This is a genomic window from Natrialba sp. INN-245 (assembly GCF_009807105.1).
GTDB classification, from domain to species: Archaea; Halobacteriota; Halobacteria; order Halobacteriales; family Natrialbaceae; genus Natrarchaeobius; species Natrarchaeobius swarupiae.
Genome location: NZ_WUBV01000036.1, coordinates 164,706 through 279,073, shown reverse-complemented (window position 1 = coordinate 279,073; position 114,368 = coordinate 164,706). Strand labels below are relative to the sequence as shown.

Here is a 114,368-nt window from a genome sequence, read left to right as displayed (position 1 = left end):
TTCCGGACGTCGTCCGTTCCCGGTTTGAACGCCAATCCGAGGACCGCGACGCGGGCACCCTCGAGGTCGACGTGATCGGCGAGCAACTCGACGAGCCGACGGGGCTGGGCGTCGTTGACGGCGACGACCGCATCGAGCAGTTCCGGTTCGTACCCCTGTTCGCGCGCGCCAGCCCGGAGCGCGTCGACGTCCTTCGGGAAACACGAGCCACCCCACCCAAGCCCCGAACGCATGAAGCGTTCGGAGATTCGATCGTCGAGGCCGACCGCCTCGAGCACCTCGTAGGCGTCAGCGCCGTACTCCTTGGCGACGTTGCCCAGTTCGTTGACCAGCGACACCTTCGCCGCGAGGAAGGCGTTGTTCGCGTACTTGATGAGTTCGGCCTCGCGAACGTCGGTCTCGACGAGGGTCGTCTCCTCCCGTCCGAGGATCGGCGCGTAGAGCTCTTGGAGCGTCGCCGCCGCCCGCTCGCTCGTCGCGCCGACGACGACCTTGTCCGGCTCGAGGAAGTCCTCGACCGCCGTCCCCATCCGGAGGAACTCCGGGTTCATCGCGAGGCCGATCTCCTCACCGATTCGGGTTCCGGTTTCGGCCTCGAGAATCGGCCCGACGACGTTCTCGGTCGTTCCCGGAAGAACCGTACTCTTGACGACGACGAGATGGTTCCCGTCTTCGGTTTCGAGCTTCTCGGCGAGCGCCTCGCCGAGCATCTCCGTCCCGGCGCGCATCGGGGCTAACTCGAGGCTGCCGTCGTCGGCCTGTGGCGTCGGCAGACAGAGGAGGGTGAGATCGGTCTCCCGGACGGCCGTGTACTCCGTCGTGGCCCTGAGTCGGCTCCCCGCGTGCTCGGCGATCCGCTCTGCGAGTCCCGGCTCGTGAATCGGCGCTTCCCCCGCGTTGATCGTCTCGACGACGCCCTCGTCGATTTCGACGTTGACGACGTGGTGTCCGAGATCCGCGAGACAGGCCGCGACCGTCGACCCGACGTAGCCGCTGCCGACGATAGAGACGTTCATACTGGAGAGACGACGGGCGAGTGTTAGTCGTTTTTGGGTTCACTCCGCAGGTGACGCTTCCGTCAGAGTCTGCTCGAGGCGCTCCTCGGCCCGCTCTCTGTCCTCCGGATAGCCGACGTCGATACGCCAGCCGTCCATACGGATCGCGTCGATCGTCCTCCCGGATTGGATAAGGAGATCGATCGCGTCGGGGAGTTCGTACTCGCCGCGGTCGCTCGGTTGGACGAGGTGACAGGCGTGGAAGATCGCCGGCGTGAAGGTATAGAAGCCGGTCATGACCAGGTTCGAGGGTGGATCGTCGGGTTTCTCCATCACCTCGACGATCTCGCCGTACTCGTTGGTGTCGAGCACGCCGTACCGAGAGGCTTCCTCGTAGGGAACTTCCTCGACGAGGAAGGCCGCATCGGCGCGATCCTCCTGCTGGCGGTTGATCACGTCGCCGAGGTTCGCCCGGAAGACGTTGTCCCCGAGCATCAACACGAAGTCGTCGTCGACGTGTGGCTCGGCCTGGAGGATGGCGTGGGCCAGCCCCAACTGCTCGCGCTGGTGGGTGTAGGTGATCGGAACGCCCTCGTAGGCGTCGCCGTAGCGTTCGATGATCTGTTCTTTCCGGTAGCCGACGACGACGATGAACTCGGTCGCGCCGATCTCGAGGAGATTGTCGAAGACGTCCTCGAGGAGGGGCTTGCCGTCGACCTCGACGAGAACTTTCGGCTTGTCTTCGGTCAGCGGCCGGAGGCGAGTGCCCTTGCCCGCGGCCAGGACGACTGCTTGCATGTTCCGATGGTTTCGGGCGGAGGGCATATACCTTGTGAGGGGATCCGACCGGTCAAATGCGCTGTGGGATATCGAACGGGAGATTGTTAGCGACGGTGGTTCGGAACGTACTCGAGATGCCGAGCAACACGAGGAAGTAGATCGCTGCACCGAGACCAACCAGAATAACAACGAACACGGAATTATATTCTGTGATCCAGTATGACTCACTGTAACGACGAACACCATGGACGACCAGTCCCATGGCGAGGGCAGCCCCTATTTGTTGACTTATTTCCTTGATAGGAATGTTAAAATTGATGTTAGAACTAGTGTAATAGTATGCAAAGATGAGACCGATCATGGCGGAGATAGCGGTAGCAATTGCGGCACCTAACCAACTGAACTGCCAAACCAATACGACATTGAGCACGACGTTCGACACAATAAATACCAAGTTGGATCGAAATGCGAGATCAGGCCGGTTGATCGCGTTAAGCGTATTCAACAACTGTTTGTTGTAGGTGTAAATAGTCAGAGCAATGATGAGAATCACGAGAATTTCTGTTCCGGCCACAAATCCATCCCCATATATATACAAAAGCCGATCACCGATTACGACTGCTCCGATGGAACCGGGAATAAGAAGTAAGCCAGCATAGATTATCGAATCCTCAACGAGCGATGACACCGCATCAATATCCTCAGTCGACGCGATTTTGCTCATTTCAGGAAACATCGTTGTACTAATCGCTGTACCAAATATATCCAAAAACTTTGCAATAGAATACGCAACAGAGTAAATTCCAACCAGTCCAGCTGGGACGAACGCGCCTAGGACCAGTATATCAACTGAATCAAACGTTTTTGAGCGAATGCTCCCTAACCATGAGAACTTCGCAAAATCAAAGATATTTCTCATATGTTTGGCTGTCGGTCTAGTGTATCCCGGCCGAAGATACCAGAGTCCGCCAATCGCAACCACCAGACCACCAATCGCATATCCAACAAGCAGACCTACAAGTCCGAATCCAATGATCACCAGAGAAAGCTGTATCACAGTTCGTGAGACTTCTTTCCCAATCGATAGGATTGCGTAGATATGGACGAGATGATGGCCTTTTAAGGCAGCCCTAAAAACAGACATCACAAGTGCTATTATGAAAATTAAAAGGATATATTCAGTCACCGGTTGACCGATATAGTCTTCAATCGTTGCTCGAAATATCACAACTCCAAGAGCGATAACGCCACCTGATATAAATATCATCAAGGCCCCAGCGATTATGTATGCCTCTCGTTCGTCCCCTTCGCTAATTCGTTTCGTAATTGCGTCAGAGAGTCCAACTTTCCCAACAATTGCAATCCATGAAACGACTGCCAGAACAAGAAAATAGTGTCCGAGGATTGTTTCACCGAGCTCGCGTGCAAAGTAAACGGTTGCGAGAAATCCGATTGCGGATCCGAAGAATTTCGACCCAAAGTATAGAATTGATGTTTGTCCGATTCGCATACGTTATCAAATAGCCGTTTGTGTACTTGACGATGGAAACGTCTTCAAATAGTAATTAGTCTTTCCAAATATATCGAAAGTACCTATTGGGATTCATCATAAGTATCCCATATCCTGAAGACGATCTTCTACGCTCTGGGTGAATTCTACTCGTTTTTGATTCGAGTCGGTTGACCAATCTATGTTGTTCCGATCAATTATGTGTGATAGTCTTTCTGCAACTGTCGTGTGTTCGTCAACAATGTTTTGATCTTCATCTGGGAGTTCATATAGAACACGGTTTGCCGAACTCTCTAGATACTTGTACGAGTCCGTTCTCACACTCGTGTGCGCATCCTCAATAAATTGTGACGTGTCCATCTCTGGGTTATGTGATAAATATGCGTCAATATTAGAATTACCCCGTTGACTGATCGCGTATCGACGATCCGAATTTCGCAAATCACGTCCTTCAAATTGCTTAGTCACAGTATCCGTCACAGACGCTATCGTGTATGTAATATCAATATGCTGTGACATCTTGTCAGGGCCATCTGTAATACCTTCAATTCCAACGACTATCATCGGAACTTTGATGAGTCCATCGTGAAGTACAAGATTATGACCAATTACACCTCGCTCTCCGAATAAGTCGCCGTGATCCGCCGTTATGACGATTATCAGATCACGGTCAGAGGCAGAAGCAGCATATTCAACGATTTTTTTTACCGTCTGATCTGCATATCGTATTTCCGCATCATATAGCGTTTTGATTGAGTTCCACTGGCGGTCAGTAAAGTTAACACCGTTCGCGATAGATGATTTAATGCTGGAGGAGCTGTCATAAGTCGATTTAGATAACGAAAGCGCCTCCTCAACACTCATGTCAATCTCATTAACAAAGTGTTCGAGAAATTCTCGCGGGGGATTGTAAACGTGATGTGGTGAGAAGACGTGCGCATACGCAAAAAATGGGTTTTCACCGTTCCAGTGAGTGGACATCCAACGACGAAAATTCCGCCATATGAGATAATTTTTCTCGTCAGATAATTCATCCCGTAGTGTTCCCAGTCGAAACGTTGGGCGGTGAATGAATCTGTGAAAAGCACACCGCCAGCTATCACGAGCGATTGGATCAATCCCAACAAAGTTTGACTTTTCCATCCGCACATATCGAGAATAATCAAATCCTCGATCAAGACCAGTCAATGAACTGAGCCAAGAAACAGACGAAAATAGGGCAGTGTCATATCCATCCTTGCGAAGCAACTCTGCGAGTGTGTCAATGTTCGTTCCAAGTTTCCGTTGATCGCTTGGGTCACGACCGACGTTGTGAGTAGATAAATGGGTTCCTGTGAGCATAGAAGCACTGGAAGCAGGTGTCCACAAGGAAGCGGCAATCCCATTCTGAAGAACAGTTGAATCAGATCGTTCACTTAACTGTTGTAGAAATGGTGTCGTTTCACGGTGGTAGCCGTAGAGAGAAGTATGATCAGCTCGAACGCTTTCAAGTGTTAACCACAGAACGTTCGGTCTTGTTGTCATTATGTCCAATAGATAAGGTGAAGTGAAAAATTGTACGATTTCTCTTCCCAACTATGTACCACAGAATTATCCGTCTTTAGCTAAGCGGAGAGCCACGTGACAACGGCGGCGTATCCAGACATCTTTTCGAGAGGAATGAAGAGGCAGCGACTGTGTACAACGATACCTCCTCACCTCCGATATGCGTCGGCTCACTACACTGTTTCGCTCCGAGTTCCTCGAAGAGCACGCCGAAACTCGGCGTGGTCGAGCGTAACAGAAAAACACAGATGCCCGCACTAGTGTGGTCGTTCGTGTTCGGCTTCGCCGCAGGCGAGAATCGAACACTCGCTAGCTAGCTTTCGGCGCAGTTACGGGATTGGCACGGGCGCGCCATTCCCTTGGAAGGTGAGCAGATCCACGATGTTGTGGATGACCTGCACCGCGGGTACATCGACGTCGAAGTCGAAGTAGCGTTTGACCGACGATCGGACGCGGGCACGCAATCATGCGATAACTAAGCGGTTCCGCGTCGTTGGCGTCCTCCTTGTGGACGCCGACGACTACCACCTGTACATCACGAATCTTCCGAGAGACGAGTTCCTGCCGTCGGATCTAGCGACGTTGTACCGCTATCCGTGGGAGGTAGAGTTGCTGTTACGTGAGTCGAAGACGCAGTACGAACTGTATGAGTTCGACACGAGCAAGAAGCATGTCGTCAAAATTCTGTTGTACGCGGCGTTGCTGTCACTCTGGTAAGTCGTGATTTGCTCGATACGGTCACCGAACAGGCAGACGATGAGATCGTGTTTCCGCCAAAATGCCGGGCGGCGACCTTCCGGTCGCACGCCCAGCTCATCCTCTACGAACTCGGCGACTACCTCGGCTACTTGCCGCCACCGCTGCTCAAACGACTAATCAAAGGTGCACAGAAGATCCACCAGCAACGACCAGTGTTACAAGAGACGCTCGCTACCGCTACACAACCGAGGTGTGAATCTTAGCTAAAGACGAATAGTTGGGTATGTATATTCCACGCATTCGAGGTCGGAAAGGCTTTGCCCGTCCCTGAGCGATTCGACGCTATGAGTACAGTGGTCGGAAAACTCTTCGAGGCGATCTCTCGCCCAGACAAGGTTCTCCCGTATCTCAGAACCCTTGCTCGTGTGTACTGGTCCATATTCCGATCTCGAGACCTGACACAGCTTTGTGATACGACTGGCGGTCTGATCTTTGGACAACGGTATCTCGAGTGGCGCTACGGTGATTCGGTGATCAAAGAGGTTGAAGGGAGTCTGATGAAACTCGACACCGACGAAGTGATCGGACAGGAGTTGATCATCTACGGGGTTCGAGAACCGATCACGACGAGTGCGTACAAGCGGGAACTCGAACGATTGAAGCGAACGTGTGATGGCGAAATAACGATACTCGAGGTCGGAGCCAATATCGGATACTACGCACTGCTCGCAGCGTCGGTCCTCGGAGAGCGAGCGTCGGTATACGCGGTCGAACCGGACCCGGACAATTACGAACGGTTCCTCGAGAACGTCGAACTGAATGGGTACGAAGAGATGTTCGAGACATCTCAGGTAGCGCTGGGTACCGAAAACGGGACCGGAACACTGCGGTTATCCTCCAACTGTAACAATCATATTCTTGTCGATAATCCTGACAATTCCGAAAATACGAGGCAGGTCGAAACAGTCACACCGAGTTCGTATTTCGATAGCCAGGAGATCGACCTACAATCAGTTAATGTAATTCGAATGGATATTGATGGATTCGAATGTGAATTGATTCCGTTGCTTGAGGAAACTCTTGCTCAATGTAACCCCATTATACTCCATATAGAAATACATCCAAAAGAAGAGGAGGCATTTGAAAGATTACTTCGTACTCTAGAAAAACTCGACTTCAAAATTTGCTCTGCCGGAAGAAACCATAAAAACCTTCAGGTAGAATACAAGAACATCTCCCGAAACGTATATACAGAATTAATTATGGTAAGAGAATGATGAGGAATGCGACGGCTTATCACTTTTTGAAGACAGTAAAGACGAGAGCACGGAATTCCCTCGCGCACTCGACAAATAACGGTGAAATCTCCCACTTGAGACTCTCCCCAATGAAGCGGGCGATCTGGGTCATAGACAACTCAACTCTCCCGCTTCAACTCTTTTAACTTACCGAACCATTCCGTCGCCACCCAGTGATTCAACAGACCAAGATAGTACTATTATAGGGCCCCACAAAAACGATTTCGCATCATTATCAGTGGTTTAATTAGGAATTAGATATTTACAATATCAAGTGAAAATTGCTCTACTCCACCCCGATAGTCCGACTGCTGAAGGTTCTGGAGCAGTTCATAGTGCTACCCTAATCGGAGAATCCCTACAATCCTTGGGGCACGAAGTTGTTTTCTATTGTCCGGGAACGGTGGATGAGAATTATACGAAAGTTAACACTCGGGAGATGGATTTGGGATCTTCATATGTGAAAAATAAATATTCAAAAATAAATGAAAGAGTGATCGAGTTAGAGAGTGAGCTCGCTTCATTCGATGTTTTCCATAGCTACTTAATGAGAACCATTCCCTCAGTGGGTAAAATTTCGATGAATCATTCTGTAAACACTGTTGTTACACTAAATGCCTATGGTGCAATATGTCCAAAGAACGACTTATTATATGAAAACAAAGGACACTGTGGCACGAACGGCAGCCTTCGGTGCACTAGTTGCGTATTTAATTCAATGAGAGAGTTGTCTCCCAAACCAAACCGGGGTGTTATCTATCAGGGTGCTAGGATTCTACACCACACAATTAAAAATATGAAGAATTATCCAATTGCTCTTGAAGCAAGTAAATATAAGGAAGAAATAGATGCCTTCCAGGCACTATCTAATCACGTGAGGAAGAAATACTCAGAGTTTGGGTATACTAACAAAAACATTAACGTAATACCTAACATTTTGGACGAGAGGTTTGAAATTGATCATAAAAGTGATTTTTCGAATCCAATACAACTCCTATATGTTGGAGGTTTGAAAAAGCACAAAGGTGTTGACAGACTTCCTACTATACTTCGAGAACTAAACAACCGGAGTGAAAGAAAATTTGAACTTTCTATTGTTGGAAAAGGGCCGCTTAAGCATTATTTGAAGGGCACTTCTCAAAGCAATAGAACCATATCTAATAATATGACTCTTTATGGTTTTGTCCCTTATGAAAAATTACCAACAATTTATGCAAATCATGATCTTTTCGTGTATCCTGGGCGCTGGCACGAACCCTTTGGACGGGTCTTTTTGGAATCCTTAGCAGCCAGAACTCCAGTAGTTTCAACTGATGTTGGTTCAGTCTCCGAGATTATTGGAGACGGTGGAGAGGTTGGAGATGGAATAAATGAAGTAATTGAATTAATATTGTCTCTCTCAAATAATCAGTTACAAGACTATTCGAGGAAAGCCATATATGAAACGAATAAATTCAAAAAACCAATTGTTATTGATAAGATAAATAATTTATATAAAAACATGTGTTAATCCCAAATATAGTTGGTAAATAGAATATGAATCCTTCTATGAAACGCTCAGCGGTGCAACTGTGACGTCTCAATTGATACTACCGGGGAAATTCTATACTACCTTACGGCATGACCAACGGTTGTTTTGTAAGAGATTGGAATAAAATTCTATATTAATACTGAATAATATTTCGGGATTACTGATTCAATAGCAAAGTCATTCGATCGTTCGACGTATCTATGACTATCCTGTTGTTCTTCAAGTGTTATACCTATTGCACTCGCCATCGAATCGGGATCTCGAACGGGGACTAACTGTCCGTACTCGCCACTCTCGAGAATTTCGTTTGGGCCACTGGGACAATCCGTCGAAACAACTGGGCAGCCAGTAGCCATTGCTTCGATGAGAACGTTTCCGAATCCCTCGTACCACGATGAAAGAACGAACACGTCAGCTTGGTCCATATACGCAAAGGGATTATCGACGAAGCCAGTGAATTCCACACGATTCGAAAGCCCGAGAGACGATACGAGAGACTCGAGAGATTCCGTCTGCTCACCTGAACCAAGGATCATCAGTCGGGCGGCCGGATCGTCTAGCCTGGCGAACGCTCGAATCAACGTGTCAAAGCCTTTCTGCGGAACGTGTCTTCCTGCACTGAGAACGACTCGGAGCGAATCATCGTCGAACCACGGATGTTCGATATGTTCTGTGGCCTGATCGCGAATCCACTCTACGTCTATCGGATTGTGAATAACCGTGACCAGATCCGGGTCGATACCGGTAACATCGAGAAGATCGCGTTTCACGCCAGCTGAGACTGCGACGATTTTATCGGCTCGAGGATAGACCTTCGCAGCGAGCTTGAGCACAAACTCGTCTTTCAGCCCCTCTGAGCTAATAGATGGTGTATTGTGTTCGCTAAGAACTAACCGCGTATCAACTCTCGACAGCTGATGTGCGATCGTAGTGATGACGTTAATTTCCGTCATCATCGCATACAGTGCGTCTGGCCGGGCCTTTTCAAGGTACCTTTTAAGTGGCCATACGCTTGTCGCAACTCGAGTTGACCCGAGATCGACGACAGAAATAGAAGAGGGAAGTTTCTCGAGGAGAGGACCTTTTGCGTCGATCAATACTAGATCAACTTCGTGACCAATATTCGAAAGGCCAGTCGCCACGTTGAAAGCGATTCGCTCGGCACCGCCATACTCCATCGATGTCATAACGATTCCAACGTGACTCATACATCTCCCTTTTCACTGTGGAGAACAAGCATCATATCTACTATCGCCTTCGAAATAGTGATAGCGATTCAGCTGTTAAATTCCCTTCGTAAATCAAATCCGGGTAGACAGACGGTCGTGCTTTTATCAATGGGTTTTTGCCTTCACCTTCCGTGGTCGTGGCTAATAGGAGATGGGAATGCAGACTGTATCCATCGTCGTCCCCGTCTACAACGACCTCGAGGGGATTCAGACGACCCTCGAGTCGCTTCTACAACACACTCCCTCGGAGACCCAGATCGTCGTCGTCGACAACGACTCGAGCGACGACACTCCAGCAATCGTCGCCGAGTACGCCGACGATCACGAACGGGTCACGCTCGTCTTCGAGCGAGACGTCCAGTCCTCGTACGCTGCCCGGAACACCGGGATCGAGCACGCAGACGAGGACGTCGTCTGTTTTCTCGACGCCGACCAGCGAGTCACGGACGGATGGCTCGAGAACGCCCTCGAGCGAGTGCGTGAGACTGAGGCCCACTATCTCGCACCCGATATCGAACTCGAGGCCCCCGACGATCCCTCGCCGACTGCGCGGTACAACCTCGTCTCCGGCTTTCCGATCGCGGCGTTTCTCGAGCAACACCACTACGCGCCGACGTCCTGTCTGTTCGTGACGCACGAACTGCTCGAGGACGTCGGGCGGTTCGACGACCGACTCGTCTCTGGCGGTGACCTCGAGTTCGGGAATCGCGTCTACGAAGCGGGGTACGATCTGGCGTACGCGCCCGAGGCGACGGTGGTCCACCCGACGAGGACCACGTTTCGGTCGCTGTACTCGCGAAACGTCCGGATCGGACGGGGACACTGTCAGCTTCAGCGACACTATCCCGAGCGGTACGGCCGGGTGGGAATTCCACCACGGCCGAGCGGGATTCGCCGCGAGCAGTACGACGCGACGATGAACCGACTGACGTACACCGCGATCGCGGTCGCCATGACGGCCGCTCGAGGTGTCGGCTACTACCGGGAGTGTCTTCGGGTTGCTCGGGACCAACTCGGGAAGACGGTGAATGGGCTGGCCGAGCGTGCCCCCGGATTCTAGGGCTCTCGAGTAATTCGCGTGTGGGTCACTCGAGTAACTCTCGTGATTCGGTGTCGATCGTCCAAGTGCCGTCGCCTTCCTCGCGCCAGAGTCTGATCCGGGCGATCACCAGCGAGAGGTGAGCGTCGAAGACGGCGTACGGCGCTTGGAGCGGGCCGAGACGATCGTACTGACCCAGTAAGACGAACCCGACGAACGCGAGGATGGCCGCCCCACCGAGGGGCGGGGCGGTCGTCAGCAATCCCAAAATCACGAGCGCGCCGCCGGCGATCGAGAGCCACGGGGAGATCGCGAGGAACCACCAGTTGAACGGAACGACGATGCGACCGTACAGGCCGTACCGGCCGAGCAGGTCCCGGTTACGCTCGAGTATCTGTAGCAGTCCCATCGCTCGACGGTCCTTTCGCGCGCGCCGATCACGGATGTTCGACACGCCGACTTCGGTAAAACACATTGCGGGATCCATGACGACGCGTTTTCCCGCTCGTCGAATCGTCACCCCGATCTCGGTGTCGTCCGCGAGCGAGTCCTCGGCGATCGGTTCGAACAGGTCCTTGCGGAACGAAAAACACGGTCCGTGAACGATGAACGTCGAGTCGAGCCACGATTCGAGCGCCTGATTCCCCGCCTGCATGTCTCGGTACGATTCCTCGAGTTCGCTGTCGCCGAGGACGTCGATCTGTCGACCGGTGACCCCTCCGATCGAGGGATCGCTGAGGTTCGCGACGGCGTGGGAGATCGCGTCGTCGTCGAGTCGGGAATCGCAGTCGGTTCGAAAGATCACGTCGTGGCTCGCGGCTTCGATCCCGCGGTTGACGGCTCGAGCGACGCCACCCCGGTCGTCCTCTTCGATCACGATCGACGACGGTGCATCGCGGTCGGCAATGGACTCGCGGACGATTGCGGCGGTATCATCGTCGCTCGAGTCGACGACGACGATCTCCAGTTGCTCCGCCGGGTACTCGAGCGAACAGAGCCGATCGAGGGTCGATTCGACGATCTCCGCCTCGTTGTACGTCGGTAAGACGATACTCACCGGAACGGTCCGAGTGCGCTTTCGTGCTGGCGATTCGAATGGAACGAAGTACTGGCAAGCCAGGTAGAGCACGTACGGGATCCCCGCGACGAAGAGGACGACCATCCCGACGACGAGTAACAGCATCGTCGGTGGTGTCGGAGCCTCGATGTAAAAGTCCTGCCGAAACGGCGGTCTGGTTCGACGGTTTCACGGTCGAAAAGTTGGTGGGACCGTTCGAACGGACGGTTCTGTGCCCGCCCGGAGACGAAAACGGCGCACGTATATGACAAGGCTTATTCTGCGCTTGGGTCTGTTGGAACCTAATGAGTACGGACACTGAACGCGTCCAGGGAGAGTCCGACACCTCACTGTCTCTCCTCGAGACGTGGACGCAGTGGTATCACATCCCGGTCGTCGGGGTCGTGATGCTGTTCATGTTTTTGACGCGGACTCGCGCGTACGACGAGTTCATCACCGAGGATGGAACGCCCGCCCTGTCAGCGATCGACTCGTGGTATCACTGGCGGACAGTACAGTGGACCGCGGAGAACTATCCGCGGACGATGCCGTACGACGTCTGGACGGGGTTCCCGACCGGGCGCTACGTCGGCCAGTTCGGAACGCTGTTCGATCAACTCATCGTCACCGCGGCGATGATCGTCGGACTCGGCGATCCGTCGACGGAGACGCTGTACATGGTGTCGCTGCTGGCCGTCCCCGCGATGGCCGCGCTGGTGGCGATTCCGGTGTTCTTCATCGGTCGTCGCCTCGGCGGGGCTCTGGGAGGTGTCGTTTCCGTCCTCCTGCTCGCGCTCGCACCAGGGACGTTCCTCGCCCGGACGACCGCGGGACAGCTTCAACACCACGTCGCCGAGGTGCTGTTCATGGCGATCGCGATCCTCGCGATGATGGTCGCGCTTCGCGTCGCCGAGCGAGAGCAACCGATCTACGAACTCCTCGCGGACGGCGATTGGGAAGCGCTTCGCACGCCGGCGATCTACAGCGCGCTCGCGGGGGTCGCACTCACGCTGTACATCTGGGTGTGGCCGCCCGGCGTCGTCCTGATCGGTATTCTCGCGGTGTTTTTCACCGTCCAGCTCTGTCTCGATTACGTCCGCAACGTCTCGCCGGATCACGTCGCGTTCGTCGGTGCGGTGAGCCTCGGGGTGACGGCACTGCTCACGGCGGTTCTCATCGAGGATCCGGGAACGAGCGTGACGAGTTTCGGCTATCTCCAGCCCGCGAGCGCCGCGCTCGTCGCGATCGGCTGTGTGTTCATGGCCTGGTTCGCACGGCAGTGGAACGGGTTCGACGTCGATCGCCAATACTATCCGGCGGCGATCGGTGGCTTGATCGTCGCGGCGTTTGCGGTGATGTGGCTGGTGCTTCCAAGTCTGTTCGATACGTTCGTGACGAACGCGACGCGGCGACTGATCCCGTTCGGCGAGACGGCGACGGACCTCACCATCCAGGAGGCCCAGCCACCCGCCGACTTCACCGCTCACGTCGTCGACGAGTTCGGTGCCGCGTTCTATACGATGCTCGCGGGTCTCGTGGTCCTGATCTCACGGCCGTTTTTCGGTCGGGAGTTCCGGACCGAACACACGCTCGTCATCGTCTGGTCGCTGTTTCTGATCAGCATGGCGGCGACCCAGATTCGATTCGCCTACTACCTCGTCATCGCGGTGGCGGTCGTAAACGCGGTGTTCGTCGCCGAAATGCTCCGGATCGTCGACGTCGACGTCGAACTCGTCCGGAGTGTCAGCGCGCTCAAGAACGTCGAAGCCTACCAGGTGATCGTACTCGTTATGGTCGTGCTCCTGTTGTTCGCACCGTTGCTTCCACCGGTTGCGGCGGGCGACGACACCGCCTGGGAGCGAGGCAATGCGTCGGGGCCGAACCCGACCGCCGACACCTGGGAGACGTCGAACCACTGGCTCGCAGAGAACACGCCCGAACCGGGTAACTGGGCAGGTGCAGGCAACGCGGACGAACTCGAGCTCTACGGCAGCTACGACCAGCCCGAAGACGGCGACTTCGAGTATCCGGAAGGATCCTACGGGGTGATGTCGTGGTGGGACTACGGCCACCTGATAACGGTACAGGGTGAGCGGATGCCCCATTCGAACCCGTTCCAGCAGAACGCCCGCTCCTCGTCGGCGTTCCTGACCGCCGAGTCCGAGGAACGGTCCGAGTTGATTCTCGACGCGATCGCGGCGGGTGAGTCACCCCGCGATCACTCGAACGAGGAACTCGAGGCGATGATCGAAAACGGCGAGGACTCCCACGAGGAGATCCGATACGTGATGATCGACGACCAGATGGTCGGCGGGAAGTTCGGTGCGATCACGACGTGGACCGGGCCGGACTACGACTACTACACCACGCCGGAGGATCTGAGTCCCAACGAGCCGGTGGAAAGCGACGAAATTCCGGGACAGTTCGCCGGTGTGCCGTACTACGAGACGACCTCCGCACAGCTGTACTTCGGCAACGCGGCCGGCATGGAACACTACCGGCTGGTTCACGAGAACGACGATCGGATGACGCCGTTCGTCAGCTACGCCATCGTCAACGCGGAGACCGGCGAACTCGAGTACGACGCCGGCGGATCGCCGATGGTCGCGATCAACCAGATCTACGATCAGCAGACGTACCTCGAACTCATGCAGATCGAACAGCATCCGGAGCTCGACTACGTCGTTTTCGACCAGCGGGAGGGTGCCGCCGTCAAGACGTACGAACGCGTCGAGGGCGCGACGCTCGAGGGATCGGTCGACGTCGACAACCCCGACGAGGCGACCGTCGTCGCTGCCGTCGAACTGGATTCGGAAACCGAAAGCGGCACGTTCGAGTACGTCCAGGAGGGCGAACTCGACGAGGACGGCTCGTTCGAACTGACGGTTCCGTACGCCACCAACGACGAACTCGGTGTCGAAGACGGGTACACGGACAGCGCCGTCGAAGCGACCGAGGAGTACACGATAACCGTAACGGCGCCGAGCGACGACGGCTTCCAGGCCTACGACGCCGAGACGGCCGTTCCCGAAACTGCAGTCGTCGAGGGCGAGACAGTCGATGTACCGCTCGAGGAAGTCGAGTTCGAGGATCCGGACGAAGTCGACAACGAGACCGACGTCGACGTGGACGACGGGCCCGTGCTCGAGGACGGTGACGAGGATGTCGTCGAAGAGGGTGAAGAAACGGTCATCGGCGACCAGGAGATGGAAGACGGGACCGAAGCCGCCGGTTCGTTCACGCCAGTTGCAGTCGACGCGGCAGGCTAACGCCACAGTCGAACGCCACGCGGTCGTCGTTTCGTTTTTCGATCGGTGTTTCGTCGGTTCGAGACTGACTACCGCAGTACTATCGAGCAGAGAGTTCCAAATCGGGGACAAGTCGACGAGCCGTGCCTGATACGGACTGCTGTGATTTCCGGTGCAACTGCGCCACGTTCTGCGGTCATACCGGCAAATCGGTACACCAATTCGTCTGAGACGTCGGTATTCCCGATGTTTTTGGGGTTTTCTCGTCGATTTCTGTGCCTTGAGGGGAGAACGTGCTCGATTGTGAGATACACTCGATATGAGGTGTCGGAAAGATAATGTGTCGGGTGCGACGAAGTAACCGAAAGATGATTCGACGGCGAGGATTTTTTATCAGTTTATGCTCATTTATCGGAGCGGTACGTCGGAACCGTTCCGTGTCTCATACGGATTGCTGTACCGTATTACCGCTGAAACCGCAGCTGGGGTCGCGAGTCCGGCGGTACCGACGTACAGTAACCCGTATCAGTTCACACACTCGGATTGCCGACCCATTATAAAACAGACTATATTTTTATAAAAATATATATGTAAGTATTAGATAATTATATTACCATTGGGCACATCCATCGGAATGTGATGTCTGACAAAGACAACATGAAAGATTACCTCGCAGAGCATCCACGAATGATCGGCGTCCTGTTCACCCTGTTCGTCCTGCTCAGCCAGGCGGGCACGGCCGCGGCAGGAATCCACAGCCAGATGGGTCCGTAGGATCGGAGACGGATTCTGTAGCGTCGAAGCGATCGGAAAACTCGTTTTAGCCGCACACCTCGTCTACAGACTCATACCAGTCGTATCGCCCAAGGGAGTCGCATGGATAGTTCATCACGCGTGGAAGTCACGGTGTTTTGGAGGTACGGCAGGGGTTTATAGCCGCGTCAGTGGGACAGCGAGACGGGTTCATGCCTATTGAAAACCTCGCTCGAAGCAACGTCGTAACGGCACAAGAACACGACTCCGTTCAGGAACTCGCAACACGCATGGACGAATCCCACGTCGGGAGCGTTGTGATCACCGAGGGCGACGAACCGATCGGGATCGTCACCGATCGTGATCTCGCGACGCGCGTGCTCGGCAACGGGATGGACCCGGCAGAAGCGACTGCCGGTGACGTCATGTCTGACGATTTAGCCACTGCCGATCAGACAGACGGGTTCTACAAAGCAACCGAACTAATGAGCGAGCACGGTATCCGCCGACTCCCCGTCTGCAACGAGAGTAACGAACTGGTCGGGATCATCACGTCGGACGATCTCAACGAACTCCTTGCCGACGAGCACATGCAGCTTTCGGATGTCATCCAGGCCCAACGACCCGAGTACTGACACGGATTGGTGTGACGATTTACCGGTGCAATCGCAGACGTGTCGCGGTAACATCGGTGCTGACGTACAGCAAACCGTATGAGACACACGCCCGCCCACAGTCTGCCGATTCTGGGGTTTCCGCTCCGGCGTCGATCGTCAGTACGTTCCCCACGGACCACGGCGACGGTATACTCCGGTCCGACGCGACGAGCCACAGCGACAGTATAATCCGATCCGACGCGTTTGCATCGGGTATGAACGACGCACCCGCTCGAGTGCGCCTCGAGCATCCGACCGTGGGATCGCGGACGACCGCCGGAGGGGACTGGAAACGATGAGCACTCCCGACGGCTACCGTCCCTGGCGTGACGTCTACGAACTCCCCGAGTTCTTCGACGGACTCGAGGAGGCTGGCGGCATCTCGGTGCTGGACTTTCTGCGGGAACTCGACGAGCAAAACGACCTGGGGCTCGAGGCAGACGGGATCGTCTACCACGACCGGGGGATCCGCGTCCCCGGCTGGGATGCGACGTTCGTCCACGAGCCGACCGGCTCGCGGGGTCGGCCCGCGTTCAGCGTCCAGGTCGATACCGTCGGGCCGCGAAACGCCTGGGAGATCTTCGACGACACGCTGACCTGGGACGCCTACCTCCTCCGGACCGAGGGCCTTGCTGCGATCGCGTGGCTGAGCGACGAGGAGTATCGCGTCGAGGAGGCCGATCAGTTCTCATCGAAACAGGAGGCAGTCTCCTCGGGACGCTTTTCGTTCGGCGTCTTCGTCCACGCCGGCGACGACTGGGAGACACAACTCGAGCGTATTCAACAGACGAACGCACCTGCGTTCCTTCAGCGCGAGGACGGATCGACGATGCTCCCAGCGACCCAGTCGGAGTTCTACCGGTACGTCGACTCGACGCCCACCGAGTTCCGGACCAGTGGCGGCAACGCACCGTCGTATCTCGGCGTGCTGGAACTCGAGATCTCGATCGATTAACGACGCATCGGTGATCGGGGAAACCGACGGACCGGTTTCGAGTTGCGATCACGTCCGGCCCCGCGAACGTCCTTTCTGATGGCAGCAGCCGAAAGCGGTCGACGCTACTCCAGGCCGCCCGACTCGGAGACCGAATCGAAAAACGCCACCTCGAGGTCGACCGTTCGCCGGAACAGCCGCTCGACTCTCGTCTGGCGACGCGGCGTGAGATCCGGGCCGACGGTGTCGAGTTCCCCCCTGAGCCAGTCGACGAACTCGCGGAAACCGGGCGTGGCGTGGAGATCGATCCACTCGGCGTAATAAAACGGGATGTCAGCGCCTGCGCTCGGCGGTTCTCGATCCGGATCGGTGTACTCGGCGGCGACCGCCGTCGCCCACTCCTCGTAGATCCACTCCGCGGGGACGAGCACGGCCAGCGTCTCGGCGTACCCGCCCTCGGCGGCCGCGCGTCCGAGCAGGTCGACAAAGGCCGCGGTTGGCTCGGCGAGTTTCGGATTGCGACGGCGCGACTCCGGGACCTCGAGGGCGTCGAACGAGCGTTCGAAGTAGTCGTTTTCCTCGTCGGTGATCGTATCGAGGAACTCGACGAGCGGCCTTTTCGAGGCCATGCCGGGCGCCTGCCCGACCGCGTAACCGAACGTCCCGACGAGGTCGCCGACGAAGGCGTAGTCCTGGACGAGGTACTCGGCGTAGGCCTCTTCGGACAGCGTGCCGGCGCCCAGTTCCCGCGTGAACGGGTGACCGACGGCGTCGGTCCAGTCGGGTTTGGAGCGCGCCCGGAGCCAGTCGGTAAAGCGCGGCTCCTCGCCGTCCGTCTCGGCCGCAAATTCCGCGTACGTTTCGGAAACAGTACCGTCGACGTCACCGCCCGCAACGTCGGTCACAGCTCCCACCCCTCGAGCGTGTAAGCCATCTCCCAAAAGCGGTACTCGAGTTTGGCGCTCGTCAGAAACGCCTCGCGCATGGCGTCGTGTTCGCCGGGATAGCGGTCGCCACACTCGTCGACGAACTCCCGACACCACGCGGTCGCCTCGCGGAACTCCTCGCCGGTGTACATCTCGATGAACGGCGTGTACTGGTGTTCTTCCTCCGCGAGATCGGCCATCTGCTCGGCGACGTCGAGATAGCCCTGCATACACGGGTAGAGCGCGGCCGCGATTTCGGCGATCGACCTCTCGTAGGCGGTGCGCACGAGGAAGTTCGTATACGCGACGCAGGTCGGGGCCTTCTCGACGGACTCGAGTTCCGGCTGGGAGATGCCGTAGTCGGCGGCGAACTCCCGGTGGAGGTCCATCTCGTGGTCGAGCACCTCGTGGGCGACGCCCAGCAGGTGCGTCATCGTCTCTTCGTCGCGAGCTTTCGAGCCGGCGACCGAGAACAGCCGCGCGTAGTCGAGCAGGTACCGGTAGTCCTGTTTCACCCAGTGTTCGAACGCCGCCTCGTCGAGCGTTCCGGCCGCGAGTTCGGTGACGAACGGGTGCTCCAGCTGTGCCTCCCAGATGTGCGATCCGTCCTCGAGGAGTCTGTCGCTGAATGCCATCGGTTTTGCAACGGGGGCGCACGCTATTATAACTAGTCGGTAAAACTCGGTTATATTCGCGTCAAGAACCGAACCAGGTTCGACGGCACACCTATCCGCGGGGACGATGAACCACCGCTATGACGTCGCTCGTCGAGGTCGTCGTCATCGCGACGATCGCGGGCTGTGCGACCGGTCTCGGCGCGCTCCCGACGCTGGTGACCGATCGGGTGAGCCACCGGGTCTACGACGGCGCGCTCGGCCTCGCCGGCGGAATCATGGTCGGCGCGGCGGTGTTCGCGCTCGTCCTTCCGGGGCTCGAACTCGGCACTCCACTCGAGGTCGTCGCGGGCGTCCTGCTCGGCGGTGCCTTCCTGCTCGTGACCAACGCCGTCCTGCCCCACCTGCACCTCTGGTTTCGCGATGATCGACTCGAGGGAACGACCGTGCTCGAGCCCATGGGCGGAAACAGCGGGAGCGATCCGTCGCCCACCACCGTACGCCGGGGCGAAACCGACGGCACGGACGGCGGAGCCGACTCCGAGGACGATCTACGCCGCGCCGCGCTCGTCGGAAGCGCCGTGACGATCCACAACGTCCCCGAAGGACTGGCGGTCGGGATTGCCTTCGCCAGCGGCGAGACCGCACTCGGTCTGGCTATCGCGACCGCCATCGCGGTCCAGAACGTCCCGGACGGGTTCGCGATTGCCGTCCCCGCGGCTCGAGCGGGCCTCTCGCGGTCGAAGACGCTGCTCTACACGACGCTCTCGGGGGGCGTCCCGGAGCCGATCGCCGCGGCGGCTGGATTCGCACTCGTCGCCGTCGTCTCCGGCCTCTTCCCGATTGCGGCCGGCTTCGCCGCGGGCGCGATGATCGCCGTCGTCTTCCGCGAACTCGTCCCCTCGAGTCACGGCCACGGCTATGCCGACACGGCGACGGCGGCGTTCGTTCTCGGCTTCGCGATCATGCTGATCGTCGATACGACGCTTGCGGTGTAGAACAGTGTGCTCAGCCGTCGAAATCGGTTCGACAGGCCGTACCAGGCATTAAATCCGCCGTGGGGCCACCTCACGTCCGTCCGTCGGCTTTCCGTCGAACCTCGCTCGCCCGTTCACGGAACGACTCGATCTCGGTCTGCAGCGTCTTCCCGACGAGGTACGTGAACTCGTCGGGCATCAGGCCCCGCTGGACGTCGATCGTGACCATCGCGTCGCAGTCCTCGACGATCTCCGGTGCCCACTTGCCTTCCGCCAGCTTCGACTCGTCGGTGACGATCGCCTCGCCGTCCTCGACGTCGATAAACGCGGTCACGGTGTTCCAAATTCCCGGATTGCTCGTCGTCGCCTCGTCGAACAGCCCCTCGAGCCGGGACTCCCTGACCGGTTCATCGCGCAGTTCGATCACGAGCTCTTCGAGCGCATCGGCGACCGCCTCGTACTCGTCGGCCTGCTCGCGGAGTTCGGCCGGATCTTGGTCCGAGTCGTCGGTCATCGGCGTTCACCCGTTTCGGTGTCGACGATCATACACGGAGTAGCCGCTTGGGACCTGTAAACGTACGCTTCCGCTCCGGCGATCGGATCGTGCTAGCAGCGCGGAGTCCGCGATCGCCGAACCCACCACGATCAGTCCGCCCGCCGGAGGATCTCCGGAACCCAACCGCGGTTCGGATCGGCGGTTTCGTCCATCCACGCGATCAATCGCTCCCGCATCGTCCGGCGAACGTTCGCGTACTCGGGATGGTCGATCAGGTTCCGGAGCTCTGGCGGGTCGACCTCGAGGTCGTACAGTTCGTCGACGTCGGGACCGTTGTAGACGTACTTGTAGCGTTCGGTCCGAACCATCCGCTGGCTGTAGAGGCCGAACTCGTCGCCGTGATACTGCGAGAACGTCGACTCGGGCCAGTCGGCAGGTGCATCGTCGCCCTCGAGCAGCGGGACGAGGCTTCGAGCGTCGAAGCTGTCGGGAACGTCGACGTTACCGATCTCGAGGAACGTCGGTGCGAGATCGTGGAGGTGGACCGGCTCCCGACGAACCGACCCCGGTTCGGTGACGCCGGGCCAGCGCACTTGCAGGGGGATCCGGTAGGTGTCGTCGTACATGAGCGGGCCCTTGTTGAACTGACGGTGTCCCCCGACGAAGTCGCCGTGGTCGGAGGCGTGGACGGCGACCGTCTCCTCAGCCAGTTCGAGGTCCTCGAGTGCCGCGAGGATCCGCCCGAGCTGTTCGTCGATCAGCGTCACGAACCCCCAGTACTTCGCGAGCGCCTCGGCCCACAGCTCCCAGTCGAAGCCCTCGACGCCACGGTAGGCGAGGTAGTTCTCGTGGACCCGAGGCTTGCCGTCGAACGTCTCCGCGTAGCTCTCGGGCGGTTCGATCTCGTCGGGGTCGTACACCGAGGCGTACGGTTCGGGGACGACGTAGGGGTGATGAGGGCCGTAGAAGTCCGTCCGGTGGAAGAACGGACCGCCATCGCCTCGTTTGCCCTCTCCGGTGGACTCGTCCCCGACGTTGGAAGCGGTCGCTCCCTCGACGTGGGCCTCGAGCGCCTCGATCGTCCGCTCGGCGAGGAACCAGGCGCGGGTGTCCTCGACATCGATCGGTGATTTCGCGGCGACGAACGTCCCCTCGGAACTATCCCGCGGGTCGTCGCCCGTGTAGATCTCGTCTTCGAAATCGACCTCCTCGAGCGGCGTTCCGCGCTCACGTCGGTACTCACGGAACGCCTCGTCGATGTCGTCGTGGTGTCTGTCGCTGCCGCCGAGATAGCTGAAGCCATACTCCTCGGGGGTGGCGTCTCGACCGACGTGCCACTTGCCGGTGTAGGTGAGATCGTAGCCGGCATCGGCCAGTGCCTCGGAGAACGTCGGAATTCCTGGCGGGAGGTTGGCGAGGATGGCGTCGTCCTCGTGGCAGTTGTTGATCATCCCGTGGCTGTGGGGAAACTGCCCGGTCAGCAGCGAGGCGCGGGCGCTCGAGCAGATGCTAATCGGCGTAACCGCGTGCTCGAAGCGGGCTCCCTGTCTCGAGAGCCGATCCATCGCCTCCGTTTCGACGGGGGGTTCGGGTTCCTTGTCGACGGATGACTCGGGGACGTGACAGTCGTATCGCTCCTGGTCGGTGAGTACGAACAGGACGTTCGGGCGAGTGTCGGCCATCGGCCGTCGTACACCGACGGCGTAGTTAATGGTGGGCCCGGATCCAGCCGGATACCTTGCGACGTGGTACGCCCGTCGATTCAGGTCTGTCGGGTTCGAAACTCACGCATGCCTCTCGCCTCGTGTGGGGAGTGTAACCGGCAGCATCGACCCGACTCGGAGCCGAAAGATCCACCGGCCTGATACGGACCGTTGTCGTTCGTTACCGGAGCGATCGGAGGACGGCTTGCAGTTGCCCCGGTCCATCGTTCCAGCAGATCGTATCAGTCGGCGTGGTCCGCGGGCCCCTCCCCACCGGCCACCTCCAGGTCGACGTCCGGTAAGAACTGCCCCGTCTCGTAGCGGACACCGACGAGCAGGATGAAGCCGGCGAGGACGGGAAGAAGCGCGCAGGCGACGTAGATCGGTTCGAAGCCGACCATCTCGACCAACGGCAGGGTGATCAGGGGGCCGAGTCCGCCGCCAACGTCGCCGAGGACGTTGTTCGTTCCGACGGCGCGCCCCATCCGTTCGTCGGGCGTCAGATCTGCCAGTAGCGCCATCAACGGACCGCTCGTGCCACCCTGGCCGGCACCAATGAACAGACACGCAACGACGAGGGTGAGAACCGAATCCGCGAACGCGAGCAGGATGAAGCCGGCGAACGTCGTTCCGAGAAAGGTGACGAGAATCGGGATACGAGAGCCGCGGCGGTCGCTCACGTAGCCGCCGAGGAACATGAACGCCCCGGCCGCCAGAACCGTGACGGCCATGAAGATCCCCGAGGAAGCCTGGGCGTCGAACCCGAAGACGCCGAGGTCGTTTCGACCGAGAAAGAGGACGAGCGTCGAGAACAGCGCTCCGAGATACGCAAACAGGACGGCGAAGTTGACGAAACCAACCGTCAGTGCGGGCACGCTGACGTCGATGTCCCACGGTTTGACCGAGCGATGGTCGTCGCCATCGACGTGTGTCTCCGGAATCGTCGCGTACGCGACGACGCTCGCGACGACCGCGAACGCGGTCGCGACCGCGAACGCGGCCACGGTACCCGAGAGCTCACTAATCACTCCGCCGACGAGGACGCCGGTGGGGAAGCCAAAGAGGATCCCTCCCCTGATTAACCCCATATTCGCACCACGTGAGTCGCCGTCGCTGACGTCGGCAGCGATAGTGTACGCCGTCGCGAAGACGAACGCACTGCCGACCCCCCAGACCACGCGTGAGCCGAGAAACCAGGCCGCCGGAAGATCGGGGAGAAACCACAGCTCGGGCCGTGCGGCGATCATCGCGAGGACGTACCCGAAGGTGGCGACGCTCTGGACGACCATACCGACGACGAACGGCGTCCGCGTGCCGATCCGGTCGACGAGTACGCCTGCCGGCGCGTTCGCGAACAGTCGCGAGAAGCGGTTCGCGCTGAGGATGAGTCCGACGAGGAACGGCGATATGCCGAGCACGACGCCGAGATTCGGGAGAATTGGAAAGATAACGCCGCCGCCGAACCCGACGAAGAACGTACTCAGAATGACCGCAGCGACCACGACGTAGGTTCGGGGGTTCGTATCGCTCGCGGACGGAAATCGTCCGACGAGTTCCCCGATTCTCGAGTCCACGTTATTCGACCCCGAACGCGGAGACGTCCGTCCGACCTCCGAAAGAGGCGACTCCAGTCATCGCCTCGAAAGGGTGTTCGTTTCTGGTGATCACGACGGTCCACATCTAACTAACCAGTTAGTCAGGCCCGCCAAAAAGGGTTTTGGGTGAGGTCCCACGGAAGAACCGTTAGAGTCAGTGATAGGAATCGTCGTCGCTAACCGACGGTTTCGTCTCCGTCCGTCGTGGCTGCGTCTCTATCCGCCCCAGGAACCCGATGAACGTCTACACACTCCCTATGACCGACGGAGTAGACAGCGACCGGGAATCTCATGTGATGGGTATCGATAGCCGATTGGAGTCGGATTCGTTATCCACGCCGGCGTTTGATCCCATTCAAAGCGGCCGAACGGGACCTGTATCCGATTCCGAGCGCATCGCAATCCAAACACGTCCAGCGGTACTCGCCTCTGAACCCCCGGATCGAAACGACGGCATCGCAGTCGGGACAGCGCTTGCGCCGCCGCGACTCTCGCACCCGCTCGAGAATATCCATAACGTTTCGGTTCTCGTTCATTCCACCTCCTGCTGTCAATCGACTCCGTATAGGCTTTCTCGTTCGAGGCGACTGCTGATGAAAGTCTGCCAGTTCGGAATCGGTTTTTTGACGCCGTTTACTGATCGCCATCGCGCTCACGCCGATGCTCCTGCTTCCCGAACCTGCTCGAGTGGTCGTCTCACTCGAGGCAACGTTCGGGGCCGTCATCGTCGGAGCCGTCGTTGGCGCGGTCGTAAGCCTCGCGCTCGATCCGGTCGAGATTCAACCGCGAAGCGACGCGGCGGCGGTGGTCGCCACGCTCGTGGCAATCGCCGTCACCACCGTCTTTCTCTGGCTCGTGATCCCTGCCGAGTACATGGGAACGTTCGTCCAGTTCGTGGTTGCGTTCCTCTGGGGGTCGTCAGTCACTTCGCTGACTCGCCACGTCGTCCGACCCGCGCTTTCGGGCTCGGGAACCATCGTCGAGTGATCACACTTCGAATCGCCCGGCGGCGTGAACGCCACTCACTGGTATCCAAACGCGCGAGACGTCTTCGAGGTAGCAACGGTTTCGTTCGCTCGGCTCCGCTGGAACGGTCTCGGTCTCCCTTCGCGAGCGTGACCGAACCGAAATCGAGACGACCGGTGCACACCATCGGAGCGACACGTCTTTTTGACAGCGCCGGGCATGCTGTAGTATGGATCCAAAGCGGGAGCTTACGAGCGTCGACCTCGCTGCCCTCGTCGGGGAACTCGACACCTACGAGGGGGCGAAAGTCGACAAGGCCTACCTCTACGGCGACGACCTCGTCCGGTTGAAGATGCGCGATTTCGACCGCGGACGCGTCGAACTACTGCTCGAGGTCGGCGAGACGAAGCGGGCGCATACGGTCGCTCCCGAGCGGGTACCCGACGCACCCGGCCGGCCGCCGCAGTTCGCGATGATGTTGCGCAACCGGCTCTCCGGTGCCGACTTCGTCGACGTCGAACAGTACGAGTTCGACCGCATTCTCGAGTTCGTCTTCGAGCGCGAGGACGGCGTTACCAGAATCATCGTCGAGCTGTTCGGTCAGGGCAACGTCGCCGTCACCAACGGCGAGTACGAGGTGATCGACTCCCTGGAGACCGTTCGCCTGAAGTCACGAACCGTCGTCCCGGGCTCGCGCTACGAGTTTCCCGAGACGCGGACGAACCCGCTGACCGTCTCCCGCGAGGCGTTCGGCCACGAGATGGAGGAGTCGGATACGGACGTCGTCCGAACGCTCGCGACCCAGCTCAACTTCGGCGGGCTCTACGGCGAGGAGGTCTGCTCTCGCGCTGGCGTCGAGAAGGCGATGGACATCGCCGACGCCGACGAAGCCGTCTACGACCGCCTTTACGAGGCGACCGAGCGGCTCGCGCTCGACGTTCGAAACCGGAACTTCGAGCCCCGACTCTACCTCGCGGACGATGCCGGTGATGGGAACGACGGCGAGGCCAGCGACGGTGGCGAGGGGAACGACGACTCGAGTTCCGGGCGCGTCGTCGACGTGACGCCGTTTCCGCTCGAGGAACACGCGGAACTCGCAGCCGACCCCTACGACAGCTTCCTGTCGGCGCTCGACGACTACTTCTACCGGCTGGAGCTGGCGGAGGAAGAGGAGCCGGACCCGACCGATCAGCGCCCCGACTTCGAAGAGGAGATCGCCAAGTACGAGCGGATCATCGAACAGCAGGAAGGGGCGATCGAGGGGTTCGAGCTGGAGGCCGAGGCGATGCGCGAACAGGCCGAGTTGCTGTACGCCGAGTACGGCCTGGTCGACGACATCCTCACGACGGTCCAGGAGGCCCGCGCTCAGGACCGGCCGTGGGAGGAGATCGAGGAGCGCTTCGAGGCAGGAAAAGAGCGGGGCATCGAGGCCGCCGAGGCAGTCGTCGGCGTCGACGGTAGCGAGGGAATCGTGACGGTCGATCTCGACGGCGACCGGATCGACCTCGTCGCCCACGACGGTCTCGAGCAAAACGCCGACCGGCTCTACACCGAAGCCAAGCGGATCGCGGAGAAAAAAGAGGGCGCGCTCGCGGCTATCGAGGACACCCGCGAGGACTTAGAAGACGCCAAACGTCGCCGCGACCAGTGGGAGGCTGACGACGGTGACGAGAACGAAGAGGAGGCTGACGCAGAGGCCGAGGACACGGACTGGCTCTCATTGGCATCCGTTCCGATCCGGGAGAACGAGCCCTGGTACGACCGGTTCCGCTGGTTTCACACCAGCGACGACTATCTCGTGATCGGCGGGCGAAACGCCGACCAGAACGAGGAACTGGTCAAGAAGTACCTCGAGCCGGGCGACACGGTGCTTCACACACAGGCTCACGGCGGACCGGTCACCGTGTTGAAGGCGACGGACCCGAGCGAGGCGTCTTCGTCGGACATCGAACTGCCGGAGACGAGCATCGAGGAGGCCGCCCAGTTCGCGGTCTCGTACTCGTCGGTCTGGAAGGACGGCCGCTACGCGGGTGACGTCTACGCCGTCGACTCCGACCAGGTGACGAAGACGCCCGAAAGCGGCGAGTACCTGGAGAAAGGCGGGTTCGCCATCCGTGGCGATCGGACCTACTACGACGATACGCCGGTCGGCGTCGCGGTTGGAATCCAGTGTGAGCCGTACACCCGCGTAATCGGCGGCCCGCCCTCGGCCATCGAGGGGGAGGCGGCGACGACGATCGAACTCGAGCCGGGTCGGTACGCCCAGGCCGACGCGGCCAAACGACTCTATCGCGAGTTCCGCGAACGCTTTGCCGACGAATCCTTCGTCCGAAAGATCGCCAGTCCGGATCGAATTCAACACTTCATGCCGCCTGGTGGGAGTCGGATCGCCGAGCAGTAAGGCCGACTACTGTCGCGTTCGCCGGGCTCACAATTCGTTCACTGGTTCCCGCCACTGACCGATCGGATTGCTGTCCCGATCCCCGGGCACAGCCGCTGCCCGAGTCGCGGCTGTGTTTTATCTGAGCGACGAGAAACCGTCTGAGACCCGTTCCTCGAGGGCTCCAGTCGGTAGCGGCGAGCGGTCGAAACTCGTCTCGGCAGTCGGAGTTAGAGCAGGTGTTTTTCGGCGATAGCGGTCACCAGTGGAAGCGAGACCGCCTCTCCCTGGTACGCTTTGGCGACCAGGTACAGCCAGACCAGGAACGCGGCGAGCCAGACCACGAGCGTGATAACCGCATCGATTATCCCGACGAGAATCGACAACAGGAAACCGATAATGGGAACCTCCCCCACCAGCATGCTGATCACGAACGAGATCGTCCAGAGGCCGACGTACGCGGCGATCACGAGCAGTCCGAAGACGATGCTCTGGGCGGCGTGATAGCGTGCGAATCCGTTCTCCTCCTCGAGCGCGTAGACGAGCACACCACAGACCGGCGCGAAGAAGTACGCAAGCATCGCGACGACGTTTCCGTCCGGCCCGAGACTCGTCTCGTTCGACGCAGACGATTCGACTGCGGTAACGCTTTCAGTCGCCATATTTGATGGATTTTATTCGAACCGTTATAATTCATCGGTTGTCGAGACGGATAGCCGACCGTTATCGTCGGAAGCAGGACGTCCCTCGACACGTCACGTCCGATGGGTCCACTCTACGACCTTCTGCCGAGCGACGTCTGAATTATACCGCTGGCGCGATTCTCCTCGCTCGAGAACGACGGAAACCGACTCCGATCTGTGATCGCCACGTCGGCTCGTCAGAACCCATGGTTATCGCCACGAGGAGGATGTCAAAGCACATTTTTGTTGGCCCCTCTCAGTTGGCGTATGCAGATCAAAGACCGGGAGCAGATCGAGGGCGGACGCGAACGGCTCACCGTCGTGCCGGAGAGCGTCGACGACCTCTGGCACCTCCAGTACGTCCTCGAGCCCGGCGACCGCGTCGCGGGCGATACGACCCGGCGGATCCAGCGCAACGACGACCAGATGCGGGATACGGGCGGCGAGCGCGAGCACATGTGGGTCGCCATCGCTGTCGACGACATCGAGTTCCACAAGTTCGCCAACCGGCTTCGCGTCGGCGGCGAGATCGTCGCCTGCTCGCGCGAGGACCAGCTCGGCTTTCACCACACCCTGAACGTCGAGGAGCGCGAGGAGCTCTCGATCGAGAAGCGGTTCAAACCCGACCAGGAGGCTCGACTCGAGGAGGCAGAGGAGGCCACGGAAAATCCGGACGTCGCCATCGCGACGGTCGAAGAAGGGCAGGCCCACGTCCACACGGTCGCCCAGTACGGCACCGAAGAGCGGGCGACGATCACCGGAACGACCGGGAAAGGCGAGTACGCCCGCGGGCGTTCGGAACTGTTCGCCGAACTCGCGACCGTCTTGAAACGACAGGACGCGGACGCGATCATCCTCGCCGGCCCCGGCTTCACGAAACAGGACGCCCACAAATACATCGAGGAGAACGAACCCGCAGTCGCCGAGCAGATCACGATGGTCGACACCGCAAGCGTCGGCGATCGGGGTGTCCACGAAGTTCTCAAACGGGGGGCCGTCGCGGACGTTCAACAGGAGACCCGGATCGAGAGCGAGGCCGAGTACATCGACGAACTCACCCGGCGCATCGCACAGGGTGCGAAAGCCGCGTACGGCCCCGACGAAGTGAAACAGGCCGCCGACTACGGTGCGATCGAGCGCCTGTTGATCCTTGACGACCGGCTCCGAAAGGAACGCGGGCCCGACGGCGAGTGGGCGATCGACGTCGACGAGATCGTCCGTACCACCGAGCAGAAAGGGGGTGAGGTGACGGTCTTCTCGAGTGAGTTCCCGCCCGGTCAACAGCTGTCGAACCTCGGTGGCATCGCCGCGCTGTTGCGCTACCGCCTCGAGTGAGCTGTGACCGCCACGATCTCCTCGAGTGAGGGCGTGATCGTCGTGATTTCGTCGCTCTCGTTCCTCTCGTGGTCGGCGATTCTCTGGACGCTCGCAGTGGTTCTCTACGGCGTCGGCGATCTCGTTACGACGATGATCGGGCTGGGCCGTGACGGCGTCGTGGAGGGGAACGCGGGCGCACGGTTCGTCCTCGGTGATCCGCCGTCGTGGGTACGGTTCGGCGTCTTCAAAGCCGTTCTTCTGTTCGCGTGCTACGGCGGATATTTCCTGCTCGAGGGGTATCTGATCCGGTTCGCCGTTCCGGCGGGAATCGCGGCGATCGGGCTGTACGCGGTCGTAATCAACGTTCGGGTTCTAACTGCCTGAGACGGACGCTGTGTCGGCACGTCGGTCCAGCAGCCGTCTCAGCTCTCCTCTCGAGCCCAGCCGCGCGAGCGTTCGACGGCGTCGATCCAGCGCTCGTGACGTTGGTCGGCGACGTCGGGGTCTATCTCCGGCTCGAACTCTCGGTCGACCCGCCAGTTGTTTCGCAGTTGCTCTAAGTCCGCCCAGTAGTCGACGGCGAGGCCGGCGGCGTAGGCCGCGCCGAGGGCGGTGGTCTCGTCGACGACCGGCCGGACGATCTGCGAGCCGATGACGTCCGACTGGAGCTGACAGAGGAAGTTGTTCTTAACCGCGCCGCCGTCGACTTTCAGGCTCGTCATCTCGATGCCAGAGTCGCCTTCCATCGCCTCGGCGACGTCCCGGGTCTGGTAGGCGATCGACTCGAGGGTCGCACGAACGATGTGCTCCCGGCGAGTGCCTCGAGTCATCCCGACGATCGTGCCGCGTGCACGCTGGTCCCAGTGGGGCGCACCCAGCCCGGTAAAGGCAGGGACGACGTAGACGCCGTCGGTCGAGTCGACGCTTCTGGCGAGCTCTGCGGTCTCGCTTGGGTCGTCGATCAGCGAGACGTCCTCGAGCCACTCGATGGCCGCGCCGGTGACGAAGATCGATCCCTCGAGAGCGTACTGGACGTCCTCGCCGGAGCGCTGATAGCCGATCGTCGTCAGCAGGCCGTGGTCGCTCTCGACGGCGTCGTCCCCGGTGTTCATCAGGAAGAACGAACCAGTCCCGTAGGTGTTTTTCGCGTCGCCGGGGTCGAAACAGGTCTGGCCGAACAGAGCTGCCTGCTGGTCGCCGAGTGCGCCGGCGACCGGAATCTCTGCACCGAGAAAGCCGTCGGGATCGGTCGTTCCGTACGTCGCCTCGTCGCTCGAGGGACGAACCTCGGGGAGTATCGCTTCGGGGATCGAGAACTCGGCGAGGAGGTCATCGTCCCACTCGAGGTCGTGGATGTTGTAGAGCATGGTCCGCGAGGCGTTCGTGACCTCGGTGACGTGTTCGCCGGTGAGGTTGTAGATCAACCAGCTATCGATCGTCCCGAACAGGATCTCGCCTGCCTCCGCGCGGTCACGAACGTCCGACGGTCGGGCACGTTCCATCTTGATCGGGTCCGCCTCCTCGAGTAACCACTCCGCTTTGGTCGCCGAGAAGTAGGCGTCGGGCTCGAGGCCGGTTTTTTCGCGGATGGTCTCGACCGCGCCGTTCTCCTCGAGGCTCTCGATGCGCTCGGTCGTTCGGCGGTCCTGCCAGACGATGGCGTTGTAGATCGGCGTTCCCGTGTCGGCGTCCCACAGGAGCGTCGTTTCACGCTGATTCGTGACGCCGATCGCGGCGAGCTGTTCCGGTCCGACGTCGGCCCACCCGAGCGCCTGGGTGATGACGTCTTTCGTGTTGTCCCAGATCTCCATCGGGTCGTGTTCGACCCAGCCGGGTTCGGGATAGTACTGGTCGTGTTTCTCGTAGGCGTTTGCGACGACCTCGCCGTCGTGGTCGAAGACGATGAACCGAGTACCGGTGGTCCCCTGATCGATCGCACCGACGTACGTGTCCTCAGTCATCGAATCACCACAACTCACGTCGTGTACACTCTTTACTCGCGGCCATGTATCGTCAGTAAATACGTAGGACAATCGCCATAAACGTTGCCGAACCTGTTACGGGTATTCACGGACTGCGCTGTGTCCGTCCCGTCGATCGCAGATCGACGAGCAATCGGCCGGTAATCAGCGTCGCAGACCGTATCAGGCATACCAGACCGTATCAATCCGCCCCGGCCTCCGACGAAACTCGCCACCGGCCCGACGCGCCATCGATCGAGGTCGGGAACGTGTCTCGATTTCCGGAGGCCAAAGGATTAACTCCCGTATTCTGCACGTTTTCTGTAATGGTGACGGGAGTAGACGAGCGACGCTGGTCGGGCACTGCTTGCTGCCGTATTTGGGCAGGACGTTCCACTCGAACGGCCGACTGCAACGGTTCGACGCCACGTTCACAACGGCTCGCCGAGTCTTGTGTTGAACGTATCGTAACTCCCGAAGCGAGCGACCGATCGATCGTCGCTCGCTCGCACTCCTCGACCGACGCTCGGGGCTCCGCTCGAGCGCTGTAACTCGAGTGAGTTCGTCCGTCTCAGACGATTGCCAATGAAATCCGAGTACGATCACGGGGAGACTACGCCCTCGGTCTACCGACGGGTACTCTCGAACCCGCAGTTCGGGCTGATTCTGGCGGTAACGTTCGTCGGGATGCTGGAAGCGGCGCTCGCACCCGCACTTCCGGCGATCGCCGACGCGTTGCAGATCTCCGACGGGCGAGTGGGGCTTCTAATCACGTTCTTTAAAGTTCCCTCGATTCTGGTCGTCCCGGTGGCGGCGATCGTCGCGGACCGATATGGACGTCGCGTCGTCCTCCTCCCCTCGCTCGTGTTGTTCGGGGTGGTGGGTACCGCGATGTTCTTCGTGGAAACGTTCGTCGTCTTGCTCGCGATGGCGGCCGTGATGGGAATCGGTGCGGCGGCGATATTCCCGATCACCGTGACGATGCTCGGTGACGTCTACTCCGGAGCGGCGAACGCGACCGCACAGGGGTTTCGGGTCGCCATCGTCGGCATCGCTGCGATCTCGATCCCGGCGCTTAGCGGGTATCTATCCGGACTCTCCTGGAACTATCCGTTCGCGCTGTTCGCGCTTGCGTTTCCAGTTATCGTCCTGGTGTCACTGTTTCTCCACGAAACGATCGAGCCGTCGGCGTCGTCGGATGGAGTCTCTCGTCTGACGCGTCAGTACAGCGGCGCGATTCGGACCGAACTGCTGAATCCGGACGTACGAATACTCGTCCTCGGTGGCTTCGTTCGGGGTTTCGTCCGGTACGGCGTGTTGACGTTCATTCCGCTGTTTGCGGTCCGAGTTCTCGATGCGTCGTTGTTCGAGGCGGGTGCGCTGTTGGCGGTGCGAGGGTTCGCGTACGTATCCGTCTCGCCGGTGTCGGGATCCATCGTGGGCCGCATCGGGCGAAAGCGGGCACTGATCGTCGCCATGCTTGTCAGTACGACCGCGCTCGTCGCGATTCCGTTCACCTCGAGCTTACTAATCCTCTCTATCGCCGTATTTGCGTATTTCGCGGGCGATGCCCTGTTCGATCCGGTGATGAAAGACGCCGTCACCACCTTCGGCCACGACGACTACCTTGCGGGCGTCGTCAACACCCTGTACGTACTGAAACGTACCGGACAAACCGTCTCACCGGCTATCTTCGGGTTCGTTCTGACGCTGTTCGGATACGAGACGCTGTTCGTCGCCGCAGCCGCCGTCGTTTTCGCCTACTTGGTCGCCTTCCGGACGACGTTTTCGGCGACTCCACGCTCTCGCTGAGTGACGACCACCGTCGCCGCACGGACGTCGCGATCACGCCGAACGGAGTCGCGTTCGGATCCGGTCTATGAGCGGCCGACGCTTCCGGTGGCGCTCGCTTTCCCAGGCGACCGACCCCGACTCGTCGAGCGCGTACAGCGGTCGCTTCTCGTGGGACTCGCTCAGATACACGTATCGAGTGTCCCCATCGGAGCCAATGCGGGCGACCGCAGGCTGTCCCCAGTCGCTGGCGTGGTCGACGATCAGCCCGCCATCGGTTAGATCGTAGAGATAGGTTCGGTTGTCGGGCGGATGCGTCTGAACCACCGCGAGCGAACCGTCCGCAGACAGGTCTCCGTCGGCGACGTTCGCCTCGTAGGACGCCTCCAGTGTGCTGGTTCCACTCGCATCGAACGCACGCACGCCCCCATCGAGGTCGTCCGCCGAGCCGCCGCCGAGTATCACGACGGTTCCTCGCTCCGAGACGAACCCCGCGATCGGATGGTCGGTCCAGCCACTCCAGCGAAGTTCCCCGTTCGAAAACAGAAACGTACGCGACCCACCCCCGGAAATCGGCGACCCGTACGCGACCCGCCACGCACCGTCGCTCGAGTCGCGGGTCCGACAGAAGTAGGTCTCGTCGTCGTACTCGATCGTCTGGCGGTCAGTCAGTTCGTTCTGGGTCTTCCACGGTTTGTGCGTCTCCCACTCCAGCCCAGGGGGATCCGGGTCGCCGTTCCGTCGCAGTCTCATGGACGCGACGTGGGGCTATACTCGAATAAGAATTGTGTGCGAACACCGCAAGCGGAGCGTCTCGAGTGGACTGTCGTACCGATGTGCCGGTCGATCGTGCCAGGATATCAGCCATCGCAGAGCGGACGAGCCCTCACGGTCGCTTTCAGACGGACGATTCGAACACCGTCGTCCCGCAGCCGGGGCAATCCGCGACGATCGCTTCCTCGCCGGGACAACAGCCGGTCGTCTGTCGAACGTCGAGGGCGTGATCGCAGAGCGGACAGTCGAGAAGCATGATTCTGAGGCGGCCGAGAATCTGTCCGCGCTGTTGCTGGTCGAACGTCTGCCACTCGTCGGTCCACGCCGCGAGCGCACGGTCGGCGGCGACGTCAGCGACGAACGCCGCCGTCGATCGCCAGTGGGTAAGTTTCTCGCCGTTTCGGTACACGACGAACCACTCGTTGTTTACCTCCACGGTGAGCGACTCCGGTTCGCTGTCGAACACGTCGGCAAGCACCGCCCGTTCGTCCTGGTCGCGAACCGCTTCGATACGCTCGTTCCAGGTCCGGCGAAAGTCCTCGGTCAGAAAGACGTCGTCCCCGTCTCCCTCGAGTATCCCGGCCTCGAGACAGAACTCGACGAGCGCTTCGCCCGACGCCGCCTGGGTGTCGACGGCGCCTCCATCTGGCTGTTTCCCGATCGCACGGAGGATCCCCGCCGGGACGTACCGCCGTGTCAACTCGGGTGTCCCGGGGACGAGATAGCCACGGAGGGAGATGACCGCGACGCAGATCGCGACGACGCCGATCGCCGCGGGGATCGACACGACGGCGACGAGAGCGCCGACAGCCGCTGTAATCACCAGGTTGAGAACCGTACACGGGAGACACCGGTTCGTTCCCGTGTACTCCGGTTGCCTGAGTCGCTCGAGTGGTGCGGTCATGGGTATCGATCGCCGGTAGCGACGGATCGTTCGTGGGAACCGCTGCCGTCGCCAGGCCGGTCACGTGTAGCTGCCAGTGTTGATACTCGCCCGGTCGTCGGTACCGACACTCGCCTGGTCGCCGATAACAGCCCTTTCGTTTGTCCGTTCAACCCGAGTGCTCGCATTTCTCCAAGATGTGGGGGTCTGACCGGCTTAAATGTACGGTGTCGACGAACGTGACCGTCGCCGTGGCGGTTACGGTGGGGCCAGCGCGAACGCCACCGATCCGGTCTGGATGATGTCACTCGAGGACCGACTCGAGGTCGGCCAGCGAGTCGACGACGTGATCCGGCGCGGTCGACGACTCGGCTATCGCAGGTCGGTCCGTCGCGCCGGAGAGAACGAGGACGGATTCCATTCCCGCCTTGTTCCCCATCTCGATGTCGGTTTCGAGTCGGTCGCCCACGATCAGACAGCGCTCAGGGTCGACGGAGAGCGCCTCGAGTGCGGTCTCGATCATCACCGGCGAGGGCTTCCCGAGTACCGTATCGACCGACCGAGCCGTTACCCCCTCGACAGCGCCGATCATACCGGCTGCGTCGGGAATCGAACCGTCCTCCATCGGACAGGTTCGGTCGGGGTTCGTCGCGAGAAACGGTCCGCCGGTCTCCAGTGTTCGCTGTGCGAGTTCGAGTTTCTCGTAGTCGAACTCGCGGTCCATCGAGACGACGAGGACGTCTCCCGGCGAGTCGACGGTGACGTCGACGCCCGCGCGCTCGAGTTCGGCGAGCAGCGGTTCTTCGCCGATGACGAACACCGTTTGGTCGGGGAACTTGTCGGCGACGTACCGTGCGGTGACCCATCCGGAGTTGACGACGTCTTCGTGCGTCGCGGACACGCCGAGACGCCGGAGCTTCTCGCAGTGGTGGGACCGGTCTTCGAACGCCTTGTTGGTGAGAAACAACACCTCGAGTCCACGTTCTCTGAGCGCTTCGATCGCGTCGTCGGCACCCGGGACGAGCCGGTCGCCGCGGTAAACCGTCCCGTCGAGGTCGACGATGGCGGCTTCGCGGTCGGTACGAGTCATCGGTGACAGCTGTTCGTGTATCCGTGTCGGTCGAACACCGCTTCCGTCGTCCACACTCCTCTCTGAAGCCGTGGCGGCCACTTTGTTACTGAAGGTACCTGCACCGACAGTAAATTAACTGCCGTGAATATAAGAGTTGTGGGCTCGCTCACCCGTTGACCGCCTCCTCGAGGCCTCGTCGGATCGTGGACACGACGCGTTCGGGGAGGGTGGACGGTGATCGCGAGCGCGTTCTGCGAACGTGGACGGCGTCACCGCTGGCTACGGGTTCGTCGTCGATTCGCTGGCGAGCACCTCCTCGATCTCGCCCAGGGACTCGAGGACGTGATCGGCGACGCCGTTCGTCGCGGCCGGATCGGTTCGATCGATCAATCCAGTCAACACGAGTACGGTCGTCATGCCCGCGCGTGTCCCCATTCGGATGTCGGTTTCCGGGTTGTCCCCGATCACCAGACACTCCGAGGCATCGACATCGAAGTGATCGAGACTCACCTCGATGATCGGGTCGTTCGGTTTGCCGGCGACGACATCGGGTCCGCGTTCGGCCGCGTACTCGACCGCCGCGATCAGCGCTCCCGATCCGGGCTCGTTGCCCGTATCAGTCGGGCTCTTTCGATCCCGGTTCGTCCCGACGAACGTCGCGCCGTGCTCGAGTGCGTGAAGACACCGCGTGAGCGTCTCGAAATCGAACGATCGGTCCTTTCCAACCACGAGTACGTCGCAGTCGGCCGGATCGTCGGTGAGCGCGACGCCGGACCGTGACAGCTCGTCGAACAACGCGGGTTCGCCGACGGCCATCGCCGTCGCGTCGGGAAACTCTCTCGCGACGTACGACGCCGTCACGGTGGCGCTCGTCAGTATCTCTGATTCGTCGGCGTCGATTCCGATCGACTCGAGTCGCTCGAGACACTTGCGCCGGGATTTCGTCGCGGAGTTCGTCACGAACGCGACGTCGACACCGGCATCACGGAGCCGGTCGATACCGTCTCGAGCCCCGTCGATCCCCGTTCTGGACCGGTAGACGGTTCCGTCGAGATCGATGATTGCTGCGTTCATGGTCACACCCTCCACGAGACCTCGGGTCGACTGTCCACGGTGTCGGACGACATCGTCCGGGATCGGTGCCGTTCGCACTCACCGGCTGGTGGGTGTGCTGTGCTGTCGATACTGCTGGTCGGTAGCCGTCGGTAAACGGGATTTGTCCGTTCAGACGCTGTATTCTGGCTCATTTCGCTCGTAGTTTCTGACGACAGTTCGTTCGATCCGCTAGCGATTCGTCCATCAGTTCGTCACTGGTCTTGTCGGTCGTGGGTTCGATTCGATGCCGATGTGACTGCCATCGTGTCCGAATCACGAAGTAGATACGACGACGAGAGGGGTTCGAGCAGCGGAGAGTCTCGAGACGTGCTCAGCTCACCTTCTTTCGGAGATAGGCGGAGACGACTTCGCTCACGAGCACGATGCCGAGAATCGCGATCAGGATGGTGAGCACTCGCGGCCACTGGAGGAAGTCGACCGACGTGTTCAGTTCCACCCCGATACCGCCGGCACCGACGAGTCCGATCACCGTCGCCTCCCGGACGTTGATGTCCCACCGGTAGGTCGTCACACCGACGAACGTCGGTTTGATCTGGGGAACGATACCGTAGATGGCGACGTCCATCGGCGAACCCCCCATCGCTTTGATCGCTTCCGTCTGTCCGGTATCGATCTCTTCGATCCCTTCGGCGATCAGCTTCGAGACGAAGCCGATCGATCGGAACGCGACTGCGAGCACTCCTGCGAGGGCTCCGGTCCCGAAGATAACGACGAAGAACAGCGCCCAGATGATGACGTTGACCGACCGCGTCGCGACGATCATGAACTTCCCGAAGGCGTACGCGATCGGGTGTGGGGCCGTGTTCTCCGCGCCCATGTACGCGATTGGCAGTGCGATCAACACCGCCAGCCCCGTACCGAGAATGGCGATGTTTACCGTTTCGATCAGCGGCGGAAGGATATCGATGGAGTACGCCCAATCCGGCGGCGTCATCCGTACGAACAGGTCCGCGAGGTTTCGCGGCGTGAAGATGAGGAACTCGTAGGTGACGTTGAGTTCGCGCCAGGAGAGTACGACGACCGCGATTGACGCGACGATCGCTACCCACCGTGCGATATGATACCGCGGTGAATGCTTTCGCCACTCGGTTTGGTTTTCGACCGACATTACTGGACCCTCCGTCGTGCGATTGCACTCGCGATTTCACCGACCATGACGACCGCGATGATCGCGAGGATGATCGTAAGGGCAAAGTCGTACTCGTAGCGCTCGAACGAGTTGAGCAGCGTGACGCCGATCCCACCCGCACCGACGATACCGACAATCGTACTCGCACGGATGTTGATGTCCCACCGGTAGATGATGAGACCGACCATCCGCGGTATGACCTGTGGGGCGACGCCGTACAACAACACCTGAAGCGAGTTTCCACCCGAGGCGCGTATCGCGTCGACCTGGCCCTCGTCGATATCCTCGAGATCTTCGGCGAGCAGTTTGGCGAAGAATCCCGGCGTCGCGAAGACGAGCGCGATGACCCCTGCGAGCGGGCCGAGACCGACCGCGACGACGCAGATGATCGCTAACACGAGTTCGTGTAGCGCACGCGAGACCGAGACGATCGCACGTCCCACGTAGTAGACGGGTCGTGGAACGAGATTCTCGGCCGCCATCACGGCGACGGGCAAACTCAAGACGACACCGATCGCCGTCGCGACGAACGCCATCGCGATACTCTCAACCATCCCGCCGTACGTTCGCTCGAGTGCAATGGGGGACAGATCCGGCGGGAACATCGTCGAGAGCAGGATCGACGCCGCGTCGATACCGCCCATGACCCGTTCGACGCTCGGTCGAACCGCCCACGCACTCCAGAGAACGAACAGAATAATCGCCAGGTACACGACGTACTTGACGTACTCGTTGTAGAACACGGACGGGCGTTCCCACGTCTCCGGATATCCGGCACTGGGTTCCGATTTAGACACGCGTCTCACCCTGCCGATGTGTTCGTTCTGCGTAACTGTGTGGTACGCTCATACTGTTAGTACGACGTTTCTCTGTCGGCATCCGAAATATCGACCGACGCCGATTGCTGTTTCTGAACCTGTTCGCCCGGAGTCGACTGCTCCTCCCGAGACTCGCCGGCCCGGTAGATGGTGTCGCGTGCGTCCTGGTCGAACTCGTCTGGCGTCCCCTTGAAGACGACCTCGCCGTCGGCAAGGCCGACGATACGGTCCGTGTACTCGAGAGCGAGTTCGACCTCGTGGATGTTGATCAACACAGGAATTCCCTCCTCTCTTGCAATCTCCGTCAACAGTTCCATGACGGCGAAGGAAGTTTCGGGGTCGAGTGCGCTGGTCGGCTCGTCGACGAGCAGAATCTTCGGCCGTTGAAGCACGGCACGGGCGATTCCGATTCGTTGTCGTTGGCCACCCGAGAGTTCGTCGGCGCGCTTGTTTTCCATCCCGCCAACGCCGACCCGGTCGAGAACCTCGTATGCGCGTTGGACGTCTTCCTCCGGGAAGTTCCGACGGAGTGCCTGCATGGTACTGATGTACCCGACCCGCCCGGAGAGAACGTTCTCCATGACCGTGAGGCGTTCGACGAGATTGAACTCCTGGAAGATCATCCCCATATCCCGTCGGGCGTTGCGCAGCTCCGACTTCGACATGGTCGTTACGTCCTCTCCATCGAGTACGATCGATCCGGCCGTCGGCTCGGTCAACCGGTTGATACACCTGATGAGGGTACTCTTCCCGGCACCGCTGGGGCCGATAATCGAGACGACTTCTTCTCCCTCTACGTCCATAGACACGCCTTTCAGCGCTTCGTCACCCGTCGAGTAGACCTTCTCTAGATCCGTTATTTCTAACATTGGTTGTTTCTCAATTATAATTTGAAAACGAAACGACCCCGACTTATCGTCTCATCAGATCTCGGCGGGGTCCGTGAGGTCGACGTCGTTGTCCTCGTGAGTCACCAGGATGTTGTGCCAGTGGGTCGCGTAATCGATCTCGACGAACTCGCCGCGTCCTTCGAACTCCTCTGCGAACTCGGTTCCGTAGTAGTCGTGTTCGAGGAACGCCCGTTCGATCCCTTCCTGCACGTCGACGGGCAAGTTCGCCTTGTACGTGAACGCGGTGGTCGGGATCGGATCGCTCGCCCAGACAGCCTTGATCTCGGTCGGATCGACGTCACCACGTTCGGCGACTCGAGTCACACAGGTACTACAGACCGGTGCGACTTCGCTGTCCTGGTGGTAGATCGACAGAATGACGTTTTCGTGACTGCCGACGTGTTCGAACTCGTAATCCTCGCCGGGGACGACGCCGAACTGCTCCGGGAACAGCGCGTTCGGCATCAGATGACCGGAGTTCGATGCCGGGTCACCGTGGGCACCGGTCCGCCCCGCGAAGTCCTCCACGGAGTTGATGTCCTCGTTGTCCATGTGTGTGATCGCCCACAGTCGGTAGCCGGCGTCTTCCTCGGCAACCTGGATGCCGAACGGAACCGCGTCCGCCAGGTTCACTGCGAACGGCACTGCACCGGTCGAGAAGCCGGCGATGTGGAGCTGATCTCCCCGCATCGCCTCGACCTGTGCCGCGTAGCTGTCGACCATGTTGTTCTCGACGGGGTATCCGGTTTCCTCCTCGATGTTGTCGAGAAGCGGATCGAGCATGTCTGCGTACAGCGCTGGATCCTCCGTCGGCGTCAGCGCGAACTGGAGTGTATCCGGATCGTTCTCCTCGATGTCGTCTGGATCAGTTACGGGGTCCCCGTAGTGGGGCTCGTCTTGCTCTTCGAACGCTTCGATGTCCTCGATCCGACCGGTGACGAACCCGTCGTCCATCAACGTCTGCATCGTCTGGGGGAACACCGGATCGTCGGGATCGAACTCCTCGAAGTCGGCCCCGGCGTCCCCGTTGCCGTTGCCATTCCCATTGCCGTTGCCATTACCGTTCCCGGTGCCGTTCCCTCCCGCTTCCTCTTCTTCGGCACACCCTGCGAGACCGGCCGTCATCGCCGCTCCCGTCCCGAGGAGTACCTTTCGTCGACACATGCTGCACCGTGGTCTGTCATCTCGACCCATGTACACCAATCTATAATGAATAGTTATATAACTTATTGTTGGTCGCACACCATGAGTCAAAAATTTGGAACAAATCCTCGAGCGAATAATGTACCGGGACGGCTCGGGATCGTCACGTGACGGTGGTGGGTGTCGACCGCCGTGGGGTGGCGGAGACCTAGTTCGCATCTCGACGTTGCAGCCAGAGTGAGTTATAATTTCCTTTAGTACGAAATCCGGTTTCTCCTCTGTCACTACCGGGAATATCTTCTGTAGCGGTTGTGTGCTGTGAGTTTAGCGCTACACCGTCTCACGTTGCGCTCGTCCGATCGGAGGCGGGTGTCTCGATCGACACAACGTCGTCGTCGAACGTGGGCCAACCCTGGTCTCGTCTCTCGAGCAACGATCGACTGGTCTTGCCGGACCACGACGTCCCCAGATACTGGAGTCGGCTATCGGTCGTCGCGATCGCACCCGTTAGCTGTGTCTTCTCCTGTGGTTAGGGGAGAACCCTCGCCTAGAGTGGTTCAAACTCCTATCTTCCGGCGGTCTCTGAGTTCGATAATTTAGTACGGGCGCTCCGAGACCGTCGATAAAATAAAGGGGCGGGAGCTTCCAACCTACGAGTAAAGGAATGGGATACGATACTGAGGTCCTCGTCCTCGGCGGTGGCTCGACGGGCTGTGGCATCGCTCGCGATCTCGCGATGCGCGGCCTTGAGGTCACGCTCGTCGAACGAGGCAATCTAACCCACGGGACTACGGGCCGGATGCACGGTCTCTTACACAGCGGTGGGCGGTACGCCGTCTCCGATCGAGCGAGTGCGACCGAGTGCATCGAGGAGAACGAAGTCCTCCGAGATATCGCCGGCCACTGCGTCGAGTTGACCGACGGACTGTTCGTCCAGCGGCCGGAGGACCCGGATTCGTACTTCCGGGAGAAACTCGAGGGCTGTCGGGAGTGTGGGATCCCCACACGTGCCCTCTCGGGTCGGGAGGCTCGCGAGATCGAACCCTACCTCGCCAACGACGTGAAACGCGCCATCGAGGTGCCCGACGGCGCGGTCGATCCGTTCCGCCTCTGCGTGGCGAACGCACTCGATGCCCAGACCCACGGCGCTCGAATCGAGACCCACGCGGAGGTAATCGACCTGCTGCGCGAGGGCGACGACGTCTACGGCGTGCGGGTCCGTCACGACTCGGGACCCGGCCGGCGAACGCACGGCGTTCCGGGGAGCACCGAGGAGATCACCGCCGAGTACGTCGTCAACGCGACCGGCGCGTGGGCCGGGCAGATCGCCGCGATGGCCGACCTCGAGGTCGCGGTTCGGCCCTCGAAGGGCGTGATGACGATCATGAACGTCCGCCAGGTCGACACGGTCATCAACCGCTGTCGGCCGAAAGGCGACGCGGATATCATCGTCCCCCACGAGACGACAGCCATCCTCGGGACGACCGACGAGGAGGTCACCGATCCCGACGACTACCCGGAGGAGGAGTGGGAAGTCGACATGATGATCGACACGCTCTCGGAGCTCGTTCCGATCCTCTCGGAGGCGCGAACGATCCGTTCGTTCTGGGGCGTTCGCCCGCTGTACGAGCCGCCGGGGAGAGAGACCGAGGACCCGACCGATATCACGCGCGATTTCTTCCTGCTCGATCACGACGAACGCGACGGCGTCTCGGGAGTGGCGAGTATCGTCGGCGGCAAGCTAACCACCTACCGCGCGATGGCCGAGGAGATCGCCGATCACGTCTGCGCCGAACTCGGTGTCGACGCCACCTGTGCCACCGCCGAGGAACCACTCCCCGGCAGCGAGAACCTCGAGCGACTCGAGGACGGGATGGACGAGTTCGGTCTCCGGTCGCCGATCGCTCGCCGAAGCACGAAGCGACTCGGCAGTCGGTCGCGGGACGTCCTCGAGACCGACGAGCCGAACCCGGTGATCTGTGGCTGCGAGGGGGTGACCCGCGCGGAGGTACAGGACGCAATCTCCCAGTCGGGAACGGATCTGAACGCGGTCCGTATCCGCACCCGGGCGTCGATGGGCAACTGCCAGGGCGGCTTTTGCTGTGGGCCGATGGCAAACGAGCTCCACCCCGAGTACGACGAGGAGACCGTCCGTGAGGCGTTCGACGACCTCTTCGACGAACGCTGGAAGGGCCAACGCCACGCCCTCTGGGGCGAACAGCTCTCGCAGGCGATGTTGAACTACGCCCTGCACGCGACGACGATGAACCGCGACCGGGACCCCGCGAACGCCGGGCCGTCGGCGCTCGAGACGGGTTCGGAGTCACTCGAGTATGCGGCGTTCGACGCGGGGGAGGGTCAGTGATGTCGGTCGACGGACTCGAGGTGGATGGCTGAGATGGCGATCGAAGATGACGTCCTCGTGATCGGCGGTGGTCTTGCCGGGGCGACGGCCGCTCTGGCCGCCGCGAACGCGGGCACGAAACGGGTTCGTCTCGTCACCTACAAACAGAGTACGCTCCGCCACGCCAGCGGATTGATCGACGTACTCGGGTACACGCCCGCGGGCAAGGGCCCGCTGGCCGATCCGTTCGACGCGCTCGAGGAGCTTCCACACGGACACCCCTACGAGCGCGTCGGAATTGACGCCGTACGCGATGCGCTGTCGTTTTTCGACGGGATCGTCGGGGACGCCTACGCGGGTGGGCATACCGATCGGAACGCGCTCGTCCCGACCCACGGCGGGACGGTCAAGCCGACCGCCCGCTACCCCGCCGCGACGGCTCCCGGACTGGCGAGCGACGACCGCGACGCCCTGCTGGTCGGCGTCGAGACGCTTCCCGACTTCGACGCGCCGCTCGCCGCGGCCCATCTCGAGGCCGCAGGCGTCCCCTTCGACTGCCGCGGCGTGACACTGCGGTTTCCCGGCATCACCAGAGACGACGCAAAAGTGACCAGATACGCCCACCTCCTCGACCGGAACGAATCCGTCTCGACTTCCTCCGGTGAGGTGGGCGCGCGCGAGGCGCTCTCAGCGGCCGTTCGAGACCACCTCGAGGGCGAGCCACGGGTCGGGTTTCCCGCGATCCTCGGCGACGAACGAGCCGACGACGTCCGAGCCGATCTGGCAGACACGCTCGGTGCCGACGTCTTCGAGGTCCCGATGGGGCCGCCGAGTCTCCCCGGAATCCGCCTCGAGGAGTTGCTGTACGACGCACTCGAGGAGGCGGGTGTCAGGGTGACCACAGGTGTTCCCGTCGTCGATTACGAGACGAACGGCGGGCGTGATGACGGCGGTCGAACCGCCCGGATCGACCACGTCGTCGTCGACCGACACGGCGCCGAAATCCCCCACCGGGCGGATCAGTACGTCCTCGCGACCGGCGGGCTGGTCGGCAAAGGGATCGAGTCGGACCGCGAGGGCGTCGCCGAGCCGATATTCGACTGTCATGTTCCCCACGCCGAGGACCGGTACGACTGGTTCGTCGACGACGTCTTCGGCGAACAGCCGTACGCGCGGTTCGGCCTCGAGCCGGACCGCGAGCTCCGGCCGCTCGACGCTGACGGCGAGCCGGAGTTTGCGAACCTTCGTGCGGCGGGAGCGGTACTGGGCGGCTACGACTACGCGGCGGAGAAATCGGGCGGGGGGGTCTCGATCGCGACGGGATACGTCGCCGGAACCCGTAGCGCGGAGGTAAGCGAATGATCGATGCCAGGGCCGACTCGAGCGGGCGTCTGTGCTCGAGTGAGCCAGCCGAGGCCGACACGTCCCCGAGTCCGGGCGAACGCGATCGATCAGCGAGGGAGAGCGTATGAGTAACACAGACCGACCGACGGACGAGGGTGTACCGGACGAGCAAAGCCGGGACGACGGCGAGTTCGAACCGATTCAGGTGTTCCCCGAGGCCGAGGAGATGGATCTCCGGCCGGGTGCGGACGACTGCTATAAGTGCTCCACGTGTGACACCAACTGTCCCGTCGCCGAAGTCGACGACGAGTTCCCCGGCCCGAAGTTCCAGGGTCCCGAACAGTGGCGGCTCAAGCGCCAGGACGATCACGACATCGACGAGTCGGTGATGAAGTGTTCGAACTGTATGCGCTGTGACAGCGCCTGTCCCTCCGAGGTACCCCTCTCACAGATGCACAACACCGCCCGCGGGGAGTACGTCGAGGAGAACATGACCAAACTCTCCCGCGAGTACCTTCGAAACCGGATGCTCGCAAACTATCGGCGACTCGCACCTCTGGGTGCGGCGTTCCCCCGGACCGCGAACTTCGTCATGGGGCTGTCGATCACCAAATGGCTCGGCGAGAAGACGATGGGTATCACGAGCGAGCGGGAACTCCCCGCGTTCGCGACCGAGACCTTCCGAGAGTGGTGGCGAAAGCGGGGTGGCCCAGCGGTCCACGACGAGAACAACCGAATCGCGTACTTCCACGGCTGTTATGCGAACTACAACACGCCCGAAGTCGCGAAGGCTCTCGTGCGCGTCTACGAACAGTTCGGCTACGAAATTCTGGTCCCCGAACAGCACTGTTCTGGCACGCCGATGTTCGCAAACGGGATGCTCGAGGACGCCCGCCGCTCGGCCGAGACGAACGTCCGCGAACTCGCCGCCGCGATCGACGACGGTGCGGACGTCGTCGCCTCCTGTAGCTCCTGCTCGATGTCGATCCGCCAGGAGTACCCCGAACTGTTCGACTTCGAGGGTACCGACGAGGTGGCCACAAACACCTGGGACGCCGTCGAGTATCTGCGAGTCCACGAGGATCTCGAGGCGGCGCTCGCGGACGCATCGGTCGACGACGGCCGGTTCGAAGAGTTCGCCTATCACGCACCGTGTCACGCTCGCAACCAGGGACTCGACGGGCAGACGATCGAACTCCTCGAGTTGATCGACGGCGTCGAGGCCCACGACGTGGGTGACTCCTGTTCCGGTATCTCCGGCACTTACGGGTGGAAGGAGGAGAACTACGAAACTTCCATGAAGATCGGGGAGGAAATGTTCGAACACATGGCGGATGCCGACGCCACGGCGGGACTGACGGAGTGTCCGACCTGTTCGATGCAGATGGAACACGGAACCGGCTACGAAATCACCCACACCCTCGAGATACTCGAGGCGGCGCTCGTCGGGACGAACCCGACGGCGGAGTCGACGTAATGCAACTCCGCGAGCGTATCGACCGTCGTCGATCTGCAGGAGAGGGGAGCGGAATCGTCGTCGATTACGAGTACCTAAGCCCCGTCGTCCACCGGTCGGAGCCGATCGGACGCGGCCCCGTCCTCGAGCAGCTATTGGACGCATTCGAACCGGTGTTCGACGGCGGTCTTCCGTCATCTGTCGCCGTAACCGGCCCCGCGGGGTCCGGCACGTCGGCCATCGTCGCCGCCCTGTTTGCTGCGATGAACGACCGTCTCGGCGAGACTGGTCGGTCGATCGGGACCACGACTCGTGCCGCCAGGGCCGAACCGATCACCTGGTTCGTCTACGTCGATACACGCCGGGTCCGGAGTGAGTTCGCGTTCTACCGAACGGTACTCTCCGCGCTGTCGACCGATTCGATCCCCGAAAGTGGCGTCGGAACCGATGCCCTTCGCGACCGCCTCCAAGATCGACTCGCCCGTCGCGATCGCCGCGCGATCGTTGCAGTCGATCACCACGACGAACCCGAGACGCTCTCGTACCGGCGTGCTCGAGAGCTGCTCGATCCCGTCTGCGATAGTAGTTCGACGGTTGCCGTCGGCCGGGGGGAACCCGATGGGTGGGACGGAACGACGATTCCCGTCTCGCCCTATCGGGGACACGAACTCGTCGACGTCCTCACCGACCGCGTCTCGACGTCGCTCTCGCCGGGAACGGTCGACCACGAATCGATTCGGTCGCTGTCGGAGTGGGCCGATGGAAACGCACACGATGCACTCGCCGCACTCTACGGTGCTGCAGACTGTGCCGCAGACTCAGACGGCGATCGGATCGAGCCCCGCCATCTGGAGTGTGCGATCGACGGCGTTCCCGACGATTGTGTCCACGTCGACCGGGCGTTATCGCTCTCGGAAACACGTCAACAAGTCCTCTCGACGCTCGCTTCGATCGATCCGGCCGATCGGCCCGTTCGCGACGTCGCGGACGATATCGCAGCACGGTCGTCGCTGACCACAGGAACGGTCAAACGGTTTCTGTACGAACTCGCCGATCGAGGGGTGATCGAGCGCGTTCCGTTACCGACCACCGGTAGCGGTCGCCGTCCCAGTTCGATCGAACTCAGGTTTCCAACGCACGTATTCAACTCACTCACGCCAGCAGCGAATCGAGCCTCCGACCTCGGTCCTGACGAGTAGGCTCGTATTCGACACGCAGAGGAGGTGAGCGCTCGAAACGGGACGTTTGTCCGGACACGACTTTCAACCGACGGCACCCTTTTTGTCGATGCACGATAAATGGACGCAGTAGCGCCGCGAGGAGATATGACGATCGAGTTCGAAACAACGGCGAATCCGGTTGGGCTCGAGGTCCACGACTCCCTCGAACAGCGCCATCTCCAGATCGAGACGTCCGCGTCCGTCTCGCCAGGATCGATCGACCCCGACGAGTTTTGCTTTACGGTCGACGAAACCTGCACGATCGAAACCGACGAGATCGTCTTCGATCACCGATATGCCGTAACGATCCACGACCAAACGGGACAGGCGATTTCGAACTTCGAGGCGGGTGAGACGGCAGAACTCGACGACCGGACGCAGTTCGTCGGCGTCAGCGCCCCGATCAAACTCTACGTCCGAGTCGACGTTCCGGGAACGATCGACATCAGTCTCACGGGACTCCGGATCACGCTCGAGCAAGAGGGCGTGGTGGAACTCGGTGCTCGGTCGGCCCACGACCGACCCGCCGGAACGATTACGACGCCGCCGGACCTCGAGTCAGTAGCGGAGGCGATCTCCGCGGTTCCATCGGCACTGAAAACGACCTCGCCCGAGCGGACGTGGCCGACGCTTCGTGGACACCCACCGTTGATCGAACTAGGGGATCGTCTCGACGTTCCGGAGGGGATCGATCGGCCGGATGGTAACGTCGAACTCGTCGTTCCGAACGAATACCTGGCGGTCTACCAGGCCGCACCCCTCGCGTTCTTTCTCGGAGCAACGGTCCGGACGGGACCGAATCCAAGACTCGAAACACCCCTATTCGAGCGATCATTAGCTGCAGACGACACGTTCGGCGACGAGATCGCCCAACTCCTGAAACGGTTTTTCTTCCTCGACTGTCTGACCCGGACGGAAGGTATTTTTCAGTACGACATCATCGAACGGGCGCCACTGGAAGACGAGTTGTCTTTCGATTTAGTCGACATCTACGACAAACCGCTTCCGGTTCGTCTCGAGCGATACCTCGAGATTCCGTACGACGTGATTGACCCACACACCCCGCGGTGGCCACTGACGGCCTACGTTCCCGACAAGCCGGATAGCGTCGAAGTAGTCCCGTTCGTAGTCAACGAACTCGGAATCATTCGTGAATCCCGTGGACGGACTCCGAACACGGTTCCACAGCTGGAACCGACCACTGCACAGCTCGTCCGCTCGACGGCTGAGTACCGCTCTCCATCCACGTACGATGACGAATCCGCGTTCGTCGTTCCCCGGATTAGGGACGAATCGGTCGAACACGCGTGGTTTGGCGACGCTATTCCACAGAATGCCTCGAAGGCGACGATCGAAGCCTACCGAAATCAGATCAATCGGGACGCCCGTAGCGAATCGATCGAGATTCTGGTCGTCTGTAACGACGCTCGGATGATCGACGAACACGACCTGCTCGACGAGACGTACGGCACCCGCGAGGAACTCCCGTTCGAAATTCACTCGGAGTTCGGCGTCGACTCCGATCAACTCGCGACCCTCCTCACCCAGGGCGGATACGACTTCCTCCATTACATCGGTCACGCGACCGAAGACGGCATCCGGTGTCCGGATGGGAACCTCGACGTTCGAACCCTCGAGTCGGTCGATCTCGGGGTCTTCTTCTTGAACGCCTGCCGATCGTACGAACAGGGGCTCGCGCTTACCCGCCGCGGCGCGTTCGGTGGTGTCAGTACCTACAGCGACGTCGTCAACGAGGACGCCGTCGAAGCAGGCGAAACCTTCGCACGGCTTCTCAACCGCGGCTTTTCGCTCCGGGCAGCACTCGAGATTGCCCAACAGAACACCGCACTCGGCGAGCAGTATCTCATCGTCGGCGATGGATCGGCGGACATTGCACAGTCGGACGGTGGGTCACCAGGTGTTGTCGAACTGGAACGCTGGAGCGAACACGAGTTTGGATTCGGCATCCGGACCTACTCGACGAAGGAGTACAAACTCGGGACAGTATCCGCGTCCGACCTCGAGTCAGTTGTTGACACACATCTCTCACCTGGGTTTACCCCGCTTACGCCGGTCGACGAAGAGAAACTATTGGAGTATTTGACATGGACTGAGCTGCCGATTTTGTTCAACGAGCGACTCCACTGGAACGACGGAATCGGGCCCATAACGCTCGAGTAACTCGGCCGAGTTCGACCTGGCCCGAACGCCAGACTGCGGAATCGATCACCGAAGGGACGGAGGTCCGTGTGTTCGATTTCAGCGAGAGGAGAGTCACCAACGCTTGTGAACTCGACTGGACGCGTTACTCGAGAGCGGACTCGAGACGCTCGAGGAACTCGCCGGGAACCTCGAGGTGTGGCGTGTGGCCAGTGTTGGAGAAGACGACTTCCTCGAACTCGCCGCCGGCGTCTTCGTACTCCTCGAGGACGGCACGGGTCTGGTCGACCATCGGCTGGGGTGGGAAGACGTCGTCGCCGGGCCAGTCGGCGAGTTGTTCCATCCGGCCGAGCGTTCCGAGGTCGAACAGCGACTCGTTGGAGACGATCTGATCCGAGCCGCCGCGAATCCAGGTGATCGGCGGCTTCTCGCCGGGATCGATCGCCGTGATCCCGGTGAGGTCACAGTACTTCGGCGAGACGGCGTTGTTAACTCCCCTTTCACCGGGGGCGACACCGGGCCAGTTATCGCTTTGGCTCGCGTCGCCCGGATAGTTCTCCGGTCCGGTCACCGTATCGAGCATCCCCGTCAGATACGATTCCTCGCGTTCCTCGTCGAACTGGTGGGTCGGCCCGACGTAGTACGTTCGGAGGATCTTCCGCGGCGAGTTCTCACCACCCTCGCTCCGGTCGCGGTTCGCGAGCCCCTCGACGAACGCCTCGTTGCCCAGACCACCGCCGGAGCCCGCGAAGTCCTCGAAACAGGGCGTCCCCTCGAGATCCGTCGTTCCGCCGAAGCCGTACGGCGAAACGGGATTGACGAGGACGAGCGAGTCGACGTCCGCGGGGTGGTCGATGGCGTAATCCATCGCGACCCCGCCGCCGTTCGACCAGCCAACGAGGGTCACGGATCCAGTGGGGCCGACTCGCTCGAGGAGCGCCCGCAGATCTCGCTGGAAGTCGCCGAGGCCGTCGGTCGCGTCGACCGGTTTCGTCTCGGAGTCGCCGTAGCCGCGCAAATCCGGTGCAATCGCGTGGTGGTCGTCCGGGAGGGCAGCGATGGTATCCTCGAAAAAGCGCGACGAGGAGACGTTCCCGTGCACGAAGACGACCGTCTTCCCCTCCCCGACAGCGTCGCCCGATTCGATCAGGTGCGTCTCGAGGCGATCGGTCTCGATCGTTCGCGAGTCGACGCCGGCGAGCGTCTCGTCTCGAGTCTGCGACATGGCCGGCGCTACCACGTAGTGTGTGATAACAGTCCGGGCGCTCCGAGCACAGAGGCGCGGCGAATGGGACGCCGTTCAGGTTTCCGTCGGCGTATTCGCCGCAAATCGATTTGTTCTTCGATCCAACGCATATATAATGCTGGCCGAAACGCTAGAAAAGATAGCCGTGATCGAAGCCTACGAATCGAACAGACTTCTCGTCTGGGCGAACCTGATCGCCACGGGGGTCGTGTTGCTCGCCTCGGCCGCAGTCCCGATTCCGTCGATCGTTCCGGACGCGCTCGTCGGATACGCCGTCGTCGTCGGAATACTCGTTGGATTCTCGGGATTCTTCGGCTTTTTCCCGCTGCTCGCCGTCGTCGCGATCGCGGCGGTGGTCGCCGGGATCGTCCACGTTCTCACGGACGTCGACGTGTACCGGGCGATCGTCACCTACGTCGACGTCCCCGTCGCCGCAGTGACCGCCGTCTACTTCGCCGTTCTGGGCGTGACGGCCGGCGCGATGTACTGGGGGGTACACGGTCCCGAATCCGAGCCGTACTTTCCGATCGTCTTCGTGGTCCTCGGGTTCTGTTTCGTCGTGTGCTGCGTAATGACGGTGGTGAACGGACTCGGGTGGGTCAGACCACCGGCGGAGTAAGCGGTCACCTCGAGGCGTTCCGAGCGCCGTCCGCGACGAAAAGCCGACCGCCGTCACCAGGGTTCGTTCTTCAGCCCGAGTTTGTACGCGATCACGTTCGTCGTCACGTGCAGAATCGGCGTCAGGACGACGACGACGAGGATCACGCCGAGCGTGAAGACCTCGAGGAACCACTCGGTTGCCAGCAGTGCGGTCAGGGGCAGCGAGACGACGACGAAGTCCAGCTGGTCGAGACCGGGGAACATCGCGCCGCGCTGGCGGCCGGTCCGGCGCTTGAGAAACGACGCGAGGATGTCACCCAGCATCGCCCCTGCGGCGAGTCCGACCGCCGCGCCAGGGACGAATCCGGGCACGTCAACCCCGACGAGGTCGCTGACCGTCGGCGCGAGATACGTCAGGACCACCGCGAGCGCGACGCCGGCGAGGATTCCCGCGGCGGTTCCACGCCAGGTCTTGCCGTCACCGAGCACCCGCTTCTCTCCCCACGTCCGACCACCGTCGATCGGTCGGCCGCCGCCCGCCAGCACGGCGGCGTTGTTGGGGACGTACGCCGGCAACATCGCCCAGAACGCGATCACGACTGTCTCGAGTACTGCCATGTTCGGCGGGACGAACCGCCACGTCTTAATCGGCGGTGGTTCGAACGCGTCTCGACGATGGTTCGAATTCGTCTCGACGGTGGACGGCGTAACTACCACGAGCCGAACTATTCGTCTCCGAAAACGGCGTGACGGCCGAGCAAGCGGTGGTCGACCCGGCCGACTGTGGCTGGGACGACGACGGCGAACGCGACGTGCAGTGATCGACTGATACCGTCTGCTGTGAGTCATTTCCGGTGCGACCGCGACTCGTCCTGCGGTCGCACCGGTAAACCGTTACAGCAAACCATATGAGGGGATCGTTTCCGGGCGGCCGGATCGTCAGTCGGCGTTCGGCCGAGAGACGACGTTTCGGAAGTCTCCGTCGCCCTCGAGTGCCTCGAGGTTGTGCGCGACGATATCGGCCAGCCGATCCCAGTATTTCGGCGTGTATCCGCCGGTGTGAGGTGTGATGAGGCAGTTCTCGAGCCCCCAGAGCTCGTGGTCCGATGGCAGAGGTTCGGGATCGGTGACGTCCAGGGCCGCGCCGCGTATGTCTTCCGTTCGGAGTGCCGAAACGAGCGCGTCGGTGTCGACGACTCCGCCCCGAGCGACGTTGACGACGACCGCGTTCGTCGGGAGCGTCGCGAGAGCGGCCTCGTCGACCAGGCTCCGGGTGAGGTCGGTCAGCGGACACGCGAGCACGACGTACTCGCTTCGGGCGAATGCGTCGTGGACGTCGGCCTCGTCGAAGCCGAGCACCTCGTCGGTCGGGCCGCCCTTCGAGGGCGTATAGCGGATGCCGATGGTGTCGACCTCGAACCCCTCGAGTCGGTGGGCGATCGCCTGGCCGATCGAGCCGAGACCGACGATTGTCACCGTGCTGTCGGCGAGCTCACCCGACTGGAAGTGACGCCACTCGCGGTTTTGCTTCCGACGCCACCCCTCGTGGAGCCGGCGGGCAAAGGTCAACACGTTGCCGATCGCCTGCTCGGCGAGCCCCGGGGCGTTGACGCCACTCGCGTTCGTGACGGTGACGCCGTGGCGCTCGAGGGCGTCCATCGGGAGGTGGCCGGTCCCCGCGAACATACAGGCGAACACCTCGAGGCGGTCGGCTCGGGAGATGAGGTCCTCGTCGATCGTAATTCCCGTGACGACGCGGGCACTGGAGACGAGGTTACGCTCGTCGCTCGGGGTCCGTGCGAGCGAAACGGTGTGTTCGGGGGCCCGCTCTCGGAGAGTCTCAGCGTACGATTCCATCGACAGCCCTTCCGTCCCCTCCCGGAGGACGACGACGTCAGGATCGTTCATCGTCTACGGTGTTCACTCATCACCGTTTGTCTTATTCTTTCTGTGCATCTGATACAAACGGTGATCGGCGACGGCTGTTGGACCGTCGACGGACGAGTCGACTGGCCTCGAGTGCGCCCAGAGAGGGGTCACTCGGGACACTTCGAAGTTCAGAACGCCTCTCCCTCGAGGGACGTCTCCGCGTGCAGCTCTGTCTTTAGCGCATCGTGGACCTTGCAGAGTTCGTTTGCGCGTTCGATGACCTCCGTGGCGGTGTCGTCGTCGACCGCTGTCTCGACGCGGACATCGAACGCGATCGACTCGAGTTTGTCGTCGTCGTTGAGTTCGCCCGTGGTGTGGATCTCGATGCGCCCCATCTCCTCGACGCCGCGCTGTTGGCCGCCGACGCGAAGCGCGGGGACGTAACAGGTCGCATACGTCGAGAGCAGCGTCTCGAGGGTGTCCGGTGCGTCCTCGCCGGTCGCGTCGATCGTCGTCTCGAACTCGCGAACCTCGTTCGTGGCGCTGAATCCCTCCTCGGATACGGTGGTGACGTCTTTCGTCATGGCACTCGAGACATCCACACCCGGTACTGTAAACGTTGGTCCCGGCTCACCGCGCCGATCGGTCGGCGCGAACCGGCCGACTTCACCGGGACTTACGGTCGACTCGATTCGTCAGGGTACTCGACGAACGGGGTCGCATCGCCCAGACCTCGTAGGGCTGTTCCGACGGCTCGTCGGGATCGAGCGCCGTTCGCTTGCACTCGACGTAGCGGTCGCGGCCGACCGTCTCGAACGACGTCTCGAGGATGGCACGAACGGTCCTGGCCGTCCGCGCCTGTTCGATCATCGGCTGGTCTTCCCGGGGCATGTGGACGTGCGTCGAGACGAACAGTCCGTCCTCGGCGAGGAGGTCGCGGAGGTCGTCCGCGAACTGCAACAGACGAGTGACGCTGTGGTCCGCGGCGAGATAGCAGAGACACTCGATGTCGAGGACGACGTCGAACGTCCGGTCGGTCTCCGCGACGAACTCGAGGACGTCCGCCTGGCGGTAGGTCGGATCCGGTGCCCGTTCGCGAGCGGTTTCCAGCGCCCGCTCGGAGACGTCGACGCCGGTCACATCCGCGTGGGGGAACGCGTCGGCGACCGTCGCCGTCGCGGCGCCGTTCCCACAGCCGAGGTCGAGGATCGATCCGATCTCGTCGCTCGAGCGCCTGTCGCGGACCGGTGCGATCGTTCGGTCGTACTTCTGTGCTTCGTACTCGCTCTCCCAGAACCCCCACGGGTCGCCGTCGCCGTCGTCGTAGAGGGAGTCGAAGTGATCTCGAGTATATTCCACGCCGAGAATAACACACCAAAACCACTTCTACGTTTGGTTTCGAGGTCGAGGCTGGGGTTCGGCGTCGGGTCGCGTCTCGGGTTCAGCGGCCAGCACGACGAGTCCCCGATCGTCGACCTCGGCGTCGGCCGTCTCCGCGTCGACGACCTCGACGTCCGGTCGGACGGCGACCGCCGGCAAGAGCCCGTCGGCCGTCTCGACGTCCTCGAGTGAAAACCGTATGCGACGAACCGCCGGCTTCAGGAGAGGTCGAACGACTCGTCCGCCTCGAGGACGTGGACCTCGGCGTCGTCGACGTTGTCGACGAAATTCTGGGGGTCCTGTTCGATCGGTGGGAACGTATCGTAGTGTTGTGGGAAGGCGTGGTCGACGTCGAGCCAGTCGACGGCGATGGCGGCCTGTCGCGGCCCCATCGTGAAGTGGTCGCCGATGGGAACGATGGCGGCGTCGGGCTCGAGATAGTCGCCGACGACGTCGCGCATCTCGCTCATCAACGCGGTGTCCCCGGCGTTGTAGAGCGTGGTCGACTCCGCGTCCGCCTCGTTCGGGTGGGCGTCGGAGATCACGAAGCCGGCCGGCATGCCGGCGTCGACCTCGTACTCGGTCATGATCCCGTTGGTGTGGTCGGCGCGAACCATGGTGACGTACGCGTCGCCACACTCGACGGTGCCCCCCAGGTTCATCCCCATCCCGCCGACGGCGTCCTCGAAGCCGAACTCCTCCTGGCAGTAGGAGACGAGTTCCGGCGTCGCGACCAGCGTCGCGTCGGTAAACTCGCCGGCGTGGGCGATGTGGTCCGCGTGGCCGTGGGTCAGGAGCACGTAGTCGGGATCGTCGACGTCCGACGCCTCGAGGTCGGTCTTCGGGTTGTCGAAGAACGGATCGATCAGCAGTTCCGTTCCGTCAACGGTGACGTGCCACGTCGAGTGGCCGTGCCAGGTGAGTTCCATAGCAGTCCAACAGTTGCTCAGATGTCGACTTAAAACTGATGAGGGGGGAAGCCGGCGGGGAAACGGAGCAATGTACGATCACCAACATTTATGCGATAGCTATCGGAACCCCCACACGCCGCAGGCGAACTGACACACCACGCATGCGGTCCGGTCGCGACGCGATCGGCGTCGGTGCGTTCTCGACGACCGCCACCGACGATGCCGTGTCGTTTTTTACCCACCGCTCCTACGACGGGTATGCTCGCACTCACACTCGAGGAGTTCATGGTGGAGTTGAACGAGGGATCGATCAAGAACGTTGGTCCGACGAACAAGTCGGCGACGGTCAAGCTGTTCGACGTCGAGGACGCCGAGGCCCGCGAGTTCGGCGACAAGCGCGTCAAACTCGTCTTCGAGGACGAGGACGGAAACGAGATACAGGTGTCGCTGTTTCCCGACCACGTCAGGAAACTCGTCGACGAGATCGACGAACTCGAGGAGGAGTCACCGGTATTCGAGTGATCTGACGATTGTCGTCCCCGATATCGCGCGCGGACGCGGATCGGACGCATTTCGACAACAGTTTTAGGACGAAACTGCTTGATCCGAGTAGATGGGTAACTGTATCATCTGCGGCATACCCGTTGACGGTGAAATCTGCGAGAGCCACGAGGAGGATGTCGTGTTCGAATTTCACGGCAACGCGGCCTCCCAGCTCACCCCGAACCGATACTATCGGGGGACCGTCGACGGCTACGCCGACTTCGGCGTCTTTGTCGACGTTGGAGATCACGTCACCGGTCTGTTGCACAGAAGCGAACTAGATCAACGACTCGAGAGCCTCGACTGGGAGCCCGGCGACGAGGTATTCGTCCAGGTACTCGACGTTCGAGACAACGGCAACGTCGACCTCGGCTGGTCGATCCGCCAGCGCGAACGAGAGTTCCGCGGGCAGCTAATCGAGACGGCCGACAACGAGTTCCGGCCCGAAGAGTCCGGGGACGGAGCCGACGCTCCATCGGACTCGGAGACCGAACCGGGCACCGACGGCGACGAAGCCGAGGACGCCGCCGTCTCCGAGGAGGAGCCGTCCGAGCAGCCGAGCCCCGACGCGGGGACCACGACGGAGGCCGTTGCCGGCGGAAGCGGTTCCGTCACGACCGAGACGGCGGCCGCGTCGACTTCGGCCGCCGACAGCGACGAACCCGAGGAAGAGCCCGCCCTCAACCGGACGACGATCGACGCCATCGACGATCAGGTCGGAACCGTCGTCAGACTCGAGGGTGAGATCGTCGGCGTCCGCCAGACGAGCGGCCCGACGGTCTTCGAGCTGCGAGACGAGACGGGCACCGTCGAGTGCGCTGCGTTCGAGGAAGCCGGCGTCAGGGCCTACCCCGACGTCGACGTCGACGACGTCGTCGCCTTAGAGGGCGAGGTCGAACGCCACCACGGCGACCTGCAGGTCGAAACCGAGACGCTCGACGTGCTTGACGGCGAGGACGCCGACGCCGTCGCCGACCGGCTCGAGAACGCGATCGAACGCGAGGCGCGCCCGGCCGAGATCAGCTTGCTCGCCGAACACGACGCGGTCGCCGCCGTCGAGAGCGAGGTCGGAGATGCTGCAACCGCGATCCGCCGTGCCGTCGTCGAAGCTCGACCAATCGTCGTCCGCCACGCTGCGACGGCGGACGGCTACGTCGCCGGCGCGGCGATCGAACGGGCCGTCCTCCCGTTGATCCGCGAGAAACACACGCGAGAGGACGCCGAGTACCACTACTTCGAGCGTCGGCCCCTCGACGGGCGCGTCTACGGGATGGACGCCGCGACCGACGACGTTACGACCATGCTCGAGGCGCGGGATCGCCACGGCGAACAGCTCCCGCTCGTGGTGCTCGTCGACGCCGGGTCGACCGTCGAATCCGTCGACGGCTACGACCTGCTCTCGCTGTACGACGCCGAGTCCCTCGTCGTCGACGACAGCCGAGCGGACGAGGAGATCGTCGACGCAGTCGCGACCGCAGTTGCGCCGTCGCTTGCGGGGGCGGACGTCTCCGATCTGACCTCGACTGCGCTCGCAGCGAACGTCGCCGCTCACATCAACGAGGACGTCCGCGAGGACGTCGAGCATCTCCCAGCTGTCAGCTACTGGGTGGACGCTCCCGAGGCGTATCTCGAGCTCGCGACGGAGGCCGGCTACGATGAGACCGCGATCTCCGAACGCCGCGAAGCCGTCGCGCTCGAGGCCTACTACCAGTCGTACAAGGACAAGCGCGAACTGGTCGCCGACCTGTTGTTCGGCGACGAGGACGCGGATCGACCCCGAGATGGCGACCTCGCCGCACACGTCTCCGAGCAGTTCCGGGCGAAACTCGAGACCGAACTCGAGACGGCTCGAGAGAACCTCGAGATCGAAGACGTCGACGGCGTCACCGTCGCCGTCCTCGATACGGGCGCCTTTACGCACCGATACAACTTCCCGACGACGACGCTCCTGCTCGATGCGCTTCACCGCCGTCGCGACGAAGGGACGTCGGTGACGCTCGGAATCGGTGACGACGAGCTGTACGCGCGTGCAGGCGACTCCCTCGACGTCCGAGAACTCGGCGAGGCGATCGCCGACGCCGCCCCGGATGCGGGCGTTAGCGTCGTCGGCGGTGCGGACGGTCACGTCGAGTACCTGCCAGGCGAACGCGATGCCGTCCGCGAGGCGGCACTCGAGGCGCTCGGCGAGACGCTCGCGTAAGCACGACCACCGCCAGCCCAGTTCTCCGACCACAACGTCCTCAAGCGACTGCTCCGGCGGAAACGACGTTCGCTCTACCGCCTGTCTGGTGGAAACAACTTTCGGCCCACTGCTCGTATGACCCGACATGGCCGAGGATCCCGCCACGCGGTTCCGTGAGAACGTCACGGGGATCATCGCGACGATCGTCACCGGCATCTGGCTCGTCGGGTTGTTTACCAACCAGTGGTGGTGGCTTCCGTTCTTGCTCGTGGGGTACATCGTCGTCGTCCCGCTGGTCGCGTTGCTGTTCGGCGACGAGGAAGATCGTGAGGAATGGTGGGAGTGGTCGGACGACGACGCCGAGGCGCAATCGGAGTGGGAACCGGCGGACGACGCGACCGACGAGGGAATGGCCACCGAACCAGAACGTCGGCCGACGAACAACGCCGACGCCCTCGAGACGCTCCGCGATCGGTACGCCGCGGGCGAGTTGACCGACGAGCAGTTCGAGCGCAAACTCGAGCGTCTGCTCGAGACCGAGACGCTCGAGGACGTCGAACACTGGCGTCGCCAGGCCCGCGAGGAGAACCGGCAGAGTCGCGACCGTGATCTCGAGTTCGATACGTAACCCACACCGGTGGCGCTCGCGGTCGTCGGGACGAGCGGCTGTCCCCTCTCGATCCGAAGCCACCTCCGGTCGACCGGCTTACGCTGGGTTGTACGCCGACGAGTAGACGTTGAGTAACACGACGCCGGCGATGACGAGGACGAATCCAACGACTGCGGCGAGGTCGACCGTTTCGTCGAAGAAGACGATTCCGATCGCCGCCAGACCGACGATCCCGACCGCGGACCACGTTGCGTAGACGAGTCCGACAGGAAGGAACGTCAGCGCCTGGCTCACGAAGTAAAACGAGACGACGTAGAGAGCGATGGCGAGTCCACCCAACGCCGCGTGTTCGAACCCGTTCGACAGCTTCAGCGCCGACGTGCCGATCACTTCGGTGACGATCGCACCAGCCAAATACGTGTACTCCTTCATGCGTTCGAGGGCGCTCGAGACCGTCTTAGTCGCTCTCAAACGTGGTCCCACTTGTCCAGCGTTGGGCACGTCGACGGGCCGTTCGTCTCTTCCCAGGGGGCGCGAGACCGGCGTGTCGACGATCGGCGCGCATTTCTTTTCGGGCGTCCAACCCGTTCGTACGATGCAGTTCGTCGATCTGACCGTCGAGCCGGGTCCGGCCTACCAGTCGGAGCTCAGTCGCACACTCGCCTCGAGCGAGGCGATCGTCCGGGAGGAACTGCTCACGTGGCGAATGAGTCGCGGGATGGTTCTCAACCAGCTCAGTTTCGTCCACGGCGATCCGGACGTCTACGTGGACGCGCTGGCGGAGGGATCCGAAATCGTCCAGCACGAGATCCGCCTTGTCGACGACGACCGGTTCTACGTTTACCTCCAGGAGGCGAACGCCCACGAGCGCCCGTCGTGGTGGACGGCGTTTCTCGAACACGACCTCATTCACGTCCCCCCGGTCGTCGTCGAGGACCTCGAGGCGAAGTGGGATGACGGGACGCGAGCGCAGTATCTGATCCGACCGCGGGAGGGCGAGGACGGTGCCGGCGAGATCGCGGGAGCGGCCTGTCTGATCGTCGACCGGGAGACGCAAACGGCGACGCCGGGGATCTGGTTGCGAAAGCGGTTCTGGGGTCGGGGCTACTCCGGCGAGCGAGCGGCGGCGTTGATCGAACTCGCGTTCGACCGGCTCGATCTGGATCTCGTCGCGATTCCAGTCGAGGACGGAAACGAGAAGTCCCGATCCGCAGTCGAGGGCTACGTCGAGCGCTTCGGTGGCGGCTACGACGGCGTAATTCGAAACGCGACGGTTCGGCCGGACGGTCGAATCGTCGACCGCCACCGGTACACGATCACGCGCGAACAGTACGGCCGTGGGGAGGACAGCAGTTCACGACCGGGGTGAGCTCCGTTCGCGAGTCCGACACGCTTATTCGCGACGCGCGACGAAATCCCTGTAGTGAGTACCGAGACGCCCGATCCGACCGAGACCGACGCGTTCGAGCAGGTCTGTGAGGCGCTCGTCGAGCGCATCCTCGCCGGCGAGATCGAACGCGACGAGGTCGAGAAAGCCAAACTCGAGGCCTGCTCGGAGCACTCCGCACCGAAGGTGCCGAAAAACTCCGAGGTGCTCGATTACGCACCCCTCGAGCGCCGCGAGGAACTCGAGGAGGTTCTCCAGCGCAAGCCCGTCCGCACCGCGTCGGGTGTCTCGCCGGTCGCGATCATGACCTCGCCCGAACGGTGTCCCCACGGGAAGTGTCTCTACTGTCCCGGCGGCCCCGACTCCGAGTTCTCCTCGTCCCAGAGCTACACGGGCGAGGAACCCGCCGCGGCCCGTGGCGTCCAGAACGATTACGACCCCTACGGGCAGGTGACGCTCCGACTCGAGCAACTGCGCGAGATCGGCCACCCCGTCGACAAGGTCGAACTCATCCTGATGGGTGGGACGATGACCGCCCGGAGCCACGACTACCAGGAGTGGTTCGTCAAGCGCGCACTCGAGGCGATGAACGATTTCGACGTCGACAAGCAACCGGAGCCGGCGGAGGGTGTCAGCTTCGCCCAGGATCCCGACGAGTACGAGTGGCGCTACGTCGAGGACGTCATCGCCGAAAACGAGACGAACGACGTCCGCAACATCGGGACTACGTTCGAGACGAAACCCGACTGGTGCGATCCCGAGCAGATCGACCGAATGCTCGAGCTGGGCGGGACCAAGGTCGAAGTAGGGGTCCAGACCACCTACGAGCGGATAAATCGAGAAATGCACCGCGGCCACGGCACCCAGGACTCGATCGACGCCAACCGCCGCCTGCGCGACTCGGCGTTCAAGGTCGGCTTCCACATGATGCCGGGCCAGCCCGGCATGTCGAAAGAGATGTGTCTCGAGGATTTCCGTGAACTCTTCGAAAACGAGCAGTGGCGGCCGGATTACCTGAAGATCTACCCGACGCTGGTCGTCCGCGACACCGCGACCTACGACTGGTGGCACAGAGGCGAGTACGAGCCGCTCTCGAACGACGAGGCCGCCGAACTCGTCGCGGAGATCAAGGAGATGATCCCCCGATACACCAGACTCCAGCGCGTCCAACGGGACATCCCCGCCGATCACATCGACGCGGGCGTCTGGAAGTCGAACCTGCGACAACTCGCACGCCAGCGACTCGACGAGCGCGGCGGCTCCTGTGATTGCATCCGCTGTCGGGAGGCCGGGATGAACGACGAGGAACCCGAAACCGTCGAACTCGACGTCATGACCTACGAAGTCTGTGGCGGGACGGAACACTTCATCTCGTTCGAGGATTTCGAGACGGACCTCCTCGTCGGCTTCTGCCGGCTCCGATTTCCCAACTCGCCCGTCCGGCCGGAACTCGAGAACGCCGCGCTCGTCCGCGAACTTCACGTCTACGGGACGGAGGTTGCCGTCGGTGGCGAGAGCGAGAGTGGCCAGCACCAACACCAGGGCTACGGCCGTCGGCTGATGGAACGCGCCGAGACGCTGGCGTCAGAGGCGGGCTACGACAAGCTGAGTGTGATTTCGGGTATCGGCGCTCGAGAGTACTACCGGGAGAAACTCGGCTATCACCAGGACGGGCCGTACGTAAGCAAGCGGCTGTAGCGGCCGCCGTCTGGATTCGTGCCGACCTGGCGTGTACATCGCTCGTGGTGCTGATTCTCCGTCCCAGTATCGAACCGACACGTCGGATTACTCGTCTCGAGTCCCGGCGGCATCCTCGAACGCCGCCTTTGCGCGCCGTCCGCCCATCTTCACGTAGTCGATGTCGACGCCAGCGAACACGATGTCGAAACCGTGGTCGACCCACCGTTCGATCTCGTCTCCATCGAGCGCGAGTATCGAGACCGGTTTGTCGACCGCGTGGCCTGCCTCGAGAGTGCGGTCGACGGCTGCGAGAAACTCGTCGCTTTCGGTCTCACCGAAGATCCCGAGCGCGGCCGAAAGGTCGGCCGGCCCGACGAACAGGCCGTCGAGGCCGTCGACGGCGGCGATCTCCTCGACGTTCTCGAGGCCGGCTTCGGTTTCGATCTGGGCGATCGTGACGATCTCGTCGTTCGCCCGGTCGACATACTCGGGGAAGGCCTCCCCGTACTCGGTGGCGCGGCCGTAGCCGACGCCACGGACGCCCTCGTGTGGGTAGCGGGTGGCCTCGACGAACGCCTGCGCGTCCTGGGGGTCGTCTATCATCGGAGCCATCACACCGTCTACGCCGGCATCGAGGACGCGCTTGATCTCCGTCGCATCGTTCGTCGAGAGGCGGACGATCGTCCCGGGGTCGCTGTCGCCGCCGGCATCGGCGGCGTCCACTGCGCGGGCCATCTCGGTGATCGTCTCGATCGAGTTGACCGAGTGCTCGCCGTCGATTACGACAGCGTCGAACTCGAGGCTGGCGCTGATCTCGGCGACTGCCGGATCGTTCAGTGCGACCCAGGTACCGACGAGTGACTCGCGGTCGCGGAGCATCGTAGCGAACGTCATGCCGGACTGTTCGGCGAGCGATGGGAAAAAGCCACTGTCAGCCCTATCTCGGTCGATCACGAGTGGAACCGTCGTACGGGGGACAGAATCCAGTTCGCCGTCGATCAACACGAGTTGCGTTCGACGGCCATCTCCCGGCCGGAGATCGGTACTGGGATAGCTGTGACCGATCTCTCGTGACCGTCCCCCGATTCGTCGCAGGAACACGATGGCGCCTCCGACACCCCTTATGAGCGATTTTCCGGTGTATCTGCGGGGTCATCGCAGTTACTCGAGCGGTTCGACCAGTTCGACGACGTAGCCGTCCGGACCTTCGAGAAACGAGACGCGGGCGTCGGCGTCGTCGACCGTCAGCGGTCCGTCGACGACGTCGCAGCCGGTTTCCTCGACGACGCGTTCGGTCGTCGCGTCGACGTCCTCGACCGAGACTGCAAGGTGGTCCAGTTCCGTCCGGTCCGGATCCGGATCCTCCCGGTCGGGATCGTACCGAAGCTGAATCTCACCGTGATCGCCGCCGACGTAGACGTTTTCGATACCGTCGAGCGTGAACGACCAGTTCTCCTCGAGGTCGAGTGCGTCGACGAAGAACGCGCGGGCGTCGTCGAGATCCGATACCCAGATTGCGGCGTGGATGACGTCCATACCACATACTGCATTCCACACCCCTTAACTATTGATTCCTCCAAGGGTCGGGGCCGTATCACTCGATTTGTACGGGCAAACGGAGGACGAGGGACGGATATTTACTCGAGGAGGAGTCGCTCGCGTTCGAATCGCCCCCTGGGCTCGGAGCTCGCGTCGTTTCCGGCGTCGACCGGCCGCCAGCGCCAGGACCCGATCTCGAGGGGTTCTAGCGAGACGATCAGGTAGGACCGCTCCGGCCAGGTTGCCTCCGAGACATCGGTCTCACTCGGTTCCGCCGGTCCACGCGGGTGAGAGTGGTAGAAGCCGATGATCTCTTCCCCCCGCTCCTCGAGTTGTTCGAAGATCTGGAATTGCTCCTCGGGGTCGATTCGGTATCGCATTCGAGGTCGGTCGGCGACGTTCTCGGCGGGGTACTGCGATCGAACGCGGCTTCGCCCGTCGGGATCGAACGGTCCGCCGAGAACGCCACAGACCTCGTGAGGTCGCCCGGCACGGGCGCGCTCGAGGATGGCGTCACGAACGGCGTCGGGAACGACGAGTACGGGGCCAGAAACGGCGGCGTCGGCGGGTTCGTCGGGCGAGCGGTGACGCTCCCGGTCGATCGGGCTCGCGCCGGACTCGTCTGGATCGCGATTCGGACTCACGGCTCGGCCCGAGCGTCGCCGTCGCGTCCCTCGAGCGGGCCTCGTCGACCGAGTTCGTCGAACGGACACACCAACTCCCCGTACTCGCCCGACGACGGCGCGATCGACGGGTCGAACGTTTCCGGCCGGACGATCGGCGCGAGCGCCTCGAGCGTCTCCACCAGCCGTGGCCCCGGCCGGTTGAGGTAGTGGTTGCCGTCCATCGCCCAGACCCGTCCCTCGCGGACGGCCGTCAGGTCGGCCCAGCCGTCGCGGTCGGTGAGATCGGTGCGGTTTGCGGCCGTCTGCTCGAGGGAGAACCCGCAGGGGGCGACGATCACGATTTCGGGGTCGTACTCGCGGATCTCCGCCCACTCGCGCGGCCGGGAAGCCTCGCCGACGCCGGCCAGCCCGTACTCGCCGCCGGCCCACTCGACGAGTTCGGCCGTCCAGTGACCGGCGATCATGACCGGATCCGTCCAGTCGAAGATGGCGACCCGCGGCCGGTCGTCGATTCCCGCTCCCTCGGAACCGCGACCCGCGACTCGTTTTCGGATGCGGTCGATCCGCTCCTCGAGGCCGGCACGGACCTCGCGAGCGCGTTCCTCGCGTCCGGCTGCCCGCCCGATCCGTTCGACGTCCGCGAGTACGTCGCCGACGCTGTGGGGATCGGTCGTCAGCACCTCGGGATCGGCCGCGATCTCGTCGACGGCGTCGGCGACGACGGCCTCGTCGACCGCACAGACGTCACACATCCCCTGCGTGACGATCAGCTCCGGCTCGAGTTCCTCGAGCGTCTCGAGGTCGACCTCGTAGACTCCGTCTTCGCCGACCTCGAGCACCTGGCGGTCGATCTCCTCGCTCGAGGCGTCGGCGTCGATTCGTGAGCGAGTGACCGACGGGTTCGACTCGATCCGCGGCGGGAAGTCACACTCGTGGGAGACGCCAACCGGATCGATCCCGAGCGCGACGACGATCTCCGTCGCCGAGGGGAGCATGGTGACGATACGCATGAGTTGGCGTAGGCACCCCGAGGACAAAAACGGCCGGCTCGAGCCACGATCGATCGTCGTCTCGTCTACGAGTGCGGTCAGTCAGGAGTCGGCCGGACCGTCGCTCCTCGTCGACGTTCCAACTGCGCCGCCGTAGCGCTCGAGCACCCACGAGAAAACCGCTCGCTGTGCCCGTCTGAGCGCCACGGACGCGGAGCTCTCGGCACAGCCGAGTTCGGCCGCGACGTCGGCGAGCGTCGCGGTTCGCGGCACGTCGTAGTAACCCAGCTGGAGCGCCGTACTCGCCGCCTCGAGCTGGCGGTCGGTGAGAGTCCCAGCGACTGTCCCCCCGCGGCGATCGTACGTGCCGATCTCCTCGACCGTCGTTTCGACGTCAGCGGGTAGCTCCTCGAGCACCGCCTGCAGGTCCTCACCCTCCCCCACGAGCGTCATGCCCATGGCGGCGTCGTCGTCGAACCGAACCGGCGGAACGACGAGTAGGTTCCGGTCGGCAAACGCCGTGCGCCACGATCGGTCCTCGGGTCGGGTTTCCTGGCACGCCCAGACGTGGAACGATTCCTCGTCGATCGGCGCGATCCGGTAGTCACGGATCGACTCGACGCCCTTGATCACCTCCCGGTAGCGTTCGAGGTCGCCCTCGACGTAGAACAGTTCGTACTCGAGACCCGCCCCCTCCTGAATGTTCCACGTGAGTAGCTCCTCGTACCGGACGGCGTCGTCGTATCGGATGAACTCCTGCATCGGGTGGAGCATCCAGTCGGGCTGGCGAATCCGGACGTCGAGGTACCTCATCGGTGGACATTCGACCTCGAGTATAAAAATACCCTAGGATGTTCGAGGTAATCCGGATCCGCCGAGGGCTCGTCTCACTGAGTATGGCATCAGGATCGTCGGCCACCGACGGAACCGGTCAGGGGATCGACGCGGGCGACGGAAACGAGAGTGATCGTCCGATCGAGGAGTATCCGCTTGCGCCGGCTCCCGCCGGCTACCCAATCGTCGGGAACGCGTTCCAGGTCGTCAACGATCCGTTCGGCTTCTACGACGTCGTTTCGGCACACGGGGACGTCGTCCGATACAGCATCGTGGGGAACACGTTCACCGCGCTGTTACACCCCGACCACGTCGAGCGCGTGCTGGTGTCCGAACACGAACGGTTCGAGCGCTACCTCTTCGCCGACCTCGGCCTCGACATCGGTGCGGAGGGGCTCGTGATGAGCGACGGCGAGCAGTGGCGACGCCAACGTGGCGTGATGCAACCCGTCTTCACCACCGATCGGGTACAGTCGTACGCAGAGACGATGGCGACGTACGCCGACCGGGCGGCGAACCGCTGGGACGACGGCGAGGTGATCGCGGCGAACCGGGAGTTTTCCCGACTCACGCTCCGAATACTGGCCGAAGCGTTGTTCGATCTCGAGGTCGATCCGACGTCGGACGACGAGGCGGTCGTCCGGGCCGCGCGAGCGATCAACGAGCGTGCCGACGCACGGCGACTGTCGACGTTTCTCCCCGAGTGGGTCCCGTCGCTGGCCGACCGGCGCTTCGAGCGAACGATGGACGAGTACAGACGACGGGTCGACGAACTGATCGGCCAGCGGCGAGCGACGGGATCCGACGGCGACGACCTGCTCTCGGTTCTCGTCCGCGCCGGCGGATCGGAAGGAGGCGCGCTCTCGGAGGCGGAGATCCGCGACAATCTCGTCACGCTCCTCTTCGCCGGCCACGAGACGAGTTCGGTCGCGCTCACGTACACGTTCTTGCTCCTCGCCCAGCACGACGACGTCGTCGACGAACTCCGTGCCGAACTCGAGTCGGTCGTCGGTGACGATCGGCCGAGCGCCGAGCACGTCCGGGATCTCGAGTACATCGACGCGGTGATCACGGAAGCGATGCGGCGCTACCCGCCGGTCTACATGTTGTTCCGACGGGCACTCGAGGACGTCGTGATCGGCGGCTACCGGATCCCCGAGGGGACGATTCTCACCCTGCCCCAGTTTCGCATTCACCGCGACGAGCGCTTCTACGACGCACCCGAGGAGTTCAGGCCGGAGCGCTGGACCGACGAGGCCGAAGACGACCGCCCGGAGTACGCCTACTTCCCGTTTGGCGGGGGACCCCGCCACTGCATCGGCATGCGGTTTGCGACCCTCGAGATGACGCTGATCGTCGCAACCCTACTTCGGCGGTTCGATCTGGAACTGCTGAGCGACCCAGATCCGAAGATCTCGCCAACGACGACGTTCGGCCCAGCGGAGGACGTTCGGATCCGACTGCATCGACGGTGACCGAGCGTTCGGGCGAATCGGTCGTGCCCGCCGCTACAGTCCGTCGCCTTTGTCGAACTCGTCCGCGTCGCATCCCCCATCGCTGCCGCCGACGCTTCCTTCCTGGATCTCGATGACGACGCCGTCGTGGTCCGGCGAACGGCCGACCAGACGATTCGTCGCCGACTCGACCTCGCGGTTGACAGACCAGACGAATCGGAGTACGGACTCGAGGTCGTCGCCGGCCCGCCGCGGTCCCTGCCCGCTCGAGAGGGTGCCGAGACTGTGTGCGCCTTCGGGGTGAAGGAACTGGATGGGGTGGTCGTTCGGCACTTCGTGCAAGTCGACGTCGAACGACCAGAGGTACGGCAGTAGTTGGATGGCGTACCCCTTCGGTTTCGGTGCGTACCGACCAGCGGCGGTCGTGACGACGGCAATCGCCGTGGTTCCCGAATCGGTGTCGTAGTAGACGCCCGGAACGCCCGGAATCGAAACTCGCATGCTCGAGTCCAGCGGTGCTCCCGGCCTAACGGTACTGCCGGCAGGACCATCCCCCTTATGCCGGTCCGTCACCCAGTCGTCGGACTAACTCGATTTTCCGACCTCGAGCGTCACCAGGCCGGCCGTTCCGTCCTCGGCCTCGTAGTGGTCCGCCACGTACGCCTCCTCGCAGCGCTCGAGTCGCGATTTCGACAGCCCCTCGAGCGAGTCGAGTGGATCGTCGGTCGCGGATTCGTCGTCGCCAGTCTCCGTCCCGTCGTCGGTCGCGTCGCGGTCGCGCGTTGTGGAGGTACAGCCGGCGATCGTCACGAGCCCACCGCTCCCGAGCGAAAGTAGCTCCCGTCGAAACGCGTTCGACCGGTCCATCGGCGATCAGAAGTTGTCCGCGAACTTGTCCCGCCTGTTGACGTCGAGTTCGCTCACGCTCGAGCCCTCGCGCGTGGCAGCGAAGGCGATGGCGTCGGCGACCTCTTCGGGTTCGCTCGCCTCACCCTCCTCGAAGGCCTCCGCGAACGTCGAGCCGTCGGTCGTCTCGAACTCCGAGCGAACCTCGGCGGGGTTGACGACGGTGACGCCGACCCCCTCGTCGCCGACCTGGGCCGCGACGCTCTTCGCAAATCCTCGTACCCACCACTTCGAGGCGGCGTAAACCGGGTTGAACGAGCGCGGATACTGCCCTGCGAAGCTCCCGACGAAGATCAGGTGACCCTCGCGCTCGCTGACGTAGGGGATCGCCGCCCGCGTCGCGTAGAAGACGCCGTCGACGTTCGTCTCCTGGATCGTCTCGTACTCCTCGGTCGTCATCGCGGCGACGTCGCTGCCCCGCGAGAGCCCCGCGTTGTTCACGAGGACGTCCAGCCCACCGAAGGTCTCGACGGTCTCGTCGATCAACGCGTCGACGTCGTCCTCCGCCCTGACGTCCGTCGGGACCGCCAGTGCGTCGATCCCGTACTCCGCCTCGAGTTCCTCGGCGAGCGTCGAGAGCCGACGCTCGCTCCGTGCCGCGAGTGAGAGATTCGCGCCCTCGGCTGCGAGCTTTCGGGCGGTCGCCGCCCCGATTCCGGCGCTCGCACCGGTGACGATCGCCGTCTGTTCCTGGAGCCGACGGTCGGATGACATGGTCGCCTCCACTTGGGTCCGCCAGCACCGTCGGTGTTTCGCTCCACGCGATAGCGGTCGACGCCAGGTGATCGAGTCGCAGGCAGGATCAGGAGACGAGGTATCGCTCGGGAACGTACCGCCGGAACCGGGACGGGAGCAATCGAGCGCCCCACGTCGCGACGTCCTCGAGGCGCTTTCGGCTGAGGGTGTAGCCGATCGAGACGGCGAGTAAGCCGACGATCAGGAGTTCCCAGCCCCCCTCCAGAACCACCACGAGGGGCAGAGAGATCACTGCCGCGAAGCCGAGGTCGGCCGGCGATCCGTCGTACGGAATCCACCGCCGCGGGGGAACCCACGTTTCGCGGACGTGGTCGTAAACCGCCCGATCGGACGGCGGGTTATCCCACGGTCTGGCGCCGATCCCACAGCTGACGACGTCGCCGACGCAGTGAAGCGTCGCGGCGAGCAGGAACGCGAACAGGCCGAGCGTGAGCGCAGTCGGGGCCACGACCGCCACAGCAAGCGCACCCGCGGCTGCGGCGACTCCGTACACCGGCTGGTGGAGGGTCCGGCGGTGCTCCGCGACGACGTCCAGGTCGGGGACGATACCTCCCAGGGCGCCAGCGGCGAGGGCCGTTGGGCCGTGTTCGGGAACGAGAATCGCGACTGGCAGGGCGACGAACAGCCCGACCAGCGCGTGGGTCGTCACCATCATCGGAGGCGTCTAAGACCTGCTCGAAAATAAGACTCGAGGGTCGAAACGGGAAGAGATCAGGACTCGAGATCGTACAGCGCGCTGTACTTCGCGTCGACGTACTCGAGGAAGTAGTCGGCGGTGAACTCCTCGCCGGTGGCCCGTTCGATCAGTTCCTGGGTCGTGTAGCGTTTCCCGTGGCGGTGGACGTTCTCGCGGAGCCAGCCGTTCAGGTCCTCGAAGTCGCCGTCGCGGATGCGATCGTCTTGCTCTCCGAGTTCGTCTTCGGCGGCGGCGTACAGTTGGGCCGCCAGGACGGAGCCAAGCGAGTACGTCGGGAAGTACCCGAACGAGCCGTGAGACCAGTGGATGTCCTGGAGACAGCCCTCGGCGTCGGTCTCGGGGCGGACGCCGAGGTACTCCTCGTACTTGTCGTTCCACGTCTCGGGGACGTCTTCGACCGCGAGGTCGCCCGAGATCAGGCCGCGTTCGATCTCGAACCGGATGACGATGTGGAGGTGGTAGGTGAGTTCGTCCGCCTCGACGCGGATGAGGTTGTCGTCGTACACCTGGTTTGCCGACTCGTACGCCTCCTCGGGTGTGACGTCCTCGAGTTCGGGGAACCGTTCGCGGGCGACCGGCAAGAACTGCTCCCAGAACGGCCGGGAGCGACCGACGTGGTTCTCCCAGAGCCGGGACTGTGATTCGTGGACCGAGAGGTCTCGGGCCTCGCCGAGTGGCGTTCCGTACGCCTCGTCCGGGAGCCCGAGCGTGTAGTTCGCGTGCCCGAACTCGTGGATCGTCGACGTGATCGAGCCGAGCAGATCCTCGGGTTCGAAGCGCGTCGTGACGCGGGCGTCGAACTGCGTCCCCGAGGAAAACGGGTGCGGTGCGGTGTCGAGCCGACCGCGATCCCAGTCGTAGCCAAGCGAGTCGAGTACGTCGCGTGCGAGTGCCTCCTGATTGTCGTCGTCGAACGTTCCCGCGAACGCGTCGGTCTCGAGGTCGGAGTCGTCAGACTGCGTCCGACTGTCCGAGGCGCGTCGCGCCTCCCTACTGTCGTCGATCGCGTCGATCAGCGGGACGAGTTCGTCGCGGAGCCGCTCGAGGATTTCTTCGGCAGTTTCGAGCTCGATGTAGGGTTCGTACTCCGAAAAGAGGACTTCGTAGGGGTCGGCGTCGGGGTCGATGTGGTGGGCGTACTCCCGTTTGAGCTCGACCAGCTTCTCGAGGACGGGCGCGAAGGTCTCGAAGTCGTCCTCCGCTTTGGCCTGCTTCCACGTGGGGTGGGCGTTGGCGGTGGTCTCGGAGATCTCCTCGACGAGTTCCTGCGGGACGCTGGTCTCTCGGTCGTACTGACGGCGAACCTCGCGGACGACGGCGGCCCGTTCGTCGTCGAGGTCTCGGGCCTCGAGCTCCTCGAGGAGTCGGCCGGTTTCCTCGTCGGTGAGCAGTTCGTGGCTGATCGAGGACAGCGTGGAGAGCTGCTGTGCACGGGCTGGCGTCCCCTCGTCGGGCATGACGACCTCCTGGTCCCACCGCAGGATACCGGCGGCGTTGCCGACGTTGGAGATGCGTTCGACGCGGGTCTCGAACTCGTCGTACACGTCGGACGCCTCCGTCTCGGTCGATGACTGTTCGCTTGCCATTTTTCGGGCCTAGCACGGCGGGCGCTATCAACGTCGTGGTTCCGGAACCGGGGGTCACGGTGCCCGCCTCATTCACCGACGAACTGGTGGTAGACTCGTAGAGAGTCCCCGTCGTCTGGAACTGCAAGCCCTAGACTGTTCGAGCGCGTCGACGTGTTCCCGATATGGTCCTCGCTTCGGCGATCGTCTTCGCGGTCAGTCTGGTACTCGGCGCGCTCGGAATCTACGTCGGCGCACGCGTGATCGTCGGCGCGGGCGATTTCGACCACGCGATCGTCACTGCCCTGATCGGGGCACTCGTCTGGGCAGTGGTCGGTTTCTTCGTCGGCTGGATTCCGTTCCTGGGACCGCTACTCGCGTTGGTCGCGTACGTAGTGATCATCAACGTCCGGTATCCCGCCGACTGGACCGCCGCGGCGATGATCGGCGTCATCGCGTGGGTCACCGTCCTGATCGTGTTGTGGGTCCTCGCAGCACTCGGTCTCACCGGGTTCGGCGCAGTCGGCGTTCCGGGAACGTAGGTCGGCCGGCGAACTATTTTCCGACTCGAGCGACAACGAAGAGACGATGGGGCTCTTCGAGGATCTCGGGCGAAAGGTCGGCAAGTTCACGCACGAGGCGAAACAGGCGGCCGACGAGGGAACCCCCTACGTCTGCCAGAACTGCGGCGAGCGCTTCTATACGGAACAGGAGTCGTGCCCAGAGTGTGGTGGCGGGGCGGTCGTCGAGCGCGAACAGCCGGCCGACGACTCGAGTGAGTCCGACCCCGAGTAGTGCGGTCTTTCCTGCCAGCGTCGCTCGAGCGATCAGGCCGGCCACGACTCCGCGATCGTCCGGTAGGTCTCCCGGCAGCGCTCGAGGACGGCGATCGAGACGCTCTCGTCTCTCGTGTGGGCCTCGCCGGGTTCGGAGGGGCCGACGATCACACACTCCGTCCCGGCCTGGGAGAGCCACCCCGCGTCCGTCGCGTGCGGTTTCGTCACGAGTTCCGGCTTACCGGATTGGCTCTCGCGAGCCGCCTCGAGGACCGACCGGGCGAACGCGTCGTCGTCGCACTGCATCGGCGGCAGGTCCTGATCGACGGCCCACTCGAGGCCGGGAACGTCGGCCAGGATCTCGAGGTCGGCCCGTTCGCCGGGGACGGTCCGCTCGTCGACGGTGAACGAACACCGGTCGGGAACGACGTTGATCGCGGACCCGCCGTCGATCTCGGTGACGGCGACGCTTCCGGCGAGCGTTTCACCGGCCACTTCCACCGACGGGAACTCGAGGTCGCGAACGCGCTCGACGGCCTCGGCCGCGCGGTAGATGGCGTTTTCGCCCGCTTCTGGTTCGCTCGCGTGGGAGGCGACGCCGTGGGCGGTGACGGTGACGCCGCGTCGACCGCGATGGGCGACGACGACATCGGTGACGCCGGGGCTCGAGTAGTTCGTCGATCCCTCGCCGACGACGGCGTGGTCGGGGACGAACCCCTCCTCGATGGCGTGGCGCGCGCCGACGCCGCCGACTTCCTCGCCGACGAGACTCGCGAAGACGAGATCCGCTCCCTCGGGCGGCGTCGCGTCCCGGAAGGCGACCATTGCGGCCGCGACGGCACCTTTCATATCCGCCGCGCCGCGCCCGTAGATCCGCCCATCGCGCTCCTCGACGACGTACTCGCCTGGCTCGGGGGCGTCTCGAATCTGTGAGTCGGCGGGCGGCACGACGTCGTGGTGACCGACGAACGCGAGCGATCGGCGGCCGTCCGATTCGTCTCGAGGGGATCCGTCCGCCCGCTTGCGCGCGAGGACGTTTCCGACGGCGTCTCGAGTTACGCGGGCGGTCGTCTCCTCGCGGAGCCAGCGCTCGATGGCGTCACCGGCGGCCGTCTCGTCGTCGTGGCTCGGCACGGCGACCAGTTCGCGGGTCAACTCGGCGACTGGGTTGCTCATAGTCGTCCATTCGTCCCGATATCCCTGATACTGTCGACAGTGAGATCCGTCCCGATATCCCGACACTGTCGACAGTGAGAGCGGGTTGTCAACTCGCTCCCGGTTCGTTCGAGGGCCTCGAGCGCTCCTTCGAGCGCCTCGAGATCGTGGCACACCTGTTCGGGTAGTGTGTAATCGTTCGAGAGTGAGTCGGGTTTCGAGGCCACTAAGATAATGGCACTGAACACGAGAGAGTATTCGTACGGATGGAAACGTCACACGACAGTCCCGTGACGTCGTCGAGTCACGAGAGCCACGCTTTGCGGTCGGCAACTGGCGACGACGCGAGACGATGACCGAACGCCACGCACGCCCTCGAGTCGAGGTGTCAGATCGGTGAGTCGGTTGCTCGGCGAACCGACCGTCGTCGTCGGCGTCGGCGAATCGGTCCGAGAGCCAGCCCTCCGCGAGATGCTCCTCGACGGGGCCGCCACGGAGGTTCTCCTCGAGGAGACGGGTGCGAGCGCACTCGAGACGATCGACGAGCGCGAGGATATCGGCTGCGTCGTCACCGACCGGTCGCTGTCGGACACGACGGGGATCGACCTCTGTCGCCGGGTCGAACAACTCGAGGCAGATCTCCCCGTCGTCTTCTACGTCGACGAACACGAGGAGGGCCACGGCATCGCTCGACAGGCGCTCAACGCCGGTGCGAGTGGATACTACACGCGGTCAGATTCTGCCGAAACGGTTCGCCGGGCCGTCGACGACGTGATCGATACGTACTCCCGGCGACGGGAAGCCGCCGAAGAGAGCGAGATTTTTACCACGCTGCTCGAGGAGATCGAGACGAACGTCTACGTCAAAGACCGGGAGGGTCGATACGTCCGCGTCGCGTCGGTCCCCGATAACGTCGATCCCGCCGACGCGATCGGGAAAACCGACGTCGAAATCTACGGTGACGCCAACCCGGAGATGGCCCGAAAGACGTACGAGGACGACGTTCGCGTCGTCGAGACCGGCGAACCGATCTACGACCGAGACGAACAGTACGGCGACGGCAAAACGGCCTACGCGATGCGCACGACGAAGGTTCCGTGGATCGGCGACGACGGGACCACGAAGGGCTTGGTCGGCATGACTGTCGACATCACCGAGTTCAAACGGACGGAGCTGGAACTCGAGATCCTCCGCGATCAGTTCGAGAAGTTCTCGACGAACGTCAGACACGACCTCAAGAACCCGCTACAGGTGGCGATGGGACACCTTCAGCTCGCCCGAACGAGTGGGGCCGACGAATCCTTCGACGCCGTACAAGAGTCACTCGAGCGGATCGAAGAGATCGTTACCGACCTCGAGTCGATCGCAAAAGACCTGTCGAGCGCCCCCGAGCGGGGGGCGAACGAACTCGTCGAAATTGCCGACTCGGTGTGGAACGTCCTCTACACGCGCGATGCGACCCTCGAGAACGAGTTGCCGCCCGCTGCAAGCGTCTACACCGCCAAAGAGACGGTTCGGCCGGTTTTCGAGAACCTGTTCAAAAACGCGATCGACCACGGCGAGTCGGACGTGACCGTCCGCGTCGGTCCGCTCGAGGACGGATTCTACGTCGAAGATACTGGCCCTGGAATTCCGGAATCCGAGCGAGAGTCGGTTCTTCAGGCGGGGTACACCACCGAATCGGACGGTAGCGGAATGGGCCTGAGCATCGTCTCGGACGTCTGCGTCCAACGCGGCTGGAGCCTGGAGATCGGCGAGAGCCCCGAAGGCGGTGCTCGCTTCGAGATCACGAACTGTCCGATGGTGCTCGAGCCCATCGCAGACGATCGGTCGGACGTCCACGCTGACAGGGCGCTCGAGCTCACTGACGAGATCGAGGTTGGGACGCTCCAGACCGAGGGCAAAGCGGAGTACGACCCGATAACCGATCGGTGGCCAGTCAGCGCCGACGGCACCAATATCTGGCGTCACTGGAACGACTTCTACTTCGTCCATACGCCCGTCGACGGCCCCGTCAGTATCCGTGGCCGCGTCACCGACATCGAGGAGGTCGACGCGTTCAGCAAGGCCGGGTTCATGATCCGTGACGAACTCGAGGACGCCTCGACGTACGGATTCGTCGGGGCGACGCCCGGATTCGGGACCGAAGTCCTCTGGCGTACCCAGCGTGGTGAGGACGGAACGAGCCAACAGCTCAGAGAGGAATCTCGATCGGAGTGGTTCCGCGTCGACCTTCTGGACGGGTACGTGACGTGTTTCGTCTCCCAGGACGGCCAGGAGTGGACAGCGATCGATCAACGTCGGATCGAGCAGACGACACCGATCCACGTCGGGCTGGTCGTCTGTAGCGTCGTCTCCGGACAGCCGTGTGAGGCGACGTTCGAGGACGTCACCGTCGTCGAACTCGAGCGGACCGTCGAGTAACGGCGCTACTCGATCCGTTCGTACACCGGCGGCTCTGGCTCCGGATCGTCGGTGAGCCTACCGACGGTGTCGCCGACGTCTCGGAGGCTCGCCGTCTGTTCCTGGCTCGCGGCGGCCAGTGACTCGGTCGCATCGGCGATCCGATCTGCGGCCGTCGAGACGTCCCCGACCGTCTCCGCGGTCACCTCGAGGCTCCGTGCTTGCTGGTCGGTCGCGGTCGCGACGTCTTCCATCCCAGCCGCCGTCGACTGCGCCGATTCGTGGATCGCCTCGAGCGAGTCGACCGTCTGACGAACGCTGTCCGTTCCGTCATCGACCCGATCGACAGTCTCCTCCGTCGCCTCGATCGTCGCGACGGCGTCCGCACGGACGCCTTCGACGGCCTCCTGGATCGAGGTCAGATCCTGTTTCGTTCGTTCGGCGAACGTTCGAACTTCGTCGGCGATCACACCCATCGTGGCGTCGCCGGCGTCCGACCGGGTCGACTCGATCTTCGCGTTCGTCGCTAACAGCCCCGTTCGTTCGGAGAGACTCTCGAGTCGGGAGACGACCTCGTCGATTTCGTCGATCCGTTCTTCGAGGCGTTCGACGGCCGTCTCGGTTTGCTCGGCCGCCTCGTCGATCGCCTCGAGGTCGTCGAGTGCATCGTCGGCCGACTCGACGCCTGCCGCGGCCAGCCGCTCGGTTCGGGCACTCTCCGAGCGTACCTCGTCGGCAGTGCTCGCGATCTCCTCGACGGCCGCACTCTGCTCTTCGAGTTCCCCCGAAACCCGGTTGACGGCCGACGCCTGGTTCGCCGCGTGACCGCTGATCGATTCGGCCCGGTTGGCGACGAGTTCGCTCGCGTCGTACAGCTCCTCGATCGGTGCCTGAACGTCCGATTCGACCTCGTACGCCAGCTGGCGACGGCGCTCGGTCGCCCGCTCGAGATCCCTGGCGTAGGAGTCGACGTACGTGTCGACTGCGATCTGGAGGTCGAGGTTAATGATTCGCAACAGCGCGAGGACGTCCATCATGCCGTCGTCGATAGCAGCCCTGATCGCCTCCTCGAACGACCTCTCCAGGGCGAGTTCGTCCTCGGAAGGCCGACCCTCGCCTCCATCACCGAATCCGAACGCGTCGATCAGGCCGTCGATCGCTCGAGTCGACTCCGATTCGGCTTCCTCACGCTCGTGTGCCCACTCTTCGGCGGCGTCGACGACCTGTCGCTGGACGCGTTCGCTGAGCCGCGTCAACAGCAACTCGTAGTAGACGCCGTACTGCCCCAAGTACTGTTTCAGCGGCATATCGAGTAGTTCGTGGAGCTTCCCGATTCTGGCCCGGTTCTTGAAATACGCCTGGTCGTACGTCCCGGTCGCGAGCGAAACGAGGTACGCGCTCTGGGTCCGTTTTAGCGCCTCCACCCCTTTGGGTGAGCGGTCGACGATTGCGTGGGCTTCCTCGTGTTCGAGGAGGTTCTCGTAGAACTCGTCGGCGATTTGATCCGCGTTCGCGTCGAGCAGTGACTCGAGATCGGCCAGCCGTCGCTCGTCGGCCTCGTCGAACCCGACGAACTCCTTTCGCCAGGCGATCTCCTCCTCGTCGAGACCGATGGACGCGACGAGTTCGTCGACGTCGACGAAGCGGTTCAACCTCCCGTTCCCAAACGACCGTTCCGGATTCATGAACGAAACGTACTCGAGCGAGGTCTTCGAAGAATCGCTTCTTCCCGCTTACTGGGAACGCCGTCTGGATCCGCCGCCAGAACGAGAGCCGTCTCTTGCGAGTTCGAGACGCGGATGAGGCGTTCGGTTCGGGCAGCTTCGAACGCCCTACCGGGTTCGTCTGTGTCAGAGGCACACGACAATCGACGTCCGTCCGAACTCGATCGATTGGGCACGCACACTCGAGTCGTTGGGTAGCGACTGTCGTGGTGCACGAAACCAATCGTCACGTACTGACCTTACCTTACCGTGTGAATGTTCGTTCAGCATGTGAACGAAGAGGCGGAGAACGAACAGTGTTTGTGGACTGTCATACCGTTCCCAATCGGCGAAATGAGCCACGACAGCTCTCGATCAGCCGGCGTTCGGACGGGTAGCCGATACAGCGGGCCCAGAAGGACTAATAGACTGTGAACGCCAGAAGGGGGTAATGGGTTACGACAGGGGGAAACAGCTGTTCTCCTCGCCACACCGCCTCGAACTGCTTCGAGCGCTCCGATCGGAGCCCGCCGACACGAAAGGACTCACGGACGAGTTGTCGGTCTCGCGCGTAACCGTCCAGCGGCACGTAAACTGTTGTTCTACCCTCGGCTGGGTTCGAAAGCGCGAGGGGCGCTACGAGCTCACGCCGGTCGGCACACACGTTTGCAAGGCCGCAACGACGTTTCTCGACCGGTTGTCGGTTCTCGAGGATCACGAAGAAGTGGTCCGGACGCTCGCGGCGGTCGACGATTCGTTCGATCCGTTGTTTCTGGCCGACGCCACGATTTCGGTCGCCGAACCGAACGACCCGCACGAGCCGATCATCCACTACCGGGACGCGATGACCGAGACGGAGACGGCGTCGGTCCGCGGGATCATGCCCGTGTTCAGCGAGTTGTTCGTCGAGATCCACCGCGAACACGTCGAAGCCGGGATCGAGACGGAGGTCATCGTCTCCAGGTCGGCATTCGAGACGGCGCCGCCACCGAGCGACGACGTCCCGGCGCCGATCTTCACCCTGTACGTCCTCGAGGAATCCCTTGAGGTCGGCTTGACGCTGACCGACGAGACCGCACTCGTCGGCGTACACGACGACAGGACGTTCGTGGCGTGTATCGAGAGCACCGATCCGGCGTTTCGGGAGTGGTGTACGGACCTCTACGAACGGTATCGCGAACGGGCGACTCGAGTGTCGTTCGAAGCGACGACGGACGCCGAGAACCGGTAGACGAACGCACTCTCGTCGAGCAGCGATCATCACCTACACCCGTCCGTGAGCCTGCACGTCGTCTCCCGCACCCTTTTACGCGTACGTACCCAACGGACGACACAATGAACGTCGTGCCGGATACGAGCGTGGTCATCGATGGCCGCGTCTCGGAGACGATCGAAGACGGGCAGTTCGAGGGAGCGACGATCTCGGTACCGGAAGCGGTCGTCGCGGAACTCGAGGCGCAGGCAAACGACGGCATCGAGACCGGCTGGGACGGCCTCGAGGAGCTAAAACGGCTCGCCGACCTCGCCGACGACGGCGTTGTCGACCTCGAGTACGTCGGTGAGCGGCCGGACGCGATCGAACGCGGACACGCCTCCGAGGGAGAGATTGACGCGCTCATCCGCGACCTCGCGGAGGATCTCGAGGCCACGTTTCTGACGAGCGATATCGTCCAAGCCGAAGTCGCGGAGGCGAAAGGACTCGACGTCCGCCACGTCTCCCCGGAGAGTCGCGACGTCGGAACGCTCGCCGTCGAGGAGTTCTTCGACGAGACGACGATGAGCGTCCACCTCAAGACTGACGCGGTACCGATGGCCAAACGCGGCGAACTCGGCGAGATGCGTTACGAGGAACTCGCCGACGAGCCCATAGACGAGGAGACGATGGACGAGTACGCCCGCGAGGTCGTCGACGGCGCAAAGGAGGCCGCCGGCGGGTTCATCGAACTCTCGGAGCCGGGGATGAAGATCGTCCAGTTCCGAGATTACCGGATCGCCATCGGCCGACCGCCCTTTTCCGACGGGATCGAGATCACCGCCGTCCGACCGATCGCCCAGACCGACCTCGAGGAGTACGACCACGCCGACGAACTCAAGGAGCGATTGCTCGAGCGCCAGCGTGGCGTCCTGATCTCCGGATCGCCGGGTGCGGGGAAGTCGACGCTGGCCCAGGCGGTCGCACGCTACCTCAACGGTCACGAGTACGCGGTCAAGACGATGGAGAAACCACGGGACCTGCAGGTCGGCCCCGAGATCACCCAGTACACCGAACTGGCTGGTGACATGGCCAAGACCGCGGACGCGCTGTTGATGGTTCGGCCGGATTACACCATCTACGACGAGGTTCGCAAGACCGACGACTTCGAGGTCTTCGCGGACATGCGGCTGGCGGGCGTCGGCATGATCGGTGTCGTCCACGCGACCCGTCCGATCGACGCGCTCCAGCGACTCATCGGCCGGGTCGAACTGGGGATGATTCCACAGGTCGTCGACACGGTCGTCTACGTCGACGCCGGGGAGATCGTGAAGGTGTACGACGTCAAGACAGAGGTGAAGGTGCCGGCTGGGCTCACCGAGGAAGACCTCGCCCGACCCGTTATCCTCGTTACCGACTTCCAGACCGGCGAACCGGAGTACGAGATCTACACGTTCAACCGCCAGGTCGTCACCGTTCCGCTCGTCGACGAGGAGAACGGTCCCGGAGCGGAGAGCGGCGTCGATCGTATCGCCAAACAGGAGATCGAACGCGAGATTCGCTCCGTCGCACGCGGCTACGTCGACGTCAAACTCAAGAGCCAGGACAAAGCCGTCGTCTACGTCGAGGAAGACGACATCTCGACGGTCATCGGCAAAGGCGGCGGCCGAATTACCGACATCGAGAACAGACTCGGAATCGACATCGACGTCAGAACCCACGACGAGAACCCCCACTACGGTTCCGGTGGCGGGGGCGGCGGAACGACCGCCGACGGCGGTGCGAGTAGCGGGGGACAGGCTGGTCAGATGGTCACCCCGGAGATCACCTCGAGACATATCGTCGTTCCCGTCGACGGCAACCACGGCGAGACCGTCGAGATTCAGGCCGGCGGCGAGTACCTCTTTACGGCGACAGTGAGCCGTGGCGGCGAGATCCAGGTCTCGCGTGGCAGTGCGATCGCGGACGAACTCGAGGCGGCGATCGATCGCAAAGAACCGATCACGGTCGTTCCGTCGTGATCGTCGCCCGGGAGTGAGCGAAGCGAACGAGCGGTTTTTTGGTGCAGATTGTTGTGCGAGGGTAAGCGACGCGAACCCGAGTGGAAACCGGTCCGCATGTGACCGATCCGGAAGAATCGAGAACGTGACTGAGACTCACACTTCGACTACTAGTTGTTTAAGGATAACCGATTTATACGAGATATTTGTTCGTATAGTGTGTGAAACACACAGTGATTGGGCAAAATGAGTGTCGATAGCGAGACGATCGTCTACCGTGGTGTCGAAGATGGGCGCAGCCGATTCGTGACCGACGGAAAGAGACTCGAGCGCGTTCGTTCTCGGATCGTCGCCGATATCCAGTCGACTGTCGAAGCGGCGAACGCGACGGGCGTCGTCGTCGCGATGAGCGGCGGGATCGACTCGACCGTCACTGCGGCGCTTGCGGTCGAAGCGCTCGGGAGCGACCGGGTGATCGGGCTGGGATTGCCGTGTCACAAGGCTGATCGCGGCCACGTCGACGACGCTCGGACGATCGCCGACGGCCTGGGCATCGAGTTCCACGAGGTCCAGTTGCGACCGCTGCTCGAGGCGTTCGAAGAGACGTTCGCGACGCAACTCGAGTCGGTCTGGGAAACCGATCGACCGAACGAACGAAACCACGCGATCGGAAACGTCATCGCCCGGATGCGGATGTGCTGTACGTACTACGTGGCGAACCGTCGGTCGATGCTCGTCCTCGGCACGGCGAACCGGTCGGAGCTGTTGCTCGGCTACGTCACGAAACACGGCGACGGCGCGGCCGACAGCTATCCGATCGGTGACCTCTACAAGACTGAGGTACGGGGGCTCGCGAAGCGTCTCGGTATTCCGAAACGGATCGTCAGTAAGGAGCCGACCGCCGGGTTCTGGATCGGCCAGACCGATGCCGACGAACTCGGGGCACCTTACGACGTCATCGACCCGTTTCTCTCCCGCATTGCAGACGACGGTCTCGAGGTCACCGACGCCGCACGTGTCCTCGGGTTCGAGCGCGAGACGGCCGACGCGATCGCGAGCCGATTCGTCGAATCAGCCCACAAGCGAGTCGGCGTCCCGACGCCGGACGCCGTGACTCGAGTCGACCCCATACGTCGGCGTTGAGGCGAGTAACGGTCGGTTCGATCGAGACTGCGTCGAGGAGTCGGCCGTGGTCGGATTCGGCTCGAAACATACTCATCGGGAGTATCGTCGCGAACCGACCGTGTCGCTGCGTGTCTGCCGATACCGTGTGTCGATCCACGGGCGGGAAATCGCTGAACTCGAGACACTCCCTATCAGCGTCCGTCGTCCTCGCTTCGGTACAGTTCGGGATTGCGCCACCAGAACAGCCCCCAGGCGACGACAAAGCCCGAGACCATCGCGAGGACGTCTTGAAGGAGACGCGAGAAGCCGAACTCGCCGATCGAGACGATCGCGAGCCCCGATCCGACGATCGCGCCGACGACGACGAAAATCACGTCGCCGACGATCCGCTCGGTTCGAAACTCCCAGTACTCCTGTCGCTCCTCGTCGTACCAGACGCCGACGTATATCAACACGAGTGCCATCGCCGCGATGACGGTGACCACGTGGTACTCCTCGGCCAACCCGGCGGGACCGAGCACGACAACGTTGAGCATGTTTGCGAGGATCGTCACCGAAAACAGTGCGACCAACATCCACCCCCAACGCGGTAACCGATCTTTCTCCATAGGTGGAGACGGTCACTGTGGCGAAATAATCCTGCCGTTCCCGGTTGTCTCTCGACTCGACGAACTGGCCGCCCTCCAGTATCGAATCGGTCGGTCAGTTACTCCGCACAGCAGGCGTCCTTTTTCGCACACTCCTCGACGCCGCTTCCGTCCGCTGCGACCGGTTCCTGGAGCCGATAGAGACTCTGTCTGGCGTCGGCAAAGTAGATATCCTCGTCGACAATCCCGATCTCTTCGAGGCGCTCGAGGGCGTATCGGACCGTCCGAGCCGAAAGCATCGACTCCTCGACGATCTGTTTCTGGGTTAGCGGGCCGTCGTACTCGAGAACCTTGAAGACGAGTTTCGCGCTCGGTGGCAAGTCTTCGATTTCCTCCCCGTCGGTCTCTCCCATATTACGAATCGAAAAGCCCCCAGCAGTATAAAAGTTGAGCCTCACTAATCTCCGGAATGGTGTTTATTCGATACGTATCTCGTAGTAAGTATCCACCAGAGGGATTCTCGAGTGGGTATTCGATTGGTTGACCAGTCAGTCAAAACCTGGGAGATTGTTTGGCTCTCGAATGCGAAAGCGCGATCGAACGACCGCCACCGAAGAGGCACCTACAGCTGTTCCCAGACGTCTTCGTCGTCGAAATTAGGCTCGTCACCGCCACCGAACTCGTCGCTGCCGTCGAACTCCGAGAGCTCGCTCACGGGTGGGACCTGATCCGGAACGACCGCCGATTTATCAGCGGCCAGATTCATTGCCGGCCAGGTCGTCTGTTCCCACACCCCTCGTTCGCTGTAGTAGTAAACGACCGATCCGTTGACGACCGCGAACAGTCCCCGCTGTCGGTCGTGGACGACGCGCTGGTTCGTGTCGATCGCCACGTCGACGACGTCCTCGAGGCTGTCGAGTCCGATGTGGTGATCGCCGACCCACATCGGGATCGAACCACGCGAGATCCACTCGGCGTATCGGCGTTCGTGGACCGCGCGTCTGGCGGCCTCGACGTCGACCGGCGTGCGCCGAACCACGAGGACACAGCCGACGAGTGAGAGCGTTCCGAGCAGCGAGAGCGCGGCGATGAGTGCTGGGCTCCGCGGCTCCGAAACCTCCTGGGTCCCGATCGTGTGCGTCGCCGAGTCGTCGTCCGAAATCGACTCCTCGAGCCAGTAGGCCTCGTCGGTGAGCACGAGCGTCGTCGAGTCCGTATGCGTGCCAGCCAGGGTGTCGGTATCGTACTCCGCCACGAGGATCACTCGAAGCGTGATCGATCCGACGGTTCCGATCTCCTCTTCGAGAGCCTGTTGACGCTCGAGATAGGACTCGACGTCGATCGTCGTCTGCGACCTCGCGATCCCATCCTCGACGTCGGGCGAGGCGTGGAGCTCCTCGCGAGTTTCGTTCCAGAACGCCTCGTCGTTGCGACTCGCCTCGAACTCGAAGAACAGTCGGTGCGTGACTTCAGCGTCGTCGATCGGTGTGTTGGCAGTTCGGTTCGCCAGTCTCGTCTCGGGAGTGATCCTCAGTTCCGGCGAGGCGTTCATCACGTACACGGGGTTGTCAGCGAGTTCGTCACCCTCCTCCCAGAGGCTGCCGCCGTCGACGACGGAGGAACTCGTTTGGACGTCGGTTACGGCCTCCTCCTCGGCGACCTGAGAGACAGTCTGGGTCTCCGGGTTGGCGACGACCCACCCCGTGGCGACGAACGCGACGATCCCAATCACGACGAGTGCGATCGCTACCGACCGCCCGTGTTTGGCGAGCAACAGGTCGAAACGCGGATTATCGATCACAGCTACCACCCCCAGGATCGCCGACTCCCCGAGTCAGGTCGCAGGTCGGATCTCGAAATCGACAGGTCGGCGAAACGATGTATGTGTTGGTGCAAGGAATCGAACAGTATAACGATACTGGTTCGGAATCTCTCTCACCGCCACTTGCGGAGCTTTCGTTCGAGTCTGGCCCTCAACGGGACGTCAGCGCCAGCGTTTCGCAGACGGAAATCGCCGGTGCCGAACAGCGCGATCATCACGACGACGGCGGCTCCGACCACGACGCCGTTGACGGCCGCGATCGCGAGAAGCGGATGGACGCCGTGGAGGAACACGAGTATCGACGGCGGGAGAACGGCGAGGTATCGATACTCACCCACGTGTCGGGTGTACTCGCCGCTCGACTCCGGCGCGGTGAGTGAGACCGTCGTCTCCGCGCTCGAGCGGACGCCGACCGTCTGCCAGCCGGGGTCGATGTCGACGCCGGCGCTCTCGGCTTCGTAGACGGTGACGACCGGGACGTACCCCGCGTTGTCGGACGTCCGCGTGAGATCGCTCGTCTCGCCGGGTGCGATCACCTGCGGATCGTCGGTCGGCGACTCGGTGCTTACGATTCCGTACTCGGTCGTTCCGGTCGGGATCACCATCGCCGCGGTCGCAAACGTCGTGAGAACGAGCAACACGAGGCCGACGGCGACCCAGAACCCGATCACGTTCTCGCGCTTGCGGCGTCTGGACGTCTCCCGGCGGCTGGGGCCGAACCCCTCAAGCAGGAAGCCAAAGCCGAGCAACGCGACGCCGACGCCGACCAGCAACGCGCCGACGCCGTCGGAGTCGGCGGCCGTCGTCAGGCCGAACACGCCGGAGACGGCGTCGATGGTCGTCGTCGCGATCGCCTGGATGCCCATGACGACCGTCCCGAGGTGGGGAATCGTGACGACCTCGCCGCCCGGCTGCCAGGCCGTCGCGACGATCTGTCCGTCCGAAACCAGCGGTTCAGGGCCGTCCTGGTCGGTAAACGGGTTCGCGTCGCCGGCGGTTACGTAGCCGTCGTCGGTCACCTCGACGACGCGGTGGGTCGTCAGCCCGCCGTCGTGGAGTTCCCTCGCGTCGTAGACGACGACATCCCCTTCGTCGACGTCGCCGGAGAGTGCGCTCGGGATCGCGACGAACCCGTCGCCGGGGGACATCGTCGGCTCCATACTTCCGGTCGCGACGTAGCCGAGCAGGATCGGCTGTCCCAGCAACTGCCCGACGAGGAGGGCAACGACGACCAGTGCGATCACGACCGTTACCCCGCGCTCGAGGACCGTTCGAGCCATCATCGCCACCCCTGGAACGCCGTCATGGTCGTATGCCGTATCGTGGGTAGTCGATGAAAGTACAGCCACATAAAGCCTGGAGAAGGAACGCTCTCGATCGGTTCGATTCGCTCACGGACCGTCGTCCCCCGACGGGGTCGGTCACTGCCATCGGCGTCTCATTCGAACCATCGCGAGCGAGAGTCCGATCGCGATCGGTGGGACGAGCGCCGCCGTCACGGACGTCGGAAGTTCTCGGTTCTCGATCGAAAGCGGCGACGGCTCCTGAACCTCGATCGATCCGGCCGGAACGTCGTCGACCGCGAGTTCGTAGGTTCCCGGCTCGTCGGGCGTCCACTCGAAGGTGACCGTTTCGGCCTCACCCGGAGCGAGCTCGAGCGATTCCGTCGCGACGAGTGTCCCGTCGGCCACGAACTCGGCCGTGTGCTCGCCCGATTCGTTGCCGACGTTCTCGTAGGTCGCGTTCACGGTCACCGTCTCCCCCGGCTCGAGCGTCGTCGGCGACGCCTCGAGGTCGGTCTGTTCGATTTCTGCGACCGGCTGATCGGCGTCCGTTTCACCGGGATCGTCGCCGACCGGGACACCGACCCCGCCGCCACCGCCGGGCGCACCCGCCTCGTCGTCTTCGTCCTCGCCGGCGGTATCGTCCTCGTAGCCGACGACGATCGTGAACGTCTCTGTTCCCTCGTGGGCGACGTTCGTGTCGATCGTAAGACCCACCGTGGCTGTTTCCCCGGGTGATGGCTCGAGTCTCGAATTCGGCGTGATCTCGGTGCCGTCGCTGTAGAAAGAGACGCCGTCGACGTCGTGGTCGATCCAGACCTGTTCGATTTCCTCAGCGTCCGGACCCACCGAGATGGAAAACACTTCGAAGATGGTCGTCGTCGCGTGATCGTACACGCTGAGGTCGAGTTTGAGTTCGCCATCCTCGATCGTCGCGTATCGGTCGTCGACCAGCTCCAGGACGACGTCGTCGGTCGGCGCGTCCTCACCGACTGTAATCGCCACTGTCGGGACTGCAAGGACGAGGAGAACACAGACGGCTGCGGCGGTGAGCAGGACTTTGGTGGGTAGCATCCGACCGTGTGTGTTGATATCCGGTTCGGACCGACTCTCCGAACGCGCTCTCGCGTGGCGAGTTCGCCGGTAGCGTTAGTTCTGTTCCTCGATTGTGATGGTCAGGGTTCCAGAGCTCGTATCCTGGTCACTTGTGTTGACGTCGACATCGATGTCTTGTGTCTCGTTTACCTCAACCGTGGATTCGGAAGGGGAGAACGTGAGGTCGGTGCCACCAGTTACCTCGAAGGTAACTTGGAAATTCTGTTCAACGTCCCCCTCGTCGTTTACAACCGTGATGAGGTCGTCGTACTCGATGGTCGAGTTCGGTGGCAATGCGTTTCCTTCGGGGCCGAAGACGATCGTTACGTCGTTTTGCATGAGGCTCACGTCGGAATCACTAGGTTCGAAATCCGAGTTGCCATAGTCGTCACCGCTGTCCGGAAACTGACTCGTCGCGTCTTCACCGTCAACGGCTACACTATCGATATCGTCGACGCCACGCAGGACGATATCTACGAACTCCGCTGCGATGTCGGAGTCCGTCACGACGTTAACCTCGAGGTCTCGACTCGCCGCCGTCTGGCTGAACGCACCCGATCCGAGTGCCGCTCCGCCGCCCGCTACGATTGTCCCCAGTCCAACGATCACATTGCGTCGATTCATTTGCATGATTTATGGTCTCCGTACAACCGCGCCGGAGTCAGTCGTCGAAACGACGAGTCCGGAACGCGGCTCTTACTCACCGTTCGGAGGGAAACCCACTTTGTATTGAGTACCGAGAAGATCCTCAGGATCGGTCGTACCCATTGAAGGGACAACGAGATACCCTTCAAGCCGGTCTTGAACCGGGGAAATCGACTGTCTCACGATTCGAGATGGTACCATCCCACACGGCTCAAACACAACGACAGCCGCGAAGGGAGTTAGCCGCTTACCCGTAGCTCTACGACAGCGCTCGAGCCGTCTTCTGCTCTTACGACCAGATCGGCGTCGTCGACGCCGAAATTATCGCCGTTTTCGTCGCGGAATCGATTGAATTCGAATTCGACGTCGGTATCGGGGGGCAAGGTCACGGATTCACCGGAGATGACGTCGACGATGCCGCCGCCGACCGAGATGATCTGATCGACGACCTGTGTCCCCTCGGCTTCCAGTATACTGTCGGAGTTGCCGGGTCCGCCTCCCACTTGCGCCGCGTTGGGATCGGTCCAGTCGACCCCGAACCCGTCGAGCGTCACCGGATCGCCACCTTCGTTGATCAGGCTGAACTCGTATTTCCCGCTGTTCCCTGCTCGGTCGACACTCCCGACGACTTCCCTGATGGCCGCGACCTGCGGGACGTCGAACGAGCGCTCGAGTTCGATACTCCCCACGGCGGTACCGTCACTCGAGAGATCGACGGAGATCGTGGCGGGACCGTCCTCGCCGTCGAGTTCTACCTCCCTCGATTCGCCATGCGCGAGATCGAACGACGCGGGCTCCTCGAAGTTCCCGTTTCCGTCGACGTCGAACTCGAGTGCGTCGCTCTCGAGGGTGACGGCCATCGACAGATTCTCGGTGTTGTTGGTGAACGTCGGCGGGTACTCGCTGCGATCGATTCCGAGTAAGGCGTTCGGGTCGGTGGCAGCGCTGACGGCGACGCCGCGGGAAGCGGTGACCGAGTGAAACGCACCAGTCTGGAGCAGGGCTCCCGCACCGACGAAGGTCGCCCCGATACCCAGGAACACCCGTCTATTCATGAGCAATGTTGGTCTCGTACATTCATAAGTATTCTGATATTGAAAGTATAGAGATGGAACCGATCGATTTACCCGTATAAATCGTCGGTCCTCACCGGATCATTGCTGCAAACTTACAGTAGCAAATCGATATCGGCTCAGTTTCCGCTTTCGGTCTCGGCGACGATCTCGATCGTTGGATCGAAGCTGGCGTCGAGATCTCCATCGTCGTATGCGTTTGGCAGGGGATCAGGTAACTGGTCCTCGCGAAGCTCGATCTCGAGGCCGAACGTCGTGATTTCCGTTTCGTCGAGTGGCGTGTCTCCGTCGAAATCCTCAACCAGCGAGAGCAGTTCCTCTTCGCCGTTGTCGCCCTGGATCGTCACCGTGATCGTCTCGACCGTGTTCGTCCCCTGATTTTCGATCTGGACCAGTTCGTCGAACGTCGTCAGCGCGTTCTGATTGATGCCGTCACCATCATTTCCGCCGATGTCGATCTCGAGGGTCCCGTTCTCGGTGACGTAGTCCTCTGCTCCGGGTGCAGCAGTCAGTGCGAGAAACGCGCTCGCGTCACCCGCAGTTTCGACACTCACCGTTCGCTCGGCCGTCACGGTGCTAAATGCGCCCGTTCCGAGCGCTGCGCCGCCGCCGGCGACGATGGTTCCGAGTCCGATCAACACGTTGCGTCTGTTCATTCTCATTGGTAGTGTCCTCGTACGACCGCGCTGGCAACCGTAGTTCGACGTTACCCGGCGCGGTTCTTACTCGAGTGGAGGAACGCCACCCACTTTGTATTGAGCAGCCAGAACGGGCGCAAGATCGGCGATACGATCGTTCAAGGTGGGTTTGAACCGGTGGTTGGGTCGATTCACGGAGCGAGAACACCTGCGATGCGCCCCCGAAACCGGCTGTTCTGCAGTTCCGACTCGAGTCGCGTCGGGGGGTCGTTCTTCCCACCCGACTTCTGACAGACATATAATAATATGCCGGCTGGCCGATGAGCTTATCTGTCGGCGACGGTTACATTCGGAATGAAACACGTATCTCAGTTCGTATGGGGGAACGCTCGAATCGGGGGCAAATCTTCGACCTGTTGAGTAATCACCGACGGCGGTACGCCATCCACTACTGCAAGCGCGAGGGCGAGGCCGTCGAACTCGGCGACCTCGCGGAACACGTCGCCGCCTGGGAACTCGACAAGGAGGTCGAAGAGTTGACCTCCGCGGAGCGAAAGCGGGTGTACACGTCGCTCCAGCAGACGCACCTGCCGACGCTCGCCGAAGCCGAGATGGTCGAGTTCGACGATCGAACGATCGAACTCACCGAGAAGGCCGACGAACTCGACGTCTACCTCGACGTCGTCCCCGGCGACTCGATTCCGTGGGGGACGTACTACCTCGGGCTCGCCGTCCTGGCTTCGGCCGTGATGGCGGGACTGTGGCTCGAGGTCGTCCCGACGGAGACGATCCCCGAACTCGGCTGGGCGACCGCCGTCGTCGGGCTGTTCGTCGCCTCGGCGATCGTTCACGCCGTCCAAAGCCGACGGATGCGACTCGGCGAAATGGAGCGACCACCGTAACATGAACACGATCGCCAAATTTGCTCTCTTGGTAATTGTCGTCGGTATCGTCGTGAGCACAGGCCCGATATTCGCGTTCGACGCGCTGTCCGCCGATCGCGGTGTCGACCTCTCGGCGGCAGAGACGAGCGACGCATACCTCTCCGTCGAAGGAATACAGACCGTCGTCGACGACCAGAACGAACCCGAAGAAGTGGTTCGCATATCCAACAACTTCGACGACGACCTCGATCTCGACCTCGAGGTCACGATCCAGGGAGAGGGACTCGAAGAAGCGTCACCGTTCGACGGGAGCGTCTCGGCCGGGGAGAGTACGACCTACGCAGTCACGTGCGAGCCAGGAACTGGCGGGGGACAGACGGACGTCGCGGTGACGATCCACTCTGCGACCGGCGATCGGATAACCGTCGAGGGCGTCTCGGAGACGATCACGGTCGAGCGAGACTGCCCCGGTCCGGGTGGACCAGGCGAGGGCTTCGATTGGATCTACGCGAGCGATGTCTCCGGCTCCGTTTCAGCAAGCGAGGAACGACAAGAGTTCCGCTTCACGCTTTCGGAAACGCGTGACCCGTGGGAACAGATCGAGATCGATCTGAGCGATCCGCGAGGCGACGGAGTCAACTACGACGGAACGTTCCGGAATGGCGACGTTCAAATAGAGAGTGGAAGTGGCAACGTATGGACCGACGACAATGAAGATACGATCACCTACGAGATTGCTCCTCAGGACGATCACGACGACGAGATCGTCATCAGCGTCGGTAGTTACTCGACTGACAGCTTAGGCGGACCATACGATGTCGAATTCACTCGAATCGAGACTGGTGACACGGGCACGACACAGTTCGTAATCGATGGCGACGACGGCGACGACGGTGATGGTAACGACGACGTCGTCGTCGAAAGCGGATCGACCCACAACGAGCCAATCGAGACGGACGGCAACGTCGTGGTCGAATCCGATGCGACCGTCAACAACGGGATCGACGCCGGTGGTGACGTAACTGCTGAGGACGGATCGATCGTTCACGGCACTCTCGAGGCCGACGGCATCGTCACGATCGGAAGTGGCGTGCCTATCAGTGACGGAATTATATCTGGTGACGACGTGGTGATCGGTGATGGAACGGAAGTAAGCGACAACATCGTTTCCGGTGGATCCGTCACGATCGGCGAGGGATCTCTCGTCAACGACAACATCGATGCGGACGGTGACGTGTACATCCAAGATGACGCCATCGTCCACGGCGACGTCACCAGTGGTGGCGATGTCGTGATCGGTGAGAATGTGACGATCAACGGAGAGATAACTGAGGGATAACCTTCGCCGATGTTTTCGGCGTGCGCACATGTAGCCAATCCGGACCACGTTACCGAGTGAAAAATAACCAGTCGGATCGGGAGTCGGTGCAGACAGAACGAGGTCGTGCTTCTCGAACCCGAACCCCTTTTCACCACCGACCACAGAGTCTCCTCTATGTCGACCGAATCGATCAGCGATCGGCGCGAGCACATCCGCTCGATCAGCGTGACCGCGCTGTCGGCGCTGCTCGGCGTCGGGGCAGCACTCGGCTCTGCTGCCCTCACCGGCGATCTTGCGCCGGCGGAGGCGGCGACCGACACGCGGGCGTTGATGCTCGTCGTCGGCGCGATCCTCGTCCAGTTCGTGCTCTTCGACTTTACGAGCATCTACGGCGACGACGAGTTCGGGATCAAACACTACCTGTTCATCACGTTCATGACGTTCTCGTTCTGGTTCGTGGTGTGGGGGATCTTACTCACCGCGGAGGCCGCCGTCTAACGATGGCTGACGACAGTATCGCCGTCGTGGATCTGGACCGGTGCCAGCCCGACCGGTGTAGCTACGAGTGTAAGAACTACTGTCCACCCAACCGGACCGGCAAGGAGTGTATCACCCTCCGGGGCGAGGACGCCGACGAGGGTCAACCCGAACAGATCCACATCTCCGAGGAGATCTGTCTCGGCGAAACCTGTGGGATCTGCGTCGAGAAGTGCCCCTTCGACGCCATCGAGATCATCAACCTGCCCAAGGAACTCCAGGACGACCCAGCCCACCGCTACGGCGAGAACGCTTTCTCGCTGTACGGCCTGCCCGCCCCACAGGAAGGACAGGTGACGGGTATCCTCGGACCGAACGGCATCGGGAAAACGACCGCCGTCCACATCCTCGCCGGCGAACTCGAGCCAAACCTCGGCCGCCACGACGAGGACGTCGACTGGGACGACGTACTCGAGGCCTACCGCGGCACGGAACTCCAGGACTACATCGCGGACGTTCGCGACGGCGAGGTAACCGTCGCCCGCAAGCCCCAGTACGTCGACCAGATCCCCAACAGCTTCGACGGCAACACGCGAGAACTGCTCGAGCAAACGGACGAACGGGACGCCTTGGACCACCTCGTCGAACGGCTCTCGATCGGCCCCGTCATGGAGCAGTCGATCGACGACCTCTCCGGCGGCGAACTCCAGCGCGTGGCCATCGCCGCCACGCTGGCTCGAGACACCGACTTCTACTTCTTAGACGAAGTGACGCCGTATCTCGACATCGGCCAGCGCGTCACCGCGGCGCGGCTCATCCGCGAACTCGCCGAGGAGGAGGACCGATCGATGCTCGTCGTCGAACACGACCTCGCAATCCTGGACCTGCTCGCCGATACCCTCCACGTCGCCTACGGTGAACCGGGCGCCTACGGTGTCGTCACGTCGCCGAAGTCCGTACGGAACGGGATCAACGAGTATCTGGCAGGCTACCTCGACAACGAGAACATGCGGATCCGCCCCGATCCAATCGAGTTCGAAGAACACGCCCCCCGAACAGACACGCACGGCGACGTGCTCGTCGACTACCCCGACCTCGAAAAGAGCTACGGCGACGGTGAGTTCAGCCTCGAGATCGAGGGCGGTCAGATCCGTGAGAACGAGGTGCTGGGGATCGTCGGGCCGAACGGGATCGGGAAGTCCACCTTCGCCAAACTGCTGACCGGCAATCTCGAGCCCGACGAGGGAGATGCGGATCTCAATCTGGACATCTCGTACAAACCGCAGTACGTGACGATCGACCAGCACATGCGGGTCGACGCCTTCCTCTCCTCGATCACGGACCAGTTCGGCTCCTCGTACTGGAACACCGAGATCGCCCAGCCTCTGCAGTTAGAGCGGATCATGGAGCAGAACCTCTCGGATCTCTCCGGTGGTGAGCGCCAGCGCGTCGCCATCGCTGCGTGTCTCTCCGATTCGGCGGATCTGTACCTGCTCGACGAGCCCTCGGCCCACCTCGACGTCGAACAGCGCGTTCAGGCGACCAGCGCGATTCGGCGCTACGCCGAACAGCAGGACGCGACCGTCATGGTCATCGACCACGACATCTACATGATCGACCTGCTCGCCGACCGACTGATGGTCTTCGACGGCGAACCCGCCGTCCACGGCCGGGCTGGCACACCACAGTCGATGCGCGACGGTATGAACGAGTTCCTCGCGAACCTCGAGGTGACGTTCCGCCGGGACGAACGTACCTCCCGACCGCGGATCAACAAACCCGACTCGCAACTCGATAAACAGCAAAAAAGCGAGGGCGAGTACTACTACGCGCCGTGAAATACCCCAAACTCTACTCCTCCGACGCATACGCGTCCTGAACGCTCCATTCTCGATCCCCACCACGGAATTTCGTCGGTCTCGAGCAATCGTCGTGGCCACCGAACGAGTCCGTACTGGTCGCCGACGTGACCTCGAGAACGACCGCACAACCAACTGTTAGCGCCTGCTTCCCGCGACGAACGAAAAGCCGATCAGCGCGAGCACGAGTGACAGGAACACCGCGGCGACGATCGGGACCGAAAGCGCGATGCCGCCCGTCGTCGCGACGCCGGCCGCCGCGATCAGCGGACTCGAGAGGACCAACAGCATACCGAACCCGCGCGTGATCTCGCGTCCCCCATCGTCGTCCTCGAGCGTTCGCCGCTCGAGTGGATCGACCAGTCGCCACTCGGGGCTTCGACGTTCCGCCAGGTGAAACCGGCCACCGAGCGACGATAGCAACACCTCGCCGACGGCGTGGACGGTCGTCGTCTTCCAGTCGTGGCCGTCGGCGACGTCATCCTCGAGGTCGATCCGCTTCAGGGGAATCCGCTCGCCGACGACGTGGCTGATCGAGGTCGCGTCGTAGCCGACGTCCTCGACGATTCGGGCGAGTAGGAACTCCGTCGACCACGGGATCGGCTTCTCGAGGAGGAACTCGACGCGCTCTCCGTGGGGGAGGGTTACCTCGAGGCGAACCCGCGTCTCGTCGACCGACTCGAGAGCGCTGACTCTGCCCTCGACGTATCCGTCGGGCGTCGTCTCGAGGTCGATCCGTCCCAGTTCCTCCTCGAGTTCCCGGGTGGGCGAGTCGAAGCCGTCGGCGTGGGCGTATCCGTCACGGTCGTCGCTCCCGGCGCGTTCGCCGTTTCCGCGGTACTCGTCGTTGCTGGCGTACTCGTGGGACGGCTCGCTCTCTCCACCGTGTCCGTCGGATGCGGCGCGCTCGACGTACTCGTCGCGTTCGATCTCGATTTCGATCTCGTCGTCGGTATCAGTCATGATTCGCCGTTCGGGTCGGTCCGTCGACGTTCTCGACCGACCCCTCCGGTTAGCCGCCGGTAGGCGTCGCTCACAGTAAGGTGTTGTTCTTCCGACAGCGTGACGGTCACGACGAGCGACCGATCCGTTGCCGGCCCCAGACGGACGGGAACAGCGCGAACAGCGGCGAACGATTCGTCACTGTTCCCTTCGCACGACCGATCCCGAGATCGACCTCAAGAGTGCGGACGCTATCACTATCGCCTCCGACGTGTGCTCGATCGTGAACCGTTACGACGTGCGAGTCGTCGCGTTCGGCACGAACGTCCGCACTGCCACCGCGACCCGGCCCGGCTCCGATTCGATCGCGACGTGACCGACACCCTCGAGTTCCACGAGTCGACTCTCCGGTAGCCGCTCGTGTAGCTCGAACGCGCCGTCCCGGAGGTGGTCAGGTCCGCGTTCGCCCGTTAGGAGTAGTGTCGGGACGTCGACGTCGGGGTCGGCCGGAAGGTCGTATGCCTCGACGGCGCGGCTCTCCCGGATGACGGTCTCGACGAGATCGACGTTTGCCTCCTCGGGCCACCAGGGTAACCGCTCGACGTCCGAAACGTCGCCGGCCTCCTCGACGAACAGCCGCATGGCTTCGAGTCGCTCGCCGGCGTCGAGCCGGTCTTGCATCCGTGTGGCGAGGTCGTCATCCCGGTGCTCGCCGACGAGTACCGCGGGCTCGTAGAGTACCAGCCGGTCGAGTGTGAGGTCGGACGCGCCCGCCAGCGCGACTAACCCACCGAAGGAGTGGCCGAACACCGTCGGATCGCCGTCGACGGCCTCGACGAGCGCCTCGAGGTCAGCCACCTCCCGCTCGAGTCCGTAGGTCTCACCGTCGCTGCTGTCCCCGCGACCCCGCCGATCGGGGACGACGAGGGTGAAATCGTCGGCGAGGGCAGGACAAAGCGTTTCCCAACTCCGTCGGGTCCCCGACCCTCCGTGGAGGAGAATCAGCGGCGGTCCGTTTCCGTGTCGTTCGTAGGCGATTTCGGTCCCGTCAGCTGACGTGATTGTTTGCATCGGTATATATAGATAGGAACAATCACGAAATTAAAGCAGTTCCTTCTTCGACGACCGGAGCGTATCCGCGGTGGATCGACGAGCGGACTGATACACTCGAGTCTGGACTCATCTAATCAACCGCTGACAGCTCCCACAGAGGTTCTCCTCTTTGATGTCGACTCCGCGAACAGTCGGCGAGAAGTTCATCACGCAGCGGTTGTTGTCGCAGTGTTCGAGCCCGAACGTGTGACCGATCTCGTGGACGATCTCTTTGCGCACCCGGTTTTCGAAGATCTCGCTCGCGCTCTTGTTCGAGAAGCCGCCGTCGCTCGAGGTCTGGAGCCGGTAGGTCGAGACGACGCTGCCGCTGCCGTCGAGATAGGCGAGTCCGAAAACGTAGTTTCGACGCCGATAGAAGAGATCGTGGGGCGTTATCGCGATGTTTTTCTCCCCGCTTCCGACGCGTTCGGCGAGTTGAATGAACGTCTCGGCTGAGTACTGATTTCGACTGGAGTTGTACGCGCCGTTGGGGACCGGCTGCGACTCGTTGACCGTGACGTCGCAGTCGTACACTGATCGCAGTGCCGAGGACGCCGCCCGCTTGACCTCCGCGGAGACGTTGCCGACCGGCACGATGTCGACGAGCATGGCAACAGCTATGCGTGCGGACGCTATAAACGTCCCGCCGTGTGCGACTCTCGCCGCCGGTTCGAATCGATGATCGAGTCCCTTCGCGAGTACGACCGCCTCGTCGAGGTGGGGATCGGTCGGCGAACCGATCTGGCGGCCGCGCTCGTAAACGACGGCGTTTCCGTGACCGCGACGGACGTCTACCGTCGTGAGGTTCCCGAGGGCGTCCGGTTCGTTCGCGACGATATCGTCGATCCCGACCCGTCGGTCTACGCGGACGCCGAGGCGATCTACGCGCGGAACCTACCGCCCGAGTTGCATCGACCGGCGCTCGAGGTCGCCCGCGACGCCAACGCGGCGCTTCTGTTCACGACGCTCGGGGGCGACCAGCCTGCGATACCGGTCGAACGGAAGACGGTCCGTGAGGGGACGCTGTACGTCTCCCGAGTCGAGGGTCGATATTTCACCGGTTGACGTGATCGACGGCAATCCGGCCGCCTTTATTCTCCCCGCTCCCTCTACTCGAGTATGAACGCAGATGCCGTCGTCCTCGATATCGACGGAGTGCTCGTCGACGTCGCCGACTCCTACCGGCGGGCGATCCTCGAGTCGATCGAGTGCGTCCACGACCGGACGATCCGCCGCGAAGACATCCAGCAGTTCAAGGACGCGGGCGGGTTCAACAACGATTGGGAACTCACGTACGCCGCGGCCCTGTACGTGCTCGCGACGGGCGAGGGGTATCGTGACTCGATCGAGGCGTTCACCGACGGAATCGCCGTCGAGGGCGGCGGGCTCGAGGCGGCCGAAACCGTCGTCCGGGACGCGATTGGTGCGCGGGCGACCCGCCGCGTCGAGGACCGCTGGAACCCCGATCGACTACGGGACGTCTTCCAGCAACTCTACCTCGGCGCGGAGCTCTACCGCGGGCTCGAGGGCGGCGAACCCGATCTCGAGACGCGCGGGTTCATCCACGACGAGCCGGTGATCCTCGAGGCCGACGCCCGCGATCGACTGCTCGAGGGGTACGACGTCGGCGTTCTGACCGGCCGGCCGGAAGCCGAAGCCGAGATCGCGCTCGATCGGGTCGGGCTCGACGACGCCGTCCCCGCCGAACACCGGTTCACGATGGACGACTGGGAGGAGGGCAAACCCCATCCGCGGGCGCTGACGACCCTGGCGGAGCGCTTCGACGCCGAAACCGTCGTCTTCGTCGGCGACACCTTGGACGACGTTCGGACGGCGACCAACGCGGCCGAGGTGGACCCCGACCGGACGTACCACGGCGTCGGCGTCCTGACCGGCGGGCTCACCGGCGATGCAGGGCGACGCAAGTTCGACGACGAGGGAGCGACGGCCGTCCTCGCATCGATCAACGAGTTGCCCGACCGTCTCGTGAGGAACTGACGACACCGCCCGGCCGTTTTTTGCATGTCGCCCCCGTAGTACGTTCCCGTTCCGATGTCAGAGTTCACCCGCCGCGACGACCTCCCCGGTGAACCGACCTCGCCGTGGCTAGCAGACACGCTCGAGTCAGGCGAACCGAGCGAACGCGAACCCGACAAACGCAGAGGGGACGATTCCCGGGACGCGGCACTCCTCGAGAGCGACCGTCCGATCGACGTCGCCGTCGTTGGCGGGGGGGTCGCCGGCCTCTCGACGGCAATCGAACTCCGCGAGCGCGGGCAGACGGTGGTCGTTCTCGAACGCGATCGAATCGCGACGGGCGTCACCGGCAAATCGACGGCGAAGCTGACCAGTCAGCACGGGTTGATCTACGATCACCTCCGCCGGGAGTTCGGACGCCGCCAGGCCAGTCGGTACGCGAGGATTCAGGAGGCAGCCATCGATACCGTCGAACAGCGGATCGACGACCTCGAGATCGACTGTGGGTTCGAACGTCACCCCGCCTACCTCTACAGCAACGAACCGGACGAGATGGAACGCGAGGCCGAGGCCGCTCGCGCGGCGGGCCTCTCCGCGACGTACGTGACGTCGGTTCCGCCGTTCGAGCGCGCCCAGGCCGGCGTCCGCTTCGACGACCAGGCGTGGTTTCACCCCCGGAAGTACCTCCTCGCGGTCGCCGACGAACTCGAGGCCGACGATGGCGCGGTGGTTCTCGAAGGGACTCGCGTAACCGACGTAACGCCGGGGTCGCCGCCCAGCGTCCGCCTCGAGTACGAGTCAGAACGCGAACGTGGGTCAACACGGGAGAGCGAGTCGGCACGGTCGACGCGCCTCTCGGCGCGACGCGTCGTCCTCGCGACTGGCTTCCCGATTCTCGATCGAGCGGGATACTTCGCTCGGATGCATCCCCAGCGTTCGTACGTACTGGGACTACGCCTCGACGGACGGCCGCCGGAGGGGATGTACTATCGGGCGGGTGAGAACTACCGCTCCGTCCGAACGCATCGAGACGACGACGGCGAACTCCTGCTGGTCGGCGGCGAAAATCACAAGACTGGACAGGGCGGCTCGACGATCGAACGCTACCGTCGGCTTCTCCGGTGGGCGCGCGAGCGATTTCCCGTCGAGTCGGTCGCATACCGGTGGTCGACCCAGGACTACGAGTCAGCAGATCGGGTCCCGCTGGTCGGCCGCGCCGCCCCGGCGACCGAGAACGTGTTCGTCGCGACCGGCTTTCGTGGCTGGGGGATGACCAACGGCGTCGCCGCCGGACGTCTGCTGGCGGACCTCCTTACGGGTGACTCACCGCCGGAACGCGACCTGTTCGATCCGCTGCGTTTCACCCCCACGGCCTCTCTGGGCACGACGCTCACCGAGAACGCAGACGCCGCAAGCGAGTTCGCGACCGATTGGCTCCAGACGCTGCTCGCATCCGACCGATCCGTACTCGAGTCGGGCGAGGGAACGATCGTTCGCCGCGGTGGGAAGCCGATCGCCTGCGCCCGTGACGCCGACGGCGATCTCCACGCGACGTCGGCCGTCTGCACTCACATGTACTGTTTGCTCGAGTGGAACGACGCGGAGTGTAGCTGGGACTGTCCGTGTCACGGCTCGCGGTTCAATCCCGACGGAGCGGTGCTCGAGGGACCGGCGACGGAGGATCTTCCCTCGAGAGAGCCGCCAATGGAGTAACCGGACAATGCTGGTGTCCCGACCGTACCCCACCGACACCTATTTGTTTACATGAATGAATGACGATAGTAATACGGTGACAACGGCCGTGACGAGGACGATCAGAACTCTCCGTACGACCGCGGGATCGATGCTCACCGAAATCGCCGCCGCGGTCGGAACGTTCGTCGGGCTGGTCTGGCTTGCCGCCAACGTCGTCTTCGCGGCCGTACAGGGACCCGCTCTCTCGCCGGAAACAGCCGGCGTTCCGGAGGAACTCGTCTGGCTCGGTATTCTCGCAGTTGCTTCGCTCGGGACGATCTGGCTCGAGCGCGACGGCTATCGGCTGATTCGTGCAGATCCACACGGCGGCGGAAACTTCGCCTGGCTGTCCGTCTGTTATCTGCCGTGTACCTTTCTCCCCGTGGGATACGCGCTGTCACTCCTCCTCGAGATTCCCGGCGTCTTCGTCAACCTCTATCTCGTCGCCTGCGTGTTACTCGGCGGCTGGCTGGCGTTCTACGGCGGCCTCGATCGACTCGATCTGGAGTTCTCGTCGTTCGTGTGGACGTTTCTCGTCGTCGTCGGTATGGCTCTCGTCGTGTTCACCGCAGAGACGGTACTGACGGCGGTCGGCCCGCTCGAGTGGCTCACCGACACGTGGGTACTTGCGGATACGACCCTCGCCCTATTCGCCATCGCTGGGCAAGGTGTCGTCCTCTTCGTCGGATTCGGATCAGTGCCTCGCGGTTCGGTTCCGTCCGTTCCACACCGATAGCGTCCGACTCGAGCGACCGATCGAGCGTGGTGGCACCTCCCGGTCTAGCACTGAAGGCGTCGTACGTGGAACGGCCACGCAATGACCGACGTAACTCTCGCCGACGTCGAACGAACTCTCGATCGAGCGACGGAACTCGAGGCCGAAGATGCCATCTCTGTACTGGAAACGGCACGAACGGACCTTCGCACCCTCGAAAGCGATCCCGATGTCGACGACGGTCGCCGCGAGGCACTCGAGAATCGACTCCAGCAGCGAATCAGGGAAATCGAGAACCGCGACGCCTACGACGGCGGACTCGGTGCAGCGATGAACCCGGACGAAGACGAGGCACCGTAGCGCCGGCACTGACTGACAGTCACTTGTATCACAGGGTCGACCGATGGCTTCGATATTTCCGGCGAGATCGGCCGTGCACCAACCCATTTATTCGGCTGCCGTCCCCATCGATTCGCATGCGAATTGCACTACTCGGTGGAACGGGTGACATCGGCGAAGGACTTGCGCTCCGGTTTGCGCGTGATACGGACCACGAGATCCTGATCGGCTCTCGCGATCCCGAGAAAGCGCGTGACGCGGTCGAGAGCTACGAGGCGGAACTCGACGACCGCGGACACGAGCCGACGATCAAGGGGTTTGGAAACGAGATGGCGGCCGACAGGGCGGACATCGTGGTCCTCTCAGTCCCACCGTACTACGCAGGGGACACGGTCGAGGCGATCGAAGACGTTCTCGACGAGGAGACGATCCTGGTAACGCCTGCGGTCGGGATGAACGGCGACGAGGACGGGATGCACTACCACCCGCCGGGGGTCGGAAGTGTCAGCGAACTCGTCGCCCAGCGGGCTCCTGACGGCGTTCCGGTCGTCGGTGCCTACCACAACCTCGCGGCGGGCAAACTCGCCGACCTCGACGTCGAGTTCGACCTCGATACGCTGATCGTCGGCGACGACTCCGACGCCAACGAGACGATCCGCACGCTCACGAACGAAATCGACGGATTGCGAGCCCTCGAGGCGGGACCACTCGCGAACGCCGCCGAAGTCGAGAGCGTTACGCCGCTGGTGATCAACATTGCCACGTACAACGACGAGATGCACGACGTCGGCGTCAAGTGGATATAAACCAGTTAGGAGGGCGGATTACGCACCTGCGGACTCGAGGGCGTCCTCTAAGTCCTCGCGCTGGGTAACTCCGACGAAGCGCTCGACGATGCCGTCGTCGTTTTCGATGACGAGCGTCGGGAGCGAGCGAACCTGATACTCGTTTGCGACGTCCTGTTGTTCGTCGACGTTTACCTTCTCGACTTCGAATCGGCCACCCCAGTCGTCCTCGAGTTCTTCGAGGATCGGGTCTTGGGTCTTACAGGGGCCACACCAGTCGGCGTAGAAGTCCTTGAGCGTGACAGTCATACAGTTCATCGACAGTTACCCCGCGCCGCGCATAAGGGTTTCCCACTCGCGCAAACGGCGTGGCGAACCGACGCGAGAGCGAGCGAACGTCGAAAGGTTTAGTTCACCCCACCCAGAAAGACTGGGTATGGACAAAGGACAGAACACCGGTGGGCTGATGTCCAGTGCCGGGCTCGTCCGGTACTTCGACTCCGAGGACTCGAACGCGATTCTCATCAACCCGAAGACGGTCATCGCGACTGGCGTCATGGTCGGCGTGCTCGTACAGCTGTTGACGTTCGTCTCCTGACCCCACCGTCCCTTCGAGTTCGTATCGAACCGTCTCGAGTCGCGACGCCGTGACGCGGCCTTTTTCATGACTCTTCCCGTAGACGCCCGTATGTCACTCGTCGCGGGCGTCGTCGCGGTCCAGGGCGACGTCGAAGAACACGCTAGCGCCATCGAACGAACGGCCGAATCCCGCGGCTACGAGGTCGACGTTCGCGAGATTCGGGAGTCGGGAATCGTCCCGGTGTGTGACCTGCTCGCGATGCCCGGCGGTGAGTCGACGACGATCTCGAGGCTGGTCCACAGTGAGGGGATCGCCCCCGAGATCATCGCTCACGTCGAAGCGGGCAAACCCCTGCTTGCGACCTGTGCCGGGTTGATCGTCGCCTCGAGGGACGCGGCTGACGACCGCGTCGACGAACTCGAGTTGATCGACGTCACCGTCGAGCGAAACGCCTTCGGTCGACAGAAAGACAGCTTCGAAGCCCCCCTGTCGGTCGACGGACTCGCCGACGACGATCCCTATCCTGCGGTGTTCATCCGTGCGCCAGCTATCGAAGCGGTCGGCAGTGCCGACGTGCTCGCCTCCTGGGACGGGCGGCCGGTCGCGGTCCGTGACGGTCCCGTCGTCGCGACCGCGTTTCATCCCGAGTTGACTCCCGACAGCCGGATTCACGGGTTGGCCTTTTTCGACAACGAGGCTGCGTCCGTACCGTCGCGCGAGAACACGGTCCGGTGACGGGCTCCGTTCGCGAGCAGAGCCGTGTCTGGAACCGTGATATTCTCGGCATAAATTAACTCTGTTCCGAAACACAGTACCTTTAATACGGCCCACATCGATGGTTCTTCCATGCCAGCGATCGACGTCTCCGAAACCATGGCCCGCAAGCTTGACGACCTCTCGAGCAACGAGGACGCCGAAGACGTGCTGTGGAAAGCGATGTATCTCTACGAGCGCTCCGAGTTCCCCGCCGAGTAGACGGACGGTCTGGCAGTTGCCGTCGCCGGACCAGTCGCGATTTTTCACGGTAGCGAGTTCGTCGACCAGTGCGCGCCCGTTGACGTAGCTCCGGTCACAGGTGGCCCTGGCATGCATTCGCGACCGGACCTGTTTTGCCCCTCGCACGCGAGTGAGAGAACATGCACGCATCTATCGACGCGGTTCGCGTCGCGGGGACCCCTCAAGGACCGGTTCCAGTGGTCGTCCTCGCCGTCGACGACGAGGAGGACGTGATCCCCATCTTCATCGGCTTCGACGAGGCGACCAGCATCGCTCGCGGGCTCGAGGCCGAGGACATCGGGCGACCGCTGACCCACGATTTGTTACTCGACGTGATCGAAGAGTTGGGCAGCCGGATCGATCGCGTCGTCGTCAGCGAGATCGAAGCGCGGGCGGACGGCCGCGGCGGCACCTACATCGCGGATCTACACGTCAAGACTCCGCGAGAGGAGGTCGTCATCGACGCCCGGCCCAGCGACTCGCTGGCTCTGGCCGCCCGGACGAACGCCACCATCGAAGTCACCGAGGACGTCTTCGAGGACGGCCGAGACGACAGCGAGAAGTTCGACGAATTAAAAGATATCCGCACCGTTGCCGGTGAACGATAGATGGACGACGTACTCGAGGAGCTGTTCGACGTCATCGAGGACCGAAAGGAAACGCTACCCGAGGGATCGTACACCGCCTCGCTGTTTACCCACGAGAAAGGCGAGAACGCGGTACTCGAGAAACTCGGCGAGGAGACGACCGAACTCGTACTGGCAGCGAAAGACGACGACCGCGACGAAGTCGCCTACGAGGCCGCCGACATCGTCTACCACCTGCTCGTCTTGCTGTCGATGAAGGAGATGGAGCTTTCGGATCTCGAGGCCGAACTCGAGGCGCGTCGGTAACACCGTCGCTTTCGCCACCCGATTTCCGCCCGAAGCTGTCGCACCGTCCAAAGCTATCACACCATCAACAGCCGTCGATCTTACTATCGATTCGTCGATCGAACGAAAACCGACTGGGTTGGGCCGAACTCAGAACGTCGAGACCGTCGACCACCACGACGTCGCCGTAGCGCTTGGTGAGGTTCTCCGTGACGATCATCGTCACCTCACCCCGACGAATCCCGCCGAACACGCCGAAGATCCTGTTACCGACTCGTCTCTATGCATCGTACTCGCCACCACTGTGCTGCTGGTAAAAGGTTTTTGGACAGACACGTAATCCAACATATTTGTATTCCAGCGGAACGGAATGAACACTCGTGTCGATTCGATCCTCGCCTACCGGACGCACCTCTCCAGAGATGATCTGGATGACGGCGGCACCTGCCGTGACTGTGCGTAGTCCAGTTTACGCGCCAGCCGATGGATCGAACCGCCCCAAACGACGGGAGTCGGACCACCGATGCAGGCCGGAAACGCCGCCGGAGAACCGATGCGTTCTCTCGGTGTGCAACCGCGTGGACACATTCATGGTCCGGTAGCCCACACAGCCGATACCGACGATCGATCGAGGTTCGACCCGATCGGTCCCGCGATTGAGGACACCAATGGCCCCCGACGATCCGCCCGACGAGCCGACGACCGGCACCGACTACCGGCAGGTCTCGTTCGTCGTCCTCGCGGCGGTCGCCGTCGTCCTCGCGGCGTTTTTCGCGCCGGCGATCGGCGGCCAGGGGGAGTCCGGGTTCGGCGAGCCAGGAGACGAATCCGACGACGCCTTCGACTGGCTCGAGTTGCTCGCGTTGCTCGATCTATTCACCGAGCCCGAACCGGCCCAGGCACAGTGTACGATCTGGTTGAGCGACGAACCGGTTCCGGGAACCGAGGTGACGGCGACGGTCCACTACGAAGACGAAGAGCTCGCCGACGCACCGGTGTGGTTCAACGACCGCCACGTCGGCCAGACGGACGAACAAGGACAGGTGACTGGAACGGTTCCGTACGAACGGGAACTGCTGATCCGGGTCGGTACCGGCGAGGGCGGCGAGTGTCGCGCCGGACAGACGACCGCCTCGCGCTCGCCCGCCGTGACCGACGTCGACGTTCCCCACCCCATCGTCTCGTCTACACTCGACACTACGTCTTCGGTCGACGACGTCTCGTCCGTCGATTTCGGCTCCCTCCACACCGCCGATACCGCTCGAGCACAGATCGAGGGGAACGCGACGGCCGAGTACGAGATCGACGGCTTCGTGATGCTCGATCTTCAGGACGATCCGTATCCGGGCGAGGAGATCACCGTCGAAGCCAGCATCCAGGGAGCGCCGATGCGGTCGGCCGACGTCGCCGTCGACGGCGAGTCGATCGGCGAAACCGACGAGAACGGAACGGTCGACCTGACGATCCCGGACGACGGCTCCGACCGACTCTCGCTTACCGTCGCCCGCGGCGAGTTCGAACGGACGGCGACGCTTCGTATCCTCCTGCTCGAGGCGCAGTTCGTCGCCGACGGGATCGCGCCGATTCCCGGCAGTGATGGTGGCGTTCAAGCGGAGATCGCGGACGAGCCGGTCAAGGACGCCGACGTCGCCGTCGACGGCGAGCCCCACGGGGAGACCGACGAGAACGGAACGGTACCCCTCTCGCTGCCGTTGAACCCCACCGAACCCGTCACGGTCGATACCGGCGATCAGACCGCGACGACCACGTTCGTAGATAGCTACGGCGGACCACTGGTCGCCCTGGCCGTCCTCGTCCTCGGCGGAGTTGCGGCCGGCTATCGGACTCACGGATCTCGCGGCTCGATCGCCGTTCTCGCCGGAGTCGCGGCCGTGATGGCCGTCCTCGTCGCGGAGGCGTTTTACGGCTCCGTCGGCGGGTTGGCCACACTCGCTGCCGTCGCGGTGATCGCGCTCGCGCTCGCGGCGCATCGATCCGACCGACGCGTCAGGCCGTCTGTCCCCTCGGCGCCGTCGGTTCGCGGCGGAATCACCGACTGGGTCGTCGCCCGGACGCTGGCGATCGTAGCCGCCCTCGAGTCGTTGGTCGCGTGGCTCCGGTCGCTGGCCGCCGCCGTCCGTCTCCGCATCGCGTCGCTGCCACGCTCGGTGACCGGTCTCGCACGCGCGCTCGGTCGATGGCTCGCGGCGCTTCCCGGACGAGCGGTCGAAGCAACCCGACGTGCCATCGCGGCCACGCCCCGCCCCGGCGTCAGAACGGTCGTCGCCGTCACTATCGGGACGGCCCTCGTGGCCGCCAGCTACGTCGAGTTCGGCGAACGGGTCGCCGCGGTCGTCGCGACGGTGCTCGTGTGTCTCGCCGTCGTCTATCGGTTCGTCGGCCGCGACGACGAGGACTCGAGCGAGGCGGCTGACGGCCCGGGCGAAGCCGGCCGCATCCGCAGCGAAGCCGACACCGCGGACGACCGCACGTTCCGCGAGATCTGGCGGGCGTTCGCCCGGGACGTCGCGCCCCGTCGCTGGCGGACGCGAACGCCTGGTGAGGTCCGCCGGCGGGCTCTCGAGGAGGGGTATCCACGCGAACCGGTCGTCGAGTTGACGACGCTGTTCCTCGAGGTCGAGTACGGCGATCGAGCCCGATCGGAGACGGTCCGGCGGCGTGCGACAGACGCCTACGACGAAATCGTCGACGCGAGGGCGGCCGAGGTCTCGACCGAACGCGACGACGAGGACAGCGCCGCCGTCGACACCACCAGCCCGGAGAGCGCGTCGCTCGAGGGAGACGAACGCGGGGGCCAACGGGTGGTCGAGTCGTGACGAGCGCTCGCAGCGCGGGGGTCGCGCTCCTCGGCCTCGCGTTCGTCGTCGGCGGTGTGGCCCTCGGAATCGCCGGCGCGTCGGGGGGCGGACAGTCCGTCCAGACCGGCTTCGGCGTCCTGATCGTCCTCCTCGCAGCCGCCGTCGCGGGCTGGAAAGTCTGGGGTGCACTCGAGTCCGACGGTTCGACGCCGCCGGTTCCCTGGGCGGACGACGAGCCCTTCGCCAATCCGGCACCCGAACGGACGATCCGAGAGCCACCCCTATCGAGTGACGGCCTCACGGCCGTCGTCGAAGAAGCGGGAGCCACCGCCCGGAAGAGCGGAACCGTCGACGACGGTCTCGACGTCCTCCGACCGGTACTTCGCGAGGCACTCGTCGACGCGCTGGTCCAGGGCGGAGTCGCGAGGGCCGACGCAGAGGCGGCGGTTTCGGACGGCTCGTGGACCGACGACGGCGTCGCCGCGAGCGTCCTCGAGGAGACGATTTCCGGTCCCGACCGGTCGTTTCGGAAACGGGTGTACGCCTGGCTGTTTCCCGAACGCGTCGTCCGCCGACTCGCGAGACGGGCGATGGCCGCCGTCGCGGACGCCGCCGACGAGGCGCTCCCGACGGTTCCGGGCCAGACCGCGCCCCGGACCGTTCCCGTCGTCCAGCCGCGTCTCGAGGAGTTGACGCGCGGTGCCGACGGGCGACTCGAACGGGCCGTGGATCCGGACGCGGTCGCTCGAGGGCCGCGGCCGCCGGGGGGTGGGCCGGTCGATGCGGACTCGAGCCCGAACGACGTGGACTCGATTTCAAGCAAGACGGACTCGAGTGCCGACGAGACGGACGCGAACGCCGGCGCTGTGGACGGAGTCAGAGCCGCCCCGACGGAGTCCGACGGAGTCGGAGACGGGGAGGTGAATCGGCCGTGACGTGGAGACAGCACCGCTGGCGCGGTGCCGTCGCGGCGACGATTCTCCTCGTCGCGCTCGGGGTCGCTCGCGGGAACGGCGCCGTGTTACTCGGCGCGGTCGTCCCGCTGCTATACGTCGCTTACGGCGCACTCTCGCGGGCGAGCGCTCCGGAGGACCTCGTCGTCCGGCGAACGATCAGCCCGACGCCCGCGCCGCCGGGTCGTCCCGTAACCATCTCGCTCGAGGTCGAAAACGACGGCGAGCGGACGCTGACGGACGTTCGCGTCGCGGACGCGGTACCGGCGGACCTCGCCGTCACCGGCGGATCGCCGCGAGGAAGCGGGACGCTCGAGCCGGGTGATCGGATCGTCCTGGAGTACGCGGTGGTCGCCCGTCGCGGCGAGTACGAGTTCGACCCGCCCCAGGTCAGGGTTCGCGGGCTCGGCGCCGGCGCGGTGGTCACGACCGCGCCTGCAGTCGACGGCGACAGTTCGCTCGCCTGTCGACTCGACGCCGACGCCCCGCCGCTCGAGCAGATCGGGACCGGGCGAATCGGTCAGCTGACGACCGATCGGCCCGGCGAGGGGCTTACCTTCCACTCGACCCGGGAGTACCACCCCGACGACCCCGCGGATCGGATCGACTGGCGACACTACGCCAAACGCGGCTCGCTCGCGACGGTCAACTACGAACGGCAGGTCGCCGCGACCGTCGTGTTGGTCGTCGACGCACGCGAACCGAACCGTGTCGTCGCCGGCCCGGGTCGACCCACCGCCGTCGAACTTTCGGCGTACGCCGCCACGCGCGCGCTGACCGACCTGCTCGGCCACGGTCACGACGTCGGCGTCGCCGCCATCGGTCTCTCCGGCCCCGGTCCGACAGGCCTCCACTGGCTCGAGCCTGCCAGTGGCTCCGAACAACGCGCCCGCGGCCTCGAGATCTTCCGGGACGCGACGGGTGTCCACGACGGCAGCGACGCGGAACAGCCATCGGAGTGGTCAGCCGCGAGGACCTCGAACTGGGAGCGACGGGATCGAGCGGAGCGGGCAGGCGGGGACCATCGAGCGGAACGGACGGATCGACGCGATCGAACGGAACAGGTGCACAGACGAAATCGAGCAGAACAGGCGCACGGACGAACGGAACGGACCGCAGGAGCCACCGACGTCGACGACCGGCGGGCGGACGAACAGATCCGCAAGCTGATCGAACTCGCGCCCGCGGGGGCACAGGTAGCGCTGTTCTCCCCGTTACTCGACGATCTACCGGTCAAGGCGGTCGAGACCTGGCGTGGCGGGGGACTCCCGTCGATCGTCCTCTCGCCCGACGTCGTCCCGGAGAACACCGTCAGCGGACAGTACGCACAGATTCGACGACGAACCCGCCTCGCCCGCTGTCAGTCCGTCGGAACACGCGCCGTCGACTGGCGACGCGGCACGCCGTTACCGCTGATCATCGAGTACGCCTTCAGCGCGAACGCGCGGCTCTCGAGTGGGCGACTCGGCGCGAACGCGGGCTCCGGGGGGCGACCTGGCGACGACGAGTCGGTCGACCCGTGGGAAACCGATGGCGACGGCTCCGACGCGTCCGCTCGAGTCGCTGCCGGTGCCGAGACGACTGGGAGTGACGCCTCGTCGACCGAGGCCGGGTCGATGCCGGAAGACGAAGCGATCGGTCCGGCGACCGAACGCGCCGAGACGGGGGGTGAGGACTGATGTCTCTCGCCGGTCCCCGCCTCGATCGTCCGTCGGCGATCGGCGACGAGGGCCGACCCAGGGCGATCAGCCTCTGGATCGCCACCCTCGTCATCGTCGCGATCACCGTCGCCATCGGGGCCGCTCTCGGCGAGCCGACGCTCGTGACGCTGCCGGCGACGTTCGCCGGCCTGGCCGTGGCCGGAATCGCCCTGCTCGATCGGAGGGGCTTCGTCCAGCTGTTCGTCGGCCACACGCTGATCGTGACGTTCGGCTCGGTGTTCGCGTTACTGGTCCTCGCCGCGCCGTTACTCGGCGGCCCGGGAATCGCACTCGCCGGCTTTACTGTCGCGCTGTTCGGGATCGCGATGGCCTGGGCGGACGTCGGCGGCGACGGGACGAAACGCGCTGTCGCTAGCTGTTTCGTGACGTACGCGGCGGTGCTCAGTTCGTCCGTGTTTCTCCTGGTGGTGACCGCGTTCGGCGTTCTCGGCTGGGCGATCGTCGTCGTCGTGACCGAGACGTCCTCGATCGGAGGCTCGGTCGTCGGCTTCGCTCTCGTCGCGGTCGGTGCCGGCTGTTCGGCGCTGATCGCCCTCTGGGTGCTCCCGATCCGACAGCTGACCCCGCGCAGTCGCCGCGACCGCGTCGAGAGCGCGCTCTCGAGCGCTCGGTGGCGAATCGGGATCGGAACGATCGCCACGTTCGGCGTCCTTATCGCGGTGGCGATCGCGTCCGTCTTCGATCTGCTCGGCCCGGGTGTGAGCGGCGTCCCGATACTCGAGTCGCTCCTCGTCGGCCTCTCCGCACCGTTCGTCGTCTGGCCGATCGTCGGGCTGGCGCTTCTCGCGCTGTTTGCGAGCGCCGTCGCGATCACACTTCGCCTGCTCACTCGACGCTTCGGGACGAGCGCGGTCCGCTGGAGCAGCGCCGTCGTCGTCGGCGTCTCGCTGGTTGCCTTCGTGGTAGGGATGGCGATCATCGTGATCCTGGGAATGACTTACTTCAACCTGATCGGTGCGGCCATGGCCGCCAACGCGGCGTCGATCGTCGTCGTCATCCTCGTGGTCGGACCGCCGGCATTCCTGATCGTCGTCGGCCTGGTGCTCGTCGGCGTCTTGCTCCGGATCGTTCCCGACCGCGCGGGCGGACCGGCGCTCGCCGCGGTCGGCCTCGTCGTCGCCGCGATCGGCTTCGGCTCCATCAGCCCGATTCTGGTCTTCGTCTGTCTGGCCGGGGCGGCGGTCGTCTGGGACGTCTCGACGTTCGGCCTGGGACTGACAGCCGAACTCGGCCACCTTCCCGATACCCGGCGAACCGAACTGTTCCACGGCGTGCTCTCGGTCGGCGTCGGCGTCGTTGCCGTCCTCGTTGCGGTCGCCCTCGAGTGGGTTCGAACCGACGTCTTCGGCGGCGTCGTCGCGATGGGGGCGGTCGTCGCGGTCGGCTTCGGCGCGTTGATCCTGTTGCTCCCGCTTCGCGGCTAGGCTCTGTAACGAATCGCAGCGTCACCCCCCACACTCCCGCCGCCCGAGAGACGGAGAAGGTGGCAACGAAGCGAGGGTTCATGATGGCTCGGCGTAATGATCAGGTATGAACGAGACGAACGTAACCCCCGACGAGGCCGCGGCGGCCGTCCGGACGATCCTCGAGCGCATCGAGGAGGCCGCCGTCGTCGATCGCCGGGTGCTGTTCGCCATGCTCTCTGCCGTCCTCGCCCGCGGTCACGTCCTCCTCGAAGACGTCCCCGGGACGGGAAAGACCGTCACCGCCCGCGTCATCGCCGAGACGATGGGCCTCGAGTTCACCCGAATCCAGTTTACGCCCGATCTGTTACCCTCAGACGTCACCGGCTCGACCGTCTACGACGAACACGCCGGCGAGTTCGAGTTCGCCGAGGGCCCGGTGTTCGCGAACGTCGTGCTGGCCGACGAGATCAATCGCGCACCGCCGAAGACCCAGGCCGCCTTGCTCGAGGCCATGGAGGAACGCCAGGTCAGTATCGACGGAACGACCTACGATCTCCCACAGCCGTTTATCGTCATCGCGACCCAGAATCCGATCGAACAGGAGGGAACGTTCCGCCTGCCCGAAGCCCAGCGCGACCGCTTTAGCGTCAAGACCTCCTTTGGCTACCCCGATTTCGACGGCGAGATGGGACTGCTCGAGCGCCGGGCGAATCGGCGGACGCTGTCGCCGAGCGTCGATCCGGCGGTGACGCCGAACTCGGTGCGAGTCCTCCAGATGCTGACCGAGGAAGTCGACGTCGACGAGAAGATCCGCGAGTACATCGTCGAACTCGCACGCGCGACCAGACGCGACGGGCGAGCCGAGATCGGCGTCTCACCGCGGGGCGTCCAGCGGGTGTTCGAGGCGGCTCGCGCGGCCGCGATCATCGACGGCCGTTCGTACGTCACCCCCGACGACGTCAAGCGACTCGCCCAGCCGACGATGGCCCACCGGGTCGTCCTCACCACCGAGGCGACCGTCGAAGGCGTCGAAGGGAACGACGTCGTTCGGTACGCACTCGAGACGGTCGACGTTCCGGCGGTCGCCCCCGGCGAAGACGAGTCCGACGGCGGTGGCGAATCGACGGACGCAGACGAACCAACGGACGTAGACGGATCGCCGGCCGACCGACAGGCATCGGACCGGGACGGGCCCGAGGCCGGCCAAGAAACCGCCGAGACTGACGGGAGCTCACCGGGGGCCGAGCCCGCGCCGAGTCGGTCCGCGGAGCCAGCGCCCGCCGACGGCTCGCCGGCGTCAGACCGCGACGACGCGTAAACTCGAGGCGAAACGGGAGCCCTCACTCGGCGTACCGTCCCCGACAGACCCCTTGCATTCGCTCCCTCCAGGTTGATGCGGCCGTTCGGCGAAGCCCGAGTCGATGGCGCTCCAACAGATCGACCACGTCGACGACCGCATGCAGGAGTGTATCGACAACTGTCTCGAGGCGGCCCAGGTTTGTGAGTGGTGTGCCGACGCCTGCCTCGACGAGGGCGAAGAGATGGCCCGATGCGTTCGGCTCTGTCGGGACGTCGCGGACGTCACGACGCTTCACGCCCGCTGGATGGCGCGAAACTCGGGGTACCACCACGAACTCGCGGCGATCTGTGCGGACCTCTGTGAGGAGTGCATCGAGGAGTGTACACGACACGACCACGAGCACTGTCAGGCGTGTGCGGAGGTCCTTCCCGATTGCGTCGAGAGCTGTCGGGAGATGGCGTCGGCCTGAGATGGTCCCGATCGATACCACGCCGCGTTGCCGGCCCGGGCGGATTTTCGACCTCGAGACAGCTTCAGACGCCCCGTTCGTCGACCGGCGTCCACGTCCGCCCCGTCTCTCCGACGTACCGCGACACCGGCCGCACCAGCCGGTTGTCCTCGAGTTGCTCGAGGCAGTGGGCGCTCCAGCCGCCGACCCGCGAGACGGCGAACGTCGGCGTGAACAACTCCTGTGGGACGCCGACGCCATCGAGTAACGCGGCAGTGTAGAACTCGACGTTCGTCTCGAGTCGGCGGTCGGGTTTGTGTTCGGCGAGCGCGTCCACGGCGGTCGATTCGAACGCCTGGACGGTCTCGAAGAAGTCGGCGTCCGCCGACTGTGCGTACAGTCGTTCGGCGGCGTCAGAGAGGACCGCCGCACGCGGGTCGCGGACGCGATAGACGCGATGGCCAAAGCCCATCAACCGCTCGCCGCCCTCGAGTTTCTCCCGGACGTATCCCTCGGGATCGCCCTCCTCGTGGACCTCCCGGAGCATCTCGAGGACTGGTCCCGGCGCACCGCCGTGGAGCGGACCTTTCAGCGCGCCGACGGCGGCCGTGATCGCGGAGATCAGGTCGGAGTCGGTGGAGACGACGGTTCGTGCGGTGAACGTCGACGCGTTGACGCCGTGTTCGATCACGGTGTTGAGGTACGTCTCGAGGCCGCGAACGTCGGCGGGCGTCGGCTCCTCGCCGGTGAGCAGGTAGAGGTAGTTGGCGGCGTGATTCAGGTCGGACCGGGGCTCGAGGGGCTCTTCCCCCCGCCGGTAGCGCCAGTAGGTGGCGACAACCGTCGGAACGACGGCCACGAGGCGTATCGCGTCGGCCCGCGGCCCGGAGCCGGTCTCGGCTGTCGTATCCACATCCGCGTTCTCGCGTTCGCCGCCCTCGTCCTCGAGGGAGGCCGCGGCGACGCCCATCCGGAGCGCATCCATCGCCGGCGCACCGTCCGCGGCGGCGCGACGAAGCACCTGGCGGACCTCCTCCGTAATCCGCCGGCGAGCGGCGAGGTCGGTCCGGAACGTCTCGAGTTCGTCCGCCGTCGGCAACCGGCCCTTGAAGAGGAGGAAGACGCTCTCCTCGTAACTCGCGTTCGCCGCGAGTTCCTCGAGCGGGTAGCCGCCGATAATCAGTTCGCCCGCCTCGCCGTCAACGTCGCTCAACTCCGTCTCCGCGACGATCACTCCCTCGAGTCCGGGATTCGTCGTCTCGCTCATACGATCGGATCGGATTCCGGGGACGTAAGCGCTCGGAGGACGCTCGTTCTCCACGGAATCTGATACGCGCGTCGATCGAACCCGTTCGCCGGCGAGCGCTCGAGATCGCATCGGTCGATGAGCCGGACGTTCTGCGGATTCGGCAGGCCGACCGACCGAAAACTTCCGTTCGCTCGTCTGGACGATAACACGTGGTGTCCGTCGTGGACCGATCGTCCGGTAAACGATCTTTCTTCTGAATCAGTGACACGACGGCTCGAGCCGAACTCAGCCGCGTACAACTGGTCCGATCCGAACTCAGCCGTCGTGGAACTCCTCCATGCAGGTGTGAAGCGCGTCGTCGTCGGTTTCGATCTCCGCGCCGTCCGCCGAGATCAGCAGTCGTCCCTCGCCGCCCGACCTGCGGCCGATCGTCCACGTGACCGGCTCCATCTCGTCGCCGTCGACCGTCGCCGTCACCTCGAACGTCGCGTACGCGTTCGTGACGGGCAAGGAGGGCCGGTCGGTGACGTCGATCTCGTCGTCGGGTTTCGTCTCGACGTCGGCCTCCTCGAAGACGACGTCGCCGTCCTCGTCGCGGACGACGATCGAGACGGTCGCGGCCTCGTCGGTTTCGTTCACGAGGACGAGATCGTGCGTTCCCGGCCAGGTGGGCGTCGTCTCCTCGAGGTGAAGACGCGCGGTCTCCTCACCGTTCTCGACGTGCCAGTCCTAGTACTGCCCGTCTCGCTCGAGGACGGAGCCGGAGCCGACCGCGTGCGGAAACCACAGTTGCCCGTCGGTTTCGTAGACGCCGGTCTCGAACGCTTCGCCCGCTTCCTCCCGTGGCTCCTCCGGCAGACGGATGTACGGGATGATTCGATCGTCACACCGCTCGAACTCCGGGTCGATTTCGGTGTCCCCATCTCCGCCGTTCGCATCGTCCGTCTCGTCGCTCCTCGTCCCGGCCTCGCCGTCGTCGGCCGGTTCCTTGACGTTGCCGGTGCCGAGACAGCCGGCGACGGGACTCGTTGCGCCGCCGACCGTAATCAGGAGGGAACGCCGATCCATGATCGCACTCCTAGATCGAGTGATAAGTGCTTTTTGCCGGAACGCTCGAGAATCGACGCGACGGGACCGGTCGTGGAAACGTTGACTTTCCCGCCGTTCGTATCGGTGCCCATGCAGTTCGAACTCGAGCGAGTCGGCGTCCACGAATCGGTCGATCCAGTGTTCCCGGCGTCGGAACTGTCGTCGTACCTCTCGGATCTCCCCGTCGACGTCGACGTGATCGGCGACGACGAAATCGCTGCCTGCGACGCCGTCGTCACCCTCGAGCACCGCGAAGCCTTCCTCGAGATCGACTGGGTTCACTCGATTCAGGCCGGCGTCGACCGCTTTCCGCTCGACGCGCTCGGGGCCAACGACGTGATCCTCACCAACAGCACGGGGATTCACGACCGGACCGTCGGCGAAACGGTCGCGGGCTACTTGCTCGCGTTCTCCCGGCGGCTTCACGAACACGTCGCGAACGGGACCGAACGTCGGTGGGACAAGCCGGCCTGGGACGACGCGTTCACGCTCCCCGGCACGAGCGCG

General features: G+C 62.8%; 109 protein-coding genes and 2 pseudogenes (2 of these 111 cut by a window edge). 55 read left to right on the top strand and 56 right to left on the bottom strand.

What is annotated here, in order from left to right; all coding sequences use genetic code 11:
* The 4 genes from aglM to GRS80_RS11810 form a co-directional block, all read right to left on the bottom strand.
* Positions 1–1,016: the 5' portion of a UDP-glucose 6-dehydrogenase AglM gene (aglM, locus tag GRS80_RS11825; protein WP_160047721.1), read on the bottom strand. The gene continues 292 nt to the left of window position 1, outside the view; the window shows 1,016 of its 1,308 coding nt (coding positions 1–1,016); its start codon is at positions 1,014–1,016; its stop codon lies off the left edge, out of view.
* Positions 1,017–1,055: 39 nt separating this feature from the next.
* Positions 1,056–1,793: a UTP--glucose-1-phosphate uridylyltransferase AglF gene (aglF, locus tag GRS80_RS11820; protein ID WP_160047720.1), complete on the bottom strand. Its 738-nt coding sequence runs from the start codon at positions 1,791–1,793 to the stop codon at positions 1,056–1,058.
* Positions 1,794–1,845: 52 nt separating this feature from the next.
* On the bottom strand, positions 1,846–3,285 hold the full coding sequence (locus GRS80_RS11815) for an oligosaccharide flippase family protein (protein ID WP_160047719.1): 1,440 nt from the start codon (positions 3,283–3,285) through the stop codon (positions 1,846–1,848).
* A gap of 96 nt (positions 3,286–3,381) precedes the next feature.
* Positions 3,382–4,809, bottom strand: coding sequence for a sulfatase (locus GRS80_RS11810; protein WP_160047718.1), 1,428 nt, complete (start codon positions 4,807–4,809; stop codon positions 3,382–3,384).
* 181 nt (positions 4,810–4,990) lie between these two features.
* On the opposite strand from GRS80_RS11810, the pseudogene GRS80_RS11805 reads away from it, so the two are divergent.
* The 3 genes and pseudogenes from GRS80_RS11805 to GRS80_RS21110 all read left to right on the top strand — a co-directional run bounded on the left by GRS80_RS11805 (position 4,991) and on the right by GRS80_RS21110 (position 8,337).
* A pseudogene (locus GRS80_RS11805) lies at positions 4,991–5,792 on the top strand (hypothetical protein).
* Between the two features lie 81 nt (positions 5,793–5,873).
* Positions 5,874–6,806: an FkbM family methyltransferase gene (locus tag GRS80_RS11800; protein WP_160047717.1), complete on the top strand. Its 933-nt coding sequence runs from the start codon at positions 5,874–5,876 to the stop codon at positions 6,804–6,806.
* Positions 6,807–7,101: 295 nt separating this feature from the next.
* Positions 7,102–8,337, top strand: a complete 1,236-nt coding sequence (locus GRS80_RS21110; RefSeq protein WP_160047716.1) for a glycosyltransferase family 4 protein — start codon at positions 7,102–7,104, stop codon at positions 8,335–8,337.
* A gap of 149 nt (positions 8,338–8,486) precedes the next feature.
* Here GRS80_RS21110 and GRS80_RS11790 read toward each other — a convergent pair whose 3' ends face one another.
* On the bottom strand, positions 8,487–9,566 hold the full coding sequence (locus tag GRS80_RS11790; RefSeq protein WP_160047715.1) for a glycosyltransferase: 1,080 nt from the start codon (positions 9,564–9,566) through the stop codon (positions 8,487–8,489).
* Between the two features lie 178 nt (positions 9,567–9,744).
* On the opposite strand from GRS80_RS11790, the gene GRS80_RS11785 reads away from it, so the two are divergent.
* Entirely contained in the window at positions 9,745–10,647 is a 903-nt protein-coding gene (locus GRS80_RS11785) for a glycosyltransferase (RefSeq protein WP_160047714.1), read from the top strand.
* Between the two features lie 25 nt (positions 10,648–10,672).
* Here the strand turns inward: GRS80_RS11785 and GRS80_RS11780 are convergent, their stop codons facing one another.
* Positions 10,673–11,809 (bottom strand): glycosyltransferase, encoded by a 1,137-nt coding sequence (locus GRS80_RS11780; RefSeq protein ID WP_160047713.1) that lies wholly within the window; start codon positions 11,807–11,809, stop codon positions 10,673–10,675.
* Positions 11,810–11,988: 179 nt separating this feature from the next.
* Here GRS80_RS11780 and GRS80_RS11775 point away from each other — a divergent pair, with 179 nt between their 5' ends.
* From GRS80_RS11775 to GRS80_RS11765, 4 genes are all read left to right on the top strand, one after another.
* Entirely contained in the window at positions 11,989–14,952 is a 2,964-nt protein-coding gene (locus GRS80_RS11775) for an oligosaccharyl transferase, archaeosortase A system-associated (RefSeq protein ID WP_160047712.1), read from the top strand.
* 618 nt (positions 14,953–15,570) lie between these two features.
* Positions 15,571–15,705, top strand: coding sequence for a hypothetical protein (locus tag GRS80_RS20965; protein ID WP_255455272.1), 135 nt, complete (start codon positions 15,571–15,573; stop codon positions 15,703–15,705).
* 191 nt (positions 15,706–15,896) lie between these two features.
* Positions 15,897–16,319, top strand: a complete 423-nt coding sequence (locus GRS80_RS11770) for a CBS domain-containing protein (protein ID WP_160047711.1) — start codon at positions 15,897–15,899, stop codon at positions 16,317–16,319.
* Between the two features lie 316 nt (positions 16,320–16,635).
* On the top strand, positions 16,636–17,295 hold the full coding sequence (locus GRS80_RS11765; protein ID WP_160047710.1) for a hypothetical protein: 660 nt from the start codon (positions 16,636–16,638) through the stop codon (positions 17,293–17,295).
* A gap of 104 nt (positions 17,296–17,399) precedes the next feature.
* Here GRS80_RS11765 and GRS80_RS11760 read toward each other — a convergent pair whose 3' ends face one another.
* The gene (locus GRS80_RS11760) at positions 17,400–18,179 is read right to left on the bottom strand and encodes a TenA family protein (protein WP_343161545.1); all 780 of its coding nucleotides are present in this window, start codon (positions 18,177–18,179) and stop codon (positions 17,400–17,402) included.
* Complete coding sequence (tenA, locus tag GRS80_RS11755) at positions 18,176–18,835, bottom strand: thiaminase II (RefSeq protein ID WP_160047708.1); 660 nt, start codon at positions 18,833–18,835, stop codon at positions 18,176–18,178. The genes GRS80_RS11760 and tenA overlap by 4 nt, the downstream gene beginning before the upstream one ends.
* Positions 18,836–18,954: 119 nt before the next feature.
* Between tenA and GRS80_RS11750 the strand changes: the two genes are divergently transcribed.
* Positions 18,955–19,812, top strand: coding sequence for a ZIP family metal transporter (locus tag GRS80_RS11750; RefSeq protein WP_160047707.1), 858 nt, complete (start codon positions 18,955–18,957; stop codon positions 19,810–19,812).
* Positions 19,813–19,882: 70 nt separating this feature from the next.
* On the opposite strand, the gene GRS80_RS11745 is transcribed toward GRS80_RS11750, so the two are convergent.
* The 3 genes from GRS80_RS11745 to GRS80_RS11735 form a co-directional block, all read right to left on the bottom strand.
* Entirely contained in the window at positions 19,883–20,305 is a 423-nt protein-coding gene (locus GRS80_RS11745) for a hypothetical protein (RefSeq protein ID WP_160047706.1), read from the bottom strand.
* Positions 20,306–20,436: 131 nt separating this feature from the next.
* On the bottom strand, positions 20,437–21,969 hold the full coding sequence (locus GRS80_RS11740; protein ID WP_160047705.1) for a sulfatase-like hydrolase/transferase: 1,533 nt from the start codon (positions 21,967–21,969) through the stop codon (positions 20,437–20,439).
* Positions 21,970–22,232: 263 nt separating this feature from the next.
* Complete coding sequence (locus GRS80_RS11735; protein ID WP_343161555.1) at positions 22,233–23,552, bottom strand: MFS transporter; 1,320 nt, start codon at positions 23,550–23,552, stop codon at positions 22,233–22,235.
* A 693-nt stretch (positions 23,553–24,245) separates the two neighbouring features.
* Here GRS80_RS11735 and GRS80_RS11725 point away from each other — a divergent pair.
* On the top strand, positions 24,246–24,572 hold the full coding sequence (locus tag GRS80_RS11725) for a hypothetical protein (protein ID WP_160047704.1): 327 nt from the start codon (positions 24,246–24,248) through the stop codon (positions 24,570–24,572).
* 208 nt (positions 24,573–24,780) lie between these two features.
* Complete coding sequence (gene rqcH, locus GRS80_RS11720) at positions 24,781–26,952, top strand: ribosome rescue protein RqcH (RefSeq protein ID WP_160047703.1); 2,172 nt, start codon at positions 24,781–24,783, stop codon at positions 26,950–26,952.
* Between the two features lie 209 nt (positions 26,953–27,161).
* On the opposite strand, the gene GRS80_RS11715 is transcribed toward rqcH, so the two are convergent.
* Positions 27,162–27,593 (bottom strand): hypothetical protein, encoded by a 432-nt coding sequence (locus tag GRS80_RS11715; RefSeq protein ID WP_160047702.1) that lies wholly within the window; start codon positions 27,591–27,593, stop codon positions 27,162–27,164.
* A gap of 288 nt (positions 27,594–27,881) precedes the next feature.
* On the opposite strand from GRS80_RS11715, the gene GRS80_RS11710 reads away from it, so the two are divergent.
* Together GRS80_RS11710 and GRS80_RS20725 are read left to right on the top strand one after the other, a co-directional pair.
* The gene (locus tag GRS80_RS11710) at positions 27,882–28,949 is read left to right on the top strand and encodes an mRNA surveillance protein pelota (RefSeq protein WP_160047701.1); all 1,068 of its coding nucleotides are present in this window, start codon (positions 27,882–27,884) and stop codon (positions 28,947–28,949) included.
* A gap of 3 nt (positions 28,950–28,952) precedes the next feature.
* Complete coding sequence (locus GRS80_RS20725) at positions 28,953–29,315, top strand: hypothetical protein (protein WP_235019721.1); 363 nt, start codon at positions 28,953–28,955, stop codon at positions 29,313–29,315.
* A gap of 38 nt (positions 29,316–29,353) precedes the next feature.
* Here the strand turns inward: GRS80_RS20725 and glpK are convergent, their stop codons facing one another.
* On the bottom strand, positions 29,354–30,892 hold the full coding sequence (gene glpK, locus GRS80_RS11700; protein ID WP_160047700.1) for a glycerol kinase GlpK: 1,539 nt from the start codon (positions 30,890–30,892) through the stop codon (positions 29,354–29,356).
* Positions 30,893–31,477: 585 nt separating this feature from the next.
* On the opposite strand from glpK, the gene GRS80_RS11695 reads away from it, so the two are divergent.
* Complete coding sequence (locus GRS80_RS11695; RefSeq protein ID WP_160047699.1) at positions 31,478–32,704, top strand: MFS transporter; 1,227 nt, start codon at positions 31,478–31,480, stop codon at positions 32,702–32,704.
* 33 nt (positions 32,705–32,737) lie between these two features.
* On the opposite strand, the gene GRS80_RS11690 is transcribed toward GRS80_RS11695, so the two are convergent.
* The 8 genes from GRS80_RS11690 to phnD form a co-directional block, all read right to left on the bottom strand.
* Complete coding sequence (locus GRS80_RS11690) at positions 32,738–33,436, bottom strand: hypothetical protein (protein WP_160047698.1); 699 nt, start codon at positions 33,434–33,436, stop codon at positions 32,738–32,740.
* A 145-nt stretch (positions 33,437–33,581) separates the two neighbouring features.
* Entirely contained in the window at positions 33,582–34,361 is a 780-nt protein-coding gene (locus GRS80_RS11685) for a hypothetical protein (RefSeq protein WP_160047697.1), read from the bottom strand.
* A 283-nt stretch (positions 34,362–34,644) separates the two neighbouring features.
* Positions 34,645–35,430 carry an HAD-IIA family hydrolase gene (locus GRS80_RS11680; protein WP_160047696.1) on the bottom strand — a complete coding sequence of 262 codons (786 nt, stop codon included), beginning with the start codon at positions 35,428–35,430 and terminating at the stop codon, positions 34,645–34,647.
* A gap of 261 nt (positions 35,431–35,691) precedes the next feature.
* Positions 35,692–36,486, bottom strand: a complete 795-nt coding sequence (locus tag GRS80_RS11675; protein ID WP_160047695.1) for an HAD-IIA family hydrolase — start codon at positions 36,484–36,486, stop codon at positions 35,692–35,694.
* Between the two features lie 352 nt (positions 36,487–36,838).
* Positions 36,839–37,636, bottom strand: a complete 798-nt coding sequence (gene phnE / locus GRS80_RS11670) for a phosphonate ABC transporter, permease protein PhnE (RefSeq protein WP_160047694.1) — start codon at positions 37,634–37,636, stop codon at positions 36,839–36,841.
* On the bottom strand, positions 37,636–38,454 hold the full coding sequence (gene phnE / locus GRS80_RS11665) for a phosphonate ABC transporter, permease protein PhnE (protein ID WP_149081542.1): 819 nt from the start codon (positions 38,452–38,454) through the stop codon (positions 37,636–37,638). Before phnE (GRS80_RS11665) ends, phnE (GRS80_RS11670) begins: the two co-directional genes overlap by 1 nt.
* 56 nt (positions 38,455–38,510) lie before the next feature.
* A complete protein-coding gene (gene phnC, locus GRS80_RS11660) occupies positions 38,511–39,344 on the bottom strand; it encodes a phosphonate ABC transporter ATP-binding protein (protein ID WP_160047693.1) in 834 nt (277 codons plus the stop codon).
* Between the two features lie 54 nt (positions 39,345–39,398).
* A complete protein-coding gene (gene phnD / locus GRS80_RS11655; protein WP_160047692.1) occupies positions 39,399–40,529 on the bottom strand; it encodes a phosphate/phosphite/phosphonate ABC transporter substrate-binding protein in 1,131 nt (376 codons plus the stop codon).
* A gap of 643 nt (positions 40,530–41,172) precedes the next feature.
* On the opposite strand from phnD, the gene glpA reads away from it, so the two are divergent.
* The 5 genes from glpA to GRS80_RS11630 all read left to right on the top strand — a co-directional run bounded on the left by glpA (position 41,173) and on the right by GRS80_RS11630 (position 49,053).
* Complete coding sequence (gene glpA / locus GRS80_RS11650; protein ID WP_160047691.1) at positions 41,173–42,873, top strand: anaerobic glycerol-3-phosphate dehydrogenase subunit GlpA; 1,701 nt, start codon at positions 41,173–41,175, stop codon at positions 42,871–42,873.
* Positions 42,874–42,906: 33 nt separating this feature from the next.
* Entirely contained in the window at positions 42,907–44,214 is a 1,308-nt protein-coding gene (glpB, locus tag GRS80_RS11645) for a glycerol-3-phosphate dehydrogenase subunit GlpB (RefSeq protein WP_160047690.1), read from the top strand.
* Between the two features lie 106 nt (positions 44,215–44,320).
* Positions 44,321–45,673 (top strand): anaerobic glycerol-3-phosphate dehydrogenase subunit C, encoded by a 1,353-nt coding sequence (locus GRS80_RS11640; protein WP_160047689.1) that lies wholly within the window; start codon positions 44,321–44,323, stop codon positions 45,671–45,673.
* Positions 45,673–46,851: an AAA family ATPase gene (locus GRS80_RS11635; protein WP_160047688.1), complete on the top strand. Its 1,179-nt coding sequence runs from the start codon at positions 45,673–45,675 to the stop codon at positions 46,849–46,851. The genes GRS80_RS11640 and GRS80_RS11635 overlap by 1 nt, the downstream gene beginning before the upstream one ends.
* A 126-nt stretch (positions 46,852–46,977) precedes the next feature.
* A complete protein-coding gene (locus tag GRS80_RS11630) occupies positions 46,978–49,053 on the top strand; it encodes a hypothetical protein (RefSeq protein WP_160047687.1) in 2,076 nt (691 codons plus the stop codon).
* A 124-nt stretch (positions 49,054–49,177) separates the two neighbouring features.
* Here GRS80_RS11630 and GRS80_RS11625 read toward each other — a convergent pair whose 3' ends face one another.
* Complete coding sequence (locus GRS80_RS11625) at positions 49,178–50,257, bottom strand: alpha/beta hydrolase (protein ID WP_160047686.1); 1,080 nt, start codon at positions 50,255–50,257, stop codon at positions 49,178–49,180.
* A gap of 136 nt (positions 50,258–50,393) precedes the next feature.
* Between GRS80_RS11625 and GRS80_RS11620 the strand changes: the two genes are divergently transcribed.
* The gene (locus GRS80_RS11620) at positions 50,394–50,897 is read left to right on the top strand and encodes a hypothetical protein (protein ID WP_160047685.1); all 504 of its coding nucleotides are present in this window, start codon (positions 50,394–50,396) and stop codon (positions 50,895–50,897) included.
* A 53-nt stretch (positions 50,898–50,950) separates the two neighbouring features.
* Here GRS80_RS11620 and GRS80_RS11615 read toward each other — a convergent pair whose 3' ends face one another.
* The 4 genes from GRS80_RS11615 to GRS80_RS11600 form a co-directional block, all read right to left on the bottom strand.
* Positions 50,951–51,496 carry a CDP-2,3-bis-(O-geranylgeranyl)-sn-glycerol synthase gene (locus tag GRS80_RS11615; protein WP_160047684.1) on the bottom strand — a complete coding sequence of 182 codons (546 nt, stop codon included), beginning with the start codon at positions 51,494–51,496 and terminating at the stop codon, positions 50,951–50,953.
* 321 nt (positions 51,497–51,817) lie between these two features.
* Positions 51,818–52,786: a D-2-hydroxyacid dehydrogenase gene (locus tag GRS80_RS11610; RefSeq protein ID WP_160047683.1), complete on the bottom strand. Its 969-nt coding sequence runs from the start codon at positions 52,784–52,786 to the stop codon at positions 51,818–51,820.
* Positions 52,787–52,935: 149 nt separating this feature from the next.
* Positions 52,936–53,331, bottom strand: a complete 396-nt coding sequence (locus GRS80_RS11605) for an OsmC family protein (RefSeq protein WP_149081529.1) — start codon at positions 53,329–53,331, stop codon at positions 52,936–52,938.
* 82 nt (positions 53,332–53,413) lie between these two features.
* On the bottom strand, positions 53,414–54,106 hold the full coding sequence (locus GRS80_RS11600) for a class I SAM-dependent methyltransferase (protein WP_160047682.1): 693 nt from the start codon (positions 54,104–54,106) through the stop codon (positions 53,414–53,416).
* 33 nt (positions 54,107–54,139) lie between these two features.
* Here GRS80_RS11600 and GRS80_RS11595 point away from each other — a divergent pair, with 33 nt between their 5' ends.
* Entirely contained in the window at positions 54,140–54,319 is a 180-nt protein-coding gene (locus tag GRS80_RS11595) for a hypothetical protein (RefSeq protein WP_160047681.1), read from the top strand.
* A gap of 26 nt (positions 54,320–54,345) precedes the next feature.
* Here GRS80_RS11595 and GRS80_RS11590 read toward each other — a convergent pair whose 3' ends face one another.
* Positions 54,346–55,056, bottom strand: coding sequence for a metal-dependent hydrolase (locus GRS80_RS11590; protein WP_160047680.1), 711 nt, complete (start codon positions 55,054–55,056; stop codon positions 54,346–54,348).
* Positions 55,057–55,296: 240 nt separating this feature from the next.
* Here GRS80_RS11590 and GRS80_RS11585 point away from each other — a divergent pair, with 240 nt between their 5' ends.
* From GRS80_RS11585 to GRS80_RS11575, 3 genes are all read left to right on the top strand, one after another.
* On the top strand, positions 55,297–55,560 hold the full coding sequence (locus GRS80_RS11585; RefSeq protein WP_160047679.1) for a hypothetical protein: 264 nt from the start codon (positions 55,297–55,299) through the stop codon (positions 55,558–55,560).
* Positions 55,561–55,651: 91 nt separating this feature from the next.
* Complete coding sequence (locus GRS80_RS11580; RefSeq protein ID WP_160047678.1) at positions 55,652–57,781, top strand: OB-fold nucleic acid binding domain-containing protein; 2,130 nt, start codon at positions 55,652–55,654, stop codon at positions 57,779–57,781.
* 127 nt (positions 57,782–57,908) lie between these two features.
* Positions 57,909–58,391, top strand: a complete 483-nt coding sequence (locus GRS80_RS11575; protein WP_160047677.1) for an SHOCT domain-containing protein — start codon at positions 57,909–57,911, stop codon at positions 58,389–58,391.
* A 78-nt stretch (positions 58,392–58,469) separates the two neighbouring features.
* Here the strand turns inward: GRS80_RS11575 and GRS80_RS11570 are convergent, their stop codons facing one another.
* On the bottom strand, positions 58,470–58,805 hold the full coding sequence (locus tag GRS80_RS11570; RefSeq protein ID WP_160047676.1) for a multidrug efflux SMR transporter: 336 nt from the start codon (positions 58,803–58,805) through the stop codon (positions 58,470–58,472).
* Between the two features lie 163 nt (positions 58,806–58,968).
* Here GRS80_RS11570 and GRS80_RS11565 point away from each other — a divergent pair, with 163 nt between their 5' ends.
* Both GRS80_RS11565 and GRS80_RS11560 read left to right on the top strand, forming a co-directional pair.
* Positions 58,969–59,742, top strand: a complete 774-nt coding sequence (locus GRS80_RS11565) for a GNAT family protein (RefSeq protein WP_235019720.1) — start codon at positions 58,969–58,971, stop codon at positions 59,740–59,742.
* Between the two features lie 54 nt (positions 59,743–59,796).
* Entirely contained in the window at positions 59,797–61,458 is a 1,662-nt protein-coding gene (locus tag GRS80_RS11560; RefSeq protein ID WP_343161544.1) for a tRNA uridine(34) 5-carboxymethylaminomethyl modification radical SAM/GNAT enzyme Elp3, read from the top strand.
* An 87-nt stretch (positions 61,459–61,545) separates the two neighbouring features.
* On the opposite strand, the gene GRS80_RS11555 is transcribed toward GRS80_RS11560, so the two are convergent.
* The 5 genes from GRS80_RS11555 to GRS80_RS11535 all read right to left on the bottom strand — a co-directional run bounded on the left by GRS80_RS11555 (position 61,546) and on the right by GRS80_RS11535 (position 65,407).
* Positions 61,546–62,334, bottom strand: a complete 789-nt coding sequence (locus tag GRS80_RS11555) for an aldolase/citrate lyase family protein (protein WP_160047675.1) — start codon at positions 62,332–62,334, stop codon at positions 61,546–61,548.
* A gap of 267 nt (positions 62,335–62,601) precedes the next feature.
* Positions 62,602–62,976 (bottom strand): VOC family protein, encoded by a 375-nt coding sequence (locus GRS80_RS11550; protein WP_160047674.1) that lies wholly within the window; start codon positions 62,974–62,976, stop codon positions 62,602–62,604.
* A 101-nt stretch (positions 62,977–63,077) separates the two neighbouring features.
* The gene (locus tag GRS80_RS11545; protein ID WP_343161554.1) at positions 63,078–63,581 is read right to left on the bottom strand and encodes a desampylase; all 504 of its coding nucleotides are present in this window, start codon (positions 63,579–63,581) and stop codon (positions 63,078–63,080) included.
* Between the two features lie 38 nt (positions 63,582–63,619).
* Positions 63,620–64,615 carry an ABC transporter substrate-binding protein gene (locus GRS80_RS11540; RefSeq protein ID WP_160047673.1) on the bottom strand — a complete coding sequence of 332 codons (996 nt, stop codon included), beginning with the start codon at positions 64,613–64,615 and terminating at the stop codon, positions 63,620–63,622.
* 81 nt (positions 64,616–64,696) lie between these two features.
* Positions 64,697–65,407, bottom strand: coding sequence for a helix-turn-helix domain-containing protein (locus GRS80_RS11535; RefSeq protein ID WP_160047672.1), 711 nt, complete (start codon positions 65,405–65,407; stop codon positions 64,697–64,699).
* An 83-nt stretch (positions 65,408–65,490) separates the two neighbouring features.
* Between GRS80_RS11535 and GRS80_RS11530 the strand changes: the two genes are divergently transcribed.
* Positions 65,491–66,903: a cytochrome P450 gene (locus GRS80_RS11530; RefSeq protein ID WP_160047671.1), complete on the top strand. Its 1,413-nt coding sequence runs from the start codon at positions 65,491–65,493 to the stop codon at positions 66,901–66,903.
* 90 nt (positions 66,904–66,993) lie between these two features.
* On the opposite strand, the pseudogene GRS80_RS11525 reads toward GRS80_RS11530, so the two are convergent.
* The 5 genes and pseudogenes from GRS80_RS11525 to GRS80_RS11505 all read right to left on the bottom strand — a co-directional run.
* Positions 66,994–67,383, bottom strand: a pseudogene (locus GRS80_RS11525) (hypothetical protein); the annotation flags it as partial.
* A gap of 84 nt (positions 67,384–67,467) precedes the next feature.
* Positions 67,468–67,749, bottom strand: coding sequence for a hypothetical protein (locus GRS80_RS11520; protein ID WP_160047669.1), 282 nt, complete (start codon positions 67,747–67,749; stop codon positions 67,468–67,470).
* 6 nt (positions 67,750–67,755) lie between these two features.
* Positions 67,756–68,502 (bottom strand): SDR family oxidoreductase, encoded by a 747-nt coding sequence (locus GRS80_RS11515; protein WP_160047668.1) that lies wholly within the window; start codon positions 68,500–68,502, stop codon positions 67,756–67,758.
* Between the two features lie 88 nt (positions 68,503–68,590).
* The gene (locus GRS80_RS11510) at positions 68,591–69,196 is read right to left on the bottom strand and encodes a metal-dependent hydrolase (RefSeq protein ID WP_160047809.1); all 606 of its coding nucleotides are present in this window, start codon (positions 69,194–69,196) and stop codon (positions 68,591–68,593) included.
* A 59-nt stretch (positions 69,197–69,255) separates the two neighbouring features.
* Positions 69,256–70,827 (bottom strand): carboxypeptidase M32, encoded by a 1,572-nt coding sequence (locus GRS80_RS11505; RefSeq protein WP_160047667.1) that lies wholly within the window; start codon positions 70,825–70,827, stop codon positions 69,256–69,258.
* A 164-nt stretch (positions 70,828–70,991) separates the two neighbouring features.
* Between GRS80_RS11505 and GRS80_RS11500 the strand changes: the two genes are divergently transcribed.
* On the top strand, positions 70,992–71,348 hold the full coding sequence (locus GRS80_RS11500) for a hypothetical protein (protein ID WP_160047666.1): 357 nt from the start codon (positions 70,992–70,994) through the stop codon (positions 71,346–71,348).
* Between the two features lie 46 nt (positions 71,349–71,394).
* On the top strand, positions 71,395–71,601 hold the full coding sequence (locus tag GRS80_RS11495) for a zinc ribbon domain-containing protein (protein ID WP_160047665.1): 207 nt from the start codon (positions 71,395–71,397) through the stop codon (positions 71,599–71,601).
* A 32-nt stretch (positions 71,602–71,633) separates the two neighbouring features.
* Here GRS80_RS11495 and GRS80_RS11490 read toward each other — a convergent pair whose 3' ends face one another.
* Positions 71,634–72,758 (bottom strand): M20/M25/M40 family metallo-hydrolase, encoded by a 1,125-nt coding sequence (locus tag GRS80_RS11490; protein WP_160047664.1) that lies wholly within the window; start codon positions 72,756–72,758, stop codon positions 71,634–71,636.
* 375 nt (positions 72,759–73,133) lie between these two features.
* On the opposite strand from GRS80_RS11490, the gene GRS80_RS11485 reads away from it, so the two are divergent.
* Positions 73,134–75,161: an ATP-binding protein gene (locus GRS80_RS11485; RefSeq protein WP_160047663.1), complete on the top strand. Its 2,028-nt coding sequence runs from the start codon at positions 73,134–73,136 to the stop codon at positions 75,159–75,161.
* A gap of 5 nt (positions 75,162–75,166) precedes the next feature.
* Here GRS80_RS11485 and GRS80_RS11480 read toward each other — a convergent pair whose 3' ends face one another.
* Positions 75,167–76,825, bottom strand: coding sequence for a globin-coupled sensor protein (locus GRS80_RS11480; RefSeq protein WP_160047662.1), 1,659 nt, complete (start codon positions 76,823–76,825; stop codon positions 75,167–75,169).
* Positions 76,826–77,294: 469 nt separating this feature from the next.
* Between GRS80_RS11480 and GRS80_RS11475 the strand changes: the two genes are divergently transcribed.
* The 3 genes from GRS80_RS11475 (at position 77,295) to GRS80_RS11465 (ending at position 81,178) form a co-directional block, all read left to right on the top strand.
* Positions 77,295–78,074 carry a hypothetical protein gene (locus GRS80_RS11475; RefSeq protein WP_160047661.1) on the top strand — a complete coding sequence of 260 codons (780 nt, stop codon included), beginning with the start codon at positions 77,295–77,297 and terminating at the stop codon, positions 78,072–78,074.
* Positions 78,075–78,178: 104 nt separating this feature from the next.
* Positions 78,179–80,056, top strand: coding sequence for a PINc/VapC family ATPase (locus GRS80_RS11470; RefSeq protein WP_160047660.1), 1,878 nt, complete (start codon positions 78,179–78,181; stop codon positions 80,054–80,056).
* A 225-nt stretch (positions 80,057–80,281) separates the two neighbouring features.
* Positions 80,282–81,178, top strand: coding sequence for an NAD+ synthase (locus GRS80_RS11465; protein ID WP_160047659.1), 897 nt, complete (start codon positions 80,282–80,284; stop codon positions 81,176–81,178).
* A 173-nt stretch (positions 81,179–81,351) separates the two neighbouring features.
* Here GRS80_RS11465 and GRS80_RS11460 read toward each other — a convergent pair whose 3' ends face one another.
* The 8 genes from GRS80_RS11460 to GRS80_RS11425 form a co-directional block, all read right to left on the bottom strand.
* The gene (locus GRS80_RS11460) at positions 81,352–81,768 is read right to left on the bottom strand and encodes a hypothetical protein (protein ID WP_160047658.1); all 417 of its coding nucleotides are present in this window, start codon (positions 81,766–81,768) and stop codon (positions 81,352–81,354) included.
* Positions 81,769–81,866: 98 nt separating this feature from the next.
* Positions 81,867–82,160: a helix-turn-helix domain-containing protein gene (locus GRS80_RS11455; protein WP_149081501.1), complete on the bottom strand. Its 294-nt coding sequence runs from the start codon at positions 82,158–82,160 to the stop codon at positions 81,867–81,869.
* A gap of 209 nt (positions 82,161–82,369) precedes the next feature.
* Positions 82,370–83,548 (bottom strand): DUF5305 domain-containing protein, encoded by a 1,179-nt coding sequence (locus tag GRS80_RS11450; protein WP_343161543.1) that lies wholly within the window; start codon positions 83,546–83,548, stop codon positions 82,370–82,372.
* Positions 83,549–83,682: 134 nt separating this feature from the next.
* Positions 83,683–84,852 carry a signal peptidase I gene (locus GRS80_RS11445; protein ID WP_160047657.1) on the bottom strand — a complete coding sequence of 390 codons (1,170 nt, stop codon included), beginning with the start codon at positions 84,850–84,852 and terminating at the stop codon, positions 83,683–83,685.
* A 138-nt stretch (positions 84,853–84,990) separates the two neighbouring features.
* A complete protein-coding gene (locus GRS80_RS11440; protein ID WP_160047656.1) occupies positions 84,991–85,926 on the bottom strand; it encodes a CARDB domain-containing protein in 936 nt (311 codons plus the stop codon).
* Between the two features lie 75 nt (positions 85,927–86,001).
* Positions 86,002–86,577, bottom strand: a complete 576-nt coding sequence (locus GRS80_RS11435) for a hypothetical protein (protein ID WP_160047655.1) — start codon at positions 86,575–86,577, stop codon at positions 86,002–86,004.
* A 254-nt stretch (positions 86,578–86,831) separates the two neighbouring features.
* Positions 86,832–87,647: a hypothetical protein gene (locus GRS80_RS11430; RefSeq protein ID WP_160047654.1), complete on the bottom strand. Its 816-nt coding sequence runs from the start codon at positions 87,645–87,647 to the stop codon at positions 86,832–86,834.
* Between the two features lie 137 nt (positions 87,648–87,784).
* Positions 87,785–88,327, bottom strand: a complete 543-nt coding sequence (locus GRS80_RS11425; RefSeq protein WP_160047653.1) for a hypothetical protein — start codon at positions 88,325–88,327, stop codon at positions 87,785–87,787.
* Between the two features lie 353 nt (positions 88,328–88,680).
* Here GRS80_RS11425 and GRS80_RS11420 point away from each other — a divergent pair, with 353 nt between their 5' ends.
* From GRS80_RS11420 to GRS80_RS11405, 4 genes are all read left to right on the top strand, one after another.
* Positions 88,681–89,205 (top strand): hypothetical protein, encoded by a 525-nt coding sequence (locus tag GRS80_RS11420; RefSeq protein WP_160047652.1) that lies wholly within the window; start codon positions 88,681–88,683, stop codon positions 89,203–89,205.
* Between the two features lie 52 nt (positions 89,206–89,257).
* A complete protein-coding gene (locus GRS80_RS11415) occupies positions 89,258–90,526 on the top strand; it encodes a hypothetical protein (RefSeq protein ID WP_160047651.1) in 1,269 nt (422 codons plus the stop codon).
* 156 nt (positions 90,527–90,682) lie between these two features.
* On the top strand, positions 90,683–91,006 hold the full coding sequence (locus tag GRS80_RS11410) for a hypothetical protein (protein ID WP_149081495.1): 324 nt from the start codon (positions 90,683–90,685) through the stop codon (positions 91,004–91,006).
* A gap of 2 nt (positions 91,007–91,008) precedes the next feature.
* A complete protein-coding gene (locus GRS80_RS11405) occupies positions 91,009–92,823 on the top strand; it encodes a ribosome biogenesis/translation initiation ATPase RLI (RefSeq protein ID WP_160047650.1) in 1,815 nt (604 codons plus the stop codon).
* 159 nt (positions 92,824–92,982) lie between these two features.
* On the opposite strand, the gene GRS80_RS11400 is transcribed toward GRS80_RS11405, so the two are convergent.
* The 3 genes from GRS80_RS11400 to GRS80_RS11390 all read right to left on the bottom strand — a co-directional run bounded on the left by GRS80_RS11400 (position 92,983) and on the right by GRS80_RS11390 (position 95,487).
* Positions 92,983–93,807, bottom strand: a complete 825-nt coding sequence (locus GRS80_RS11400) for a hypothetical protein (protein ID WP_160047649.1) — start codon at positions 93,805–93,807, stop codon at positions 92,983–92,985.
* Positions 93,808–94,077: 270 nt separating this feature from the next.
* Complete coding sequence (locus GRS80_RS11395) at positions 94,078–94,857, bottom strand: alpha/beta hydrolase (protein ID WP_160047648.1); 780 nt, start codon at positions 94,855–94,857, stop codon at positions 94,078–94,080.
* A 108-nt stretch (positions 94,858–94,965) separates the two neighbouring features.
* Positions 94,966–95,487, bottom strand: a complete 522-nt coding sequence (locus GRS80_RS11390) for an archaemetzincin family Zn-dependent metalloprotease (RefSeq protein ID WP_160047647.1) — start codon at positions 95,485–95,487, stop codon at positions 94,966–94,968.
* Positions 95,488–95,526: 39 nt separating this feature from the next.
* On the opposite strand from GRS80_RS11390, the gene GRS80_RS11385 reads away from it, so the two are divergent.
* The 6 genes from GRS80_RS11385 to npdG all read left to right on the top strand — a co-directional run bounded on the left by GRS80_RS11385 (position 95,527) and on the right by npdG (position 100,449).
* Positions 95,527–95,943, top strand: a complete 417-nt coding sequence (locus GRS80_RS11385) for a UPF0146 family protein (protein WP_274381029.1) — start codon at positions 95,527–95,529, stop codon at positions 95,941–95,943.
* A gap of 54 nt (positions 95,944–95,997) precedes the next feature.
* Positions 95,998–96,876 carry a TIGR01548 family HAD-type hydrolase gene (locus GRS80_RS11380; RefSeq protein ID WP_160047646.1) on the top strand — a complete coding sequence of 293 codons (879 nt, stop codon included), beginning with the start codon at positions 95,998–96,000 and terminating at the stop codon, positions 96,874–96,876.
* 54 nt (positions 96,877–96,930) lie between these two features.
* Complete coding sequence (locus tag GRS80_RS11375) at positions 96,931–98,568, top strand: FAD-dependent oxidoreductase (RefSeq protein ID WP_160047645.1); 1,638 nt, start codon at positions 96,931–96,933, stop codon at positions 98,566–98,568.
* Positions 98,569–98,644: 76 nt separating this feature from the next.
* Positions 98,645–99,325, top strand: coding sequence for a hypothetical protein (locus GRS80_RS11370; protein WP_160047644.1), 681 nt, complete (start codon positions 98,645–98,647; stop codon positions 99,323–99,325).
* Between the two features lie 81 nt (positions 99,326–99,406).
* Positions 99,407–99,664 (top strand): hypothetical protein, encoded by a 258-nt coding sequence (locus tag GRS80_RS11365; RefSeq protein WP_160047643.1) that lies wholly within the window; start codon positions 99,407–99,409, stop codon positions 99,662–99,664.
* Positions 99,665–99,780: 116 nt separating this feature from the next.
* The gene (gene npdG, locus GRS80_RS11360) at positions 99,781–100,449 is read left to right on the top strand and encodes an NADPH-dependent F420 reductase (protein ID WP_160047642.1); all 669 of its coding nucleotides are present in this window, start codon (positions 99,781–99,783) and stop codon (positions 100,447–100,449) included.
* An 18-nt stretch (positions 100,450–100,467) separates the two neighbouring features.
* Here the strand turns inward: npdG and GRS80_RS11355 are convergent, their stop codons facing one another.
* On the bottom strand, positions 100,468–100,737 hold the full coding sequence (locus tag GRS80_RS11355) for a thioredoxin domain-containing protein (RefSeq protein WP_160047807.1): 270 nt from the start codon (positions 100,735–100,737) through the stop codon (positions 100,468–100,470).
* A 127-nt stretch (positions 100,738–100,864) separates the two neighbouring features.
* Between GRS80_RS11355 and GRS80_RS11350 the strand changes: the two genes are divergently transcribed.
* From GRS80_RS11350 to hisE, 5 genes are all read left to right on the top strand, one after another.
* Positions 100,865–101,026 (top strand): preprotein translocase subunit Sec61beta, encoded by a 162-nt coding sequence (locus GRS80_RS11350; protein ID WP_160047641.1) that lies wholly within the window; start codon positions 100,865–100,867, stop codon positions 101,024–101,026.
* 90 nt (positions 101,027–101,116) lie between these two features.
* A complete protein-coding gene (gene pdxT / locus GRS80_RS11345; RefSeq protein ID WP_160047640.1) occupies positions 101,117–101,743 on the top strand; it encodes a pyridoxal 5'-phosphate synthase glutaminase subunit PdxT in 627 nt (208 codons plus the stop codon).
* Positions 101,744–101,854: 111 nt separating this feature from the next.
* A complete protein-coding gene (locus GRS80_RS20960) occupies positions 101,855–101,983 on the top strand; it encodes a hypothetical protein (RefSeq protein ID WP_255455271.1) in 129 nt (42 codons plus the stop codon).
* Positions 101,984–102,144: 161 nt separating this feature from the next.
* Entirely contained in the window at positions 102,145–102,612 is a 468-nt protein-coding gene (locus GRS80_RS11340; protein WP_149081482.1) for a bifunctional nuclease family protein, read from the top strand.
* Positions 102,613–102,897 (top strand): phosphoribosyl-ATP diphosphatase, encoded by a 285-nt coding sequence (gene hisE, locus GRS80_RS11335; RefSeq protein ID WP_149081481.1) that lies wholly within the window; start codon positions 102,613–102,615, stop codon positions 102,895–102,897.
* A gap of 64 nt (positions 102,898–102,961) precedes the next feature.
* On the opposite strand, the gene GRS80_RS20955 is transcribed toward hisE, so the two are convergent.
* Entirely contained in the window at positions 102,962–103,096 is a 135-nt protein-coding gene (locus tag GRS80_RS20955) for a hypothetical protein (protein ID WP_255455270.1), read from the bottom strand.
* A gap of 448 nt (positions 103,097–103,544) precedes the next feature.
* On the opposite strand from GRS80_RS20955, the gene GRS80_RS11330 reads away from it, so the two are divergent.
* The 6 genes from GRS80_RS11330 to GRS80_RS11300 all read left to right on the top strand — a co-directional run bounded on the left by GRS80_RS11330 (position 103,545) and on the right by GRS80_RS11300 (position 111,544).
* On the top strand, positions 103,545–105,713 hold the full coding sequence (locus GRS80_RS11330; RefSeq protein ID WP_160047639.1) for a DUF4129 domain-containing protein: 2,169 nt from the start codon (positions 103,545–103,547) through the stop codon (positions 105,711–105,713).
* On the top strand, positions 105,710–106,630 hold the full coding sequence (locus tag GRS80_RS11325; protein ID WP_160047638.1) for a hypothetical protein: 921 nt from the start codon (positions 105,710–105,712) through the stop codon (positions 106,628–106,630). The genes GRS80_RS11330 and GRS80_RS11325 overlap by 4 nt, the downstream gene beginning before the upstream one ends.
* Positions 106,627–108,327 (top strand): DUF58 domain-containing protein, encoded by a 1,701-nt coding sequence (locus GRS80_RS20720; protein ID WP_343161542.1) that lies wholly within the window; start codon positions 106,627–106,629, stop codon positions 108,325–108,327. The genes GRS80_RS11325 and GRS80_RS20720 overlap by 4 nt, the downstream gene beginning before the upstream one ends.
* A complete protein-coding gene (locus tag GRS80_RS11310) occupies positions 108,327–109,793 on the top strand; it encodes a hypothetical protein (RefSeq protein WP_160047637.1) in 1,467 nt (488 codons plus the stop codon). Before GRS80_RS20720 ends, GRS80_RS11310 begins: the two co-directional genes overlap by 1 nt.
* A gap of 106 nt (positions 109,794–109,899) precedes the next feature.
* Complete coding sequence (locus tag GRS80_RS11305) at positions 109,900–111,093, top strand: MoxR family ATPase (RefSeq protein WP_160047636.1); 1,194 nt, start codon at positions 109,900–109,902, stop codon at positions 111,091–111,093.
* Between the two features lie 103 nt (positions 111,094–111,196).
* Entirely contained in the window at positions 111,197–111,544 is a 348-nt protein-coding gene (locus tag GRS80_RS11300; RefSeq protein ID WP_160047635.1) for a four-helix bundle copper-binding protein, read from the top strand.
* 64 nt (positions 111,545–111,608) lie between these two features.
* Here the strand turns inward: GRS80_RS11300 and GRS80_RS11295 are convergent, their stop codons facing one another.
* From GRS80_RS11295 to GRS80_RS11285, 3 genes are all read right to left on the bottom strand, one after another.
* Positions 111,609–112,790: a citrate synthase/methylcitrate synthase gene (locus tag GRS80_RS11295; protein ID WP_160047634.1), complete on the bottom strand. Its 1,182-nt coding sequence runs from the start codon at positions 112,788–112,790 to the stop codon at positions 111,609–111,611.
* 297 nt (positions 112,791–113,087) lie between these two features.
* Positions 113,088–113,411: a hypothetical protein gene (locus tag GRS80_RS11290; RefSeq protein ID WP_160047633.1), complete on the bottom strand. Its 324-nt coding sequence runs from the start codon at positions 113,409–113,411 to the stop codon at positions 113,088–113,090.
* Positions 113,412–113,501: 90 nt separating this feature from the next.
* Positions 113,502–113,840 (bottom strand): hypothetical protein, encoded by a 339-nt coding sequence (locus GRS80_RS11285; RefSeq protein WP_160047632.1) that lies wholly within the window; start codon positions 113,838–113,840, stop codon positions 113,502–113,504.
* A 111-nt stretch (positions 113,841–113,951) separates the two neighbouring features.
* Between GRS80_RS11285 and ddh the strand changes: the two genes are divergently transcribed.
* On the top strand, positions 113,952–114,368 hold the start of the coding sequence (gene ddh, locus GRS80_RS11280) for a D-2-hydroxyacid dehydrogenase (RefSeq protein WP_160047631.1). It continues 513 nt past the right edge of the window; only the first 417 of its 930 coding nucleotides appear in the window; it begins with the start codon at positions 113,952–113,954; its stop codon lies beyond the right edge, outside the window.

What these genes read in the sequence shown, in the direction of transcription:
- GRS80_RS11725 (WP_160047704.1), top strand. Translation starts at nt 24,246, where the DNA reads ATGCTCCTGCTTCCCGAACCTGCTCGAGTGGTCGTCTCACTCGAGGCA.
- GRS80_RS11515 (WP_160047668.1), bottom strand. Translation starts at nt 68,502, where the DNA reads ATGTCATCCGACCGTCGGCTCCAGGAACAGACGGCGATCGTCACCGGT.
- GRS80_RS11585 (WP_160047679.1), top strand. Translation starts at nt 55,297, where the DNA reads ATGCTCGCACTCACACTCGAGGAGTTCATGGTGGAGTTGAACGAGGGA.
- GRS80_RS11715 (WP_160047702.1), bottom strand. Translation starts at nt 27,593, where the DNA reads ATGGCGACTGAAAGCGTTACCGCAGTCGAATCGTCTGCGTCGAACGAG.
- GRS80_RS11405 (WP_160047650.1), top strand. Translation starts at nt 91,009, where the DNA reads ATGGCTGACGACAGTATCGCCGTCGTGGATCTGGACCGGTGCCAGCCC.
- GRS80_RS11535 (WP_160047672.1), bottom strand. Translation starts at nt 65,407, where the DNA reads ATGAGGTACCTCGACGTCCGGATTCGCCAGCCCGACTGGATGCTCCAC.
- GRS80_RS11295 (WP_160047634.1), bottom strand. Translation starts at nt 112,790, where the DNA reads ATGAGCGAGACGACGAATCCCGGACTCGAGGGAGTGATCGTCGCGGAG.
- GRS80_RS11305 (WP_160047636.1), top strand. Translation starts at nt 109,900, where the DNA reads ATGAACGAGACGAACGTAACCCCCGACGAGGCCGCGGCGGCCGTCCGG.
- GRS80_RS11680 (WP_160047696.1), bottom strand. Translation starts at nt 35,430, where the DNA reads ATGACTCGTACCGACCGCGAAGCCGCCATCGTCGACCTCGACGGGACG.
- GRS80_RS11340 (WP_149081482.1), top strand. Translation starts at nt 102,145, where the DNA reads ATGCACGCATCTATCGACGCGGTTCGCGTCGCGGGGACCCCTCAAGGA.
- GRS80_RS11375 (WP_160047645.1), top strand. Translation starts at nt 96,931, where the DNA reads ATGTCAGAGTTCACCCGCCGCGACGACCTCCCCGGTGAACCGACCTCG.
- GRS80_RS11780 (WP_160047713.1), bottom strand. Translation starts at nt 11,809, where the DNA reads ATGCTGTTACTCGTCGTCGGGATGGTCGTCCTCTTCGTCGCGGGGATC.
- GRS80_RS11620 (WP_160047685.1), top strand. Translation starts at nt 50,394, where the DNA reads ATGCTGGCCGAAACGCTAGAAAAGATAGCCGTGATCGAAGCCTACGAA.
- aglF (WP_160047720.1), bottom strand. Translation starts at nt 1,793, where the DNA reads ATGCAAGCAGTCGTCCTGGCCGCGGGCAAGGGCACTCGCCTCCGGCCG.
- GRS80_RS11590 (WP_160047680.1), bottom strand. Translation starts at nt 55,056, where the DNA reads ATGGAACTCACCTGGCACGGCCACTCGACGTGGCACGTCACCGTTGAC.
- phnE (WP_160047694.1), bottom strand. Translation starts at nt 37,636, where the DNA reads ATGTCGGTCGAAAACCAAACCGAGTGGCGAAAGCATTCACCGCGGTAT.
- GRS80_RS11355 (WP_160047807.1), bottom strand. Translation starts at nt 100,737, where the DNA reads ATGACTGTCACGCTCAAGGACTTCTACGCCGACTGGTGTGGCCCCTGT.
- GRS80_RS11390 (WP_160047647.1), bottom strand. Translation starts at nt 95,487, where the DNA reads ATGCTCGTCGACATCGTGCCGGTCGGCAACGTCTCCGCGGAGGTCAAG.
- GRS80_RS11675 (WP_160047695.1), bottom strand. Translation starts at nt 36,486, where the DNA reads ATGAACGCAGCAATCATCGATCTCGACGGAACCGTCTACCGGTCCAGA.
- GRS80_RS11575 (WP_160047677.1), top strand. Translation starts at nt 57,909, where the DNA reads ATGGCCGAGGATCCCGCCACGCGGTTCCGTGAGAACGTCACGGGGATC.
- GRS80_RS11285 (WP_160047632.1), bottom strand. Translation starts at nt 113,840, where the DNA reads ATGGATCGGCGTTCCCTCCTGATTACGGTCGGCGGCGCAACGAGTCCC.
- GRS80_RS11690 (WP_160047698.1), bottom strand. Translation starts at nt 33,436, where the DNA reads ATGAGACTGCGACGGAACGGCGACCCGGATCCCCCTGGGCTGGAGTGG.
- phnD (WP_160047692.1), bottom strand. Translation starts at nt 40,529, where the DNA reads ATGTGTCGACGAAAGGTACTCCTCGGGACGGGAGCGGCGATGACGGCC.
- GRS80_RS11425 (WP_160047653.1), bottom strand. Translation starts at nt 88,327, where the DNA reads ATGAGAATGAACAGACGCAACGTGTTGATCGGACTCGGAACCATCGTC.
- GRS80_RS11330 (WP_160047639.1), top strand. Translation starts at nt 103,545, where the DNA reads ATGGCCCCCGACGATCCGCCCGACGAGCCGACGACCGGCACCGACTAC.
- GRS80_RS20955 (WP_255455270.1), bottom strand. Translation starts at nt 103,096, where the DNA reads ATGATCGTCACGGAGAACCTCACCAAGCGCTACGGCGACGTCGTGGTG.
- GRS80_RS11565 (WP_235019720.1), top strand. Translation starts at nt 58,969, where the DNA reads ATGCAGTTCGTCGATCTGACCGTCGAGCCGGGTCCGGCCTACCAGTCG.
- GRS80_RS11555 (WP_160047675.1), bottom strand. Translation starts at nt 62,334, where the DNA reads ATGACGTTCGCTACGATGCTCCGCGACCGCGAGTCACTCGTCGGTACC.
- GRS80_RS11685 (WP_160047697.1), bottom strand. Translation starts at nt 34,361, where the DNA reads ATGACCGCACCACTCGAGCGACTCAGGCAACCGGAGTACACGGGAACG.
- npdG (WP_160047642.1), top strand. Translation starts at nt 99,781, where the DNA reads ATGCGAATTGCACTACTCGGTGGAACGGGTGACATCGGCGAAGGACTT.
- GRS80_RS11495 (WP_160047665.1), top strand. Translation starts at nt 71,395, where the DNA reads ATGGGGCTCTTCGAGGATCTCGGGCGAAAGGTCGGCAAGTTCACGCAC.
- GRS80_RS11520 (WP_160047669.1), bottom strand. Translation starts at nt 67,749, where the DNA reads ATGGACCGGTCGAACGCGTTTCGACGGGAGCTACTTTCGCTCGGGAGC.
- GRS80_RS11765 (WP_160047710.1), top strand. Translation starts at nt 16,636, where the DNA reads ATGAGCACTCCCGACGGCTACCGTCCCTGGCGTGACGTCTACGAACTC.
- GRS80_RS11500 (WP_160047666.1), top strand. Translation starts at nt 70,992, where the DNA reads ATGGTCCTCGCTTCGGCGATCGTCTTCGCGGTCAGTCTGGTACTCGGC.
- GRS80_RS20965 (WP_255455272.1), top strand. Translation starts at nt 15,571, where the DNA reads ATGTCTGACAAAGACAACATGAAAGATTACCTCGCAGAGCATCCACGA.
- GRS80_RS11510 (WP_160047809.1), bottom strand. Translation starts at nt 69,196, where the DNA reads ATGGTGACGACCCACGCGCTGGTCGGGCTGTTCGTCGCCCTGCCAGTC.
- GRS80_RS11365 (WP_160047643.1), top strand. Translation starts at nt 99,407, where the DNA reads ATGACCGACGTAACTCTCGCCGACGTCGAACGAACTCTCGATCGAGCG.
- GRS80_RS11785 (WP_160047714.1), top strand. Translation starts at nt 9,745, where the DNA reads ATGCAGACTGTATCCATCGTCGTCCCCGTCTACAACGACCTCGAGGGG.
- GRS80_RS11310 (WP_160047637.1), top strand. Translation starts at nt 108,327, where the DNA reads ATGTCTCTCGCCGGTCCCCGCCTCGATCGTCCGTCGGCGATCGGCGAC.
- GRS80_RS11465 (WP_160047659.1), top strand. Translation starts at nt 80,282, where the DNA reads ATGAGTGTCGATAGCGAGACGATCGTCTACCGTGGTGTCGAAGATGGG.
- GRS80_RS11790 (WP_160047715.1), bottom strand. Translation starts at nt 9,566, where the DNA reads ATGAGTCACGTTGGAATCGTTATGACATCGATGGAGTATGGCGGTGCC.
- GRS80_RS11505 (WP_160047667.1), bottom strand. Translation starts at nt 70,827, where the DNA reads ATGGCAAGCGAACAGTCATCGACCGAGACGGAGGCGTCCGACGTGTAC.
- glpK (WP_160047700.1), bottom strand. Translation starts at nt 30,892, where the DNA reads ATGACTGAGGACACGTACGTCGGTGCGATCGATCAGGGGACCACCGGT.
- tenA (WP_160047708.1), bottom strand. Translation starts at nt 18,835, where the DNA reads ATGGCATTCAGCGACAGACTCCTCGAGGACGGATCGCACATCTGGGAG.
- GRS80_RS11435 (WP_160047655.1), bottom strand. Translation starts at nt 86,577, where the DNA reads ATGCAAATGAATCGACGCAATGTGATCGTTGGACTGGGGACAATCGTA.
- glpB (WP_160047690.1), top strand. Translation starts at nt 42,907, where the DNA reads ATGGCGATCGAAGATGACGTCCTCGTGATCGGCGGTGGTCTTGCCGGG.
- GRS80_RS11470 (WP_160047660.1), top strand. Translation starts at nt 78,179, where the DNA reads ATGAACGTCGTGCCGGATACGAGCGTGGTCATCGATGGCCGCGTCTCG.
- GRS80_RS11300 (WP_160047635.1), top strand. Translation starts at nt 111,197, where the DNA reads ATGGCGCTCCAACAGATCGACCACGTCGACGACCGCATGCAGGAGTGT.
- GRS80_RS11475 (WP_160047661.1), top strand. Translation starts at nt 77,295, where the DNA reads ATGGGTTACGACAGGGGGAAACAGCTGTTCTCCTCGCCACACCGCCTC.
- GRS80_RS11810 (WP_160047718.1), bottom strand. Translation starts at nt 4,809, where the DNA reads ATGACAACAAGACCGAACGTTCTGTGGTTAACACTTGAAAGCGTTCGA.
- GRS80_RS11770 (WP_160047711.1), top strand. Translation starts at nt 15,897, where the DNA reads ATGCCTATTGAAAACCTCGCTCGAAGCAACGTCGTAACGGCACAAGAA.
- GRS80_RS11350 (WP_160047641.1), top strand. Translation starts at nt 100,865, where the DNA reads ATGGACAAAGGACAGAACACCGGTGGGCTGATGTCCAGTGCCGGGCTC.
- GRS80_RS11580 (WP_160047678.1), top strand. Translation starts at nt 55,652, where the DNA reads ATGGGTAACTGTATCATCTGCGGCATACCCGTTGACGGTGAAATCTGC.
- GRS80_RS11550 (WP_160047674.1), bottom strand. Translation starts at nt 62,976, where the DNA reads ATGGACGTCATCCACGCCGCAATCTGGGTATCGGATCTCGACGACGCC.
- GRS80_RS11430 (WP_160047654.1), bottom strand. Translation starts at nt 87,647, where the DNA reads ATGAATAGACGGGTGTTCCTGGGTATCGGGGCGACCTTCGTCGGTGCG.
- phnC (WP_160047693.1), bottom strand. Translation starts at nt 39,344, where the DNA reads ATGTTAGAAATAACGGATCTAGAGAAGGTCTACTCGACGGGTGACGAA.
- GRS80_RS11440 (WP_160047656.1), bottom strand. Translation starts at nt 85,926, where the DNA reads ATGCTACCCACCAAAGTCCTGCTCACCGCCGCAGCCGTCTGTGTTCTC.
- GRS80_RS11640 (WP_160047689.1), top strand. Translation starts at nt 44,321, where the DNA reads ATGAGTAACACAGACCGACCGACGGACGAGGGTGTACCGGACGAGCAA.
- GRS80_RS11625 (WP_160047686.1), bottom strand. Translation starts at nt 50,257, where the DNA reads ATGTCGCAGACTCGAGACGAGACGCTCGCCGGCGTCGACTCGCGAACG.
- GRS80_RS20960 (WP_255455271.1), top strand. Translation starts at nt 101,855, where the DNA reads ATGCCAGCGATCGACGTCTCCGAAACCATGGCCCGCAAGCTTGACGAC.
- GRS80_RS11420 (WP_160047652.1), top strand. Translation starts at nt 88,681, where the DNA reads ATGGGGGAACGCTCGAATCGGGGGCAAATCTTCGACCTGTTGAGTAAT.
- GRS80_RS11400 (WP_160047649.1), bottom strand. Translation starts at nt 93,807, where the DNA reads ATGACTGATACCGACGACGAGATCGAAATCGAGATCGAACGCGACGAG.
- GRS80_RS11635 (WP_160047688.1), top strand. Translation starts at nt 45,673, where the DNA reads ATGCAACTCCGCGAGCGTATCGACCGTCGTCGATCTGCAGGAGAGGGG.
- GRS80_RS11455 (WP_149081501.1), bottom strand. Translation starts at nt 82,160, where the DNA reads ATGGGAGAGACCGACGGGGAGGAAATCGAAGACTTGCCACCGAGCGCG.
- GRS80_RS11445 (WP_160047657.1), bottom strand. Translation starts at nt 84,852, where the DNA reads ATGATGGCTCGAACGGTCCTCGAGCGCGGGGTAACGGTCGTGATCGCA.
- GRS80_RS11615 (WP_160047684.1), bottom strand. Translation starts at nt 51,496, where the DNA reads ATGGCAGTACTCGAGACAGTCGTGATCGCGTTCTGGGCGATGTTGCCG.
- GRS80_RS11775 (WP_160047712.1), top strand. Translation starts at nt 11,989, where the DNA reads ATGAGTACGGACACTGAACGCGTCCAGGGAGAGTCCGACACCTCACTG.
- GRS80_RS11380 (WP_160047646.1), top strand. Translation starts at nt 95,998, where the DNA reads ATGAACGCAGATGCCGTCGTCCTCGATATCGACGGAGTGCTCGTCGAC.
- GRS80_RS11750 (WP_160047707.1), top strand. Translation starts at nt 18,955, where the DNA reads ATGACGTCGCTCGTCGAGGTCGTCGTCATCGCGACGATCGCGGGCTGT.
- rqcH (WP_160047703.1), top strand. Translation starts at nt 24,781, where the DNA reads ATGGATCCAAAGCGGGAGCTTACGAGCGTCGACCTCGCTGCCCTCGTC.
- GRS80_RS11610 (WP_160047683.1), bottom strand. Translation starts at nt 52,786, where the DNA reads ATGAACGATCCTGACGTCGTCGTCCTCCGGGAGGGGACGGAAGGGCTG.
- GRS80_RS11490 (WP_160047664.1), bottom strand. Translation starts at nt 72,758, where the DNA reads ATGAGCAACCCAGTCGCCGAGTTGACCCGCGAACTGGTCGCCGTGCCG.
- GRS80_RS11800 (WP_160047717.1), top strand. Translation starts at nt 5,874, where the DNA reads ATGAGTACAGTGGTCGGAAAACTCTTCGAGGCGATCTCTCGCCCAGAC.
- GRS80_RS11410 (WP_149081495.1), top strand. Translation starts at nt 90,683, where the DNA reads ATGTCGACCGAATCGATCAGCGATCGGCGCGAGCACATCCGCTCGATC.
- GRS80_RS11745 (WP_160047706.1), bottom strand. Translation starts at nt 20,305, where the DNA reads ATGACCGACGACTCGGACCAAGATCCGGCCGAACTCCGCGAGCAGGCC.
- GRS80_RS11815 (WP_160047719.1), bottom strand. Translation starts at nt 3,285, where the DNA reads ATGCGAATCGGACAAACATCAATTCTATACTTTGGGTCGAAATTCTTC.
- hisE (WP_149081481.1), top strand. Translation starts at nt 102,613, where the DNA reads ATGGACGACGTACTCGAGGAGCTGTTCGACGTCATCGAGGACCGAAAG.
- GRS80_RS11605 (WP_149081529.1), bottom strand. Translation starts at nt 53,331, where the DNA reads ATGACGAAAGACGTCACCACCGTATCCGAGGAGGGATTCAGCGCCACG.
- GRS80_RS11460 (WP_160047658.1), bottom strand. Translation starts at nt 81,768, where the DNA reads ATGGAGAAAGATCGGTTACCGCGTTGGGGGTGGATGTTGGTCGCACTG.
- GRS80_RS11695 (WP_160047699.1), top strand. Translation starts at nt 31,478, where the DNA reads ATGAAATCCGAGTACGATCACGGGGAGACTACGCCCTCGGTCTACCGA.
- GRS80_RS11395 (WP_160047648.1), bottom strand. Translation starts at nt 94,857, where the DNA reads ATGCAAACAATCACGTCAGCTGACGGGACCGAAATCGCCTACGAACGA.
- GRS80_RS11710 (WP_160047701.1), top strand. Translation starts at nt 27,882, where the DNA reads ATGCAGATCAAAGACCGGGAGCAGATCGAGGGCGGACGCGAACGGCTC.
- GRS80_RS11540 (WP_160047673.1), bottom strand. Translation starts at nt 64,615, where the DNA reads ATGCGTATCGTCACCATGCTCCCCTCGGCGACGGAGATCGTCGTCGCG.
- GRS80_RS11570 (WP_160047676.1), bottom strand. Translation starts at nt 58,805, where the DNA reads ATGAAGGAGTACACGTATTTGGCTGGTGCGATCGTCACCGAAGTGATC.
- GRS80_RS11480 (WP_160047662.1), bottom strand. Translation starts at nt 76,825, where the DNA reads ATGAATCCGGAACGGTCGTTTGGGAACGGGAGGTTGAACCGCTTCGTC.
- pdxT (WP_160047640.1), top strand. Translation starts at nt 101,117, where the DNA reads ATGTCACTCGTCGCGGGCGTCGTCGCGGTCCAGGGCGACGTCGAAGAA.
- GRS80_RS11530 (WP_160047671.1), top strand. Translation starts at nt 65,491, where the DNA reads ATGGCATCAGGATCGTCGGCCACCGACGGAACCGGTCAGGGGATCGAC.
- GRS80_RS11740 (WP_160047705.1), bottom strand. Translation starts at nt 21,969, where the DNA reads ATGGCCGACACTCGCCCGAACGTCCTGTTCGTACTCACCGACCAGGAG.
- GRS80_RS11630 (WP_160047687.1), top strand. Translation starts at nt 46,978, where the DNA reads ATGACGATCGAGTTCGAAACAACGGCGAATCCGGTTGGGCTCGAGGTC.
- glpA (WP_160047691.1), top strand. Translation starts at nt 41,173, where the DNA reads ATGGGATACGATACTGAGGTCCTCGTCCTCGGCGGTGGCTCGACGGGC.